The organism is Mycobacterium sp. NGS41 (assembly GCF_059812725.1).
The window spans coordinates 56536-168748 of the sequence record NZ_JCALDF010000007.1 but is presented as its reverse complement, the minus strand read 5'-3'; the positions used below and the strand labels follow the sequence as shown (position 1 = coordinate 168748).

The 112213-nt window shown below is 65.7% G+C and carries 114 protein-coding genes, 2 tRNA genes, 1 other RNA gene and 3 pseudogenes (2 of these 120 running past the window's edge); 55 read left to right on the top strand and 65 right to left on the bottom strand.

Features of this window, described 5'->3' with window-relative positions; translation table 11 throughout:
* The 5 genes in view from AC5Y21_RS09625 to AC5Y21_RS09605 are tightly spaced (at most 12 nt apart) and all read right to left on the bottom strand, a layout consistent with a single transcriptional unit that may run on beyond the window.
* Nucleotides 1-81, bottom strand: partial view of a Fic family protein gene (locus tag AC5Y21_RS09625; RefSeq protein WP_499911695.1) — the start only. The gene continues 699 nt to the left of window position 1, outside the view; only the first 81 of its 780 coding nucleotides appear in the window; the start codon lies at nucleotides 79-81; the stop codon falls past the left edge of the window.
* Nucleotides 82-93: 12 nt separating this feature from the next.
* Nucleotides 94-1710 (bottom strand): dipeptide ABC transporter ATP-binding protein, encoded by a 1617-nt coding sequence (locus AC5Y21_RS09620; RefSeq protein WP_499911694.1) that lies wholly within the window; start codon nucleotides 1708-1710, stop codon nucleotides 94-96.
* The gene (locus AC5Y21_RS09615) at nucleotides 1707-2582 is read right to left on the bottom strand and encodes an ABC transporter permease (protein ID WP_499911693.1); all 876 of its coding nucleotides are present in this window, start codon (nucleotides 2580-2582) and stop codon (nucleotides 1707-1709) included. Before AC5Y21_RS09615 ends, AC5Y21_RS09620 begins: the two co-directional genes overlap by 4 nt.
* Complete coding sequence (locus AC5Y21_RS09610; RefSeq protein ID WP_499911692.1) at nucleotides 2575-3501, bottom strand: ABC transporter permease; 927 nt, start codon at nucleotides 3499-3501, stop codon at nucleotides 2575-2577. The genes AC5Y21_RS09615 and AC5Y21_RS09610 overlap by 8 nt, the downstream gene beginning before the upstream one ends.
* Nucleotide 3502: 1 nt before the next feature.
* Nucleotides 3503-5128 carry a peptide ABC transporter substrate-binding protein gene (locus tag AC5Y21_RS09605; RefSeq protein ID WP_499911691.1) on the bottom strand — a complete coding sequence of 542 codons (1626 nt, stop codon included), beginning with the start codon at nucleotides 5126-5128 and terminating at the stop codon, nucleotides 3503-3505.
* 800 nt (nucleotides 5129-5928) lie between these two features.
* Here AC5Y21_RS09605 and AC5Y21_RS09600 point away from each other — a divergent pair.
* From AC5Y21_RS09600 to acs, 3 genes are all read left to right on the top strand, one after another.
* Nucleotides 5929-6894 carry a PPE family protein gene (locus AC5Y21_RS09600; RefSeq protein ID WP_499911690.1) on the top strand — a complete coding sequence of 322 codons (966 nt, stop codon included), beginning with the start codon at nucleotides 5929-5931 and terminating at the stop codon, nucleotides 6892-6894.
* Between the two features lie 112 nt (nucleotides 6895-7006).
* On the top strand, nucleotides 7007-8278 hold the full coding sequence (locus tag AC5Y21_RS09595) for a PPE family protein (protein WP_499911689.1): 1272 nt from the start codon (nucleotides 7007-7009) through the stop codon (nucleotides 8276-8278).
* 178 nt (nucleotides 8279-8456) lie between these two features.
* Nucleotides 8457-10409 (top strand): acetate--CoA ligase, encoded by a 1953-nt coding sequence (gene acs, locus AC5Y21_RS09590; RefSeq protein ID WP_499911688.1) that lies wholly within the window; start codon nucleotides 8457-8459, stop codon nucleotides 10407-10409.
* Between the two features lie 28 nt (nucleotides 10410-10437).
* Here the strand turns inward: acs and AC5Y21_RS09585 are convergent, their stop codons facing one another.
* Nucleotides 10438-11133, bottom strand: coding sequence for a chymotrypsin family serine protease (locus AC5Y21_RS09585; RefSeq protein ID WP_499911687.1), 696 nt, complete (start codon nucleotides 11131-11133; stop codon nucleotides 10438-10440).
* 226 nt (nucleotides 11134-11359) lie between these two features.
* Here AC5Y21_RS09585 and AC5Y21_RS09580 point away from each other — a divergent pair, with 226 nt between their 5' ends.
* Together AC5Y21_RS09580 and AC5Y21_RS09575 are read left to right on the top strand one after the other, a co-directional pair.
* A complete protein-coding gene (locus tag AC5Y21_RS09580; RefSeq protein WP_499911686.1) occupies nucleotides 11360-11884 on the top strand; it encodes a phage holin family protein in 525 nt (174 codons plus the stop codon).
* Nucleotides 11885-12850 carry an alpha/beta fold hydrolase gene (locus AC5Y21_RS09575; RefSeq protein ID WP_499911685.1) on the top strand — a complete coding sequence of 322 codons (966 nt, stop codon included), beginning with the start codon at nucleotides 11885-11887 and terminating at the stop codon, nucleotides 12848-12850.
* Here AC5Y21_RS09575 and marP read toward each other — a convergent pair.
* Genes marP through nth form a run of 4 tightly spaced genes read right to left on the bottom strand, consistent with a single transcriptional unit; the run spans nucleotide 12843 to nucleotide 16253 of the window.
* Nucleotides 12843-14036: an acid resistance serine protease MarP gene (gene marP / locus AC5Y21_RS09570; protein ID WP_499911803.1), complete on the bottom strand. Its 1194-nt coding sequence runs from the start codon at nucleotides 14034-14036 to the stop codon at nucleotides 12843-12845. The two genes, AC5Y21_RS09575 and marP, sit on opposite strands and share 8 nt — an antisense overlap.
* A gap of 5 nt (nucleotides 14037-14041) precedes the next feature.
* On the bottom strand, nucleotides 14042-14815 hold the full coding sequence (locus tag AC5Y21_RS09565) for an NUDIX hydrolase (protein ID WP_499911684.1): 774 nt from the start codon (nucleotides 14813-14815) through the stop codon (nucleotides 14042-14044).
* Nucleotides 14816-14865: 50 nt separating this feature from the next.
* Complete coding sequence (locus AC5Y21_RS09560; protein ID WP_499911683.1) at nucleotides 14866-15498, bottom strand: TlpA family protein disulfide reductase; 633 nt, start codon at nucleotides 15496-15498, stop codon at nucleotides 14866-14868.
* Nucleotides 15499-15515: 17 nt separating this feature from the next.
* Nucleotides 15516-16253 (bottom strand): endonuclease III, encoded by a 738-nt coding sequence (gene nth / locus AC5Y21_RS09555; protein WP_499911801.1) that lies wholly within the window; start codon nucleotides 16251-16253, stop codon nucleotides 15516-15518.
* A gap of 104 nt (nucleotides 16254-16357) precedes the next feature.
* Between nth and AC5Y21_RS09550 the strand changes: the two genes are divergently transcribed.
* Together AC5Y21_RS09550 and crp are read left to right on the top strand one after the other, a co-directional pair.
* Complete coding sequence (locus tag AC5Y21_RS09550; RefSeq protein ID WP_499911682.1) at nucleotides 16358-16753, top strand: hypothetical protein; 396 nt, start codon at nucleotides 16358-16360, stop codon at nucleotides 16751-16753.
* 108 nt (nucleotides 16754-16861) lie between these two features.
* On the top strand, nucleotides 16862-17536 hold the full coding sequence (gene crp, locus AC5Y21_RS09545) for a cAMP-activated global transcriptional regulator CRP (RefSeq protein WP_499911681.1): 675 nt from the start codon (nucleotides 16862-16864) through the stop codon (nucleotides 17534-17536).
* Between the two features lie 73 nt (nucleotides 17537-17609).
* Here the strand turns inward: crp and AC5Y21_RS09540 are convergent, their stop codons facing one another.
* From AC5Y21_RS09540 to sp36, 3 genes are read right to left on the bottom strand one after another with little or no spacing between them, the layout of a single operon-like run.
* Nucleotides 17610-18410: an MBL fold metallo-hydrolase gene (locus AC5Y21_RS09540; RefSeq protein WP_499911680.1), complete on the bottom strand. Its 801-nt coding sequence runs from the start codon at nucleotides 18408-18410 to the stop codon at nucleotides 17610-17612.
* Between the two features lie 6 nt (nucleotides 18411-18416).
* Entirely contained in the window at nucleotides 18417-18884 is a 468-nt protein-coding gene (locus tag AC5Y21_RS09535; RefSeq protein ID WP_499911679.1) for a RidA family protein, read from the bottom strand.
* 7 nt (nucleotides 18885-18891) lie between these two features.
* Complete coding sequence (sp36, locus tag AC5Y21_RS09530) at nucleotides 18892-19053, bottom strand: Sp36 family protein (protein ID WP_003419736.1); 162 nt, start codon at nucleotides 19051-19053, stop codon at nucleotides 18892-18894.
* Nucleotides 19054-19157: 104 nt separating this feature from the next.
* Between sp36 and bagA the strand changes: the two genes are divergently transcribed.
* Together bagA and bagB are read left to right on the top strand one after the other, a co-directional pair.
* Nucleotides 19158-20180, top strand: coding sequence for an ATPase BagA (gene bagA, locus AC5Y21_RS09525; protein ID WP_499911631.1), 1023 nt, complete (start codon nucleotides 19158-19160; stop codon nucleotides 20178-20180).
* Nucleotides 20177-21337, top strand: a complete 1161-nt coding sequence (gene bagB, locus AC5Y21_RS09520; protein WP_499911630.1) for an ATPase BagB — start codon at nucleotides 20177-20179, stop codon at nucleotides 21335-21337. The genes bagA and bagB overlap by 4 nt, the downstream gene beginning before the upstream one ends.
* Before the next feature lie 258 nt (nucleotides 21338-21595).
* Here bagB and AC5Y21_RS09515 read toward each other — a convergent pair whose 3' ends face one another.
* Nucleotides 21596-21946, bottom strand: a complete 351-nt coding sequence (locus AC5Y21_RS09515) for a WhiB family transcriptional regulator (RefSeq protein WP_499911628.1) — start codon at nucleotides 21944-21946, stop codon at nucleotides 21596-21598.
* 484 nt (nucleotides 21947-22430) lie between these two features.
* Between AC5Y21_RS09515 and ponA2 the strand changes: the two genes are divergently transcribed.
* The 4 genes from ponA2 to AC5Y21_RS09495 all read left to right on the top strand — a co-directional run bounded on the left by ponA2 (nucleotide 22431) and on the right by AC5Y21_RS09495 (nucleotide 27144).
* Nucleotides 22431-24857 (top strand): transglycosylase/D,D-transpeptidase PonA2, encoded by a 2427-nt coding sequence (gene ponA2 / locus AC5Y21_RS09510; protein WP_499911627.1) that lies wholly within the window; start codon nucleotides 22431-22433, stop codon nucleotides 24855-24857.
* An 82-nt stretch (nucleotides 24858-24939) separates the two neighbouring features.
* Nucleotides 24940-25896: a metallophosphoesterase gene (locus AC5Y21_RS09505; RefSeq protein ID WP_499911625.1), complete on the top strand. Its 957-nt coding sequence runs from the start codon at nucleotides 24940-24942 to the stop codon at nucleotides 25894-25896.
* Complete coding sequence (gene cds1, locus AC5Y21_RS09500; RefSeq protein WP_499911624.1) at nucleotides 25893-27008, top strand: L-cysteine desulfhydrase Cds1; 1116 nt, start codon at nucleotides 25893-25895, stop codon at nucleotides 27006-27008. Before AC5Y21_RS09505 ends, cds1 begins: the two co-directional genes overlap by 4 nt.
* Nucleotides 27009-27070: 62 nt before the next feature.
* Nucleotides 27071-27144 (top strand) — tRNA-Pro (locus AC5Y21_RS09495).
* Nucleotides 27145-27570: 426 nt separating this feature from the next.
* Here AC5Y21_RS09495 and AC5Y21_RS09490 read toward each other — a convergent pair.
* The gene (locus AC5Y21_RS09490; RefSeq protein ID WP_499911622.1) at nucleotides 27571-27963 is read right to left on the bottom strand and encodes a hypothetical protein; all 393 of its coding nucleotides are present in this window, start codon (nucleotides 27961-27963) and stop codon (nucleotides 27571-27573) included.
* Between the two features lie 106 nt (nucleotides 27964-28069).
* Between AC5Y21_RS09490 and AC5Y21_RS09485 the strand changes: the two genes are divergently transcribed.
* Both AC5Y21_RS09485 and AC5Y21_RS09480 read left to right on the top strand, forming a co-directional pair.
* Complete coding sequence (locus AC5Y21_RS09485) at nucleotides 28070-28567, top strand: phosphotransferase (protein ID WP_499911621.1); 498 nt, start codon at nucleotides 28070-28072, stop codon at nucleotides 28565-28567.
* Between the two features lie 621 nt (nucleotides 28568-29188).
* Nucleotides 29189-30670 carry a glycoside hydrolase family 183 protein gene (locus tag AC5Y21_RS09480; protein ID WP_499911798.1) on the top strand — a complete coding sequence of 494 codons (1482 nt, stop codon included), beginning with the start codon at nucleotides 29189-29191 and terminating at the stop codon, nucleotides 30668-30670.
* Between the two features lie 27 nt (nucleotides 30671-30697).
* Here the strand turns inward: AC5Y21_RS09480 and AC5Y21_RS09475 are convergent, their stop codons facing one another.
* The 7 genes and pseudogenes from AC5Y21_RS09475 to AC5Y21_RS09445 form a co-directional block, all read right to left on the bottom strand.
* A complete protein-coding gene (locus tag AC5Y21_RS09475) occupies nucleotides 30698-31981 on the bottom strand; it encodes a cytochrome P450 (protein WP_499911619.1) in 1284 nt (427 codons plus the stop codon).
* A 149-nt stretch (nucleotides 31982-32130) separates the two neighbouring features.
* Nucleotides 32131-32952 (bottom strand): hypothetical protein, encoded by an 822-nt coding sequence (locus AC5Y21_RS09470; protein ID WP_499911618.1) that lies wholly within the window; start codon nucleotides 32950-32952, stop codon nucleotides 32131-32133.
* 82 nt (nucleotides 32953-33034) lie between these two features.
* The gene (locus AC5Y21_RS09465) at nucleotides 33035-33493 is read right to left on the bottom strand and encodes a thiol-disulfide oxidoreductase DCC family protein (RefSeq protein WP_499911616.1); all 459 of its coding nucleotides are present in this window, start codon (nucleotides 33491-33493) and stop codon (nucleotides 33035-33037) included.
* Nucleotides 33462-33763, bottom strand: a pseudogene (locus AC5Y21_RS09460) (DUF4193 domain-containing protein). Before AC5Y21_RS09460 ends, AC5Y21_RS09465 begins: the two are co-directional and overlap by 32 nt.
* A 208-nt stretch (nucleotides 33764-33971) precedes the next feature.
* Nucleotides 33972-34247, bottom strand: coding sequence for a hypothetical protein (locus tag AC5Y21_RS09455; RefSeq protein WP_499911615.1), 276 nt, complete (start codon nucleotides 34245-34247; stop codon nucleotides 33972-33974).
* Nucleotides 34248-34304: 57 nt separating this feature from the next.
* Complete coding sequence (locus AC5Y21_RS09450; protein WP_499911614.1) at nucleotides 34305-34805, bottom strand: DUF6328 family protein; 501 nt, start codon at nucleotides 34803-34805, stop codon at nucleotides 34305-34307.
* Nucleotides 34806-34828: 23 nt separating this feature from the next.
* Nucleotides 34829-35197, bottom strand: coding sequence for an STAS domain-containing protein (locus AC5Y21_RS09445; protein ID WP_499911612.1), 369 nt, complete (start codon nucleotides 35195-35197; stop codon nucleotides 34829-34831).
* A gap of 235 nt (nucleotides 35198-35432) precedes the next feature.
* Here AC5Y21_RS09445 and AC5Y21_RS09440 point away from each other — a divergent pair, with 235 nt between their 5' ends.
* From AC5Y21_RS09440 to AC5Y21_RS09415, 6 genes are all read left to right on the top strand, one after another.
* The gene (locus AC5Y21_RS09440; protein WP_499911611.1) at nucleotides 35433-36335 is read left to right on the top strand and encodes an STAS domain-containing protein; all 903 of its coding nucleotides are present in this window, start codon (nucleotides 35433-35435) and stop codon (nucleotides 36333-36335) included.
* A 25-nt stretch (nucleotides 36336-36360) separates the two neighbouring features.
* Entirely contained in the window at nucleotides 36361-36759 is a 399-nt protein-coding gene (locus AC5Y21_RS09435) for an STAS domain-containing protein (protein WP_499911609.1), read from the top strand.
* On the top strand, nucleotides 36749-37168 hold the full coding sequence (locus tag AC5Y21_RS09430) for an ATP-binding protein (protein WP_499911608.1): 420 nt from the start codon (nucleotides 36749-36751) through the stop codon (nucleotides 37166-37168). Before AC5Y21_RS09435 ends, AC5Y21_RS09430 begins: the two co-directional genes overlap by 11 nt.
* Entirely contained in the window at nucleotides 37161-37784 is a 624-nt protein-coding gene (locus AC5Y21_RS09425) for a SpoIIE family protein phosphatase (RefSeq protein ID WP_499911606.1), read from the top strand. Before AC5Y21_RS09430 ends, AC5Y21_RS09425 begins: the two co-directional genes overlap by 8 nt.
* Nucleotides 37785-37791: 7 nt before the next feature.
* Complete coding sequence (locus AC5Y21_RS09420) at nucleotides 37792-40023, top strand: SpoIIE family protein phosphatase (RefSeq protein ID WP_499911796.1); 2232 nt, start codon at nucleotides 37792-37794, stop codon at nucleotides 40021-40023.
* A gap of 125 nt (nucleotides 40024-40148) precedes the next feature.
* Complete coding sequence (locus AC5Y21_RS09415) at nucleotides 40149-41108, top strand: iron-containing redox enzyme family protein (RefSeq protein WP_499911794.1); 960 nt, start codon at nucleotides 40149-40151, stop codon at nucleotides 41106-41108.
* Here the strand turns inward: AC5Y21_RS09415 and AC5Y21_RS09410 are convergent.
* The 5 genes from AC5Y21_RS09410 to AC5Y21_RS09390 form a co-directional block, all read right to left on the bottom strand.
* Nucleotides 41105-41320: a CDGSH iron-sulfur domain-containing protein gene (locus tag AC5Y21_RS09410; protein WP_499911604.1), complete on the bottom strand. Its 216-nt coding sequence runs from the start codon at nucleotides 41318-41320 to the stop codon at nucleotides 41105-41107. The genes AC5Y21_RS09415 and AC5Y21_RS09410 overlap by 4 nt on opposite strands.
* Complete coding sequence (locus AC5Y21_RS09405) at nucleotides 41317-42009, bottom strand: HemK2/MTQ2 family protein methyltransferase (protein ID WP_499911602.1); 693 nt, start codon at nucleotides 42007-42009, stop codon at nucleotides 41317-41319. The genes AC5Y21_RS09410 and AC5Y21_RS09405 overlap by 4 nt, the downstream gene beginning before the upstream one ends.
* A 123-nt stretch (nucleotides 42010-42132) precedes the next feature.
* On the bottom strand, nucleotides 42133-42687 hold the full coding sequence (locus AC5Y21_RS09400; protein ID WP_499911601.1) for a type 1 glutamine amidotransferase domain-containing protein: 555 nt from the start codon (nucleotides 42685-42687) through the stop codon (nucleotides 42133-42135).
* 41 nt (nucleotides 42688-42728) lie between these two features.
* Nucleotides 42729-43715, bottom strand: a complete 987-nt coding sequence (locus AC5Y21_RS09395) for an LLM class F420-dependent oxidoreductase (RefSeq protein ID WP_499911599.1) — start codon at nucleotides 43713-43715, stop codon at nucleotides 42729-42731.
* Between the two features lie 69 nt (nucleotides 43716-43784).
* Nucleotides 43785-44249: a GatB/YqeY domain-containing protein gene (locus tag AC5Y21_RS09390; RefSeq protein ID WP_499911597.1), complete on the bottom strand. Its 465-nt coding sequence runs from the start codon at nucleotides 44247-44249 to the stop codon at nucleotides 43785-43787.
* 104 nt (nucleotides 44250-44353) lie between these two features.
* Between AC5Y21_RS09390 and AC5Y21_RS09385 the strand changes: the two genes are divergently transcribed.
* Genes AC5Y21_RS09385 through AC5Y21_RS09365 form a run of 5 tightly spaced genes read left to right on the top strand, consistent with a single transcriptional unit; the run spans nucleotide 44354 to nucleotide 49751 of the window.
* Complete coding sequence (locus AC5Y21_RS09385) at nucleotides 44354-45616, top strand: DUF7847 domain-containing protein (RefSeq protein ID WP_499911791.1); 1263 nt, start codon at nucleotides 44354-44356, stop codon at nucleotides 45614-45616.
* Between the two features lie 13 nt (nucleotides 45617-45629).
* Nucleotides 45630-46283: a DUF4129 domain-containing protein gene (locus tag AC5Y21_RS09380; RefSeq protein WP_499911595.1), complete on the top strand. Its 654-nt coding sequence runs from the start codon at nucleotides 45630-45632 to the stop codon at nucleotides 46281-46283.
* Nucleotides 46265-47437, top strand: a complete 1173-nt coding sequence (locus AC5Y21_RS09375) for a DUF4350 domain-containing protein (RefSeq protein ID WP_499911593.1) — start codon at nucleotides 46265-46267, stop codon at nucleotides 47435-47437. Before AC5Y21_RS09380 ends, AC5Y21_RS09375 begins: the two co-directional genes overlap by 19 nt.
* A complete protein-coding gene (locus AC5Y21_RS09370) occupies nucleotides 47434-48429 on the top strand; it encodes an AAA family ATPase (protein WP_499911591.1) in 996 nt (331 codons plus the stop codon). Before AC5Y21_RS09375 ends, AC5Y21_RS09370 begins: the two co-directional genes overlap by 4 nt.
* A complete protein-coding gene (locus AC5Y21_RS09365; RefSeq protein WP_499911589.1) occupies nucleotides 48429-49751 on the top strand; it encodes a DUF58 domain-containing protein in 1323 nt (440 codons plus the stop codon). The genes AC5Y21_RS09370 and AC5Y21_RS09365 overlap by 1 nt, the downstream gene beginning before the upstream one ends.
* A gap of 74 nt (nucleotides 49752-49825) precedes the next feature.
* Here the strand turns inward: AC5Y21_RS09365 and AC5Y21_RS09360 are convergent, their stop codons facing one another.
* Entirely contained in the window at nucleotides 49826-50818 is a 993-nt protein-coding gene (locus tag AC5Y21_RS09360) for a stage II sporulation protein M (protein WP_499911587.1), read from the bottom strand.
* Between the two features lie 87 nt (nucleotides 50819-50905).
* Between AC5Y21_RS09360 and AC5Y21_RS09355 the strand changes: the two genes are divergently transcribed.
* A complete protein-coding gene (locus AC5Y21_RS09355; protein ID WP_499911586.1) occupies nucleotides 50906-51811 on the top strand; it encodes an RDD family protein in 906 nt (301 codons plus the stop codon).
* A gap of 12 nt (nucleotides 51812-51823) precedes the next feature.
* On the opposite strand, the gene AC5Y21_RS09350 is transcribed toward AC5Y21_RS09355, so the two are convergent.
* On the bottom strand, nucleotides 51824-52198 hold the full coding sequence (locus tag AC5Y21_RS09350) for a hypothetical protein (protein ID WP_499911585.1): 375 nt from the start codon (nucleotides 52196-52198) through the stop codon (nucleotides 51824-51826).
* Between the two features lie 171 nt (nucleotides 52199-52369).
* On the opposite strand from AC5Y21_RS09350, the gene AC5Y21_RS09345 reads away from it, so the two are divergent.
* A complete protein-coding gene (locus tag AC5Y21_RS09345) occupies nucleotides 52370-53089 on the top strand; it encodes a PadR family transcriptional regulator (protein ID WP_499911583.1) in 720 nt (239 codons plus the stop codon).
* 98 nt (nucleotides 53090-53187) lie between these two features.
* Here the strand turns inward: AC5Y21_RS09345 and glpK are convergent, their stop codons facing one another.
* Complete coding sequence (gene glpK / locus AC5Y21_RS09340) at nucleotides 53188-54714, bottom strand: glycerol kinase GlpK (protein WP_499911581.1); 1527 nt, start codon at nucleotides 54712-54714, stop codon at nucleotides 53188-53190.
* Between the two features lie 179 nt (nucleotides 54715-54893).
* Here glpK and AC5Y21_RS09335 point away from each other — a divergent pair, with 179 nt between their 5' ends.
* Complete coding sequence (locus tag AC5Y21_RS09335) at nucleotides 54894-56366, top strand: glutamate-cysteine ligase family protein (protein WP_499911579.1); 1473 nt, start codon at nucleotides 54894-54896, stop codon at nucleotides 56364-56366.
* A 20-nt stretch (nucleotides 56367-56386) separates the two neighbouring features.
* Nucleotides 56387-57079 (top strand): class I SAM-dependent methyltransferase, encoded by a 693-nt coding sequence (locus AC5Y21_RS09330; protein ID WP_499911576.1) that lies wholly within the window; start codon nucleotides 56387-56389, stop codon nucleotides 57077-57079.
* On the opposite strand, the gene egtE is transcribed toward AC5Y21_RS09330, so the two are convergent.
* From egtE to AC5Y21_RS09255, 15 genes are all read right to left on the bottom strand, one after another.
* The gene (gene egtE, locus AC5Y21_RS09325; protein WP_499911574.1) at nucleotides 57076-58290 is read right to left on the bottom strand and encodes an ergothioneine biosynthesis PLP-dependent enzyme EgtE; all 1215 of its coding nucleotides are present in this window, start codon (nucleotides 58288-58290) and stop codon (nucleotides 57076-57078) included. The genes AC5Y21_RS09330 and egtE overlap by 4 nt on opposite strands.
* Nucleotides 58233-59207, bottom strand: coding sequence for an L-histidine N(alpha)-methyltransferase (gene egtD, locus AC5Y21_RS09320; protein WP_499911572.1), 975 nt, complete (start codon nucleotides 59205-59207; stop codon nucleotides 58233-58235). Before egtD ends, egtE begins: the two co-directional genes overlap by 58 nt.
* A complete protein-coding gene (gene egtC, locus AC5Y21_RS09315; RefSeq protein WP_499911570.1) occupies nucleotides 59207-59926 on the bottom strand; it encodes an ergothioneine biosynthesis protein EgtC in 720 nt (239 codons plus the stop codon). The genes egtD and egtC overlap by 1 nt, the downstream gene beginning before the upstream one ends.
* Nucleotides 59926-61212, bottom strand: coding sequence for an ergothioneine biosynthesis protein EgtB (gene egtB, locus AC5Y21_RS09310; RefSeq protein WP_499911567.1), 1287 nt, complete (start codon nucleotides 61210-61212; stop codon nucleotides 59926-59928). Before egtB ends, egtC begins: the two co-directional genes overlap by 1 nt.
* On the bottom strand, nucleotides 61209-62507 hold the full coding sequence (egtA, locus tag AC5Y21_RS09305; protein WP_499911564.1) for an ergothioneine biosynthesis glutamate--cysteine ligase EgtA: 1299 nt from the start codon (nucleotides 62505-62507) through the stop codon (nucleotides 61209-61211). Before egtA ends, egtB begins: the two co-directional genes overlap by 4 nt.
* A 168-nt stretch (nucleotides 62508-62675) precedes the next feature.
* Nucleotides 62676-63320 carry a sensor domain-containing protein gene (locus tag AC5Y21_RS09300; protein WP_499911563.1) on the bottom strand — a complete coding sequence of 215 codons (645 nt, stop codon included), beginning with the start codon at nucleotides 63318-63320 and terminating at the stop codon, nucleotides 62676-62678.
* A 4-nt stretch (nucleotides 63321-63324) separates the two neighbouring features.
* Nucleotides 63325-63753, bottom strand: coding sequence for an organic hydroperoxide resistance protein (locus tag AC5Y21_RS09295; RefSeq protein ID WP_499911561.1), 429 nt, complete (start codon nucleotides 63751-63753; stop codon nucleotides 63325-63327).
* Nucleotides 63754-63956: 203 nt separating this feature from the next.
* The gene (locus AC5Y21_RS09290; RefSeq protein ID WP_499911560.1) at nucleotides 63957-64337 is read right to left on the bottom strand and encodes a hypothetical protein; all 381 of its coding nucleotides are present in this window, start codon (nucleotides 64335-64337) and stop codon (nucleotides 63957-63959) included.
* Between the two features lie 132 nt (nucleotides 64338-64469).
* Entirely contained in the window at nucleotides 64470-65090 is a 621-nt protein-coding gene (locus AC5Y21_RS09285) for an antibiotic biosynthesis monooxygenase (RefSeq protein ID WP_499911558.1), read from the bottom strand.
* Between the two features lie 131 nt (nucleotides 65091-65221).
* Entirely contained in the window at nucleotides 65222-65419 is a 198-nt protein-coding gene (locus AC5Y21_RS09280) for an excalibur calcium-binding domain-containing protein (protein WP_499911556.1), read from the bottom strand.
* A 41-nt stretch (nucleotides 65420-65460) separates the two neighbouring features.
* Nucleotides 65461-65991: a thermonuclease family protein gene (locus AC5Y21_RS09275; RefSeq protein WP_499911554.1), complete on the bottom strand. Its 531-nt coding sequence runs from the start codon at nucleotides 65989-65991 to the stop codon at nucleotides 65461-65463.
* An 847-nt stretch (nucleotides 65992-66838) separates the two neighbouring features.
* A complete protein-coding gene (locus AC5Y21_RS09270) occupies nucleotides 66839-67513 on the bottom strand; it encodes a DNA-binding response regulator (RefSeq protein WP_499911553.1) in 675 nt (224 codons plus the stop codon).
* Nucleotides 67514-67883: 370 nt separating this feature from the next.
* Nucleotides 67884-68966, bottom strand: coding sequence for a DUF4185 domain-containing protein (locus AC5Y21_RS09265; protein WP_499911789.1), 1083 nt, complete (start codon nucleotides 68964-68966; stop codon nucleotides 67884-67886).
* 58 nt (nucleotides 68967-69024) lie between these two features.
* Nucleotides 69025-70068, bottom strand: a complete 1044-nt coding sequence (locus tag AC5Y21_RS09260) for an aspartate-semialdehyde dehydrogenase (protein ID WP_499911551.1) — start codon at nucleotides 70066-70068, stop codon at nucleotides 69025-69027.
* Nucleotides 70069-71334 (bottom strand): aspartate kinase, encoded by a 1266-nt coding sequence (locus AC5Y21_RS09255; RefSeq protein ID WP_499911549.1) that lies wholly within the window; start codon nucleotides 71332-71334, stop codon nucleotides 70069-70071.
* Nucleotides 71335-71831: 497 nt separating this feature from the next.
* Between AC5Y21_RS09255 and leuA the strand changes: the two genes are divergently transcribed.
* A complete protein-coding gene (gene leuA / locus AC5Y21_RS09250; protein ID WP_499911547.1) occupies nucleotides 71832-73655 on the top strand; it encodes a 2-isopropylmalate synthase in 1824 nt (607 codons plus the stop codon).
* 18 nt (nucleotides 73656-73673) lie between these two features.
* Here the strand turns inward: leuA and AC5Y21_RS09245 are convergent, their stop codons facing one another.
* Together AC5Y21_RS09245 and AC5Y21_RS09240 are read right to left on the bottom strand one after the other, a co-directional pair.
* On the bottom strand, nucleotides 73674-74420 hold the full coding sequence (locus AC5Y21_RS09245; RefSeq protein ID WP_499911545.1) for a sensor domain-containing protein: 747 nt from the start codon (nucleotides 74418-74420) through the stop codon (nucleotides 73674-73676).
* Between the two features lie 22 nt (nucleotides 74421-74442).
* The gene (locus tag AC5Y21_RS09240) at nucleotides 74443-74772 is read right to left on the bottom strand and encodes a WhiB family transcriptional regulator (RefSeq protein ID WP_499911544.1); all 330 of its coding nucleotides are present in this window, start codon (nucleotides 74770-74772) and stop codon (nucleotides 74443-74445) included.
* 304 nt (nucleotides 74773-75076) lie between these two features.
* Between AC5Y21_RS09240 and AC5Y21_RS09235 the strand changes: the two genes are divergently transcribed.
* Together AC5Y21_RS09235 and AC5Y21_RS09230 are read left to right on the top strand one after the other, a co-directional pair.
* Nucleotides 75077-76216 (top strand): FHA domain-containing protein, encoded by a 1140-nt coding sequence (locus AC5Y21_RS09235; RefSeq protein WP_499911542.1) that lies wholly within the window; start codon nucleotides 75077-75079, stop codon nucleotides 76214-76216.
* A gap of 86 nt (nucleotides 76217-76302) precedes the next feature.
* A complete protein-coding gene (locus AC5Y21_RS09230; RefSeq protein WP_499911540.1) occupies nucleotides 76303-76818 on the top strand; it encodes a DUF4333 domain-containing protein in 516 nt (171 codons plus the stop codon).
* Between the two features lie 20 nt (nucleotides 76819-76838).
* Here AC5Y21_RS09230 and AC5Y21_RS09225 read toward each other — a convergent pair whose 3' ends face one another.
* Nucleotides 76839-77585: a sensor domain-containing protein gene (locus AC5Y21_RS09225; protein WP_499911539.1), complete on the bottom strand. Its 747-nt coding sequence runs from the start codon at nucleotides 77583-77585 to the stop codon at nucleotides 76839-76841.
* Between the two features lie 44 nt (nucleotides 77586-77629).
* On the bottom strand, nucleotides 77630-78106 hold the full coding sequence (locus tag AC5Y21_RS09220) for a helix-turn-helix domain-containing protein (protein WP_499911537.1): 477 nt from the start codon (nucleotides 78104-78106) through the stop codon (nucleotides 77630-77632).
* A 243-nt stretch (nucleotides 78107-78349) separates the two neighbouring features.
* Between AC5Y21_RS09220 and AC5Y21_RS09215 the strand changes: the two genes are divergently transcribed.
* Nucleotides 78350-78616, top strand: a complete 267-nt coding sequence (locus AC5Y21_RS09215; protein WP_499911534.1) for a hypothetical protein — start codon at nucleotides 78350-78352, stop codon at nucleotides 78614-78616.
* 19 nt (nucleotides 78617-78635) lie between these two features.
* On the opposite strand, the gene AC5Y21_RS09210 is transcribed toward AC5Y21_RS09215, so the two are convergent.
* Nucleotides 78636-79625, bottom strand: a complete 990-nt coding sequence (locus AC5Y21_RS09210; RefSeq protein WP_499911532.1) for a DEDDh family exonuclease — start codon at nucleotides 79623-79625, stop codon at nucleotides 78636-78638.
* A gap of 87 nt (nucleotides 79626-79712) precedes the next feature.
* Here AC5Y21_RS09210 and AC5Y21_RS09205 point away from each other — a divergent pair, with 87 nt between their 5' ends.
* Both AC5Y21_RS09205 and AC5Y21_RS09200 read left to right on the top strand, forming a co-directional pair.
* Nucleotides 79713-80942 (top strand): MurT ligase domain-containing protein, encoded by a 1230-nt coding sequence (locus AC5Y21_RS09205; protein ID WP_499911530.1) that lies wholly within the window; start codon nucleotides 79713-79715, stop codon nucleotides 80940-80942.
* A complete protein-coding gene (locus AC5Y21_RS09200) occupies nucleotides 80935-81642 on the top strand; it encodes a type 1 glutamine amidotransferase (RefSeq protein WP_499911528.1) in 708 nt (235 codons plus the stop codon). The genes AC5Y21_RS09205 and AC5Y21_RS09200 overlap by 8 nt, the downstream gene beginning before the upstream one ends.
* Nucleotides 81643-81645: 3 nt before the next feature.
* On the opposite strand, the pseudogene AC5Y21_RS09195 reads toward AC5Y21_RS09200, so the two are convergent.
* The 3 genes and pseudogenes from AC5Y21_RS09195 to AC5Y21_RS09185 all read right to left on the bottom strand — a co-directional run bounded on the left by AC5Y21_RS09195 (nucleotide 81646) and on the right by AC5Y21_RS09185 (nucleotide 83585).
* Nucleotides 81646-82475: pseudogene (locus AC5Y21_RS09195) on the bottom strand (type IV toxin-antitoxin system AbiEi family antitoxin).
* A gap of 133 nt (nucleotides 82476-82608) precedes the next feature.
* Nucleotides 82609-83220: a recombination mediator RecR gene (gene recR / locus AC5Y21_RS09190; protein ID WP_499911526.1), complete on the bottom strand. Its 612-nt coding sequence runs from the start codon at nucleotides 83218-83220 to the stop codon at nucleotides 82609-82611.
* 11 nt (nucleotides 83221-83231) lie between these two features.
* The gene (locus tag AC5Y21_RS09185) at nucleotides 83232-83585 is read right to left on the bottom strand and encodes a YbaB/EbfC family nucleoid-associated protein (RefSeq protein WP_499911524.1); all 354 of its coding nucleotides are present in this window, start codon (nucleotides 83583-83585) and stop codon (nucleotides 83232-83234) included.
* A 98-nt stretch (nucleotides 83586-83683) separates the two neighbouring features.
* Between AC5Y21_RS09185 and AC5Y21_RS09180 the strand changes: the two genes are divergently transcribed.
* Nucleotides 83684-84466, top strand: a complete 783-nt coding sequence (locus tag AC5Y21_RS09180) for an Rv3717 family N-acetylmuramoyl-L-alanine amidase (RefSeq protein ID WP_499911523.1) — start codon at nucleotides 83684-83686, stop codon at nucleotides 84464-84466.
* 65 nt (nucleotides 84467-84531) lie between these two features.
* Here the strand turns inward: AC5Y21_RS09180 and AC5Y21_RS09175 are convergent, their stop codons facing one another.
* A complete protein-coding gene (locus AC5Y21_RS09175) occupies nucleotides 84532-84972 on the bottom strand; it encodes an SRPBCC family protein (RefSeq protein ID WP_499911521.1) in 441 nt (146 codons plus the stop codon).
* A 79-nt stretch (nucleotides 84973-85051) separates the two neighbouring features.
* Here AC5Y21_RS09175 and AC5Y21_RS09170 point away from each other — a divergent pair, with 79 nt between their 5' ends.
* Together AC5Y21_RS09170 and AC5Y21_RS09165 are read left to right on the top strand one after the other, a co-directional pair.
* On the top strand, nucleotides 85052-86443 hold the full coding sequence (locus AC5Y21_RS09170; RefSeq protein WP_499911788.1) for an FAD-binding oxidoreductase: 1392 nt from the start codon (nucleotides 85052-85054) through the stop codon (nucleotides 86441-86443).
* On the top strand, nucleotides 86440-87750 hold the full coding sequence (locus tag AC5Y21_RS09165) for a class I SAM-dependent methyltransferase (protein WP_499911519.1): 1311 nt from the start codon (nucleotides 86440-86442) through the stop codon (nucleotides 87748-87750). Before AC5Y21_RS09170 ends, AC5Y21_RS09165 begins: the two co-directional genes overlap by 4 nt.
* Before the next feature lie 2 nt (nucleotides 87751-87752).
* Here AC5Y21_RS09165 and AC5Y21_RS09160 read toward each other — a convergent pair whose 3' ends face one another.
* The 3 genes from AC5Y21_RS09160 to ffs form a co-directional block, all read right to left on the bottom strand.
* Entirely contained in the window at nucleotides 87753-89564 is a 1812-nt protein-coding gene (locus tag AC5Y21_RS09160) for a DNA polymerase III subunits gamma/tau (RefSeq protein WP_499911517.1), read from the bottom strand.
* 120 nt (nucleotides 89565-89684) lie between these two features.
* Nucleotides 89685-90980, bottom strand: a complete 1296-nt coding sequence (locus tag AC5Y21_RS09155) for an aspartate aminotransferase type Ic (RefSeq protein WP_499911515.1) — start codon at nucleotides 90978-90980, stop codon at nucleotides 89685-89687.
* 59 nt (nucleotides 90981-91039) lie between these two features.
* An RNA gene (ffs, locus tag AC5Y21_RS09150) (signal recognition particle sRNA small type) lies at nucleotides 91040-91134 on the bottom strand.
* A gap of 80 nt (nucleotides 91135-91214) precedes the next feature.
* On the opposite strand from ffs, the gene AC5Y21_RS09145 reads away from it, so the two are divergent.
* Together AC5Y21_RS09145 and lucA are read left to right on the top strand one after the other, a co-directional pair.
* Nucleotides 91215-91300, top strand: a tRNA-Ser gene (locus tag AC5Y21_RS09145).
* Nucleotides 91301-91392: 92 nt separating this feature from the next.
* On the top strand, nucleotides 91393-92319 hold the full coding sequence (gene lucA / locus AC5Y21_RS09140) for a lipid uptake coordinator LucA (RefSeq protein WP_499911513.1): 927 nt from the start codon (nucleotides 91393-91395) through the stop codon (nucleotides 92317-92319).
* A 178-nt stretch (nucleotides 92320-92497) separates the two neighbouring features.
* Here the strand turns inward: lucA and AC5Y21_RS09135 are convergent, their stop codons facing one another.
* Entirely contained in the window at nucleotides 92498-93244 is a 747-nt protein-coding gene (locus AC5Y21_RS09135) for an enoyl-CoA hydratase/isomerase family protein (RefSeq protein WP_499911511.1), read from the bottom strand.
* A 135-nt stretch (nucleotides 93245-93379) separates the two neighbouring features.
* On the opposite strand from AC5Y21_RS09135, the gene AC5Y21_RS09130 reads away from it, so the two are divergent.
* From AC5Y21_RS09130 to AC5Y21_RS09120, 3 genes are all read left to right on the top strand, one after another.
* The gene (locus tag AC5Y21_RS09130) at nucleotides 93380-93853 is read left to right on the top strand and encodes a lipoprotein LpqH (RefSeq protein WP_499911509.1); all 474 of its coding nucleotides are present in this window, start codon (nucleotides 93380-93382) and stop codon (nucleotides 93851-93853) included.
* Between the two features lie 94 nt (nucleotides 93854-93947).
* Nucleotides 93948-95696, top strand: a complete 1749-nt coding sequence (locus AC5Y21_RS09125; RefSeq protein ID WP_499911507.1) for an ATP-binding protein — start codon at nucleotides 93948-93950, stop codon at nucleotides 95694-95696.
* Nucleotides 95693-97072: a CHAT domain-containing protein gene (locus AC5Y21_RS09120; RefSeq protein WP_499911505.1), complete on the top strand. Its 1380-nt coding sequence runs from the start codon at nucleotides 95693-95695 to the stop codon at nucleotides 97070-97072. The genes AC5Y21_RS09125 and AC5Y21_RS09120 overlap by 4 nt, the downstream gene beginning before the upstream one ends.
* A gap of 3 nt (nucleotides 97073-97075) precedes the next feature.
* On the opposite strand, the gene AC5Y21_RS09115 is transcribed toward AC5Y21_RS09120, so the two are convergent.
* Nucleotides 97076-97414: a hypothetical protein gene (locus AC5Y21_RS09115; RefSeq protein ID WP_499911503.1), complete on the bottom strand. Its 339-nt coding sequence runs from the start codon at nucleotides 97412-97414 to the stop codon at nucleotides 97076-97078.
* Nucleotides 97415-97498: 84 nt separating this feature from the next.
* On the opposite strand from AC5Y21_RS09115, the gene AC5Y21_RS09110 reads away from it, so the two are divergent.
* From AC5Y21_RS09110 to AC5Y21_RS09080, 7 genes and pseudogenes are all read left to right on the top strand, one after another.
* A complete protein-coding gene (locus AC5Y21_RS09110) occupies nucleotides 97499-98818 on the top strand; it encodes a hypothetical protein (RefSeq protein WP_499911502.1) in 1320 nt (439 codons plus the stop codon).
* Nucleotides 98815-99951, top strand: coding sequence for a hypothetical protein (locus AC5Y21_RS09105; RefSeq protein ID WP_499911500.1), 1137 nt, complete (start codon nucleotides 98815-98817; stop codon nucleotides 99949-99951). Before AC5Y21_RS09110 ends, AC5Y21_RS09105 begins: the two co-directional genes overlap by 4 nt.
* Nucleotides 99952-99981: 30 nt before the next feature.
* Nucleotides 99982-101037 carry an NAD(P)H-dependent amine dehydrogenase family protein gene (locus AC5Y21_RS09100; protein WP_499911498.1) on the top strand — a complete coding sequence of 352 codons (1056 nt, stop codon included), beginning with the start codon at nucleotides 99982-99984 and terminating at the stop codon, nucleotides 101035-101037.
* Nucleotides 101038-101151: 114 nt separating this feature from the next.
* Nucleotides 101152-101316, top strand: a pseudogene (locus AC5Y21_RS09095) (CsbD family protein); the annotation flags it as partial.
* A gap of 104 nt (nucleotides 101317-101420) precedes the next feature.
* Nucleotides 101421-101594, top strand: a complete 174-nt coding sequence (locus AC5Y21_RS09090) for a CsbD family protein (RefSeq protein WP_499911491.1) — start codon at nucleotides 101421-101423, stop codon at nucleotides 101592-101594.
* Nucleotides 101595-101783: 189 nt separating this feature from the next.
* Complete coding sequence (locus AC5Y21_RS09085) at nucleotides 101784-102506, top strand: cutinase family protein (RefSeq protein ID WP_499911489.1); 723 nt, start codon at nucleotides 101784-101786, stop codon at nucleotides 102504-102506.
* A 75-nt stretch (nucleotides 102507-102581) separates the two neighbouring features.
* The gene (locus AC5Y21_RS09080; protein WP_499911487.1) at nucleotides 102582-103559 is read left to right on the top strand and encodes an SDR family NAD(P)-dependent oxidoreductase; all 978 of its coding nucleotides are present in this window, start codon (nucleotides 102582-102584) and stop codon (nucleotides 103557-103559) included.
* 6 nt (nucleotides 103560-103565) lie between these two features.
* Here AC5Y21_RS09080 and AC5Y21_RS09075 read toward each other — a convergent pair whose 3' ends face one another.
* Together AC5Y21_RS09075 and AC5Y21_RS09070 are read right to left on the bottom strand one after the other, a co-directional pair.
* Entirely contained in the window at nucleotides 103566-103706 is a 141-nt protein-coding gene (locus AC5Y21_RS09075; RefSeq protein ID WP_499911485.1) for a hypothetical protein, read from the bottom strand.
* 61 nt (nucleotides 103707-103767) lie between these two features.
* A complete protein-coding gene (locus AC5Y21_RS09070; RefSeq protein ID WP_499911483.1) occupies nucleotides 103768-104553 on the bottom strand; it encodes an SDR family NAD(P)-dependent oxidoreductase in 786 nt (261 codons plus the stop codon).
* A 14-nt stretch (nucleotides 104554-104567) separates the two neighbouring features.
* Here AC5Y21_RS09070 and AC5Y21_RS09065 point away from each other — a divergent pair, with 14 nt between their 5' ends.
* Complete coding sequence (locus tag AC5Y21_RS09065; protein ID WP_499911786.1) at nucleotides 104568-105377, top strand: fructosamine kinase family protein; 810 nt, start codon at nucleotides 104568-104570, stop codon at nucleotides 105375-105377.
* Between the two features lie 10 nt (nucleotides 105378-105387).
* Here the strand turns inward: AC5Y21_RS09065 and AC5Y21_RS09060 are convergent, their stop codons facing one another.
* The 4 genes from AC5Y21_RS09060 to AC5Y21_RS09045 form a co-directional block, all read right to left on the bottom strand.
* Nucleotides 105388-106092 (bottom strand): sensor domain-containing protein, encoded by a 705-nt coding sequence (locus AC5Y21_RS09060; protein WP_499911481.1) that lies wholly within the window; start codon nucleotides 106090-106092, stop codon nucleotides 105388-105390.
* A 192-nt stretch (nucleotides 106093-106284) separates the two neighbouring features.
* Nucleotides 106285-106671 (bottom strand): PPOX class F420-dependent oxidoreductase, encoded by a 387-nt coding sequence (locus tag AC5Y21_RS09055; protein ID WP_499911479.1) that lies wholly within the window; start codon nucleotides 106669-106671, stop codon nucleotides 106285-106287.
* Nucleotides 106672-106748: 77 nt separating this feature from the next.
* A complete protein-coding gene (locus AC5Y21_RS09050; protein ID WP_499911477.1) occupies nucleotides 106749-108197 on the bottom strand; it encodes an aldehyde dehydrogenase in 1449 nt (482 codons plus the stop codon).
* Nucleotides 108198-108205: 8 nt separating this feature from the next.
* Nucleotides 108206-108910 (bottom strand): SDR family NAD(P)-dependent oxidoreductase, encoded by a 705-nt coding sequence (locus AC5Y21_RS09045; RefSeq protein ID WP_499911475.1) that lies wholly within the window; start codon nucleotides 108908-108910, stop codon nucleotides 108206-108208.
* Between the two features lie 164 nt (nucleotides 108911-109074).
* Here AC5Y21_RS09045 and AC5Y21_RS09040 point away from each other — a divergent pair, with 164 nt between their 5' ends.
* The 3 genes from AC5Y21_RS09040 to AC5Y21_RS09030 form a co-directional block, all read left to right on the top strand.
* Complete coding sequence (locus tag AC5Y21_RS09040; protein ID WP_499911474.1) at nucleotides 109075-110040, top strand: TIGR03621 family F420-dependent LLM class oxidoreductase; 966 nt, start codon at nucleotides 109075-109077, stop codon at nucleotides 110038-110040.
* A gap of 83 nt (nucleotides 110041-110123) precedes the next feature.
* Nucleotides 110124-111020: an enoyl-CoA hydratase/isomerase family protein gene (locus AC5Y21_RS09035; protein ID WP_499911472.1), complete on the top strand. Its 897-nt coding sequence runs from the start codon at nucleotides 110124-110126 to the stop codon at nucleotides 111018-111020.
* Nucleotides 111017-112213, top strand: the 5' portion of a protein-coding gene (locus AC5Y21_RS09030; protein ID WP_499911470.1) for an aromatic ring-hydroxylating oxygenase subunit alpha. 99 nt of this gene lie beyond the right edge of the window; only the first 1197 of its 1296 coding nucleotides appear in the window; its start codon is at nucleotides 111017-111019; its stop codon lies beyond the right edge, outside the window. The genes AC5Y21_RS09035 and AC5Y21_RS09030 overlap by 4 nt, the downstream gene beginning before the upstream one ends.

Sequence of the window (112213 nt, the reverse complement as noted above, 5' to 3'; positions counted from 1 at the left end):
GCCCAGCGCCTCGCGGGCCCGGTCACTGGCCTCGGCGACGCCGGGCAACTCCATCAGGGGGGCCAATGGGTCAACCGTCACGAGTTGCCAACCCTAGCGTTGACGTGCCGATGCGCCGGGAATGGCCTGCAGCAGAGCACGGGTGTAGTCATGGCCGGGCCGGCTGAACAGCTCCTCGGTGGGGGCATGCTCAACGACCCGGCCGGCGCGCATGACCAGCACGTCGTCGGCAATCTGCCGGATCACCGCCAGATCATGGCTGATGAACAGGTAGGTCAGGCCCAGTTGTGCCTGCAGGCCGGCCAGCAGGTCAAGGATCTGCGCCTGCACCAAAACGTCGAGGGCCGACACCGCTTCGTCGCACACCAGCACCTCTGGCCGCAGCGCAAGTGCCCGGGCGATCGCCACCCGTTGCCGCTGACCACCCGAGAGCTCGCGGGGCAGCCGGCCTAACACCGACGACGGCAGCGCCACCTGGTCGACCAGCTCCCGCACCGCGCGCTCACGCTGCTTGCGGTCGCCGACCCGATGAATCCGTAGCGGTTCCTCGACGGCTCGATGCACCGTGTATCTGGGATCCAGACTGCTGTAAGGGTTCTGGAACACCGGCTGTATGCGCCGGCGGAAGGCGAGCGCTGTGGTGCGGTCCAGCTTCTCCGCAAGCTGGGTGCCATCGAAAACCACGGTGCCCGAGCTGGGTCGCAGCAGACCAAGGACCATCCGCGCCAGCGTCGACTTCCCCGATCCCGATTCCCCGACGATCGCCAAGGTGCTCGCCCGTCGCAGCCGAAACGACACGGAGTCGACGGCGCGGAACTCCGCCCGCCGCCAAGGCGCGCCGCGCGATTCCCGGTAAACCTTGGTCAGCTCTGAGGCGACGAGAATGTCGTCGGGCTCGGCTTTGGCGGCTTCCCGTCGGCGGGTCTTGACTGTCAGCGACGGGGCCGCGGCCACCAGCCGTCGGGTGTACTCATGCTGGGGATTGTGCAGGATCTGCCGCGCCGCACCGGATTCCACCACCACGCCGCGATGAACGACGACCACGGACTCGGCCCGTTCGGCGGCCAGCGCCAGATCGTGGGTGATCAGCAGCAACGCGGTGCCGAGCTCGTCGGTGAGGTGTTGCAGATGGTCGAGGACCTGGCGCTGCACGGTGACGTCCAGCGCGGACGTCGGCTCGTCGGCGATCAGCAGCCGGGGCCGGCCCGCCAGCCCGATCGCGATCAGCGCGCGCTGACACATACCGCCAGACAGTTGATGCGGGTAGCGGCTTGCTTGTTTGGCCGGGTCCGGCATACCGGCCTGGGCGAGCAACTCCACCGCCCGTCGTCGCGAATCACCTCCATCGGTGTTGGCCCGCAAGGCTTCCCGGATTTGGAAGCCTACCTTCCAGACCGGATTGAGGTTGGTCATCGGGTCTTGAGGTACGTAGCCGATCTTCCGGCCGCGGATGGACCGCAGCAGCCGGGGGTCCGCGGAGGTGATGTCGCGTCCGTCGAAAACGATGCGGCCGCCGGTGACCCGTCCCCCAGGCGCCAGTAGTCCCAAGATCGCCGCGGCCGCTGTGGTTTTCCCCGATCCGGATTCGCCGACGACCGCGACGGTCTGCCCGCGCAGTACGGTCAGATCCAGTCCGCACACCGCGGGAGCGTGGGAGCCGAACGTGACCTCGAGGCCCTCGACCGACAACAGCGGGGATTCGGGGCTCATGCCCGCCACGCCCGTGACGCCGGATCCAGCGCGTCGCGCAGGACGTCGCCCATCATCATGAAGGCCAGCACCGTAATCGCCAGTGCCCCTGCGGGATAGAACAGTATCGGTGAGCCGGCTCGCAGCCGGGTCTGCCCGATGTTGATATCCCCGCCCCACGACACCACCGATGCCGGCAGGCCCACCCCGAGGTAGGACAACGTCGCCTCGGTGACGACGAAGGCACCCAGAGCAATGGTGGCCACCGCGATCACCGGACCGATGGCGTTGGGCAGCGCATGCCGCAGCAGGATTTGAAACCTGCTCAATCCCAGGGCTTTAGCCGCCAGCACGTAATCGCTGGCCCGCACTTCGAGGACCGCCCCGCGGGCGATCCTGGCCACCTGCGGCCAGCCGAACAAGGCCAGGATGGCGATCACCGTCCACACCGTGCGGTGGTGCATGACCTGCATGAGCACGATGGCGGCCAACAGCAGCGGTAGTCCGAAGAACACGTCGGTGACCCGGGAGACGACGGCATCGATCCACCCCCCGTAGAAACCGGCCAGCGCGCCCAGCGCCCCGCCGACGACGAACACGAGCAGGGTGGCGCCCAGCCCGACCGTGACCGATGCGCGCGCGCCGTAGACCGTGCGTGTGTAGATGTCGTGGCCCTGCAGGTCGGTGCCGAACCAGTGCGCCGCCGACGGCGGCTGCAGGCTCTGGCCGGGATCGGCATACGTCGGGTCGGCTGCGGTGAACAACGCCGGAAACCCGGCAACGGCAAGGACGAACAGGATGAGGGCGGCGGCGACCAGGAACTTCGGGCGCCGGTGCAGATTGCGCCAGGTGTCGCGCCAGAAGCCGTGCCGGCTTCCGATCTGTTCAGCCATACCGGATCCGCGGGTCGAGGGCCGCATACAACAGGTCCACCAGCAAGTTAGTGACCAGATAGATCAGTACCAGCACCGTCACTATCGACACGACTGTCGGCGCTTCTTGCCTGGTGACGGCCTGATACAACACCCCACCGACGCCGTGGATGTTGAAGATGCCTTCGGTCACGATCGCTCCCCCCATCAGCGCCCCCAGATCTGCGCCGAGGAAGGTCACCACAGGGATCAGCGAATTACGCAGAATGTGCACTGTCACCACCCGCGGCCGCGACAAGCCTTTGGCGGTGGCGGTGCGGACGTAGTCGGCGTGCGCATTAGCGGCTACCGCCGATCGGGTCAACCGCACCACGTAGGCGAACGACACCGAGCCAAGGACGATTCCGGGTAGCAAAAGGCGTGTGAAGCTTGCTCTTTCGCCGACAGTGACCGGCGCGATGCCCAGTCGTACTCCGAAGAGGAATTGCGCCAGAAAGCCGAGCACGAAGATGGGGATCGCGATGATGACGAGGCCGGTAACCAGCACCGTGGCGTCGAATATTCCGCCCTGCCGCAGGCCGGCGATCACACCGAACCCGATCCCCAGCACCGCCTCCACCGCCAGCGCGATCAGCGCCAGCCGGAAGGTGACCGGAAACGCATGCGCCAGAACGGAACTGACCGGTAAGCCGGAGTACGCCCGACCCAGGTCGCCATGCAGGATGCCGCCCAGGTAGCGCAGGTACTGCAGCAGAAACGGATCGTCGAGGTGATACCGCGCGCGCAGCTGTGCCGCAACAGCGGGCGTCAGCGGCCGGTCCCCGGCCATCGCCGCCAGTGGATCACCGGGCAAGAGAAAAACCATGGCGTAGATCAGCAACGTGGCGCCCAGAAAGACCGGCACCATGACGGCGATCCGGCGTGCGATGTACCAACCCATCTCAGGCCTTGACGACGTTCTCGTAGTCGGGCAGCCCGTTCCAGGTAACCGTGACGCCGCGAATCGCCGAGGACCACCCGACCACCGCGATGTTGTCCCACAATGGCACATTGGGCATGTCGTGCAACAGGATTCGCTGTGCGACGTTGGTCAGCACGGCGGACTCCGGCAGGCTCGGTGCGGCCTCGGCCTTTGCCAGCGCCGCATCGAACTCGCGGTTGGAGTAGCCGATGTCGTTGGATCCCGCCCCGGTGGTGAACAACGGGCCCAGAAACTCGACCATCGACGGGTAGTCGCCCTGCCACCCGGCGCGGAACGCGGTGTCGATGGTGCGGTTGGTGATCTGGGTGCGGAAACCCGCGAAGGTGGGCTGCGGGGCACCGACCGCGTCGACACCGAGAACGTTCTTGATGCTGTTGGCCACCGCGTCAACCCAGTCCTGATGGGCGCTGTCGGCGTTGTACGCGATCGCGTAGCGACCGGTCCAGGGCGAGATCGCGTTGGCCTGCGCCCAGAGTTGGCGGGCCCGTTCGGGGTTGAAGTCCAGCGCGTCGTTGCCCGGCAGGTTCGGATCGAAGCCCGGCAGCGATCGCGCGGTGAAGTCACGGGCCGGGCTACGGGTGCCGGCAAAGATCTGCCGGCAGATTTGCGGACGGTTGATAGCGGCCGACAGCGCGAGGCGGCGCAGCCGACCCTCCTCGCCGCCGAAATGCGGCAGCCGTAATGGGGTGTCGAGGGACTGATTCACCGCCGCCGGCCCGCTGGCGGCGTTCCCGCCCAGGTCGCGCTTGTAGATCGTCAACGCGCTCGACGGAATCGTGTCCAGCACATCGAGATTGCCGGATAGCAGGTCGGCATAAGCGGTGTCCAGGTTGGCGTAGAACTCGAACCGCAGTCCTTTGTTGCGGGGTTTCCGGTTGCCGTGGTATCCGGGGTTGGGCTTCAAATCGATCCGGACGTTGTGTTCCCAGGCAGGCCCGTCGGGACTGTCAGCAAGCTGGTAGGGGCCGTTGCCGATCGGGTTGCGACCGAACGCCGCCATGTCCCGGAATGCCTTGTCCGGCAACGGATAAAACGCGCTGTGGCCCAGCCGCAAAGTGAAGTCGACGGTCGGGGCCTTGAGCCGTGCGGTGAACTCGAGATCGTTGACCACGTGCAATCCGGACATGGTTGCCGGCTTCCCGTCAGTAGCTGCGCCGGCGACCTCGTCGAAGCCGGCTATCGGGCTGAAAAAGTCCTGCTGCAGTTGGGCATTGGCGCTCAGGGCGCCGTAGTTCCACGCGTTGACGAACGACTGGGCCGTCACCGGCGAGCCGTCGGTGAACTTCCAGCCAGGTTTCAGAGTGATCCGGTAGTTGACGTTGTCAGCGGTTTCGATGGACTGCGCCACCTCCGGCGACGGCTTGCCCGCGGCGTCATAAGACACCAAGCCGGCGAACAAGCGATCAAGGATGCGCCCGCCATAGCTGTCGTTGGTGCCGGTCGGAATCAGCGGGTTCGGCGGTTCGCCGCCGTTTACCAGCACCACATCGGGGCTCAGGACGCCGCCGCCACAACCGGTCAGGCAACCGGCCACCGCGGCAACCACCAGAAATCCGGCCGCCAGCACAGCGAGCGTCCGACGCATGACAGCGACCCTAAGCCGTACCGGCCATTTTCGCTGCTACAGTGGGGCCACTGTGAGTTTTCGCGGTGCCGCTAGGCCTTCACGACGGTCACGATGGCAGTTTGCCGTCGTCGTCTTTGCTGCGCTGACTCTCTGTGCTGGTGTCTTGGGATGCTCTGCTTTGCAGACCGACAACGCCTTCGGCCCAACGCAATTCGTGGACTTGACGTCGCCGGTCAACCCCTCTGCCGATCCAGCACGTTGCAATGACGAGCCCAACCCGATAGATCAGCTCAACCGCCCACTGACGGATGACACCGCATCGAAGAGCACGGGATGGAAGAGGCATCGGCTACCGACCTGGTCGGTCATCCAATCCCGTTGGTGCTGGTCGCCGTCGTCGGTTACCTACACATCCCAGCCGTCCCGGCGGGCTGACGTGCACTCGCGCGCGCCCGCGGCGGCCCTGAGCGGCCAGGATCTGCTGACTCAGCTCTGCGTCGCCCGTCGCTGATCTGTCGCGTCCAGACACCTGTCATGTGTGCCACGGCCTTAACTCGGCCGTCGAACCTGTAGCTCGTGTCGGCTGCCGCCGGCAACACATTCTTCAATCCGCTTAACGGAATCACTCGCCTGCCCCGAAAGGCCTGCGGCGCCGCAGCGACGCCGCCGCACCCATAGGCACCGGCGCATTCCGCATACCTCCAGGTCTTCAAGGAGCGATTGATGACTTCTGGCGAATCCTCCGATATTGCGCAATCGGGCGCCGGCAGCACCGTTTTCGACCCCATCCGCCCTGCCGTGAGCGCGAGGGGATAGCGGTGGACTACGGCGCGCTCCCCCCGGAGATCAATTCCGCACGGATGTATTCCGGCCCCGGACATGATTCGATGCTGGTCGCTGCCGCGGCGTGGGACAGGCTCGCCGACCAGCTGTACAACGCGGCGATGAACTACCGGGCGATGATCTCAGCACTCGACGAGGAATGGCAGGGCGCATCGGCCACCGCGATGAGCGAAACAGCCGCAGACTACATCGGGTGGCTGGAGGCCACCGCCGCGCTGGCTGCGCACACGGCGACCCACGCCCGGGCCGCCGCCGACGCGTATGAGTCTGCGTTTGCGGGAACCGTCCCCCCGCAGCTGGTCGCCGCCAACCTCGCCTTGCGGAGGTCGTTGGTTACAACCAACCCGCTGGGTCAAGTCCACCCCGAGATCGCTGCAGCCGAAGCGGACTACGAAAGGATGTGGGTCCAGGACGCCGACGCCATGTATGGCTACGCCGAAGCGTCGGCAGCCGCCTCGGCGATGACGACGTTCACCTCCCCGCCGGATTGCGCGGCGCTGGTCCCGCCAGGGGCCGCCATCGCAGAGACGTCGGCCGACGTCCCGATGGAGGTGGAGGAAATCGTATCGGCCGGCGCTGAACTGGTTTCGATGCTGCCGCGAGCACTCCGAGCGCTGTCCACGACAGCTTCCGTGCGTTTCGATGCGGCCCTGCTGTCAATGGCATCGTCGCTGTCGAAGCTGAGTTCCCTGAAATTGGGCTTCGCCAAGCGCGCCAGCGTCCCCCTCGCCGTGGCCATTGGCGGCGCGGCTAAGGCGGCCGCGGGTAAGCGTCCGGCCGTTGTTGCCGGCTTCGGCCGCGGTATATCGATCGGGTCGTTGTCGGTACCGCGCGCTTGGCTACCGCCGCCGACGACGAGCTCCGGCGACGGCGAGTTCCACAGTGCCGCCGTCGCGATCGGCCGATGGGCAAGCGGCCGTGGTTGGCACGGCGTGACATAGACCCGCGGCGCCCACACCGGCGTGGGCGTCGCGCTTTCCATGCGGCACACGGCAATTGACGTGGTTGCCGTCTGTTCAAGTACAGCAAGTTCGACAAGTAATGAGGTATGTGATGGATTTTGGGGGATTGCCGCCGGAGGTCAACTCCACTCGGATGTGTGCGGGTCCCGGGGCGACGTCCATGCTGGCGGCTTCGGCAGGATGGGACGCGCTGGCTGCTGAATTGCGCACCGCCGCAGCCGGCTACCAGTCGGTGATCGCGGAGCTGACCGATGAGTCGTGGACGGGCCTTTCCGCCACGTCGATGATGGCCGCAGTCACGCCCTACCTGATGTGGATCAGCGCTACTGCCGCCCAGTGTGAGCACGCGGCCGGCCAGGTCACCGCCGCCGCGGCCGCCTATGAAACCGCCTATGCGATGACGGTGCCGCCGCCGGTGGTGGCGGCCAACCGGGTTCAGCTGACGACCTTGATCGCCACCAACATCTTGGGGCAGAACACACCCGCGATCATGATCACCGAGGCGGAATACGCCGAGATGTGGGCCCAAGATGCGGCAGCGATGTACGGCTACGCGGCGAGTTCGGCTGCCGCCGCGGCCTTTTCACCGTTCACGCAGCCGCCGCAGACGACCAACCCCGGCGGGCTCGGCGCCCAGGCCGGTGCGGTGGTGCAGGCGACGGGCACTCGAGCTCAGGCGACGTCGATGCAAATCATGTCCTCAGTGCCGCAGTCATTGCAGGGGCTGGCCACCCCCGGCTCAGCTACCGCGGTTGCCTCTTCGGGGGCCTCTTCGGCTGCTGAGGCACCAATTGCTGCGCTTTCCAGCCTCACTGGCGTATCCGGCAAGGGCGCGTTGAAAGGCGTCGGCAACACTGCCGGCGCTCTTGAGGGTGCGGCGACCGGCCTGTCCGGGCTGAGTGGCAGCGAGTTGGGCCTGGTCGAGGACAGCGCCGGCCTGGGTATGGACGCGGTCGGTCTGGTGGGTTTGGACGGTGGTGGTGTTGGCCTGGACCTGGTCGGGGTCGGCCTGGACTTCACCGGCGCCGACGAGTTGACCCAGTCCGGGGGCTTAGGAGGTTTGGGCGGCCTGGGACACGTCGCTCCCCCGGCGTCCGCAGCGGCAACAACTGCGGGCCTGGGCCAAGCGCGGTCGCTGGGGACGCTGTCAGTGCCGTCGAGTTGGGCCAACGCGGTGTCAATGCCCGCGCCCATCCTCGACGCCCAGGCCATCCCGGCCGGGTCAGGCGCAATGCCGTCGACCGTAAGCGGGCCCGGTCTGTCCAAGCTGCCGATGGGCGGCATGGTCGGGGGCCAGTCGCAGGGAGCGATTCGGGTTGGCTTCCGCGACTCGATCATTCCGCGTTCGCCGGCGGCCGGATAGGGCGCACTCTCGCCGCGCGACGACGCCGGAACGGCCTGATGTACACGGACTGAACGAGGCGGTTGCACCTCACCCACGGGCGAGGGCGTCGTCGCAGAGATAGGCTCGCAAACGGTTGACGAGCTGAGACCACGATCGGCACACCACACGGCAGAACCTCGACACAGGAGAGAAGTCAGTGACCGCCACCAATCCCGAGGGCCCGTCGTATCCGCCGCCCGCCCACTTCGTCGAGCAGGCCAACGCCCGTGAGGATCTCTATCGCGAGGCGGCGGAGGACCGGTTGGCGTTCTGGGCCAAGCAGGCCGAGCGGCTGTCGTGGGCGACACCCTTCACCGAGGTGTTGGACTGGTCGGATGCGCCGTTCGCAAAGTGGTTCATCGACGGCAAGCTCAATGTCGCCTACAACTGCGTGGACCGCCACGTCGAGGCCGGCAACGGGGATCGGGTCGCCATCCACTGGGAGGGCGAGCCGGCGGACGAGCGCCGATCGCTGACCTATTCCGAGCTACTGACCGAGGTGTGCAAAGCCGCCAACGCGTTGACCGACCTGGGTCTGTCAGCCGGTGACCGCGTCGCGATCTACATGCCGTTGATTCCCGAGGCCGTGATCGCCATGCTGGCCTGCGCGCGGCTGGGAATCATGCACAGTGTGGTGTTCGGCGGCTACACCGCCAAGGCACTGCGGGCCCGGATCGCCGACGCCGAAGCCAAGCTGCTGATCACGACCGACGGGCAGTTCCGCCGCGGCAAGCCGGCACCGCTTAAGGATGCCGCCGACGAGGCGGTAGCCGATCCGGACAGTACTATCGAGCACGTTATCGTGGTGCGGCGCACCGGTATTGACGTGTCCTGGGACGACGACCGCGACCGGTGGTGGCACGACGTCGTGGGCTCTGCGTCCGCCGAACACACCCCGGAGGCGTTCGACTCCGAGCAGCCGCTGTTCCTGCTGTACACCTCTGGCACCACCGGCAAGCCCAAGGGCATCGTGCACACCAGCGGCGGCTATCTAACCCAGTGCTGCTACACCGTCGACGCCATTTTCGACGTCAAACCGGAGACCGACGTGTTCTGGTGCACCGCCGACATCGGCTGGGTGACCGGACACACCTACGGCGTGTACGGTCCGCTGTCCAATGGCATCACCGAGGTGCTGTATGAAGGCACGCCCAATACGCCCGATGAGCACCGTCACTTCCAGATCGTCGAAAGATACGGTGTCACAATCTATTACGCGGCCCCAACGCTGATCCGAACGTTCATGAAGTGGGGCCGCGAGATACCCGATTCCCATGACCTGTCCAGTATCCGGCTGCTGGGTTCGGTGGGCGAACCGATCAACCCCGAGGCGTGGCGCTGGTACCGCGAAGTCATTGGCGCAGGCCGTGTTCCGGTGGTGGACACGTGGTGGCAAACCGAAACCGGTGCCGCGATGATCTCGCCGCTGCCCGGGGTCGCGGCGGCCAAACCCGGTTCGGCGATGGCCGCGCTGCCCGGTATCTCCGCCAAAATCGTTGACGACCATGGTGATCCGCTGCAACCCGCCGCTGATGACGAGACGGAACACGTCAGCGGCTATCTGGTCTTGGACGAGCCATGGCCGTCGATGCTGCGCGGCATCTGGGGCGACCCCGACCGCTACCGGGAAACCTATTGGTCGAAGTTCGCCGACAAGGGCTTCTATTTCGCGGGTGATGGGGCCCGCTTCGACCCCGACGGTGCGATCTGGGTGTTGGGCCGCATCGACGACGTGATGAACGTGTCCGGACATCGGATCTCCACTTCCGAAGTGGAATCGGCCCTTGTCGGCCACTCCGGTGTCGCCGAGGCTGCGGTGGTCGGGGTTACCGACGACACCACCGGTCAGGCCATTTGCGCGTTCGTCGTCCTGTGCGCCAGCGACGATGCCCATGAAGGAACCGTCGAGGAGCTGCGTGCGGAGGTGGCCCGGGAGATATCGCCGATCGCCAAGCCGCGCGAAGTCCACATCGTGCCGGAGCTGCCCAAGACGCGCAGCGGCAAAATCATGCGCAGGTTGTTGCGCGACGTCGCCGAAAATCGGGAGCTGGGCGACACGTCGACGCTGCTCGATCCCGGCGTGTTCGACGCCATCAAGGCAGCCAAGTAGCCCAAGCCCCCGCCGAACGTCGCGCCGCTCAGCCTGGCACCGGCACGAATCCCCCGCCCGGCCGGTTCTTGGCGTTGACGTCGGCCAATATCGAGTTGAAGTCCATCACCACCGCCGGTGTGTGCAGGGGGATGTATTTGATGATGCAAGTTGGCAGGTTGTCGCTGAAGGCGCCGTGGATCATGCCGACCAGCAGGTTGTTGACGGTCACCGGAGCCCCCGAGTCACCGGGACGCCCGCAGACCTGCATGACGATGGTGCCCGGCGCCTGACCCATTCCCCATGTGACACCGCACGAGTTGCCGGTGGTCCGGCCCTGCTTGCAGGCGACCTGGCCGAAGGCCGGATCCGGGCCGATTCCGCTGATCACGAATCCGTTGTAGTTGGCGACCGGCGCCACCTTGGCCGCATCGAACTTGATCACCGCGTAGTCCAGGTTGTCGTTGCCGGCGACCATGACGCCCAACGGGCCTCTGTTTTCCGCGGTCTCCGCGGCGACCTGCGCACCGGGGCTGCCACAGTGCGCAGAGGTGAAGCCGATCAGCTCACCGGTGCGATCATTGCCGATTGTGGTCAGGGTGCACATCGTGTCCCCGTTGATGACGATGCCCGCCCCGCCGCCCAGCGGGATCCTGTCGTCAGCCGCCGCGCTGGCAGGCAAACCAACCAGGGCACACAACGTGGCGACGATCGCCACGGCAACCCACCGGTGCGCCGTCTGCACAGCGAAACTCCTGTCTGGCTGGTTGAACGTCGAAGAACAGGTGCGCCAGTCTAAATGATCCACCGCCGCCGTCCGTTCTGCTCGAATTGCGGTCGCCGTCAAATAGTCGGCCGACTCCAGGGCGCCGACTTTAGGGTGTTGTGGCTGGCTTCGCCTGACAGCGCACGTCATGGCAACATGAACCGCGACGACAGCGAACCGGGCAAGCAAACCGAGAGGACCGTCTGTGAGCAAAGCCGATCCCAAGAACGGTGTGCCCAGCACCCTGACCACGATTCCGTTGGCCGATCCGCATGCCCGGTCCGGTGATCAGTCGATCGGTGACCTGATCAAAGACGCGACGGCGCAGATGTCCACGCTGGTGCGCGCCGAAGTCGAACTTGCTCGTGCCGAGATCACCCGCGACGTCAAGAAGGGCCTGACCGGCAGCGTGTTCTTCATCGCTGCGCTGGTCGTGTTGTTCTACTCCACCTTCTTTTTCTTCTTTTTCCTCGCCGAGCTGCTCGACAACTGGCTTTGGCGTTGGGTGGCGTTCCTGATCGTCTTCGGGATCATGGTCGTCGTCACCATCGTGCTGGCCCTATTGGGCTATCTGAAGGTCCGCCGGATCCGGGGGCCGCGCCAGACCATCGAGTCGGTCAAGGAGACGCGCACCGCGCTCACCCCGGGCCACGACAAGCCCGGGGCTCCGAAGGCAATCACGTCCGATTCCAAAGATCCCAAGACGCCCGCAGATCCCTCAGGTTGGTAGATGCCAGCACCAGATCCGTCGGTGACTCGCATCGACGGGCCATGGCGCCATCTGGACGTGCACGCCAACGGCATCCGGTTTCACGTCGTCGAAGCCCTGCCGACCGGCGCAGACGCAACTGCACCCGTCACGGCACGGCCACTGGTCTTGCTGCTGCACGGTTTCGGCTCGTTCTGGTGGTCTTGGCGTCACCAGCTGCGTGAACTGACCGGGGCACGCGTGGTTGCGGTCGACCTGCGCGGGTATGGCGGCAGCGACAAACCTCCGCGCGGCTACGACGGCTGGACGCTGGCCGGCGACACCGCCGGGCTCATTCGGGCGCTGGGGCACTCCTCAGCAACGCTGATCGGCCACGCCGACGGCGGGCTGGCCTGCTGGGCCACCGCGCTGCTGCATTCCCGGCTGGTGCGCGCCATCGCGCTGATCAGCTCGCCGCACCCGGCCGCATTGCGAAATTCCATGCTCACGCGACGCGATCAGAGTCGTGCCCTGTTGCCGACCTTGCTGCGCTACCAGGTGCCGATCTGGCCGGAGCGGCTGCTCACCCGACACGACGCGGCCGAAATCGAGCGTCTGGTCCGCAGCCGTAGCTCTGCCAAATGGGTTGCGTCCGAAGATTTTTCCCAAACAATCGGCCACCTGCGGCAAGCGATTCGGATTCCGGGCGCCGCACACTGCGGACTCGAGTACCAACGCTGGGCGGTACGCAGTCAGCTGCGCGACGAGGGTCGGCGCTTCATCAGGTCAATGTCCCAACAGCTCGGTTTGCCGCTGCTGCACCTGCGCGGTGACGCGGATCCCTACGTGCTTGCCGATCCGGTCGACCGCACCCAGCGCTACGCTCCGCACGGACGCTACATATCAATCGCCGGCGCAGGACATTTCAGCCATGAAGAAGCGCCGCAGGAAATCAACAGGCACCTGACGCGCTTTCTCGAGCACGTGCACCGGCCCCGGCTCAGCTGACGCAGGCGCCGGTAGGCACCGGTTCGGTGTTGCCGATCTTGGCAAGCTGCGCGGCCACCTCATCGGCCGTCAGGACGAATCCCGTGTCCGCGTCGTCGACAGCTGCCCCGAATACCACGCCGAGCACCCGACCGCTGAGGTCGATCAACGGCCCGCCCGAATTGCCTTGCTCCACATTGGCTCTGATCGTGTAGACATCGCGCGTCACCGGCGCGGGATCCCGGTAGATGTCGGGTCCGCTGAGTTTGATGGCCTCGCGAATCCTGGCCGGCGTGGCCGTGAAGTTGCCGCCGCCGGGATACCCCAGCACCACCACGCTGGTGCCCGACTTCGCCTCGGTCTGCGCGAAGGCCAGCGGCGGCGGCGGCAAGTTCGGGACGGCGATGATCGCGATGTCGACCAGCGGGTCGTAGGACACCACCGTGGCGGGTAACGGATTGCCGCTGGCGAATATCTGGACGCTGTTGGACCCGGCCACCACGTGGGCGTTCGTCATCACCCGGTTGGGCGATATCACGAATCCACTGCCCTCCAGCACTTTCTGGCAGCTGGCTGCCACGCTGCGGATCTTGACGACGCTCGGCTGGGTGGCGGCCACCACCGGGTTGTCTCGCAACGCCGGATCAGGTGATGCGATCGGAGCAATTGGTGTCTGGCACAAAGGACACAGCACCGCGGGCAGCCCGCCGGGGTTCAGCAACGCTGCCACCCGCTTGGGCACTGTCTTCAAAAACTGGGGCGCAACGTGGTTCACCGAAGCGAGCACCCGGGAACCCTTGACCGCGGAAGCCAGTTGGGGCTGGTCCTTCGACTCTGTTACCACGATCGCCAACAAGAAGGCCACTGTCAGCACCACGACGACCTGAAAGCCCACCCCGATGACGGAATCGACCAATCGCACAGCGGGTTTTCGGATCGCGCTGCGAACGGCCCGGCCGAGCACCACTCCGGCGACTTCGCCCACGACGACCAACGTCAAAAATAGGAAGATCGCAGCGAACATCTTGGCCTGTTGAGCCGCGATGTGACTGGCGATGTGCGGTGCCAGCAACACGCCGGCGATCGCACCGAGCAGCACACCCACGAACGACAGCAGGGAGCCAAGCGCGCCCGAACGCCAGCCCGAAATGGCTGCGATGAACGCAACCGCAACGATGGCGATGTCCAGCCACTGCGACGGGGTCATCGAATTCATCGCGGCTCACTTTGGTCGCCGACCAGCTCCATTGCCTCGTCCAGTTCGCGGACGTCGCTGGTGTCCCAGGGCTGGGCCCAGCCGGCGACATCGAGCACTGCAGAGATCACCTGGCCAGTGAATCCCCATACCAGCATTTCGTTGAGCAGAAACGCCGGTCCGGCCCAGCGGCGGCTCAGGGCGCGGCGGTACACCGTCAGCCGGTTGGCCGGGTTGATGAAGGCGCGCACCGGGACGCGCGCCACGATCGCGGTTTCCGCCTCGTTGACGACGGACACCGGCCCGGGATCCGGAGAGTAAGCCAATACCGGGACGACATGGAACCGGGACGGCGCGATGAACGTCCTTTCCATTGTGGCCAGCGGATGCAGGCGGGAGGGATCGAGTCCGGTTTCTTCGTGCGCCTCGCGCAGGGCGGTGGCGACCGGCCCGTCGTCGCCGGGATCGGACGCGCCGCCGGGAAACGCCGCCTGACCGGCATGGTGACGCAGAGTCGACGCCCGCACGGTCAGCAACAGGTCGGCGTCGTCGGGAAGGCTGCCGTCGGCCGGTCCGGTCTGCGGGCCAGAGAACAACACCAGCACGGCGGCCTCGCGACCGTCGCCGCCCAGAGAGGCCACCGATGACATCGCCCGCGCCGCGGTCACCATCGCCAGCACATCGGCCGGCAGCCGACGCCGGAACGCGTCGGGAATCTCACCGACGTTGTCGACCAGCGGTCGCAACCAAGCCGGGCCGACTTCGGGCGTCAGGGAGACCGCAGCATTCACGGGCGCCTCCCTCGCGTGTAAGCCGCTGCACGGCTTCTCGCGGCATTTTCTTATTGCGGTCCGAGTGCGGCCGCGATCTCATCGGCAGTGGCGAAGGCTCGCGGCAGCGTCTGCGCAACGCTACCGTCCGGCCGCAGGACAACCGTCGCGGGCATCACGTTTGCGACCGCCAGCGCCGCCGCCACCCGTCGGCGACCGTCCTGCAGTGTCGGCAGCCGAACGTTGAGCTCGGCCAACCGCAGCAACGCTGCCGTCTCGTTCTCGTCTTGGTGCACAGTCACCACCATCACGTCCGGCCCGGCCCGGCGTTGATACTCGGCCATGGCGGGCAGCTCGGCCATGCACGGCCCGCACCAATACGCCCATAAGTTGAGGACCACCCGGCGGCCGGCCAATGCGCGGGCGACGTCGACGGCCGAGCCGTCCGCCGCGCACTCCACCACCACCCCGCGCAATGCCGCCGGGCCAGGACCGCTCCCTTCGGCGGGACAGGGCGGCAGATTCGCGCGCTGCCGGGGTCCCGCCAGCGCGGCCGGGGTATCGGCGTCGCGGTGTTGACGGCCGGCGGTTGCGTGGGTCGTCGTGGTCGTTGAGGAGTCCTCGCGCAGCTGGGCGACCAGGGCCACCACCAGCGCCGCCACCACCGCCAGGATCGCTATGGTCCAGCGGGTTCTTACGGTCACGGTGGGCCGCCCCGCTGCTACAACCCGGCCAGGGCCAGCAGATGCTCGGTTTCCGGGCCCTGGACGAGCGGGGCGGCGAGCAACGGCTCCGTGGGACCGAGGCCGAACGACGGGCAGTCCTTGGCGAGCACGCAGACCCCGCACGCCGGTTTGCGGGCATGGCACACCCGGCGACCGTGGAAGATCACGCGATGGCTCAGCAGCGTCCACTCTTTGCGTTCGATCAGTTCGCCGACAGCGTGCTCCACCTTGACCGGATCCTCTTCGGCGGTCCAGCGCCACCGGCGCACCAGGCGGCCGAAGTGAGTGTCGACGGTGATGCCCGGGATGTGGAAGGCGTTGCCCAGGATGACGTTGGCGGTCTTGCGTCCCACTCCGGGCAGCGTCACCAACTCGTCCATGGTGGCCGGCACCTCGCCGTCGAATCGCTCGACCAAGGCTTGCCCGAGGCCGATGAGGGAGTTCGCCTTGTTACGGTAGAAACCAGTGGGACGGATGAGGTTTTCCAGCTCGGTCCGATCCGCCTGCGCGTAGTCCAGCGCCGTCCTATATTTCGCGAACAAAGCCGGCGTCGTCAGGTTCACCCGTTTGTCGGTGCTCTGCGCCGAGAGGATGGTGGCCACCGTCAACTCGAGCGGCGAGGTGAAATCCAGCTCGCAGTATACGTTCGGAAATGCTTGTGCCAGTGTGCGATTCATTCGGCGCGCCCGTCGCACCAAGCCGGCTCGCGTTTCTGTGGACCAACGCCGGGCCAGGTCGGCGCCGGGTGCCCCCGGCCTCGGCTTGGCGCGGCCCGACGACTTTGCCGCTGTCACCTACGACAGAGTACTGATTTCGTAATCTCGCTGAGACCTTGGCCATGTTTACTCTCTGTGTGTCGTGGTTGCTGGTGGCCTGCGTTCCGGGGTTGCTGATGTTGGCGACGCTCGGGCTCGGGCGGCTGGAAAAGGAGCTGTCCACCAATACCGTCACAGCGACCGATGTCGACGAATTTCTCGAGCACGCCGAGGCCGTGGACGTCCACACACTGGCCCGCGAGGGCATGCCGGAGGCGCTGGATCATCTGCACCGGCGCCAGGTCCAGCGACTCGCCGAATCACTGACCCAGGTCGCCCTGTCCGGGCCACAGCACGACGCGTTGTTCTTTGCCGGCGATTTCGGCAGCCTGGGTGAGTCCGGCCTGCCGACGCGCATACATGCCCATTCCCGGATTAATCCGCAATTTAGGGAGACTCGGGACGTCAATCGTGTGTAGCGTTGGCACGTCGAACCGATTGGCCTACCTTTAAGCGCGTGTCACTCGTAACAGGTCGGGCTGCCCGAATCTAATTCGTTAGAACCTGAAAGGGCTAGAAGAGGCAACGTGGACGAGGTCTTGGCAAGGGCAGGGATCTTCCAAGGGGTTGAGCCCAGCGCAGTCGCCGCACTGACCAAACAACTGCAACCCGTCGACTTCCCGCGTGGACATACGGTTTTCGCCGAGGGGGAGCCCGGCGACCGGCTGTACATCATCATCGCGGGGAAGGTCAAGATCGGCCGCCGCTCGCCCGACGGCCGGGAGAATCTGTTGACCATCATGGGCCCGTCGGACATGTTCGGCGAATTGTCGATCTTCGACCCCGGACCGCGCACGTCCAGCGCGACCACGATCACCGAGGTGCGTGCGGTGTCGATGGACCGTGACGCGCTGCGGGCATGGATCGCGGATCGCCCGGAGATCGCTGAGCAGCTGCTGCGGGTGCTCGCCCGGCGGCTGCGACGCACGAACAACAACTTGGCCGACCTGATCTTCACGGATGTGCCCGGGCGGGTGGCCAAGCAACTGCTGCAACTTGCCCAGCGTTTCGGCACCCAGGAGGGTGGCGCGATGCGGGTTACGCATGACCTCACTCAGGAGGAGATCGCCCAACTGGTGGGTGCCTCCCGGGAGACCGTGAACAAGGCGCTCGCCGACTTCGCCCACCGCGGGTGGATCCGCCTGGAGGGCAAGAGTGTGCTCATCTCGGACTCCGAGCGCCTAGCCCGCCGAGCGAGGTAAGCGGCGCGCTATGCGCGCCTCAAAACAGGGCAGCAACCGAGCGAGCATCCAGCACCGAGCGAGGTAAGCGCGTCTAGGAGCGCAGATAGTTCAGCTGCACCTCGACCGACCACTCGGCGGCATCCCACAGCTTCTCGTCGACGTCGATATAAACGTGTTCGACGACCTGGCGGACACTGGCGTCGTCGCCGAGTTCCAGCAACGCCGCCCGCACCTGCTGTAGACGTTCCTCGCGGTGCATCAAATAACCAGAAGTGACGGCGTCCAGCGCGGGCAGGTCCGGCCCGTGGCCGGGCAACACCGTCCGCTTGCCCAGACCGCGCAGCCGCTGCAGTGACTCCAGGTAGTCACGCAGGTCGCCGTCTTCCTTGTCGAAGACGGTGGTGCCGCGGCCCAGCACGCTGTCGGCGGTCAGCACGGCATCGTCCAGAACGAAAGACAAAGAGTCGGCGGTGTGGCCTGGGGTGGCCAGCACGGTGATCTTCAACCCGGCCGCGTCGATCACCTCGCGGTCGGTCAGCGTAACGCCGTCGCCACGCAGGAACTTGGGATCTGCGGCGCGCACCGGTGCGCCAGTCAGCTCGACGAGCTTGTCGATCCCGTCGGTGTGGTCGCCGTGCCGATGGCTGATCAGCACCAGCGCAATCCGGCCCAGCGCGGCGATCCGGGGGATGTGTGCGTCGTCGTCCGGACCTGGATCCACGATGACCAACTCGTCGCTGCGCGGGCCGCGGAGGACCCAGGTGTTGGTCCCCTCCAGCGTCATCAGTCCCGGGTTATCGGCCAACAGCACCGACGCGCTGTCGGTGACGGCACGCAGCCTGCCGTATGCGGGGTGCGTGAGCGACTCAGCAGGCACGGCTGACGCGGACATAAGGCCTTAGCTGACCTCCACGATCAACTCGATTTCCACCGGTGCGTCCAGTGGCAACTCGGCCACGCCCACCGCCGAGCGTGCATGCGCACCCCGATCGCCGAACACCTCCGCAAGCAGGTCGGAGGCGCCGTTGACCACGCTTGGCTGGCCATTGAACCCCGGAGCCGACGCGACGAATCCGACGACCTTGACCACCTGCGTGACCGCGTCAACACCGACCAGCGCATCTACAGCGGCCAATGCGTTGAGCACGCATATTCGCGCCATCGCTTTGCCCTCTTCGGGAGTGATATTCGCGCCGACCTTGCCGGTACGGGCCAGCTTTCCGGAGTCGAACGGCAGTTGGCCGGCCGTGTAGACCAGGTTGCCACTGCGCACCGCCGGGACATAGGCCGCCAGCGGTGTCGCCACCTGCGGCAGCGCGACACCAAGTTGCCCGAGACGGGCCTGCCAGGAAGCTCCGGAAGTCATCGGGCCGCTACTTCGGGCGCTTTAGATACGCGACATGCTGCTCGCCAGTGGGCCCGGGCAGCACCGCTACCAGCTCCCAGCCGTCGGCGCCCCACTGGTCGAGGATCTGTTTGGTTGCGTGCGTGAGCAGCGGAACCGTGGCGTACTCCCACGCGGTCGGTTGGGTCATGACGCGAGCTTATCGGTCGATCATGTCCAGCTCCGGCCAGCCCGGTAGCCGGGCAGAGCCAGCTCGGCCCTTGGGGCCCTCCCGGCGGGTCGGGCTAGCATGCGATGGTGGCAAACACATCTGGCGGCAGTCATTCCTTAGGGTGGCCGGCGCGCTTGTCGAAGGTCCGCTTGCACTTTGTGACCGGCAAAGGCGGCACCGGAAAGTCGACGATCGCGGCTGCGCTGGCCCTCACTCTGGCCGCGGGCGGCCGCAAAGTTTTGCTCGTTGAAGTCGAAGGGCGCCAGGGGATCGCGCAACTCTTCGATGTTCCGCCGCTGCCCTACCAGGAGCTCAAGATCGCCACTGCAGAACGCGGCGGCCAGGTCAACGCCCTGGCGATCGACATCGAGGCCGCGTTTCTGGAATACCTCGACATGTTTTACAACCTGGGCATCGCTGGCCGGGCGATGCGCCGGATTGGTGCGATCGAGTTCGCGACGACGATCGCACCCGGCCTGCGCGACGTGTTGCTCACCGGCAAGATTAAGGAGTCGGTGATACGCGTCGACAAGAACCGGCTGCCGATCTATGACGCGATCGTCGTCGACGCGCCGCCGACTGGGCGCATCGCGCGTTTCCTGGACGTCACCAAGGCCGTATCCGATCTGGCCAAGGGCGGTCCGGTGCATTCGCAAGCCGAAGGTGTGGTCAAGTTGCTGCACTCCGATCAGACCGCGATTCACCTAGTTACCCTGCTGGAAGCGCTGCCGGTGCAGGAAACCTTGGAAGCCATCGAGGAGCTGGCGGGAATGGAATTGCCGATCGGCAGTGTGATCGTCAACCGCAACATTCCGGCGTACCTCGAGCCCGCCGCGTTGGCCAAGGCGGCTGAGGGAGACGTCGACGCGGACTCGGTGCGGGCCGGTTTGGCGACGGCCGGGATCACCCTTGCCGACGACGATTTCGCCGGTCTGCTGACCGAGACGATCGAGCATGCCACCCGGATCGCCGCGCGCGCGGACAACGCTCAGCAGCTGGATGCGTTGCACGTACCGCGGCTGGAACTACCGACCATCTCCGACGGCGTCGACCTCGGCAGCCTCTACGAACTCTCGGAATCACTCGCGCAGCAGGGGGTTCGATGACCACCACGCCAAAAACCCTCGACATGGCCAAAATTCTGGCCGACACCTCCAACCGGGTAGTGGTGTGCTGCGGCGCAGGCGGTGTCGGCAAGACCACCACCGCGGCTGCGATGGCGTTGCGTGCCGCCGAATACGGGCGCACAGTGGTCGTTTTGACGATCGACCCGGCCAAGCGTTTAGCGCAAGCGTTGGGGGTCAACGACCTTGGCAATACTCCGCAACGCGTGCCGTTAGCGCCGGAAGTCCCCGGCCAGCTACACGCGATGATGCTCGACATGCGGCGCACCTTCGACGAAATGGTGGTCCAATACTCCGGATCCGAACGGGCACAGGCGATTCTGGACAACCAGTTCTACCAGACCGTCGCTACTTCTCTTGCCGGCACGCAAGAGTACATGGCTATGGAGAAGCTGGGTCAGCTGTTGGCTCAGGACCGTTGGGACCTGGTGGTGGTGGACACACCTCCGTCGCGCAACGCGCTGGACTTCCTGGACGCGCCAAAACGATTGGGCAGCTTCATGGATAGCCGCCTGTGGCGGCTGCTACTGGCACCTGGCCGGGGCATCGGGCGATTGGTCACCGGTGCAATGGGATTGGCCATGAAGGCCATGTCGACGGTGCTCGGTTCCCAGATGCTGGGCGATGCTGCCGCGTTCGTGCAATCGCTGGACGCCACCTTCGGCGGCTTCCGCGAGAAGGCCGATCGCACCTACGCACTGCTGAAGCGGCGCGGTACCCAGTTCGTCGTGGTGTCAGCGGCCGAGCCCGACGCGCTGCGCGAGGCGTCCTTCTTCGTCGACCGGCTGTCTCAGGAAGGGATGCCGCTCGCCGGGCTCGTCTTGAACCGCACGCATCCGACATTGTGTTCGTTGCCGGTCGAGCGGGCGATCGACGCCACCGAGACGTTGGAGACCGACGGCTCCGATTCGAGCGCCGCCTCGCTGACCGCTGCGGTGCTGCGGATCCACGCCGACCGCGGCCAAACCGCCAAGCGGGAGATCCGGCTGCTGTCCCGATTCACTGGTGCCAATCCGCACGTGCCGGTCGTCGGGGTTCCGTCGCTGCCATTCGACGTTTCTGACCTCGAGGCGCTGCGGGCCCTCGCCGACCAGATCACTTCGGTCGGCGACGATGCGGGCCGGGCAACGGCCCGCTGAGGAGCCGGCCCATCGAGCCCGGTCGGCGACGATGCGGGCCGGGCAACGGCCCGCTGAGGAGCCGGCCCATCGAGCCCGGTCGGCGACGATGCGGGCCGGGCCACGACCCGTTAACTAGAAATCCCGCTCTCGCGCTGAGGCCAGATGCTTTCGCGCACAAGCAAATTAGATCGTCGGACGACCACGCTGTAACAGAAATGCAATGGGGAGCGCCAAAAGCGGCGAGTCGAGGCCCCTAGTGGCCAGATGGACGACGATCTAGCAAACGCTGCGGCTCCGCCGCTTGTCGAAGAAGTCGGCCCACGACACCACCTCTGGGTGTTGCTTGAGCAAAGCCCTGCGCTGCCGCTCGGTCATGCCACCCCACACGCCGAACTCGACCTTATTGTCCAGCGCGTCTGCGCCGCATTCCTCCATGACCGGGCAGTGACGGCAAATCACAGCGGCCTTACGTTGGGCGGCCCCCCGAACGAACAATTCGTCGGGATCCGTTGTCCGGCACAACGCCTTGGAAACCCAGGCAATTCGTTCTTCCGCCTCAACGGCACGAAGCGTTGTGGTCGCGGCCGACAAGTTTGTCCTGCGCGCTCCAGGGCGTGTAACTGACACGAGCCTTTCCCTTCCTTCCGGCCGCCAATTGCGGCCGCCCCTCCCGGGTGCAGACCCTGCTGCGATCTACGCCACACTGTGCACCGCGGTGTTACCTACATCTCACCGTGTGTCTAAGTTAGGTGGTCAGGGGTCAATTGCGCAACAGTCTGATAACGGTTTTTTTGGGACGAGCGTGCCGTCTGGCGTTTAGGAGGGGTTCATGCGACAGTCGCCAATCCGGACCGGATTTTGAACAGTCGCACTTGTGAAAAAGCGTACCTGCTGCCACTAACCCCCGCGGCACCGCCTCCGCTAAGTACGCAGGCCGATTGGTAGACATTTGGTAGGCCTCTCGTAGGCTCTCGGTAGACCTTCGGTATGACTCTCGTAGGCCTCTGGCAGGCCGCTCGTAAGGCCTCTAGAAGGCCTCTAGAAGGCCTCTAAAAGGCGTTTGTAAGCCTGAGGACATGGCGCCGTCACCGCGGGTGGCTACTGTAGACCCATGTCCGATCGTCCCCCGGCCGCGCTGACGCTGCTGAAGCTTGCGGGCTGCTGCCTGCTGGCCGGCGTGGTCGCCACAGCGCTGATGTTTCCGGTGGCCGGCGGACTGGGCCTGATGTCCAATCGCGCCTCTGAGGTGGTCGCCAACGGCTCGGCCCAGCTTGTCGAGGGGGCGGTGCCCGCGGTGTCGACGATGCTCGACTCGAAAGGCAACACCATCGCGTGGCTGTACTCGCAACGCCGGTTCGAGGTGTCCACCGACAAAATCGCCAACACCATGAAGCTGGCGATCGTTTCCATCGAGGACAAGCGGTTCGCCGAACACAATGGCGTGGACTGGAAAGGCACGCTTACCGGGCTGGCCGGCTATGCCTCCGGCGACCTGGAAACTCGTGGTGGTTCGACGATCGAGCAGCAGTACATCAAGAACTACCAACTGCTGGTCACCGCACAGACGGATGCGGAAAAGCGCGCCGCCGTCGAGACCACGCCGGCCCGCAAGCTGCGGGAGATCCGGATGGCGCTGACGCTGGACAAGACCTTCACCAAGCCGGAGATCCTGACCAAGTACCTGAACCTGGTGTCGTTCGGCAACAACTCGTTCGGTGTGCAGGACGCGGCGCAGACCTACTTCGGTATCAACGCATCAGACTTGAACTGGCAGCAGGCGGCGCTGCTGGCGGGCATGGTCCAGTCGACCAGCACACTCAATCCATACGTCAACCCGGAAGGGGCCCTGGCCCGGCGGAACCTGGTTCTGGACACCATGATCGAGAACCTGCCCGCGGAGGCCGACGCACTGCGCGCCGCGAAGGCCCAACCGCTGGGCATTCTGCCGCAGCCCAAGGAACTGCCCCGCGGCTGCATTGCGGCCCGCGACCGCGCGTTCTTCTGCGACTACGTCCAGGAGTATTTGTCTCGCGCCGGAATCAGCAAGGAGCAGCTGGCCAGGGGCGGCTACAAGATCATGACCACGCTTGACCCGGAGGTGCAGACCCCGGTCAAAGCGGCTATCGACAAGTTCGCCAGCCCGACCTTGCCGGGCATATCCAGCGTGATGAGCGTGATCAAGCCTGGTAAGGATTCCCACCACGTCCTGGCGATGGCCAGCAACCGCACCTACGGCCTGGACATCGACGCTGGCGAAACGATGCGACCGCAGCCGTTCTCCCTGGTCGGCGACGGCGCCGGGTCCGTCTTCAAGATCTTCACCACCGCCGCAGCGCTCGACATGGGTATGGGCATCAACGCCACGCTCGACGTGCCGGGCCGATTCCAGGCCAAAGGCATGGGCAGCGGCGGTGCCAAGGGATGCCCCAAGGACACCTGGTGTGTGATCAACGCCGGCAACTACCGCGGGTCGATGAATGTCACGGACGCGCTGGCCACCTCACCCAACACCGCGTTCGCCAAGCTGATCCAGCAGGTAGGGGTGACGCGGACGGTGGACATGGCCATCAAGCTCGGCATGCGGTCCTACGCCAACCCCGGCACCGCCCGCGACTACAACCCCGATAGCAACGAGAGCCTGGCCGACTTCGTCAAACGGCAGAACATCGGTTCGTTCACGCTCGGCCCGATTGAACTCAACGCGCTGGAGCTGTCGAATGTCGCGGCGACCCTGGCGTCCGGGGGCGTGTGGTGCCCACCCAACCCGATCGACAAGTTGATCGATCGCAACGGCAATCAGGTCGCGGTGACCACTGAGACCTGCGATCAAGTCGTGCCCGAGGGATTGGCCAACACGCTGGCCAACGCGATGAGCAAAGACGCGACGGGTTCGGGCACCGCCGCGGGTTCGGCCGGCGCGGCCGGGTGGGACCTGCCGATGTCGGGCAAGACCGGCACCACCGAAGCGCACCGGTCCTCCGGCTTCGTGGGCTTCACCAGCCACTACGCGGCGGCCAACTACATCTACGACGACTCGACCTCACCGACGGATCTGTGTTCGGCCCCCCTGCGCCATTGCGCCGAAGGCGACTTGTACGGCGGCAACGAGCCGGCCCGCACGTGGTTCACCGCAATGAAACCGATCGCCACCATGTTCGGCGAAGTGAAGCTACCGCCGACCGATCCCCGCTACGTCGAGGGCTCACCGGGTTCCCGTGTGCCCAGCGTCGCCGGACTCGAGGTCGAGCTGGCGCGCCAGCGCCTCAAGGAAGCGGGTTTTCAGGTAGCCAACGAAACGGCATCGATCAACAGCTCCGCAAAGTACGGCGAGGTCGTCGGGACGTCGCCCAGTGGCCAGACGATTCCAGGCTCGATCATCACAATCCAAATCAGCAACGGCATCCCGCCCGCGCCGCCTCCACCGCCGGAGGGCGGACCGACTCCGATCGGATCCCAGGTAGTGGAGATTCCGGGGCTGCCGCCGATCACCATCCCGCTACTGGCTCCGCCGCCGCCTGCCGCGCCGCCGCCGCCATAGCACTTCGCACAAAAGCCCTTTTAACGGCCGTTGTGTCGCAAGACATGCGTTTCTAGTCGGCGACCGGCAGTAGGCTGCCTACATGCCTGTTTTGCCCGTGCTGTTACGCACCGGTGCCGTCGCGCTCGGCTCGACCGTCGCCGGGATCGGATATGCCTCGATTGTCGAGCGCAACGCGTTCGTCCTGCGTGAGTTGACCATGCCCGTGCTGTCGCCAGGCTCGACCCCGCTGCGGGTGCTGCATATCAGTGATCTGCACATGCTGCCCAACCAGCGCCGCAAACAGGCCTGGTTGCGCGAGCTGGCCGCCTGGGAGCCCGATCTGGTGGTCAACACCGGCGACAACCTGGCCCACCCCAAGGCGGTGCCCGCGGTTGTCCAGACGCTGGGCGACCTGCTGTCGCGGCCGGGCGTGTTCGTCTTCGGCAGCAACGACTACTTCGGGCCGCGGCTGAAGAATCCGCTGAACTACCTGACCAACCCCGGCCACCGGGTCCGCGGTGAGCCGCTGCCCTGGCAGGACCTGCGGGCGGCTTTCACTGAGCGCGGCTGGCTCGACCTGACCCACACTCGTCGCGAGTTCGAGGTGGCCGGCCTGCACATCGCCGCGGCGGGCGTGGACGACCCGCATATCGACCGGGACCGCTACGACGCGATCGCGGGTCCGGCGAGCCCGGCCGCAAGCCTGCGACTGGGGCTGACGCACTCACCGGAACCTCGGGTGCTGGACCGCTTCGCCGCAGACGGCTACCAACTGGTGATGGCCGGCCACACCCATGGCGGCCAGCTGTGCCTGCCCTTCTACGGGGCTCTGGTGACCAATTGCGGCCTAGACCGATCGCGGGCCAAGGGGCCGTCGCAATGGGGTGAGAACATGCTGCTGCATGTGTCGGCTGGAATAGGCACCTCGCCGTTTGCGCCGGTGCGATTCTGCTGCCGGCCGGAGGCAACCTTGCTGACGTTGATCGCTACCCCGATGGGCGACCGGGATTCCGACAGCTACCTGAGCCGCTCGCAGCCAACAGCATCGGTGCGTTGACCGATCGGACCCAGATCGCGGTGCGCAGCCTGCCGCGGAACTGGACCGACAACGCGATCCGGCTGATCGAGGCCGACGCCCGTCGCAGCGCCGACACGCACCTACTGCGGTATCCGCTGCCGTCGGCCTGGTCGGCCGACCAGCTCGGTGTTCACGTCGAGCTCTACCTCAAAGACGAGACAACGCATATCACCGGCAGCCTCAAACACCGATTGGCGCGCTCGTTGTTCCTCTACGCGCTGTGCAACGGCTGGATCGGCGAGGGCACGACAGTGGTCGAGGCGTCGTCTGGTTCCACCGCGGTGTCCGAGGCCTATTTCGCCGCGCTGCTGGGTCTGCCGTTTGTCGCCGTGATGCCCGCGGCCACCAGTACCGCCAAGGTCGCGCTGATCGAAGCACAAGGTGGCCGTTGCCATTTCGTGCAGAACTCGGGCGAGGTCTACGCCGAAGCGGCCCGGGTCGCCAAGGACACCGGCGGACACTACCTGGACCAGTTCACCAACGCCGAGCGCGCCACCGACTGGCGCGGCAACAACAACATCGCCGAGTCGATCTACGCGCAAATGCGCGACGAGACGCATCCCATCCCGGACTGGATCGTGGTGGGCGCGGGCACCGGCGGAACCAGCGCGACGATCGGCCGCTACATCCGTTACCGGCGCCACGCCACCCGGTTGTGCGTCGTAGACCCGGAGAACTCCGCGTTCTTCCCCGCGTACGCGCAAGAGCGGTACGACATCGTGATGCCCGCGTCGTCGCGAATCGAGGGCATCGGCCGGCCGCGGGTCGAGCCGTCGTTTCTGCCTGACGTGGTCGATCGCATGGTCGCGGTGCCGGACGCGGCGTCGATCGCCGCCGCTCGTCACGTCAGCGCCGTCCTGGGCCGCCGTGTGGGTCCGTCGACGGGAACCAATCTGTGGGGAGCGTTCGGCCTGCTCGCCGAGATGGTCGCCGAAGGACGTAGTGGCTCAGTGGTCACCTTGCTCGCCGACAGCGGCGACCGCTACACCGACACCTATTTCAGCGACGAGTGGGTGACCGCGCAGGGACTCGACCCGAGCGGCTACGCCGAGGTGCTGGTGGAATTTGAGCGTTCCTGCCGCTGGACTTGAATGCCGCGTCCTGCGGTTTGGTCAGTCGACGGGCGGGTGCGATAGGCTGTCGTGGCTTCAAGCGGGGTGTGGCGCAGCTTGGTAGCGCGCTTCGTTCGGGACGAAGAGGCCGTGGGTTCGAATCCCGCCACCCCGACACATTTCCGTCCGCAGCACGCACCGCCAACACCGCAGCGTCCAAAGCGTCCGCAACAGCCTCAAGGTCGTCAGGAAACAAGTCCGCATTGGTATCCCAAAAGCAGCGCCGCTGACATGGGTCCCAACATCGTCTGGACGGCGTTAACACGCTTGCCCAGCGGATGTACGTGAGCGACGAATCGGCACCGACTATTGCGGCGGCGCTTTGCGTTAGCCGTGCGACCGTGTATCGCGCGCTAGCCGAAATTTGGGTTTAGTTGCCAGCTCTGGCGCTACTATTTCGCTCGTGAGCCGTACTCATGCGACCCGCCGCGAGTTTGCCGGTCGCATCATCGGTGAAACGGCTCGCACTGTTGGCCGGCGTCGACACGCTGGTACCGTTCCGCGAACTCCGAGTGACATCAGTCCGGTCTGGCTGTCGGAGCTAGTCGGAAGCAAAGTCGACCATGTCGCCGTCTGCGACGAGGACCACGGCACAGCGACCAGAGCGCGGCTTACGATCACCGGTGATGACCTGCCAGCAACCGTTTTCGTCAAGACCACCCCGGCGCAACCGATTGAGCGAATCTTCAACAACGTGTACGGGCTCGGCGAGACCGAAGCCATCTTTTACCGGACGGTAGCGACCGAGATCGCCGACTGCACGCCGACTGTGTATGGCGCTCGTTGGGACGCTCACAGTGGTCGTTCGGTCGTGGTGCTCGAAGACCTCGCCGCACGGGGAACCCGTTTTGCTGACGCTGGCGTCCCATGCACAGCAGACGAGGCCGCGATAATGGCCCGCGCGCTCGGCGGCGTCCACCGAAAGTTTTGGCAATCGACTAGATTTGCAACCGACCTACAGCGACTGTCTTCGGTCGGTAGCCCCTCGCAATGGTTCGGCGTGTATTCAAGCGCATTGATGGTCAGAGTGCCGCGCCGCTATGACGACGTGGTGGATGCGGACTTTCGTCGAGATGCCCTCATCCTTGCATCGCCGCCGATACGAGGTGGCCGCACTGTGGCATTCCCTGCCGCAGTCGTTGCTACACGGCGATACCCATCGCGGCAACGTAGGGTTTCAGGGCGACGACGTAACGCTATTCGATTGGCAGATGGCCCAACAGGGTCCAGCCCTCAAAGACCTCGCCTACTTCGCCGCCAGCTCGCTAGAACCAGATGTGCGTCGGTCTATCGAACGTGACCTCGTGCATGACTATGTCGAGACAGTGCGCCGCGGTGGCGGACCCGAAATTACTGAATCCGCGGCATGGAATCATTTCCGCCTTCTGGTTGTCACCGCCTACCTTGCGACGGCGGTAACGGTCGTTTTCGCCGGCCGGCTTCAAAGTGACACCGCCATGCGACAAGTGCTGGAACGTACTGTCACCGCCGTTCGCGACCACGACGCTTTCGCCAGACTGCAGCATCAACTCGCCTAAATAGCAAGCCAGGCTTTACTCAGACGTGGTCACATTGCAGCACAACCGCACGGGGGACAGCGCCCCAGAGGTTGAGGGGCGCCCCCACTCCAGGAACACCCCCCACCGATACGCGCAGCTAGAACCAGACCCTGCGGCCTCCGACAGGGCGCCCGACGGCTCCCAGGATCCACAAGATCACACCGACGAGCACGAGGATGCCGCCGATCGTATACAGAATCCCAAGGCCGGTGAAATATCCGACCACCAGGAGAACAATCCCGAGAATGATCACGTCGCGCCCCTTCTGTTGAACGCTGTCTAATTAGCTGGTTCAGCTGGTATACCCGTTCCGGGTACTTCCAATCGGTTTGCCGGATGGCGGTTTTCAGCCCTGCCGACATGCACTGGTTCAGCGCGAGCAGTGTGTGGCGCCGACGAAGGGGCCGACCTGGCGCGGTCGGCCGTGTGATCAACAGAAGTGTCGCGACACGGTCTCAGATGGATACCTTTTGTCGGATCACTAGTCACAAGAGCCCCGCAGATCTCTATCGTCACATGTGTAACGGCGGGCGTCAATGCGGCGTCTAACCCCTGAAAGGTGTGACATTGTCGGCGTTTCCGCGATTCGTGTCGGTATCGATGGCGTCGGCCGCAGCTATTGGGCTCATCGTCGGGATCGGCGTCGCGCCACCCGCGTTCGCCACGCCTTGCGAAGCGGCCGAGGCGAACATCGAGCCCCCCGCCACCGCCGCGCCGGTGGAGGCACCCGCGCCAGTGGTCCGGCCACCGACTGGTCGCCGGCCTTCCAATACGAATGACCATGCGCCGCTGCCCAAACTCGGTCCGCTGATCTCCTCTTTGCTCAAGCCGGGTACTACTCGATACTCCGCGCCATTGCAGAATCAAGCAGGGGTCGTACCGCGAGCGGAGGGAACCCAACCCGGCCCCAATCCGCCCCAACCAGGCGTCCAACCGCCCCCAAACGCCACCCAGTTGCGTCCGAACGCCGCACCGCAACCGGCACCCCAGCCGGCCCCTCAACCCGCACCGCAACCGGCAGCCGAGCCGCCGGCCTCGATCGCGGGAGCTCCGACATCACTCGTCGACTGGATAACGGGACCCAACGGCCCCAACAAAACGCTCGAACGTTTCGGCATCTCCGGAACTGACCTCGGAATCCCGTGGGACAACGGCGATCCTGCCAACCGCCAGGTTCTGATGGCCTTCGGCGACACCTTCGGCTATTGCCGCGTGCACGGCCAGCAATGGCGATACAACGTGCTGTTCCGCAGTTCGGACCACGATCTGGCGCAGGGAATCCACGTGGCACCCGGCTCGGCCACCGACAAGTATGCCGGCTCACCGTCATATCCATCTGGTCTCTCCAGACAGGTCATCAAGACCATGAAGAAGGCGCCACACGAGACCGGACTCATTCCCACCGCTGGGATCTCCCTCGGCAGAACGCAACTCATGAACTTCATGTCCATCAGGGAATGGGGTCGCGACGGCGAATGGTCGACGAACTTCTCGGCACTCGCGATGTCGCGCGACAACGGCCAGAACTGGGGGATCTACCCTGGGAGCATTCGCTCGTCTTCGCCGGAGAATGTTCCGGGATCCAAGTTCGTGCCGGGCAATGAGAATTTTCAGATGGGCGCGTTCATGAAGGGCACCGACGGCTACCTGTATTCGTTCGGAACTCCTTCCGGGCGCGGTGGTTCGGCGTATCTGTCGCGGGTTCCCCCGAACGCGGCGCCCGATCTCTCGAAGTACCAATACTGGAACGGCGACGGAGAGGGACGCTGGGTACCGGCCAATCCGGGGGCGGCCACGCCGGTCATCCCGGGCCCGGTGGCCGAAATGTCAGGCCAATACAACAGTTACCTCAAGCAGTACCTGGTGCTGTACACCAACGGCGCGAACGATGTGGTGGCAAGGACGGCGCCGGCTCCCCAAGGGCCATGGAGCCCAGAGCAATTGCTCGTGTCATCGTTCCAGATGCCCGGCGGCATCTATGCACCGATGATCCATCCGTGGTCGTCCGGTAAAGACCTCTACTTCAACCTGTCGCTGTGGTCGGCATACGACGTCATGTTGATGCACACCGTGCTCCCCTAGCCTGCGCCCACTTGCGTGAGCAGACGCTCATACGAGCCGGAAGCGCACTCTGGCGCCGTGGCGCGGCGCAAGCATGATGGACCGTCGTACGATCCGCTCCGGCGTCTCGCCGACAGCAGTGAACTCGCCCTCGCGCAGCAGCACGTGCAGCACGGTCACCAACTCGCGCATCGAAAAGCTCGCCCCTAGACAACGTTTGACGCCGCCTCCGAACGGAACCCAGGCGTAGGTCTGCGGGCGGACGCCGAGGAATCGTTCGGGACGGAACTCGTGTGGACACTCGTATGTGTCGGGGTTTCGGTTGATAGCGATGATGTGGACCACAATTCGCGTGCCGGGATCGACGCAATAGCCGCCGATGCGGAACGGTTTCGCGACCACACGTGCGGTGAAAGGCGCCGGTGGCCGCACCCGCAAAGCCTCATGGATCACCGCGGTCGTGAAATCCTCCGCACCGCTGAAAGCTTCCGACCTCACGCGTGACAGCGCGTCGGGATGGTGCAGTAGCAGATCCATGACCCACGCCAGCGTCGTCGCCGTGGTTTCATGCCCGGCAAGCATCAGGGTGATCAGGTCGTCGCGAATCTCGCTGTCCGACAACCCTTCGCCGTCTTCGCCACGTGCGCACATGAGCAACGCCAGAATGTCGAGTTGCTCATCCAGGCTCGGATCATTTCGCCGTCGGGCGATGAGCGGCATGACGACGTCGTCAATCTCCCCATTTGCCTTGGCGCGCTGCGGCCATACCCGCAAGGTGCCGAAGTGACGCAGCGCGTACCGAACGGTCAACTGTTCAGAGACACCAAGATTCAGCAGACGTTCGAAGGGCCGGCCGAGGCGTCGCACCTCGTCGGGATCGTCGACGCCGAAGATGACCTTGACGATCACGTCCAGCATCAGCGACCGCGCAGCTTCCAGCATCTCGAACGGACGGTCGACCGGCCAGCTGCGCATCGCCGCGCGGGTGGAATCCTCCATGATCGGCACGTAACCGTTCAGCGCTGCTCCGTGCAAAGGCGGCGTCAAGAGTTTGCGCCGCCGAAGATGTTCCGGTTCTTCCTGCACGAACATCGATCCGGAGCCATAGATCGCCGCCGCGGGTCCTACTCCTTCGCCCCCGAGCAAAACGTCGGTCGGAGCGGTGAAGACCTCCTTGACCAGCCCCGGGTCCGACACGATCGCAACGTCACCCAGGCTCAGGATGGGCATCGTCATTATCGGCCCATACCGACGGATCAACCGGAGCATCCGGCGCTCGCCACCGACCAGGTACGCAACCGCGTACGCCGCCGCGAAGGCCGCATGGAACATGCGGGGAGCGGGTAAGCCGGGCGGACGTGGCAGGGCATCCGGTGCGTTCGTCGGGCGAAGTGCGGATGGTGCCACGCTAACGACACAACACGGCGTCTCTGGTGAGGTCAAGCAGCCACGGCACGCGCTCTGAACTTCGCCGGATGGCCTTACTTGTAGATCGACGCGACCCACGACTGGGTGCAGAACCGCTGCGCTGCGGTAGCGGGGTCAATCCCGGCAGCCTGCAACGCGGCAGTCCTGGCGGCGCGGGCCCCCGCTGGATAGTCCTCATTGTTGAGCCCGCACAAGACGTTGCCGTTGCGCACCCAGTCATGCTTTGAGTAGGGGTCTGGTCGCATATCGGCCGCCTGCATGTCAAGCAGGGCAACGTCGACCAGCTTGTCGTCGACCCAGCGATATAGCTCCACGGTTCCCGATGCGGCGCTGGAGTGCGCGTAATTGCCGAAGAATCCCTCAGGGGTTTGGTAGAAGCGCCGAAACCCGAACAGCGTGCCGGCGCGGACGAATCGTGGAGACTGGCCCGTCAACCGCCACACCGCCATAGGTTCACCACCGGTGCCGCCACGCCCGATGATCACCAGCAACTCGGGCGTGCCGCTGTTGTCGACGTCTTGCAGCAGGGGCGCCTCGCCGGTTTCCCCGATCTCGTCGGTCGGCTCGCGGAAATCTTGAGCAACGGCACCTGCGTTTCGCAGGGTGAACGACCACGCGGGGTTACCGGACACATCGAGGGTCAGGTTGGTGTCGATCTGCAGCACGCACCGTATGTGCTGGTCTTGCAGACTGGGCGTGCTGTCGATGGAGACGCGCTGGCATGGCGGCGATACCTGTTGTGGCGCAGCCACACTGGTCGAAGTAGGTCCGGCGGTACGCGCCTGGCCGCCCGATCTGCAGCCGCCTGACACGGTCACAGCGGCGACGCTGATCGCGATCGCTGCGGCGCGCAAGCCGATTCGTCCGACCCCCATCTGCGGAAGATTAGCGGAGCTCGTGCGGCAATGCCGTAGTAGTCGCCGGCGCATTAAATACCGCCGCCCCTGCAGATTTCAGTTATGCGCAGCGCTGCGGCTCGGCCTCGCACAATGGCGTCACCCCGCGGAACCGATACCGGTGTGCCGCTACCCAGCGATAGATGGCGTCCTGCGCGGCGCCCACTCCGGGGAGTCGATAGATCCACAGCGGCAGCGTGGTCCCGAGCGCCGCAGAAAGCGCCGCATTCATTGCCTTTGCGCCGGCGAAGACCGTGCCTGACGCATCGAGCCACCATGCCGACTCCGGCGACCCCTCAGCAGAGAAACCGAGCCGTTCAGCCATGCCCGGCGCCTGGAACGGTTCGATTCGCAGACCACCCGTCCGATTCAACTTGGCCAATCGATTGCATACCCGGGTGCACATTCCACACCGGCCGTCGAACACCAAGACACCGTCCATAGCTCCAGTCTGCCTTACTGCGGCAGCCGGCAAGTGCCGACGGTGTTCACGCGCAGTCGGCGCAGATCTGGCGCCCACCCGCGGTGCTGCGCAACCGGCTGCGGTGCTGCACAAGGAAGCAGCTCGAGCACGTGACTCGTCGTTCCGCACCGGAATCACGGCCACGGTCAGCTCTTCACCGGACAGATCCGCGCCAGGCAGCTCGAACAGCGGCACATCGCTCAGGTCGTCGTCGACGACCGTCGGGGACGACCTGGGCAGAACAGGTGCCAACTCCCGTAAAACGGACCGGTCCGCAAACTCGACGTCAGACACACGGCGTGCGTCGTAATCGCTTGCGGTCTTCATAGGTGTTCCTTCCTCGCTGAGGGAGGGTCAACCGACCTGCCTGTAGTCGACCCGTGGCACAGGCGATACCCCGTAGAAGCGCTGGCCACACCTATAAATTCCACTAAATTCAACACGTGTTGGAGCGCCAACGGCCGATGACGACAACTGACGACAACTCAGCCAATCCGCTGGCAAGACAGGTGCAAGCGGCGGGCCCCCCGGGGACTTAGCGCGCCGGCAATCGGATCCGATATCCACCGCTGGCTATCGGCGCACGCTCCTCGAAATGTGCCGCCTGCCAAGGCAATTGAGAGTCGACGATGCGGGGTTTGCTATGTAAGACAGCGCCCAGGCCGAACCAGGGCGCCACCACGGCCACCAGCAAAGTGACGCCGGCCAACAATAGGTACCCATTCGCCAGCGCGAACAGGCCGGCCACCAGACCAACCGTCCAGACAACAGCCGGCACCCGGACCGCCGCGCCGGATTTCCCCCCCAACATGGTCGGTAATCTACCCGATCACCCGAAAGTCCGACACCGGTGGAGCAGACTTCGCGGCTACCGGCCGCGGACGCGCAGCAACAACGGCACTACCAGCCAAAACGCGGTAAACAGGGCCAGCGCAAACGCTCCGGCGATAAAGCCTGCATAGCGCCCCGACACCGCCGCGAAAATGATGACCGTCATGCCGGTCAGCGCGAAACCAAGCAGCGTCAGGCCCGCGTAGGCGCACCGGTGCGCCGCCGAGACAAGCACTTGGAGGCGATGGCGCCGGAACAACAACCGGTGCATGGCGACCGGCGCGACCAACAACACCGTGGCAGCCACAGAGCAGCTCACCGTAGCCAGGTACACCAGCCGCATCTGTCCACCGAGCACGTCGAATCGTTGCTGGAACGGCAGCGTCAGGAGGAAGCCGGTGAGCAGCTGCACGCCGGTCTGCACCACTCGCAGCTCCTGCAGCAGGCTGTTCCAATTGCGATCCAGCCGTTGGCTTTCGGTTTCGCCGCGCTCGCGGGTATCCCAGCGCTGGTCGTCTTCTGGATGGTCGACATCCATGACCGCGGCCCGAATACCCAGGGCTAGCGGTGGAGCTTGCCGTCTCGCACGCCGGTCAGGGCGTCGTCCAGCGTCTGGTACAGGGGGAAGGTCTTGTCCAGACCGGTCAAGTGAATTGGCCTTCTGGTCGCAGGACCGCGTGCCACCACCCCGAACTCCGCGGACTCACCGAGTTTCTCGTAGGTCGCCGCCAGGATTTTCAGCCCCACCGAGCCGAGGAATTCCACCGCCGAAAGGTCGATAACCAGCGCGGCCGGACCGTCAGCGACCACCCCGCCAATGGCTTGTTCCAAGGCGGGGGCGGTGACCAAATCGATTTCACCGCTGACGCTGACCACGGACACCCCATCGTGGTCCGCAACCAAGGTGGTAATCGAATCAGGAGCTGACAATGGCGATCCTTTGTCCGGGTCTTGAGTCGTCTAAGTGTGGTGCAAGCCTAACCCGCATCGCGAACTGCGAGAAGAAAAAGACCTCAATACCTACGGCACGGCTGTTCAGGCTAGTCTCGCCATAGAACTTGCGCCCTGCGGAGCGCGACGCGCATTTGCGAGTTCACCGGGGGTGCACTGTGGGAGCGTATTCGGAGTGCACTGGGAGTGCATTCGGAGGCCTTAGGAGGGCCAGATGTCAGACTCGCCGATAGAGAACAACAACCCCGGCGGCGGCGCACAAACGGTCAGCATCTCCAGCGAGGGTCTGCTGCCTCAGCTGGTCCAGCACCTGCGGCGGAATCGAACGATTCTGCGCGAGGAATGGGCACGCAGAATCACCGAGGCCGAATTGCTCACCGCGATGACGCCAGAGGAACTCTTTTCGGAAGCGACCGCTGTCTACGACAACTACGTCGAGGTGCTGGAGACCGGGAGCGTCGAGGCCCTGCAGGCCTACGCGCGCGACCTTTCTGAACGCATCATCCCGCGGGGAGTCGAGACGGACGAGGTGCTCGGCATCGTCCTGCTGCTACGAGACGTGCTCGCCCGCTCGCTGTTCGAGAAGTACCAGACCGAGTTCGACATGCTTAACCGCGTGCTTGACGCCTACGAGCCGGCGGCCAACCGTATCGCCAATACCGTGGGTGTCAGCTTCGTGCAGGAGCGCGAGCGCATCATCCGGCAGCAGCAGGAGGCGATCCGCGAGCTGTCGACGCCGGTGCTGCAGGTGCGCGAGCAGCTGCTGATCCTGCCCATCATCGGCGTCCTCGACAGTCAGCGCGCTCGGCAGGTCACCGAACAGCTGCTGCGTGCCATTCGGGCCAACCGGGCAAAGGTTGTGGTTATCGACATCACCGGTGTGCCCACCATCGACTCCACGGTGGCAAACCACTTGGTGCAGACGGTCGACGCTTCTGGGTTGATGGGCGCGAACGTGATCATCACCGGCCTCTCGTCGGAAATCGCCCTGACGCTGGTGACCATCGGGTTGGACCTGTCCAAGATGAATGCCGTCGGCGACCTGCAGGGCGGTATCGAGGAAGCCGAACGCCTGCTGGGCTACGAAGTGTCGCGCACTGGCGAGGTAGCCGGGTAAGCGCAGCAACCACGAGCAACCACCTATGCCAGTACCAATCCTGAAGCAGGGCGCGTTCCTGATCGCGAGCGTGCAGGCCGCGCTAACTGACTCCGACACCGACCGGTTGCGACACGACCTCATGGAACGGGTCAGCCGGTTTCGCGCGCAGGGAATCATCGTCGACGTCACCGCCATTGACGTGATGGATTCGTTCGCGGCACGGTCGCTGCGAACGATTGCGCACATGACTCGGCTACGGGGTGCCGACACTGTGATCGTGGGTCTGCAGCCCGAGGTGGCTTTTGCGATGGTTCAGCTGGGACTGGCGTTCGACGACATGAACACCGCGCTCGACCTGGAAGAAGGCATAGCGCTGCTGAATCGCCAGTTGGGGCTCAGGAGATCCGGACAATCGACGATCGGGCGCGACGGTGGCGGGTGACCCGGAAGCTGTCGTCGTCGACATCAACAACCCCGACGACATCGTCGACGCCCGCAAAGCCGGACATGAGCTCGCCCTAGACCTGGGATTTTCGCTGACCGACGTCACCATGATCGCCACCGCGATCTCCGAAGTCGCGCGCAATATCACCAGCTACGCCGGTCGCGGCGCGGTCCGGGTCGGGGTGGACGACCGGGAAGGCCGCACGGCGCTGGTGGTACGCGCCGAGGACGACGGGCCCGGCATCGCCGACATCGACCGCGCCATGGAAGACGGCTACTCCACCGGACGCGGGCTCGGGCTCGGCTTGCCGGGCGCGCGCCGGTTGATGGATCGTTTGATCGTGGAATCCGCGCTCGGCCGGGGCACCATCATCGAGATGTGGAAGTGGGTTCCGGCGCGTGCGTGATCAAGGCCGGCTGGGGCCAATCGAGTGGGCGATGGCCGGGCGTCCCCGTCCCGGCGAGTATGTCTGCGGCGATCAATCGGTGGCGGTCGGTGTCGAGGGTGCCGCTCTCTTCGGTGTGCTTGATGGACTGGGTCACGGCCCATCTGCCGCGGAAGCGGCTACCGCCGGGGTGGACGCGCTCAAGGACGCTGGCGCGGAACGGCTCGAAGCCTTGGTCCAGCTTTGCCACCGCGTCATGTCCGGCACCAGAGGGGCGGCGATGACCCTGGCCCGCATCGATTTCGCGACTGGCAAACTGTGCTGGACCGGGGTGGGTAACGTCACTGCCAACCTGGTCGCCAAGGCCGCCAGCGGTATCCAGGTCCGTTCCTCTGCCCGACTGGCCGCCGGCATCGTCGGCTACCGGATACCGGATGTCACGCCCGCACAAGTGGTTCCGATACGCACCGGCGACCTGCTCCTGATCGCCAGTGACGGCATCGCCAAAGATCACCTGGACCACATCGACTTCGCCGCTACGGCCCCCGATATCGCCGGGCAAATCCTGGAGAAACACGCAAAGGAATCAGATGACGCGTTGGTGTTGGCAGCGCGTCACCGGGGCACGCCGTTATGAGCAAGATATGAACGCCGGCAATGATTTTCACGCACAGTACGTCGCCGCGCTGACGGCCTATCTGGACACCCGCGACGAGGACAGCTTGGCCGTCGGTCATGAACTCGGCCGATGGGCCTTACAAGAACAAATCAGCATGCTCGAGATAATCGAGAACCATTTCGCCGAAATCGACAAGCTCGCAACGAACCCCGACTTCGACAGACCCGCTGCGGTGGAATTTCTGTTGCAGACGCTGGCAGCGCTCGACGTGGTAACTCGCGGCTATCTGGACGGCACCCGGCGTTACGAGGAACAACGCGCCCGCGCAGAGGGACTGGCCGATCGCGACAAGTTCCGCACTGCCCTGGTGAATTCCTTGCAGGAGGGCTTCTTCGTCGCCGATCAGCAGGGCGCCGTGGTCGAGATGAACGCCGCCTTCGCGGAGATCGTCGGATTCTCTCCAGCGGGCATGCCCTACGACTGGCCCCACCCCTGGCTGGTGGACAAGAAGATGGCCGCGCAGCAAGTAGGCCGAGTGCTGCAGGGTGGCCGCACCGAATACGAGACACCGATTCGACGCCGGGACGGCAGTCTCGCGTGGGTAGCCGTGAGCATCAATTCGGTACGCGAGTCCGGCGCGGCGCAAGATGTCTTCGTCGGAACCATTCGCGACATCACCGCCCAACGGGCCTTTGCCGCAAGAGAAAGCGCGGTGCTGCGCCTGGCGACCACCGTGGCTGTGGCCAAGAGCCTGGCCGAGGTGCTGTCGATCACCCTGGAGGAATGCCGCACGGCGCTTGACGTGCAGCGCGTGGTCGCTGTCATCTGGCCGTCCGGTGAGGGCGAACCAACCGTCCAGGCCAGCGGCGAGCTGCCGGTATCCAGCTGGCACGACCTGGATCCGTTGCTGCGCCAGACATTCCAGGATGCCCGCCATCAGCTGCCACTGACGGTTACAACGGTCGAGGCGCCGGACGCTCCCGGCAAAGCGCGCGGACTGGTTGCGGTGCTGTCGGGCACCGCCGACGTCGCGCTATGGCTGGAGCTGCGGGCACCTCGCTGGGTGAGCGCCGAGGACCGACTGCTGCTCACCGTCCTGGTCGGTCACCTCAGTCTGGCGGTTCAGCACGTGCGCCAGTTCGAGATTGCCCGCACGACATCGCTGACGCTGCAGCGCACAATGTTGCCGTCCCTGCAGCCACCACCGGGTTTCGCCGTGCGCTATGAGCCCGCCGTCCCGCCGCTGGAGATCGGCGGCGACTGGTATGACGTGCTGCCGGTGGGCGATCACCGCATCGGCATCGTGGTCGGGGACTGCGTCGGCCGTGGTTTGCCGGCCGCGGCGATCATGGGCCAACTCCGTAGTTCGGCGCGCGCGCTGCTGCTGACCGGCGACCAACCGGCGGTGTTGCTCGAGCAACTCGACTCGGCGGCGTCGCTCATTCCGGATGCGTATTGCACAACGGTGTTTCTGGCAATCCTGGACATCGAATCTGGGATCTTGGAGTACAGCAACGCCGGACACATGCCCGCGCTGATCGCCGGAACCGGGCCGGGTTCCGGGTCGGGGTTGACCATGTTGACCAATGCCCGGTCAGTGCCGCTGGCGGTACGCCGAGAGGGACCGCGCCCGCAAGCCTCTCAGGTACTGCCGTCCGGCTCGACGCTGATGCTGTTCACCGACGGCCTGGTCGAGCGCAAACACGAGTCGATTGACGACGGGATCGGGCGCGCGGCAAACGTTTTGGCAGAAACGATGGAGTTGCCCCTCGATGACGTCGCAGACGCGGTGCTTCGTAGTCTGGCTCCGCCGGGGGGTTACGACGACGACGTTGCGATGGTGATCTACCGGCACCAGTCGGCACCACTTCGAATCGAAACCGATGCCACCGCGGATCAGCTGGCTACCATCCGCCACCGGCTGAGTGGTTGGCTGCGCGGCGCGGAGGTGCCCGACGAGCTGTCCGCCGACATCGTGCTCGTCGTCAACGAAGCCTGCACCAACACCGTTGAGCATGCGTACGGCGGACAAGGCGCCGGAACGATGCTGCTCGAGGTCGAATGCATGGACGGCGAAGTCCACGTGCGGGTCGCCGACACCGGTTCCTGGAAGGCACCAACCGCCGATCCCCACAACAGCGGTCGCGGCCTGGCGCTGATCAGGGCGATCAGCGACTCCGTCGACGTGGACAGCACCAAAGCCGGAACAACTGTCAACGTCAGCTTCCGGATTGGCGGCAGGGACCTGCGCGGGTGATCACTGAAAGACCAGCAGCACATGAGATTCCGTTTGCCGGAAGCGGGAGCGGGTACGTCACCGGGGTGACTGGCGTATCGATCACGGTTGGGCCAGCGTTGCCGGCCGCGCACGGACCGCTGTCGATGACCGTCCGTCGTGCCCTGACCGGGCCGTCGTCGCGCGACCAGCTCAATCGCATCGGCGCGTCGGTCCGTGATTCCGACCCGTATGGTCTGGACCTGCAACTGGCTCTTTACATGTGCTACGAGCTGCATTACCGGGGCTTCGCAGGCGTAGACCCCACGTGGGAGTGGAATCCGGCCCTGCTGCACCTGCGCGCCGAACTCGAGCGCGCCTTCCTGGCGGGCGTGCGCCGCGACGTCGGCCCCATCGAACCGGACGAAACCGCGACGGCCGAAATGGATGCGTTGTGCATCGAGCCCGTCGACGGCACCGGCCCGTCGTACTATCTGCGCGATGCCGGAAGCTGGCAGCAGATGCGCGAGTACTTCGTGCACAGATCGCTGTATCACCTCAAGGAAGGCGATCCGCACGCGTTCGTGATTCCGCGGCTGACGGGCCGCGCCAAGGCGGCCTTCGTGGCGATCGAATACGACGAGTACGGCGCCGGGCAGGGTCCGCGGCTGCATCAGCAACTGTTCGCCGATCTGTTAGCCGCGGCCGATCTGGATTCGAGCTATCTGGGCTATCTTGAGGCGGTCCCCGCCGAGTCGCTGGCGGTGGTGAACCTGATGTCGTTGTTCGGCCTACACCGGTGGCTGCGCGGGGCCGCAATCGGGCACTTCGCCGCCACCGAGATCACCTCGCCGCCGGGCTCCCGGCGGATGGTCCAGGCGCTGCAGCGAATGGAGGCGCCGTCAGCCTGTATCGCGTTCTACCAGGAACATGTCGAAGCGGACGCGGTGCACGAACAGGTGGTACGACAGGACGTGGTCGGCGATCTGGTCGCACGCGAACCGAAGCTGGACTGCGATGTCGTTTTCGGAATGCGCGCGCATGCTGTCGTGGAAAATCGCCTGGCGGACAACCTCATGGTGCGCTGGAAGCTGGGCCAGTCATCGCTGCGGCGGCCGCTGGGCTAGTCGCTGACCTTCTTTTCGGCGACCTTTTCGGCGACCCGGCAACGGCGGTGGCTGGTGTCGCACAGCGGATACTCTTTGCTGCGCGCGCACGTGCAGATCGCCACCATGAACCGATCGGATTCGACGACGCGCCCGTCGGGCATCTCGATCCGCACCGGACCGGATATCAGCACGGGCCCCTTGGGCACCACCCGGACCCGGGTCTCGGTCATGGCTTCTCGGCCCGGATCACGACCAGTTCCTCCTCCCGGCAGCCGCGCTGAAGCCGGCCGGTGTTCTCCAGCCATCTTGCCCGCGCGGACAATACCGGTCCGAACGGAATCCACTGGGATGCAATAACTTTGGCATCCAGTCCGGTCGAACGAAGGCAGTCCAGCGACTGTTGCACGCCGGCGAAGGCCGACTGCACCAGCAACAGCGATCCGCCATGACTCAACAGCCTGGTCGCCGATTGGCACAGCGGGTCCAGCACCAGCCGCCCGTCGGGACCGGCATTCCACGCCCACGACGGGCCCGCCGCCGGCGAGATCAAGTCGGTGTCGTCAACGAGCGGTGTCGGCACGTAGGGCGGATTGGAGACCACGACATCGAACGGAGCGCAGTCGAAAGCCCTCGTCCACGAACCTTGGCGGACATCGACTTCCACCCCGGCGTCTACCGCGTTGTCGCGCGAGCACCGTACGGCATGCGGACAGATGTCGAAGGCAGTGACGCTGGCACAGCCCATTTCGGCGGCAGCGATCGCGACGAAACCACTTCCGGTACACAGGTCGAGCACCCGCCGTCCCACAATGTTTTCGGTGCGCTTCAGGGTGTCCACCAAGAGCCGCGAATCGTACTGAGGCTGGTAGACCTTGACGGCAGGCAAAGCGGCATCCGCCACTTGGTAGGTGGTCGTCAACGTAGGCCTTTCAGTCGAATTGCCGGGTACAGACCGGTCAAGCCGTAGCGATCACGGCGTGACTGATTAATGCCCGCAAACCACTGATTTAAACGCCGGTCGCGGTTTTGGCTGCCCGCGCAGCTAACCCGTCGCCGCGTGTGCGAATTGCTTCACAATCGTCGAGCAGAATGTCGGAAGATCCGACGGCGAGCGACTGGTGATCAGATTGCCGTCGACAACAACTTCCTCATCGACCACATTGGCGCCCGCGTTGCGCAGGTCGGTGCGGATGCTGGGGTATGAGGTCAGCGTCCGTCCCGCCGCGACACCGGCTTCTACCAGGGTCCACGGGCCATGACAGATCGCGGCGACGGGCTTTCCGGACTCGACGAAATCGCGCACGAACGCGACGGCCGAATCGTCTAGACGCAGCTTGTCCGGATTCACCGTGCCGCCGGGCAGCACCAACCCGTCGAATTCGTCTGTCTTCGCCTCCGATACCGGGCGATCGACAGCGAATGCCCCGGCGGGCTCGAGATCGTGGTTGCGCGCCTGTATTTCACCGGGCTTCAGCGAAAGCACCTCGACCTGGGCTCCGGCTTGAGTCAGCACCGCGCGTGGCTGCTCGAGTTCTACTTTCTCCACCCCGTCGGCGGCCAGAATGGCTATTTTCCTGCCCTGCAGTTCGTTCGACATCGGTTCTCTCCTTCTTATGAGCCGCACTGCCCAACATGGGGTCAGTGCGCGGCGGCGCGCAGCGCCTCGAGCAATGGTTCGGCGGCTTCCTTGAGAAACAGGTCCTGCGTCTCACCGCCGATCTGGATAAGCGCGACATCGGTGAACCCGGCTGTCCAGTACGGCCGGACCGCCTCGACGATGGCATCCAGGTCCGGGCCGCACGGAATGCTTTCGGCGACGTCTTCGCGACGTACGAACTGGGTGGCGCCGTCGAAGCCGGCCGGTGTCGGTAAGTCGGCGTTGACTGCCCAGCCGCCGCCGAACCAGCGGAACTGGTCGTGCGCGCGCTCGATGGCGGCGTCGCGATCGGGGTCCCAGCACACCGGCACCTGCCCGATCACCCGTTCGCCGCCGGCCACATTGGCGGCCTGCCGGGCCGCGTGCCAGGTGTCGACAAGTTCTTCGTCGGGCTGTACGGCGATCAGGTGGTCGGCGAGTTTGGCGAATTTGTCGACGCCTTTCGAGCCGGCCATCGCCACTCCTATGCAGACCGGCACCTCGGGCAGATCCCAGAGCCGTGCCGAGTCCACCTGGAAGTAGTCGCCCCGCCAGTTCACCAGCCGCCCGCCGAATAGCTCGCGGATGATCTTGATCGCTTCCCGCAGCATGTCTTGCCGACGCTCGACGGTCGGCCAGCCCTTGCCGACGACGTGCTCGTTGAGGTTCTCTCCGCTGCCCAGCCCGAGGGTGAATCGTCCGTCGGAAAGGATCTGTACGGTCGCCGCTTGCTGCGCGACGATCGCCGGGTGATACCTCATCGTCGGACAGGTCACGTAGGTGTACAGGTGCACTTTCTCGGTCACCTGTGCCACCGCGCCGAGCACCGCCCAGGCATTGGGAGCATGCCCCTGGGATACCAGCCACGGCGAAAAGTGATCGCTGCAGACTTCGAAGTCAAATCCGCGCTCTTCGGCTGAAACGGCATACCGCACAAGGTCTTTGGGCCCGCTCTGCTCGGTCATCAAGGTATAGCCGAACTTCGTCATAGCGACAGGGTTACCCGCGCGTCGGACGCGCAAACGATTTCGCGCGGCGTCAGGCTCGCGACGTCTTAGCTACAGGCGCTCCTTGACCGCAGCGGACAGGCGGGCGCCGTCGGCTTTCCCCGCCGCGATCGCGGTGGCCGCCTTCATCACCAAGCCCATCTGTTTCATGCTGGGCCGCTCTCCGATCGCCTCGGCCACCTCGGCGATAGCGGTGTCGGCGACGTCAGCCACCTCGGCCTCGGTGAGCGGCGTGGGCAGGTATTCGTCGATGATCCGCGCCTCGGCGTGCTCGTTGGCGGCCAGTTCGCCGCGGCCGTTCTGGGTGTAGATTTCGGCGGCCTCGCCACGCTTGCGGGATTCCTTGGTCAGGACCTGGAGCACCTCGTCGTCGGACAGCTCTCTGGCCTGCTTGCCGGAGACCTCCGCCGTCTGGATCGCGGCCAGCAACATGCGCAGCGTCGCGGTGCGCAACCTATCCTGGTTCTTCATCGCCTGCGTCAGGTCCGCCCGAAGCCGCGATTTGAGTTCCGCCATGACCGAGACGCTACCCGCGATGAGCCCCTGGACCCCGGGGACCCGACGTTGAGAAATGCCCCGACCGCCGACAGGATGTAAGCCATGACGAACGACGACGGCAGCTGCTCCCGGTGAGCACGCCGCCGCCTGCTTATCCGGTAGATCCGCCGTCAGGGCCGGCGGCTCCGGTGCCGCCCGGCTATCCCCCACCAGGATACGGGCCGCCGCCCGGCTACGGCGCACCCCCGGGTTACGGGCCGCCGCCCGGCTACGGCGCACCGTCGGGCTACGGCGCACCGTCGGGTTACGGCCCGCCGCCCGGCTACGGCCCGCCCGGTTACGGGCCGACGGGCTACGGCGCCCCGGCTGGGTACTACCCGTCGTACGGTCCGCCACCGCTGGCGCCGGGTGCCGTCAAGCCGGGCATCATCCCGCTGCGGCCGTTGGGGCTCAGCGAGATCTTCAACGGCGCGGTCGGCTACATCCGCGCCAACCCGAAGGCGACGATCGGGCTGACCGCCGCGGTCGTGCTGGTCATGCAGATCGTCACCTACGCCGCCACGCTCGGACCGTTGGCCGCCGCCAGCCGGGTGAAATCCGAACCGGCCACACAACTGTCATGGGCCGACGCAGCCGGCTGGATGCTGGGTCTCGGTACCGGTGTGCTGGTCACCTGGCTGGGCGGCATCCTGCTGTCCGGCATGCTCACCGTCGTTATCGGGCGAGCCGTATTCGGGTCGCCGATCACCATCGGCGAAGCGTGGGTCAAGATTCGCGGGCGGCTGCTCGCCTTGGTCGGCCTGTCGCTGCTGGAAGGCGCCGGAGTGGTGGCCATTGTCGGGCTGGTGGCGGTGATCATCGCGGGCGCCGCGGCGGTCGGAAACGCAGGTTTGGCGGTCCTGGTGGCCTTACCGCTGGTATTCATCACGATCGCACTGATGATCTACCTCTACATCGCGCTGCTGTTCGCACCGGTACTCATCGTGCTGGAAAGACTGCCCGTCTTCGAGGCCATCGGCAGGTCATTTGCGCTGATCCGCAACGGCTTCTGGCGGGTGCTTGGCATCTGGCTGCTGGCGTATCTGGTGACCAGCATCGTGGCCAGTGCGGTTGGGGCGCCGTTCAGCATCGCCGGTCAGGTAATGATGGGCATATCCGGAAAATCGTCCCTCGTCATGCTGATCCTCGGTACCACCATTGCGTCAATCGGCTCGGCGGTCGGCCAGATCCTCACCGCGCCGTTCAGCGCCGGGGTCACCGTGCTGCTCTACACCGACCGCCGAATCCGTGCGGAGGCGTTCGACCTGGTGCTGCAGACCGGCGCCGGCGGCGGGCCCGCCGCCGGAGAGTCCACCGACCATCTCTGGCTGACCCGGCCGGTTTGAGGACTTACTGACAGTGCCTTCCATCGACATCGACCGTGATGGCGCGCATCAGCTCGCCCAGGACGAGCTCAGTAAGCCGATCTACGCCCAGTCCTCGTTCGGCCAAAAATTGGACGAATGGCTCAACGAACACTTGTACCGGTTACTGGAGAAAACGTCTCACATTCCAGGAGGGTGGTTCACCACCACGGTGCTGCTCATTCTGCTCGCGGTAGCGGTACTGGTCGCCATCCGCATCGCACGGAAGACGCTGCGCACCAAACGCGGCGGCGACTCCCAGTTGTTCGAAGCCGCGCAGCTTACCGCGGCCCAGCATCGTGCCACCGCGGAAGGCTATGCGGCGGAAGGAAACTGGACTGCAGCAATACGCCACCGACTGCGCGCGGTCGCGCGCCAGCTGGAGGAGACCGGTGTGCTCAACCCCAACCCGGGCCGCACCGCCAACGAACTCGCCCGTGACGCCGCCGACGCGTTACCTCATTTGGCAGACGAATTATTCCAGGCCGCAACAGCATTCAACGATGTCACCTACGGCGAGCGACCCGGCACCCAGCCCGCCTACCAGATGATCGCCGACCTTGACGACCACCTGCGGTCGCGACCGGCCGGCGCCGTGACGGCGGGCGTACACCCCGCTCCGGCCGACTCATGGGCGCAGGTACGGTGACGACGATCGGCTCCGGGGCCGTTCCCGCAGCAGCGACCGGTACGGCGGCGCGGCGCTGGCGTTCATGGCGCTGGGCGATGCTCATGCTGGTCCTGTTCGCGGCGGTGGCCGCGATCGGCGCCTACCTGACCGCGCCGCGCCCTGGCGGCCGCATGGATCCAAACGCCACCAGCCCCAAGGGCGCTCATGCGCTGGTGTCGTTGCTGCGTGACGGCGGCGTCGAGGTGGTCGTGGCCGGCAACGTCGCTGACGTAGAACGAGCGGCACGTCGCGACACGCTGATACTGATTGCGCAGAGCCAGTATCTGACCGACACGGCGGTTCTGGACCGGCTGGCGAAGGCCCCCGGCGACCTGCTGCTGGTGGAACCGACCGCTCGAACCCGCGAGGCGCTGGCACCGGGTCTGCGCATCGCGACCTCCAGCAAATTTCATAGCGATCCGAATTGCACGCTGCGCGAGGCAGTTCGAGCCGGATCAGTCCGCTTCGGAGCGAGCTATGCTTACGAGTTCAAAGACGGTCGTCAGGTAACCAGGTGCTACGACGGCGTGCTGATTCGCTATCGCGACGGCGGCCGAACCATCACCGTGGTCGGCAGTTCCGGCTTCATGACAAACGGGAATCTGTTGCAGCAGGGCAACGCCGCGCTGGCGATGAACCTCGCGGGCGACCGGCCCCGCGTCATCTGGTACGCGCCCGACCATGTCGAGGGTGAAAAGCCTACCGCCACATCGTTTTCCGACTTGATCCCGGACAACGTGAGCTGGATGGTCTGGCAGCTTTGGCTGGTCGTGCTTCTCGTCGCGTTGTGGAAGGGCCGCCGGATCGGCCCACTGGTGGCCGAGGAGATGCCCGTCGTGGTACGGGCATCGGAGACCGTCGAGGGGCGAGGCCGGTTGTACCGCTCGCGCCGGGCACGCGATCGCGCAGCGGCAGCGCTGCGCACCGCGACGCTGCAGCGGCTGTCGCCCCGACTTGGCCTGGCGGCCAATGCTCCCCCGCCCGCAGTGGTCGCCGCCGTCGCCACCCGCAGCGGGACAGACGCTAATTTCGTGTTCTACCACCTGTTCGGGCCGACCCCGGCCACCGACAACGACCTATTACAACTTGCCCGTGCACTCGACGAGATCGAAAGGCAGGTCACACACTCGTGACACAGTCCCCTTCCACGCCACAAGCCCCGCCCGCCCAGACGCAGGCCGGTGAATCGGCACGTGAAGCACTGCTTGCCCTCCGCACCGAGATCGCCAAGGCCGTCGTCGGCCAGGAGGGGGTTGTCAGTGGCCTGGTGATCGCCCTGCTGTGTCGCGGTCACGTACTGCTGGAAGGCGTTCCGGGAGTGGCCAAGACGCTGTTGGTCCGGTCGCTGTCGGCCGCTCTGCAACTGGAATTCAAGCGGGTGCAGTTCACCCCCGACCTGATGCCCGGCGATGTCACCGGCTCACTCGTCTACGACACGCGCACCGCCGCTTTCACCTTCCGGCCGGGTCCGGTGTTCACCAATCTTCTGCTGGCCGATGAGATCAACCGCACCCCGCCCAAGACGCAGGCCGCGTTGCTCGAGGCGATGGAGGAGCGCCAGGTCAGCGTGGACGGCGAGCCGCGGCCGCTGCCCGATCCGTTCATTGTCGCCGCGACCCAGAACCCCATCGAATACGAGGGCACCTACCAACTGCCCGAAGCCCAACTCGACCGCTTCCTGCTCAAACTGAATGTGACACTGCCGCCCCGTGATTCCGAAATCGCCATCCTCGGCCGGCACGCGCACGGCTTCGATCCCCGCGATCTGTCCGCCATCAACCCGGTCGCCGGACCGGCCGAGTTGGCGGCCGGCCGCGAGGCGGTGCGCCAGGTGCTGATTGCCGATGAGGTGCTGGGTTACATCGTCGATATCGTCGGAGCCACCAGGTCCTCCCCCGCACTCCAGTTGGGAGTGTCGCCACGCGGGGCAACCGCGCTACTGGGCACCGCCCGGTCCTGGGCATGGCTGTCCGGCCGCAACTACGTCACTCCCGACGACATCAAGGCGATGGCCCGCCCGACGCTGCGGCACCGGGTGATGCTGCGCCCGGAAGCCGAACTCGAAGGCGCCACACCCGACGGTGTGCTCGACGGGATTTTGGCGTCGGTTCCGGTGCCCCGCTAGTGGTCCTGACCGGGCGTGCCGGATTGGTGGCGCTGATTTGCGTTCTGCCGATCACGCTGTCGCCTTGGCCGGCAAAGGCTTTCACAGCGCTATTGCTGGCGCTGGCGATACTGGTGGCCGTCGATGTCGCGTTGGCGGCCAGTCCCCGCAGGTTGCGGTATACCCGCTCGCCGGACAGTTCGGTCCGGTTGGCGCAGCCGGTGGCTGCAGGCCTGCTGATCCACAACGACGGACGGCGCTGGTTCCGCGGCCAGATCCGCGATGCCTGGCCGCCCAGCACCTGCGCGGAGCCGCGCACCCACACCTTGGTCATCGCCGCCGGGCAGCACGAGCACGTCGACACGACGCTGCGGCCGGTTCGGCGTGGCGATCACCGCGCGGCCGTAGTCACCGCCCGCTCGATCGGTCCGTTGGGATTGGCCGGGCGTCAGGGTTCGCAGCGGGTGCCCGGCCAGATTCGCGTGCTGCCGCCGTTCCTGTCCCGCAAGCACCTGCCGTCGCGGCTGGCCAAACTGCAGGAGATCGACGGCCTGCTGCCGACGCTGATCCGGGGGCAGGGCACCGAATTCGATTCGCTGCGTGAATATGTCGTGGGCGACGACGTCCGATCGATCGACTGGCGGGCAACCGCGCGCCGAGCCGACGTCATGGTCCGCACCTGGCGGCCGGAACGCGACCGGCGGGTCGTCTTGGTGCTCGATACCGGCCGGATGGCCGCGGGTCGCGTCGGTGTCGACCCCACCGCCGCCGATCCGGCCGGGTGGCCGCGGCTGGACTGGTCGATGGACGCCGCACTGTTGCTGGCCGCGCTGGCGTCGCGGGCCGGCGACAACGTCGACTTCGTCGCCCACGACCGGGTGAGCCGGGCCGGTGTGTTCGGCGCCTCGCGCACCGAGCTGCTCGCCCAGCTGGTCAATGCGATGGCCCCGCTACAACCGACGCTTGTCGAGTCTGACTGGCGCGCAATGGTAGCCGCGATTTCGCGGCGCACCCGGCGGCGGTCGCTGGTGGTGCTGTTGACCGACCTGAACGCGACCGCGCTCGACGAAGGGCTGCTGCCCGTGCTGCCGCAGTTGTCGGCCAAGCACCACGTGATGGTTGCCGCGGTCGGCGACCCGCGTGTCGACGAAATGGCCGCCGGGCGTTCGGATCCGGCCGCGGTGTACGACGCGGCGGCGGCCGAACGATCCCGCAACGATCGCCGTGCGATCGCATCTCGACTGCGCCGCAGCGGGGTTGAAGTCGTCGACGCGCCTCCTACCGAGATCGCACCCGCCCTTGCCGACCGCTACCTGGCGATGAAAGCAACTGGGCGACTATAATTCCTTACGCCGAGTGTGAACTGGGCGACGCATTTACGGCCTGGCGCGTCGTGAGATTCACGGTCGCGGGCGGCTTACCGGGTGGGAACCACATCGGGCGCGTCATCGATATCGCCGGTCTCCCCCGCCTTCACGCCGCGACGGCCGAAGTACACCACATACGACAAGAACGCCGCCTCGGCGAGGACTCCGATGCCGACCCGAACGAATGTCGGGAACGGCGACGGCGTCACCAAGGCTTCGATTAAACCGGAGACCAACAGCACACCCACCAGTCCGACAGCGACCGACACCACGGCGCGGCCGTGTTCGGCAAGCACTTGACCACGCGGCCGGTCGCCCGGCGATATCACTGACCATCCCAGCCGCATTCCAGTCGCAGCGGCCAGGAACACCGCGGTCAGCTCCAGCAGTCCGTGCGGCGCAAGGAGGCCCAGCAGGACGCCGCCCTTGCCGGCCTGGAACATCAGCCCGGCGATCACGCCCACGTTGGCGGCGTTCGAGAACAGCACGAAGGGGGTCGGCAGACCCAGCACGACCGAGAAGGCGATGCACTGGGCGGCCACCCAGGAGTTGTTCACCCAGACCTGCAGCGCGAACGACGCGGCGGGATGCTCGCTGTAATACGACTCGACGTCGTGGTTGATCAATTGGTCGATGTCCCTTGGTGTTCCGACGGCGGCCTGTACTTCGGGGTTGCCCGCCACCCAGAACGCGATGACAACCGCCACCGCGAAGAACGCCACCGCCGTGCCCAGCCACCATCGCCAGGTGCGGTAGGCGACCACAGGGAATGACACCGTCCAGAAACGGGTGAACGTACTGCTCAGCGGGGCGTGCGCGCCGGTCACCGCGGCCCGAGCCCGGGCAACCAGACTGGACAGCCGGCCCACCAGCAGCGAATCGGACGACGCCGATCGCAGCATCGACAGATGCGTAGACACGCGCTGGTAGAGCTCGACGAGTTCGTCGACTTCGGCACCCGTCAGGGACCGACGTCTCTTGATCAATTGGTCCAGCCGGTCCCAGGTCCCGCGATGGGTCAGCACGAAGGCGTCGACATCCACCCTGCGCAGCCTAATAGGAGTCCGCAGCTACAGCCGCACCGTCCGCACCGCCGATAGCAATCGGCAGAACCTGTACCGTTCGGTGGTATGTCCGAGGTGGTAACTGGCGACGCCGTGGTGCTCGACGTGCAGATTGCCCAGTTGCCGGTGCGGGTGCTGAGCGCGGTGATCGATCTCACGCTGATGTTCATCGGCTGGTTCCTCGGCATCATGCTGTGGGCGGCCACCCTGCGTGAGTTCGACGCGGCGTTGACCGCCGCCATCTTCATCATTTTCACTGTCTTCGTGATCATCGGATACCCCGTGACGATGGAGACCGCGACGCGTGGCCGGTCGATCGGCAAGATGGCGATGGGGCTGCGGGTGGTGTCCGACGACGGCGGCCCGGAACGCTTCCGGCAGGCGGTGTTTCGAGCGTTGGCGTCGGTGGTGGAGATCTGGACGCTGTTTGGCAGCCCCGCCGTGATCTGCAGCTTGTTGTCGCCGAAAGCCAAGCGCATCGGCGACGTCTTCGCCGGCACGGTCGTAGTCAGTGAACGCGGGCCACGGCTCGGCCCGCCGCCGGCGATGCCGCCGTCGCTGGCATGGTGGGCGTCGTCGTTGCAGCTGTCCGGCCTGAGCGCGGGCCAAGCCGAGGTGGCACGTCAATTCCTTTCCCGGGCAGCACAACTCGATCCCAGGCTGCGCGACCAGATGGCCTATCGGATCGCCGGTGATGTGACCTCGCACATCGCGCCACCGCCGCCGCCCGGCACACCACCCCAGCTGGTGCTTGCCGCCGTCCTCGCTGAGCGACATCGTCGCGAATTGACGCGGCTCAGCCCACCGATGGGCCCTATGGGGCCTGCGATGAGGCCGTCGCCCGTTCCGACGCCGTGGGCTCCCACTGCCCCCGGGTGGCCAGCCCAGCAGACCCAGCAGCGGCCGATCCCGTCGCCGCAGGCTGAGCCGCAGCAGACGTCCGAGAGCGGCGGATTTTCTCCGCCCCACTGATTGCCGGCCGCCCTATTGGGCGACGGTGACTGCCATCACGACGACGTCGGCGATCAGCAGCGCCCAGCCGATCAGCGGGACGACGATGCCGCCGCGGCGCTTCGCGGTAAAGAACGAGACGACGATCACCACGAAAGCCACCACCGGTGCACCGTAGAAGGCGACACCGAAGTCGATGCCACCGCGGCCCAGGTTCGGGCAGGAGCGTTCGCTGCAGGCATCGGTACTCATCACGGCGCCAAGCGCAAACAGCATCACGATCGCGGCGCCGGGGACCATGCAAATCGCCAGTCCCCAGTTCACCCACGACCAAACCCGCCCGTCTCGGCGGCCTTCACCCTGCGCCGATCGCGCTGGGCTGTTGAACGTCTGGTGGGGATTTTCCACGTTCATCGTTCAGGAGCTACCCGTTACAGCTGGATGCAAACGGTCGGCTGGTGCGCTGGCCTGGACCGTTGCATCGCGTTAGTTCGCGATATATCGTGATATACCGAGGCGAGCAGACGCCGCCTCTTCCTAGACAAAGGACCTTGAAAAGAGGAGAGGACCTCCAAAACTATGAACACTCCATTCACTCCTCCCGGCGGCCCGTTCGGTGCCCGGCCCGGCTTCGGATTCGGCTTCGGCCCTGGGCCCGTACTCGGCGCACCACCCATTCGCGGGGGACGACGAGCGCTGCACAGCGCCAGGCGACAGGCGCGACGGGAATTCTTCGAGCAGCTCCGCGAAAACGCCGCCGACCACGACGGACCGCTGGGTTTCGGACCCGGTTTCGGCCCTGGCTTCGGCGGCGCCGGTTTCGGCGGCCCCCGTGGCGGTTGGCGTCGGGGCGGCCGCGGCCGCGGACGTCGCGGTGACGTGCGGGCGGCGATTCTGGTGCTGCTGGCCGAGCGGCCGATGCACGGCTACGAAATGATCCAGCAGATCGCCGAGCGCAGCAACGGGATCTGGAAGCCCAGTCCCGGTTCGGTGTATCCCACGCTGCAGCTTCTGGGCGACGAAGGGCTGATCACCGGCAGCGAAACCGACGGCAGCAAGAAGCTTTTCGAGCTGACCGACGAGGGCCGGGCGGCCGCCGAAAAGGTCGAGACCCCGCCGTGGGACGAGATCGCCGAAGGCGCCGACCCCGGGCACATGCATTTGCGGGCAGCCATGGGGCAGTTGTTCGGGGCCGTCGCGCAATCCGCACACACCGCCACCGCCGAGCAGCAGCAGCGCATTGTCGAGATCGTCAACACTGCCCGGCGCGAAATCTACGGCATCCTCGGCGAGGACTGAGGCTCGGTTTTGGCCCCTTTTCCGCCGCGAGCGTGCGCAAATGTACAGCCAGACCGGCGTGTCGGCGTACAAACGCGCACGCTCGCGGCAGGAAAAGGTCAAGACACGTCGACCCAATCCAGGGTCCGCTGCACCGCCTTGCGCCAGCCCGCGTGTCCCGCGGCGCGCTGGTCGTCGTCCCAGGTCGGCGACCAGCGCTTGTCCTCTTGCCAGTTGGCTCGCAGGTCCGACGGGTCGGCCCAGAACCCGACCGCCAAACCCGCCGCGTAGGCGGCGCCCAGGGCGGTCGTCTCGGCGACTACCGGACGCACCACGTCCACGCCCAGCACGTCGGCCTGAATCTGCATGCACAGGTCGTTGGTGGTGATACCGCCATCGACCTTCAGCACCTCAAGGCGGACACCGGAATCGGCTTCCATCGCGTCCACCACGTCGCGGCTCTGGTAGCAGATTGCCTCCAGCGTCGCGCGAGCCAGATGCGCGTTGGTGTTGAATCGCGACAGCCCCACGATCGCGCCGCGGGCATCGGACCGCCAATAGGGTGCGAACAACCCCGAAAAGGCCGGCACGAAGTACACGCCGCCGTTGTCGTCGACTTGACGGGCCAGCGCCTCACTCTGCGCGGCGCCGCTGATGATTCCCAACTGGTCGCGCAGCCATTGCACCGCCGAGCCCGTCACCGCGATCGAGCCCTCAAGCGCGTAAACGGGTTTGGCGTCCCCGAACTGGTAGCACACGGTAGTCAGCAGGCCATTGTCGGACCGGACGATCGTCTCACCGGTGTTCAGCAGCAGGAAATTGCCGGTGCCGTAAGTGTTTTTGGCTTCTCCCGTTTCCAAGCACACCTGACCGACCATCGCCGCATGCTGGTCGCCGAGGACTCCGGTGATCGGCACCTCGGCACCGACGGGCCCGGACTCCAGCGTGACGCCGTAAGGCTGCAGCGGTGACGACGGCTCGATCGCGGGCAGCATGGCCCGGGGGATGGAGAAAAACGACAACAGCTCGTCGTCCCAGTCCAGCGTCTCCAGGTTCATCAGCATGGTCCGGCTGGCGTTGGTCACATCGGTGACGTGCACGCCGCCCCGTGAACCGCCGGTCAGATTCCACAACAACCAGGTATCCGGGGTGCCGAACAGAGCGTCACCGCGCTCAGCGTCGGCCCGCACCCCGTCGACGTTCTCCAGGATCCATTGCAACTTCCCGCCGGAAAAATACGTCGCCGGTGGCAGACCCGCCTTACCGCGGATCACGTCGCCACGGCCGTCGCGGTCCAGCGCCGACGCGATGCGGTCGGTGCGGGTGTCCTGCCAGACGATCGCGTTGTAATAGGGTCTTCCGGTGCGCCGATTCCACACCAGCGTCGTCTCACGCTGATTAGTAATCCCCAGTGCGGCAAGGTCTTTCGGCGAAAGCCTAGCCGTATTCAATACCGACATCAGCACAGACGCGGTGCGTTCCCAAATCTCGACCGGATTGTGCTCGACCCAGCCGGCGCGCGGCAGGATCTGCTCGTGCTCGAGTTGGTGCCGGGCCACCTCGCCGCCGTCGTGATCGAAGATCATGCAGCGCGTGCTGGTGGTGCCCTGGTCGATGGCGGCTATGAAATTGGGGAACCCAGCCACCTAGCCCTCCTCCGGAGTGTGACATCTGACACTGCATGTAATCGTCCATGATTGCCTATCTGGGTCGCGGCAATCCAGGTCGCGCTGCGTGGCGGCATCCCGCTCAACGGCCCGATCGACCGTAGATCGCCGTAGCCACCAGGTTGCGCAGCGGTCGGTAAACCGGTTGCATCGGCGTTGTGGGCGAAGAAGTAAAGCGCACCACGTATAACCGCGCACAGCGGCGGGAATACCGGCGCAAGGTCCAACTGTGTTTGGACGTCTTCGAAACCATGCTGGCGCACTCCAGGTTCGACGCGGACCGGCCGCTCACCGGCATGGAGATCGAATGCAACCTCGTCGACGCCGGCTACCAGCCCGCCATGTCAAATCGATTCGTGCTGGACGCCATCGCGGATCCCGCCTACCAGACCGAATTAGGCGCTTACAACATCGAATTCAACGTTCCGCCCCGCCCATTGGGCGGACAGACCGGCTTGGCCCTGGAAGCTGAAGTACGCACCAGCCTGAACGACGCCGAAACCAAGGCCAGCGCCGGCGGCGCTCACATCGTGATGATCGGCATTCTGCCGACCTTGATGGCAGAACATCTGGACGAGGGCTGGATGAGCGAGTCGACGCGGTATACCGCCCTCAACGACTCGATCTTCAGCGCCCGCGGCGAGGACATCCCGATCCACATCGCCGGCCCGGAGCCGCTGAGCTGGGAGGCCGCCTCCATTGCCCCCGAATCCGCTTGCACCAGTATGCAATTGCATTTGCAGCTCGCTCCGGCCGATTTCGCCGCCAACTGGAACGCCGCTCAGGTGCTGGCCGGGCCGCAGCTGGCGCTCGGTGCGAACTCGCCCTACTTCTTCGGTCATCAGCTGTGGTCGGAAACACGCATCGAGCTATTCGCGCAGTCCACCGACACCCGACCCGAGGAACTCAAGACCCAGGGCGTGCGACCGCGAGTCTGGTTCGGCGAACGGTGGATCGGCTCGGTCGTCGACCTTTTCAAGGAGAACATCCGTTACTTCCCGTCCCTGTTGCCCGAGGTTTCCGACGAGGACCCGGTCGCCGTGATGGCGGCCGGCCACATCCCGTCGCTGTCCGAATTGCGGCTGCACAACGGCACGGTGTACCGGTGGAACCGGCCCGTCTACGACGTCGTCGGCGGGCGCCCGCATCTTCGGCTGGAGAATCGGGTGTTGCCGGCCGGGCCGACAGTCATTGACATGGTGGCGAATTCGACGTTCTACTACGGCGCCTTGCGCAGTTTGGCCGCAGCCGAACGCCCACTGTGGGCTTCGATCGATTTCGCTGCGGCGCACGCCAATTTCCTCGCTGCCGCTCAGCACGGCATGGATGCCCGGCTGCACTGGCCCGGCCTGGGCGAGGTGACCCCGGATCGGCTGGTGTTGGACACATTGCTGCCGATGGCCGATGAGGGACTGCGGCTGTGGGGTGTCGACGCCGAAGTGCGCGACCGGTATCTCGGCGTCATCGCGGGCCGCGCCGAGGCCGGCCGCAACGGCGCGAGTTGGCAGGTGTCGACCGTGCGGGCTTTGGAAGACGGCGGCATGACCCGACCGCAGGCTCTTGCCGAGATGCTGCGACGGTACTGCGAGCACATGCACGCCAACGAGCCGGTACACACCTGGGACACCTAGCGGCAGGTAACTTGGGAGCCATGGCCGACGAGGCAATGGACTGGGACAGCACCTACCGTGAGCAGGGCCGATTCGAGGGCCCGCCGCCCTGGAACATCGGTGAGCCGCAGCCCGAACTGGCGGCATTGATTGCGGACGGAAAGGTCCGCAGCGACGTGCTGGACGCCGGATGCGGATTCGCCGAGTTGTCGTTGGCGCTGGCCGCCGACGGCTACACGGTGGTGGGCATCGACATCACGCCGACGGCCATTGCGGCGGCCACCAAGACAGCTCAGGAACGCGGGTTGACCACCGCCAGCTTCGCGCAGGCCGACATCACTGAGTTTTCCGGCTATCCAGCCGGCTCCGCCGGTCGCTTCTCCACGGTGATCGACAGCACGCTGTACCACTCGTTGCCGGTGGAGGGCCTGGACGGCTACCTGGGCTCGGTGCACCGCGCGGCCGCCCCGGGCGCCAACTTCTACGTGCTGGTGTTCGCCAAGGGCGCGTTCCCCGCGGAGATGAACCCGAAGCCCAACGAAGTCGATGAACACGAACTGCGCGCCAAGGTCAGCGAGTACTGGGAGGTCGACGAGATCCGGCCGGCATTCATCCACGCCAATATTTTCCAGATACCTCCCGGGGCGCCGTTCGAGTTTCCGCCGCACGACCGCGACGAGAAGGGCCGGATGAAGCTGCCCGGCTATCTGCTGACCGCGCACAAGGCCGGCTAGGCGGTCGCAGCGGTCGCCGCGATCAGGGCTTCGGCGAACATCTCCAAGTCCTCGGCCGTGGTGTCGACGTGCGGCGAGATCCGCAGCACCGGTCCGGTCAGCTCCAGCGGCGCCCGCGCCACCCCGGCATACGTCGTCAGGATGCGCCGTTCCTCTAGCAGCCACGCCCGCACAGCGCCAGCGTCCGTGCCCTCGGCCGGGGCCAGGGTAATGATCGCGCTGGGCTCCTCGATCTCTTCGACCACCGTCCAATCGGGCACATCGGCCAGCACACTGCGGGCAGTGCTGCCCAGCTCGGCCAGACGAGCTCGCACAGCCTCCGGCCCGATCGCCAGATGCTCCCCTATTGCCACCGAAAAGCCCACTCGTGCAGCGACATTGGCTTCGCCGAACTCCAGTTGTTGGGCTACGGTCAGCGGCCCGGATTTCACCGCCCACTCCGGTGCCGACAGCCGGGGCGACAACCGCTCCATCAGAGCGGCCCGCACTGCAAGCACACCCACCCCCCGGGGCCCGGCGATCCACTTGCGCGACGACGAATACGTGACGTCGGCACCCACCGCGCAGTCCACCTGACCCAGCGCCTGGGCGGCGTCCACGACCAGCGGCAGACCCAATTCACGGCACAGTTCCGCCAGCATCGGCAGCGGTTGGACGACGCCGCTGTGGCTGGCCACGGCGGTGAGGTGGACCAGGTCGGGCGGCTCGTTTTTCAGCGCAAAGGCCGCGTCGTCGAGCGCCAACCGGCCGTCGTCGAGGGTCGGCAGCAGCTGACGCTCGAATCCGTGGACGGCCATCAAGGCCAGGTTCGGGCCGTATTCGCCGGGCAAACAGGCCAAAGTTCTACGCCCCGCCGATCCTGCCGACCAGCTCCCCAACAGCAAATCCAGCGCGTTCAACGAGCCGGTGGTGAACACCACCTCGGCGTCGGCCACGCCACTCAGCGCGGCAAACGCGGCGCGTCCGGCGTCGAGAACCGGCGCGGCGGCCTCGGCCGCGACATAACCACCGACTTCGGCCTCGTGGCGCGCATGCTGGGCGGCGGCGTCGATCGCCGCGAGGCTCTGGCGCGAGCAGGCCGCGCTGTCCAAATGCAGTCCGGCGACCGGCGGGCGGGCCGCTCGCCATCGGTCGGCCAGCGGCTCGCTATCGCTCACTGGGCGGGCTTGACGGCTAGGGACAGGCCGAAGTCGCCGGCGCCGTCGGTCCACCACCGGATGCGACGCAGTCCGGCCGCGGCCAATTCGGCATTCACCCCGTCCGGGCGGAACTTGCACGACACTTCGGTGAACATCTCCTCGTCCGCCGCAAAGTCGACGCTCAGGTCGAGCGCGCCAACCCGCACCCGCTGACGACGGTCGGACCGCAACCACATCTCCATGCGCTCCTCGTCGGCGTTCCAGCGTGCGACGTGCTGGTAGGCATCGACGTCGAAATCGGCGTCCAGTTCTCGGTTGATCACCGCTAGCACGTTGCGATTGAACCGCGCCGTCACTCCGGCGGCGTCGTCGTAGGCCCGCACCAACCGGCCGGTGTCCTTGACCAGGTCGGTGCCCAGCAGCAGGCTGTCGCCCGGCCGCATCACCGCGGCCAGGGTCGCGAGGAACTCCGTTCGCGGCCCGGGGGTGAGGTTGCCGATCGTCGACCCCAGGAACACGAATAGCCGTCGCCCGCCGTCGGGGATCTCGGTTAGGTGTTCCTCGAAATCGCCACAGACAGCTTTGATGTCGACGCCCGGATATTCGCGTTGGACCGCCGCCGCGGTGGTCGACAACATGCTGGCGTCGACGTCGAAGGGCACAAACCTGCGCAGCGCTCCGCGGTCGCGCAGCGCGTCCAGCAACAAGCGGGTCTTCTCCGACGTCCCGGCACCCAGTTCGACCAGGCTGTCGGCCTGGCTGGCCGACGCGACCTCAACCGACCGGTCGCGCAGGATCTCCGCTTCGGCCCGGGTCGGGTAATACTCCGGCAGCCGGGTGATCTGATCAAACAGGTCGCTGCCCACCGAGTCGTAGAACCACTTGGGCGGCAACGATTTCGGTGTCTTCTGCAGGCCTTCGAACACATCGCGGCGCAACGCGTGATACGCCGAATCCGCGGCGAGGTGATTGGACAGCGAGAGCGCCATCAAGGTCCTTTCGGGGGTCCGGCGGGGGCCAGAGAAGTCAGGGTGACACCCTCAGCGGTCACTTCGACGAGATGGCGGTCCGGCACGTCGTCCCAGTCCGGGTCGTCGTCGTAGGGCTCGCTGGCCAGCACCACACCGTCGTCGCGGCGCAGGATGGACAACGTGTCTCCCCAGGCGGTGGCGAGTAGGCGAGATCCGTTGGCGGCCAAGATGTTAAGTCTGGCGAGGGGATCGGCCTCCCCTAATTCCACGATGGTGTCGGCCAGCGCGTCCAGCCCTCGCTCGAATATCGTGGCCGCGAGTATCGCACTGTCGCATACCGATTCGGCGGACGAGCAAACCGGCAGCAGGCCACGGTCGACAATTCCGTTGTGCGACAAGAGCCATTGCCCGTCGGTGAACGGTGCTGTGGCGCTGACCTCGATCGGCATCCCGACGGTGGCCGAACGCACCGCCGCGACCACGCAGTGACTGTGCAGGGCGGGCGCCACCGAGTCGAACGACACATCGCCCCACAATGGCGCCGCGCTGCGCCAGCGCCGGGGTACATCGCGCTGCGCAGAGCGATCGAAAAACCCCACACCCCAGCCGTCGGCGTTGAGCAGGCAGTGTTTTTGCCGGCGTGGAGCATACGACTGCACCCGAAGACCGTACGGCGGATCGAGCACCAGCGAGGAAACCGTGACGTCGGCCCCCAGCCAGCCGAGATGACGGCACATCAGACGTCCCACGCCAAGCGAACGCCGGAGAAGATCTGGCGGCGGTACGGGTGATCCCAGTTGCGGAAGCTGGGTCGCAGGATGGCCGACTCGACGGCCCACGATCCACCCCGCAACACCCGGTAGTCGCCGTCGAAAAACGGCTGGGAGTAACGCTCGTAGATCATCGGCGCGAAGCCTGGCCAGGGCCGCAGCGGTGAGGTAGTCCACTCCCACACGTCGCCCAGCATCTGCTCGACGCCATAGGCCGAGGCGCCGGCGGGGTAAGCGCCCACCGGGGCCGGACGCAGCGAGGTGCCGCCCAGGTTGGCGCGCGTGTCCGCCGGCGGCTCGTCGCCCCACGGATAGCGGCGTCTGGTGTTTGTGGCGGGATCCCACGCGCAGGCTTTCTCCCACTCGACTTCGGTGGGCAGCCGGGCGCTGGCCCAGGCCGCGTACGCCTCGGCCTCGAAGTAGGTGACGTGCTGTACGGGTTCGTCGGGGGGAATGTCTTCGATATAGCCGAACCGGCATCGCGTTCGCCCGTCGAGACTCCAGAATTGCGGCGCGGTCAGCCCCGCCTTCAGGCGATGCTGCCAGCCGCGATCCGACCACCACCGCTGCTGGGTGTAGCCGCCGTCGTCGACGAAGTGTTGCCATTCGCCGTTGGTGACCGGGACCCGGCCGATCCGGAACGGCGGCACCTCGACGGTGTGGGCGGGACGTTCGTTGTCCAACGAGTACGGTTCGCTCGCGGCGTCCACGCCGAGTGTGAACGGGCCGCCGGGCACCAGCGCCGACGTTCCGGCCATCCCTGGCCGACCCGGGGGCAGCGCGGCGTCGGCCAGTAGCGGCGCGCCGGCGCGCAAGTTCAGCGCCTGCAGCATGGTCTCGTCGTGCTGGTTTTCGTGGCTGATCACCATGCCGAAGGCAAAGCGTGTCCGGTCGGAGGCCGGCTCGTCCGGCAAGCCGTCGAGTGCGTCCAGCGCGGCGGATCGCACGGTCCGGCAGTACGACCGCGCCTGGTCCGGGGACAGCAGCGGCAGGTCGGCCCTGCTGGCGCGGGAGTGTTCGAAGGCGTCGTAGAGGCCCTCGACCGCGGGAGGTAAGAGACCCGGCCGGTTCGGGTCGCCGCCGCGCAGCAGCCACAGCTCTTCCTGCTGACCGATGTGCGCCAGATCCCACACCAGTGGGCTCATCAGCGGGTCGTATTGGCGGCAGAGCTCGGCATCGTCGAAATCGACCAGCCGCAGCGTCCGCGTCCGCGCCCGCTCCAGATCGTCGGCGAGTCTTTGTGGCGAAGTCACAGGCCCCCTTGGGCTGGCCCGGCGGCCCTGGATATCGAGGCCGCGATGCCGTGCTCGATCACCTCGTCGGAAAAGTCGTCGCCGGGGCAGCGGCCTTGCTCGACGTTGCGGACCAGTCGCTCCATCGCGTCGCTGAGCCCCGGCGGCGCCTTCTCGGCGGCCAGTGCCACGCACCGGTTGGCTGCCTCGTAGAGCCTTCGATCGCGCAGACCGAGCCGGGCGGCGTTGTCCCAGGCGGTGGCCACCGGTTCGACGGCTTCGGCGACGATGTCGGCGACAGCGGGATCGTCGAGCAGGGTGACCAGCGTGAACACCACGGCGGGCCAGAATTCGTCCGGCACGCTGTCGAGGTAGCGGATCTCCAGCCACTGCCGCGGTCGCACCGGCGGGAACAGGGTGGTCAGGTGGTACTCCAGGTCGGCAACGGTCGGGCGGCGGTCGCCGAGCAACACCCGGCCGTCGACCCAGTCGGTGAAGGGCACATGCTGCGTAACCGCTATGGGCTCGGGGTTATTCACCAGCATCACCGGCGCCTTGAGGGCGTAGCGGGCCCAATCGGTGCCGGGGTCGACACCGCTGGCACCCAGGATGGGGCCACACCGCGCCGAGTCCATCTGGCCCCACACCCGCTGCCGGGTGGACAGCCAGCCGGTGAACTCGCCGCCCAGCATCGGAGAGTTGGCCGCGATCGCGATCATCGTGGGTCCCAGGGCATGCGCCAGCCGCACGCGCGCGGGCCATCCCGCCTGCGGCCCGGCATCCAGATTGACCTGGATCGACGCGGTCGACGTCATCATCGCCGCGCCCGCTTCACCCGAGTGGCTGGCGGCGAAGAACTGCTCCATGGCGCGGTACCGCGCGCCCGGGTTGACGCGTTTGGGCGGCCGCAGCGGGTCTGCACCCAAAAAAACCAGCCCCAGCCCCGCATCGGCGAAAGCCACTCGCAGCACAGCCTGATCGCGGCGCATTTCGTCGATGGCCGGCACCACGCCGTCGGCGGGCGGTCCGGACAGTTCGACCGCGCCGCCGGGCTCCAGAGTGACCGCGCTGCCGCCCGGCAGTCGGGGCAGCAAGTCGATGACCCCGGTGATTTCTTCCCAACTCGGCCTGCGATACGGATCGGCCGGGTCGTAGCAGTGCGCCTCCACCTCCAGGCCGACGCTGCCCAGGGGCGCATCGACCAGGCAGGTATCGGCGATGTAGTGCGCGGCAGCCGCGAAACTGGTTATCTCCGCCTCCGCCGGGGCGACGGGGTCGAGCCGCGAGGCCGCAGCAGTGCTGGCGGCGAACGTCATATCACGATCCCTCCGGGCCCCAGCATGTCCAAGCATGTCCTGTGGACCGTTAGTTGCGCAGCTATCGGAACGATAACCGCCAACACTTCATCTTGCAGACCGCACCGACATATTCCCGCACCGGCTGGCTTTGGCAGCATCGGCTTAGCGGATACCCAAATCCCTCAACTACTGACCCAGCGCGTTCTGCATCGCCCCGGCCAGGACATTCACCGCCGGACCCGCGTTGCCGGATTGGCAGACCTTTGCCTGCAGCAACACGTTTTCGCGCAGCCGGGTTTGCACGAAGCACCGGCGGTCGGTGCCCGCCTCCTGCTTGGTCCAGTTCGCGTCGGTGGCAGTCGGCGGTCCACCGTCGAACGTCCACACCTGCGTGAGCCCGTTGTCCAGGTGCATCGCGGTGGTCTGGCCCGAGCAGCCCGCCGTCCGGTCCGTGACCCGGTGGAAGGCGCGGGCCGCGGCGTCGTTGCTGGCGAATACCCCGACCGCCTGCTTGGCGTAATGGTTTTGGTCGTTAGCCGACGTTTGCGTGACGGCCCCGTTGAACGACGCCAGGTCAGGGTCGTTGTACACCTCGGCCACCCCGATGTCGGCCCAGTTGTTACAGACCGGGAGGTCCACCGAGTAGTCCTGGGACGGCTGGGTGAACACCGCCTCCCACCCCATCGGTGCGCCGACGATATTGCCGACCGATCCCCTGCCGAGGACCGCGTAGGACACCACGCCCGGATCCGACGGGTGTGCGTGTGCGACAGGGATCGTCAGCGAGCCGGCGATCAGCCCGAGGCCCACCGCCGCGGCGGCGATCCGCATACGGCTAAACCTTGGCCGAAACTTCGACGTCGATGTTGCCCCGGGTGGCCTTGGAGTATGGGCACACCTGGTGTGCCTGCTCGACCAGGTCGTCAGCGGCGCTCTGCTCGAGGCCCGGCAGGTAGCCGACGATCTTGCCGGTGAGCCCGAACCCGCCCGCGGAGTCCTTGCCGAATCCGACCTCGACCGCGACGTTGGTGGCGTCGTCCAGCTTGACCTTCGCCTTGCCGGCCACCAGCCGCAGCGCACCCAGGAAGCAGGCGGCGTAGCCGGCCGAGAAGAGCTGCTCGGGGTTGGTGCCCTCACCGTTGCCGCCCATCGCCTTAGGAGGCCGGGTCTCCAGGTCGATGCGGCCGTCGTCCGACTTCACGTGGCCGTCACGGCCGCCGCCGGTAGCGGTGGATTCGGTGGTGTAAACGACTTCAATTGTCATAGGTCTCGATCATGCCAGGCTTGACGAACGTCGTCAGCCGAGGTTCGTGCGGACCCGATCTCTCTAGCTGCTGTGAATCCAGCTGGCTCGGAAGAAGTGCAGCCCGGCGCTCGCCTGAGCGCCGGGCTACTGGTTGATAGTTTGCGGCCCCGGGATATCGCGTGCCCCGTGAGCGCGTTGAGTGTTGGAGTTGTTCGGGTGGCTTAACGCGTCGGCGACGGAGAGACCGACGGCGGGACCTGGCTGGGACTGCCGGGGGCAACCGACGGAGCTCCGCTCGACGGGGTCACGCTGGTTCCACCCTGACCCCCCGGGCCATGCCGGTGGTACATCATCCCGTGGTGCTTGTGATGACGGTGGTGGTGGTAACCACCGTGGTGGCCGGAATGCATTCCGAGGCTGTAGCCGGTGAAGAAGATGACCGCGACGATGAACACGATCCCGGCGACGATGGCGACCCACGCCGCGCCCAGGAACACCCTGGGGGTCCTGCGGACGGGTTCCTCGACGGTTGCATGTGCTGGTGCTGTTGCGGTTGAAGACCGCACGGTTGGGGTTTCAGGTGTTTCACTCATGAGACGCATGATGCCTGGGTAAACAGTAGTGACGGCTATGCGCTACTTATGTAGCAGCTGTGAGCTGAAAACCCCTTGTTACCTGGCAAAAGCGCCCACCCACGCCCCTAACCGCGGAACGTCATTGTGGCGCAAACCCGCTCAGCCCTCCCTGGGCACCCTGAGGTGAGCGAGCGCCAGTTCGAATTCGCCGACGTCGTCCTGGTCGAGGCCGAGGTCGCCAAGCATCGCCGTCCGCAACGAGCCCGTCGCCTCCGCACTTCGTTCCATGGTTCCCACGCTGTCATATGTCACCGATGACACCGCTCGCGCGGCGGTGGGGTCGATCAGCAGGCTGGCACTGCAGAAGCCGTCAAAGTCTTCGATGGCCGGCAGCATCTCCCGCTTGTAGAAATCGATGGCACTCTCGAACAGCTCGGGCCGTGCTTTGAGCCAGGTGGCGCGCACGCAGGCACCTGGACTTGTCTGGTGATCGCGGTGCATGACCGCGATCTGCCACAGGTTGTCGATCGGCGAGCCGCCCAGAATCTCTGCGGCTCGCTTGTGCTCCGGCGACATCTGCTCGGCGCTGGCGTGCATCGCCTCTTTGGTCCGCCAGGAGGTGGCAAATATGCATCTGCCCGACCCACGATCGACCAATAGGGACATGCCAAGACAACCGTCCATGCGCTGAAGGACAGGCCAGGTGACATCACGAAAATGCGCGATGCCCGCGTCGATCGACGAGGGTTGCGCCTGAATGGTGGTAGAGCGTGCGTACACGACCAGCCCGTCTCATGCCGGGGCGGCACCCAGGGCGGTGCCGCCGTTTACCGATACGTTCCTCCTACCGATTCGCGCCCGCAATCAATTGGTCGTTTCCGAGTGGATCGCGTTGCCTCTCGGGTTGGTCCTTATTCGCAGGCGATGCCGTCGTTGTCACGGTCAAGTGCCGGGCGGTAGCCCGGGTCGCCCTTGTGCAGCGGTGCTACCCCGGCTGCGCGCGCCTCGGCGCAGTTCTTGTAATAAGGGTCAGCATGGACCGCGCCGGCCCCCAGCAGTAAACCGCTGAGGAGTGCGCCGCCCATAGCGGCGATGATCATTTTCTTCATTGTGCATCTCTTTCTCTCGGGGCTACTCGCTCCAAGTCTTGTTACGCCGGGCAGGAATTCGGGGACCAAAGCCCGCGCTCGTGGGTTCGGGCATCGCTCTGGGCGGCCTTGAATTCCTGCTGATAGCGATAGGGCACGTAGTAGGTGTATTCGTGCGCGTAGCCATCGGCAATCATGTCGAGGTTGAATAGCCGCCCTGAGGTGGTCCAGACGTAGGCCAATGTGCGGCCATATTTGTCGACTGCGTCCTGTGACGCATCAGTCTCCAGATACACCGACTGTCCGCCCAGGATGGTCTTGGCCTGTGCCGAAGCTTCTAAACCGAAGCACTGCACTGGCTTTCGCGGATCCACTGTCTCGGGAGTGTCCATCCCTATCATCCGGATCTTCTGGCGTTTGCTGTTGTTGTCGACCCAGATGGTGTCGCCGTCAACGACTTTGGTCACCGTGAACGGTCCCTGGACCCCCTGTGGCATTGACGGATAGGCCTGAGCAGGACCGCCCAGCATCACGCCTCCCACCAACAGGGCTGCTGCGGTCGCAACTGTCACGATTAGGCGGCGGGCGATCAATATTGATGCTTTCGTTGCGAACTTGGCCTATAACGAACTGGTCGGTGTCGGGATGCAGCAACGATCATCCGAATCATTAGGCGGGAGGCGGCATTCCAGGCACAGGCGGACTGAATGTGGGCTGTCCGGCCATCTGAGGGGGAGCCGGATAGTCCCAGCACGTCCCCGGTCCTTTACCGTCCGTCCCGAGGGATGTGCACACGTGATAGCTGCCGTCTGGATTGAAGCAGGTAGTGCGGACGCCGACGGGCACGTTGTACATGGTGTTCCACTCGGTCCTGCAGTTCTGGCCAGGATCTGCGGAGGCGGTTTCTGCCGCTACCACGGGGGTGATGACGAGCACTGCGCCGATACCGGCCGCAGCGATGACATCCCTCAGAGGTGCTCCTGCGAGCAATTTCTTCATGCGTCGATCCCCTAAAATTTGTGGAATTAGAACAGCACGAACCCACGTCTTTTATTGATTGATTGCGTGCTGTCGGTGAACTTCCGCTCGCGATCGCGACGAGTGACTTTCCCCCGGCCGTCACTGTAAGCGAACATTTGCCAGCTCACCATCAGCCGAACGGATGACAGAGGCTGTCGCCCCATTGTTGAAACTCAGGCTAGACCGTGCAGATGATCAGGGGCTACCGGGTGATACAGGTTTGCGCCTTGTCACTCACCCGACGCCCGGTAGAGGTCGAAAACTCAAATCGCCTGCAGTAAGTCTACTTCGGGCTGGGTGCGAAAAGCTTCATGTAGGCGCGTAATGCACAGCGCCCGTGATCCTCATTACGTCTGGGCAGCGCACTTAGCGCTATCCCTTTGGCCCTCTTTGGATTCGACAAGCTTGCTCTGGCTTCAATCACAATTCGTAGACGCCCAGGATGCCGTCTTGAATCGCTCGGGCAATGAGTGCCGACTTGGTCGGCGCTGGTCTGCCGACCGCCGCGTATTTCGCGCGGGCTCGCTGCAGGTGTGTACGGACTGTTGACGGCTCGATAAAGAGCCTCTTGGCTACCTGCTCTTTGTTCTCGGTCTGAAACCACGCGATGAGGACTTCCCGTTCCCGCTCGCTCAGACGAGGCCGACCCACAGTCCTGTCGCTCAGCAGCGCTTTGGCCATCCTCGGAGCAACGTAGGGCGTATCTGTGCGTGCTGAGCAGATCGCCTCACATAAATGGTTGCCGCTTTCAGACTTTGCGACGTAGCTCACCGCACCAGCATCGAGGCTGGTCAGAATGATTTCGTCGCTGACGAGGTAGGAGTACACAATGACCCGGTTGCCTGCCTGACAGAGCTGACGAAGAGCGCCGAACTCGGGACCGTCGTCGTACTGCAGTGCAAATAGAACGACGTCCACCTCGGATGTCGCCACCGAGTCCATGGACATGAACTCCGCCGGATACGAGTAGTTGCCCACAATCTTGATGGGGGGCTCGCTCCCGCTTAGCCACGCTTCGATACCGGCATGAACGACGTACTGACCGTCGATGATGACGAGCGATATCTCTGGCCGAACCCCGCCTGCCGCAGACACGTCGCTAATTCCCCTGCTAACCGATGTGCCGCACTTCCAATCCGGGGGAGTTCCCATTTCGACAAGGTTGGCAAACATCACGCAGCCGAGGCGTTTGCTGACTCATCGACTCCTCAACGGGCCATGAATCTGCCGAGTTACAACATCAATTGCTATGTCGGATTCATCGGACGCCGAAACTCGCTTCCGGCCACCACCAGAGCCTGCAGGGCACACCGACTAGGAGAGATGCAGCTATATCCAGGTGCTTCGCGGTTGGTTCCTCACGTGCCTGCCTGTCGTACGTTCGACGGACAGGGGCATGACGTGTGAGTCCGTCAGCCCGACGATTGCACGCGGACCAGCTGCGGACTGAAGGCTGGAATAGCAGCTAATCCGGCTTGAACGGGTTGACGGCGAACTGAATCACCCGGTACGGCGCACTCACCCGCGCCCGGGTGTCCCACTGGCTGACGAAGATTCGCAGCTCGTCAAGCGTGGAGCCGGGCGAGATGTATCCGCCATAGGGCTGCGCAAGTCGATTGTCATAGGGGGGTGGCAGACTCTCCGCGGGTTCGGGCCACTCGTCGTGCTGCACAACGGTCGTCACCGGCGCCGCACCCAGCGAGGTGGGATCGTTGGCCACCCGGACCTCCATGTCGCCGGTGCTGGCGTTGAAATAGGACAGCACGGTCTTGCCGTCGATCTGGCGGATGCACATCTCCCCCACCATTTCGGGCCACAGCGGTGTCGGCGGCTTGTTCCAGCCGCCGCCGGGCCCGGCTACCCAGCCCTGCCACCGAGACCGGTCGGTGAATGTCTGCGGCGTCGCCCGATACAGCACTACCGGATCTCTTCGGGCGAAGCTGTTGGCCACGATGTACACCCACCCGCTCGGCGAATCGGGGGTAGGGATCGGGTCGTAATAGCCGCTGATCTGCGTCTGTCGCCCACCCTGATACGACGCATCGCGGCGCGACCCCGTCACGGTCTGCCAGCCGGCGCGCGCCGGTACCGCCATGACCAGCCGCGAACTCTGCGGCTCGAGGTTGTGCGTGGTGGTCACCATCAGGAAGTTGTGCCGGTTGATCTGCACCACGCCAGCAGGTAGCTGCGAGTCCCCGGGCGGTGTGGGGTCGGCCAGCAGCGGTCTGCTGATTCCGGTGACGCCGGTATAGCGCACCCCGGCGGGGTCGTCGACGGAGGCGGTGTCGACGTGCAGCGCCACCGGCGAGTACCAGCCTCCGAACCCGACGCCCTGGCCGGCGAAGCTGTCGCCGCAGACCTGCAGCAACTCGGTGGGGAACTCGACGAACTCGCACAGGTCGGTGGCCCCGATCCCGTAGTCCCCGGTCGGGGTTCCGGTGCCTGCCGTCGGACCGATGCGCAGCACCTGACCCGGTGCCAGCGGCTGCAGGATCGGCTGGGGTATCGGCGCCGGCGGATCGGCGCGTGCGGTCCAAACCCATTGCATCGCAAGCAAACACAACGCCACAACGGAGTACAGCAGGTGGGCGGACCTCACCCGCGGATCACAATTCGGCGACCAGCAGCTCGGCGATCTGGATGGTGTTCAGCGCCGCTCCCTTGCGCAAGTTGTCGCCCGAAATGAACAGGGCCAGTCCTCGCCCGTCCGGCACCCCGGGGTCATGACGGATGCGCCCGACGAGCGAGTCGTCGATTCCGGCGGCGGCCAACGGTGTCGGAACATCAACCAGCTGCACTCCCGGGGCACCGTCGAGCAGTTCCCGGGCTCGTTCGGGTGACAGCGGCCGGGCGAACTCGGCGTTGATGGACAGCGAATGTCCGGTGTAGACCGGTACCCGCACACAGGTGCCGCTGACCTGCAGGTCGGGGATGCCGAGGATCTTGCGGCTTTCGTGGCGCAGCTTCTGGTCCTCGTCGGTTTCGCCGGAGCCGTCGTCCACCAGGGAACCGGCCAGCGGCAAGACGTTGAACGCGATCGGCGCGACGTAGGCCTTCGGCGGCGGAAACTCGAGGGCGCTGCCGTCGTGCACCAGCTGATCGGCGTCGTCGACCACCGCGCGCGCCTGCGCGGCCAGCTCAGCCACCCCGGCCACGCCGGTTCCGGAGACCGCTTGATACGTCGAGGCGATCATGCGCACCAGCTGGGCTTCGTCGTGCAGCACCTTGAGTACCGGCATCGCCACCATCGTGGTGCAGTTCGGGTTGGCGATGATGCCTTTTTTGAGGGTCCCGGCGCGGCGGACGTCTCTTTCGAAGTTCACCTCGGACACCACCAACGGCACCTCGGGGTCTTTGCGCCACGCCGACGAGTTGTCGATGATCGTCACCCCGGCGGCGGCGAACCGCGGCGCCTGCGCCAGCGACGTCGTCTTGCCGGCCGAGAACAGCGCGATGTCCAGGCCGGTCGGATCGGCGGTCGCGGCGTCTTCGACTTCGATCTCCTGGCCGCGGAAAGGCAGCTTGCGGCCTTGTGAACGGGCCGACGCGAAGAACCGCACCGTGTCGGCCGGGAAGTCGCGCTCGTCGAGCAACGCGCGCATCACCTGCCCCACCTGACCGGTGGCACCAACTACGCCTATCGCAACCATTTATCGTCCCGTCCCCGCATACACCGTCGCCGACTCCTCACCGCCGAGCCCGAACGCCTCATGCAACGCCACGACGGCCTTGTCTAGTTCGGTGTCGCGGCACAACACCGAGATGCGGATTTCCGAAGTGGAGATCAGATCGATGTTGACCCCGACGGCGGCGAGCGCCTCGCAGAAGGTTGCCGTGACGCCGGGGTGGCTGCGCATTCCGGCGCCGATCAGCGACACCTTGCCGATGTGGTCGTCATAGAGCAGCTGGGTGAAGCCGATCTCTTCCTTGAGCGAGTCGAGCTTGGCCACCGCGGTGGGCCCGATTTCGCGGGAGCAGGTGAACGTGATGTCGGTCTTGCCGTCCTCGACCTTGGAGACGTTCTGCAGCACCATGTCGATGTTGACGTCGGCGTCGGCGATGGCCCGGAACACCCGTGCCGCGTAGCCCGGGATGTCGGGAATCCCGACGACGGTCACCTTGGCCTCACTGCGATCGTGCGCTACACCGGTCAGGATGGGGTCTTCCATGGGTATGTCCTTGATCGATCCGACAACGACGGTGCCCAGCTTGTCCGAATACGACGACCGGACGTGCACCGGCATGTTGTAGCGGCGGGCGTATTCCACGCAGCGCAGCATCAGCACCTTGGCGCCGCAGGCCGCCATTTCGAGCATCTCCTCGAAAGTGACCGTGTCGAGCTTGCGGGCGTTGTGCACGATTCGCGGGTCCGCGCTGAAAATGCCGTCCACGTCGGTGTAGATCTCGCAGACGTCGGCCCGCAGCGCCGAGGCCAGCGCGACCGCCGTGGTGTCCGAGCCGCCGCGGCCCAGCGTGGTGACGTCCCGGGTGTCCTGGCTGACGCCCTGGAATCCGGCTACCAGAACCACGCGCCCTTCGTCCAGCGCGGCCTGCAGCCGTCCGGGCGTGACATCGATGATTTTCGCGTTGCCATGGGTCCCGGTGGTGATCACGCCGGCCTGCGACCCGGTGAACGACCGGGCATGCGCGCCGAGCGATTCGATCGCCATCGCCACCAGCGCATTGGAGATTCGCTCGCCGGCGGTCAGCAGCATGTCCAGTTCCCGGGGCGGTGGGACTGGGCAGACCTGCTGAGCGAGATCCAGCAGGTCGTCGGTGGTGTCGCCCATCGCAGACACCACCACGACGACGTCGTTGCCCTGCTTTTTGGTCTCCACGATGCGCTCGGCGACACGGCGGATCCGGTCGGCGTCGGACACCGAGGATCCGCCGTACTTCTGCACGACGAGCGCCACTGATCTTTCCTGTCTCGGACTCGAGGTGTTGGTCCCGAATTAAGTCCACAACAGAATACTTGGCGGCGCACCTCAAATTTCTCGGCTCTGCGGGTGCCGACGCGTATCAGGGAATGGAGTGCGAGCTGAGGGATTCTAAAGCGCGCCTGCGGCGTCCAGTGTGAGCTGGTGGCATTGCGCGTGAAGCCACGGCGTCGCGGGTGAAGGCACGGCGTTGCGCGTTACGCCTGGGCGGAAATTAGCGCCGATGCCCGCCCTACGTTCACCCTGAACGCCGTAACTTCACGCTGAAAGCCGTCACTTCACACTCAGGCCCCGGGTACCGGTGGCTCGACCGCGGGTTTTGGCCACGGAGCGGATCGCGGTAGAGTGCACAACGTGCAGCGGGTGCTCCTCCTCGGACGCCGCGACGGGGTCTGATCCAGACCGGCTTCCCGTCGCGGGCGGTGGCGATGCGCTGGTCTGAGGTTCCTTCTCACATCCCCGGAGCAAATACCGTGACTATTTCTGATTCACCCGACGCGTATACCGAGTCTGCTAAAGCTCGCGCTGTAGTAAAACCTTCCGGGCCGCGCAGGCCTGGTCAGCCCGTATGGAATCCCCAACGGGGTACGTCGATGCCGATCCACCGGTACCGGCCGTTCGCCGACGAAGTCGAGCCCGTCACCCTCGCCGACCGCACCTGGCCGGACCGCGTCATCAGTCGCGCTCCGCTGTGGTGCGCAGTAGACCTGCGCGACGGCAATCAAGCGCTGATCGACCCGATGAGCCCGGCCCGCAAGCGCCGCATGTTCGACCTGCTGGTTCGCATGGGTTACAAGGAGATCGAAGTCGGGTTCCCCTCGGCGAGCCAGACCGACTTCGACTTCGTCCGCGACATCATCACCGGCGGCGCCATTCCCGACGACGTCACCATTCAGGTGCTGACCCAGTGCCGGCCCGAGCTGATCGAGCGCACTTTCGAGGCGTGCGAGGGAGCACCGCGGGCCATCGTGCACTTCTACAACTCGACGTCAATCCTGCAGCGCCGCGTCGTCTTTCACGCCGACCGGGCCGCGGTACAGGCCATCGCGACCGACGGCGCCCGCAAATGCGTCGAGGAAGCCGCCAAGTACCCCGGGACGCAGTGGCGCTTCGAGTATTCGCCGGAGTCCTACACCGGGACCGAACTGGAATACGCCAAGCAGGTATGCGACGCCGTCGGCGAGATCATCCAACCGACGCCGGACAACCCGATCATCTTCAACCTGCCCGCCACAGTCGAGATGGCGACCCCCAACGTCTACGCCGACTCGATCGAGTGGATGAGCCGCAACCTGGCCAACCGGGAGTCGGTCATCCTCAGCCTGCATCCGCACAACGACCGCGGAACCGCCGTCGCCGCAGCAGAATTGGGCTATGCCGCCGGCGCCGACCGGATCGAGGGCTGCCTCTTCGGCAACGGCGAGCGCACCGGCAACGTCTGCCTGGTGACGCTGGGGCTGAACCTGTTCTCCCGCGGCGTGGACCCGCAGATCGACTTCTCCAACATCGACGAGATCCGGCGCACCGTGGAGTACTGCAACCAGCTGCCGGTACACGAGCGTCACCCCTACGGCGGCGACCTGGTCTACACGGCGTTCTCCGGCAGCCATCAGGACGCCATCAACAAGGGGCTGGACGCGATGAAGGTCGACGCCGACGCCGCCGACTCCGACGTCGAGGACATCCTGTGGCAGGTGCCGTACCTGCCGATCGACCCCAAGGACGTCGGCCGCACCTACGAGGCGGTGATCCGGGTCAACTCGCAGTCCGGCAAGGGCGGGGTGGCCTACATCATGAAGGCCGACCACGGCCTGGCCCTGCCGCGACGGCTGCAGATCGAGTTCTCCAGGGTGATCCAGCAGATCAGTGAAGGAGAAGGCGGAGAGGGCCGCGAGGTCTCGCCGAAGGAGATGTGGGAGGCGTTCTCCGAGGAGTACCTGGGGCCGATACTCCCACTGGAGCGCATCAGGCAGCGCGTCGACGCCCCCGAGGAAGACACCGGCACGACCAGCATTACCGCGACGGTCAAGATCAACGGGGTGGAAACCGAGATCAGCGGCGGCGGCAATGGCCCGTTGGACGCGTTCGTCGATGCGCTGCGCAGCGTCGGTTTCGAGGTTGCGGTCCTGGACTACTCCGAGCATGCGATGAGTGCGGGCGGTGACGCGCAGGCGGCAGCCTACGTGGAGGCCGCCATTGCAGGGCACACCGTTTGGGGCGTGGGGATCGCGCCGTCGATCACCACAGCTTCGCTGCGGGCTGTGGTGTCGGCGGTGAACCGGGCGCTCGCGCGATAGCTCCCCGCGCCGATGTCGCTAGGTGTGTGACACCGCGGCGGCGATCTTGCTGACGACCTGGCCCGCTTGGCTGGTTGTGTCGAAGCCGCACCACAACGCATCGATGATGACGTTGTTGCGCAGTCCCATCGCGCGCTGGCAGGTATAGCCGTAACCCTCGTTGGGGGTCTGCGTGGCGGTCAGGGTGTTGTCGTTCGTCGCCACATCGCTGAATGTCCATGCGGCCGCGGGACGGCCTGGCCGGAGGACGATCGCGGACCTGCCGGCGCATTTGGACCAGCGTTGTTTGGATTGCTGGAAGAACTGCTGCGCTGCTGCGACGTCGGGGAAAGCGACCAGCCCTTGAATCAGCGTGTGTCGCGCGCTGCCGCGCGATCCGGCGTCGTTGAGAATCTGTCCGCTAACGGCGTTCCAGTTGCTGTCGCGGTAGACGGTCTGTTCGATCGGCGAGTAGATGTCCAGGCAGCTCAGGTCGATCAAGGTGTCGTCGTCACTGGCCATTCCGGAGATCGGTTTGCGTAGCGCCAGGTCGGTCGATCCACCAATGGCGTTGACTTCGCTCGGCGAGAGCAGCAGGCCGTCCAGTTGCGCGGCCTGGATGGGCGTGGGCTGCCAACGCCCGAGGTCGGGTGCTGCGGCGGGTCGGCCGGAGGTGGTGACCGTGCAGCCGGTCAATGTCAGGCACAGACCCGCGGCGGCGAGTGTGACACCGCGCAAAGCGGCACGGATTCGATTCGTTTGCCGGGTGCCGTTGACTGCGGTCATCGGAAGCTTTCCTTTCCGCCTATTAGGCCAGTTCGTCAGGGGAGGCGATGCGATGCCGGGTCCGGCTAAGCGACCGAACCGGGTAGCCGCCGTGCTCGGCCAGCGAACGCAAGCGCCGTAGCGCGTACTCACGCGCCCGACCGGACTCCGGGATCACGACCCCGGCCCACAGTCCTTCGACATCCGGCAATTCCCAAGCCTCGCGGGCGCAGAGCCAGCGCCGAGGGCAGGCGATGCAAAGCGCCTTCGCTTCGTCGTCGGGGGCGGTGGTGGTCCACCGGTCCGGGTCGGCGGCGCAGACCGGAACGAACCCCTCGCGCGGCCGCCACAGTCGCGCCACAGGTGCACTCATAGCTTCTTACTCCCCCTTTTCCGAAGCAGGATGCAACGACTGTAACCGAAGCGGTGCCGTAGCGCAACGCTAAATCCGTAGCGTCTACGACTAAGTGGGCGACACGGCTGCGCAAGGCGCTATCTTGGATGAGTGACCAGCAGAAATAGGAGGTTTAAGCGCTATGGCTAGCTGTCGCGTGGACCTGCGGCGCGACGTAATGACGTAGAAAAATCGAAGCGGATCTGTGGATTCACGGCGGTATGTGTCCTAGGAAAGATGTAGCATCTGTAAGCGCAGCATGCAGGGACCACGGGAGTAAGCAGTGACAACTGACCACGGCGCGACGGCGTCCGCACCCGCCCTGGCGGTAACAATCGGGCCGGACACGCGGACTTTTGACCCGCTGGGCGGCGTCGCCGTCGTCGGGAGAGACGCCGGGGCGTCGATGCGGATCAGCGACGACCGAATCTCCCGCTGGCATCTTCGGCTGGAACCGCGACGAGACGGGTGGGAAGCCATCGACACCAGTACCAACGGCATGTACCTCGACGGCGTGCGCCGCAGTTCGGTGCTCATCACGGGCCCCACCACTATTCATTTGGGTGCCCCCGACGGGATTCCGGTCAGCGTGACGCCCAGTGATGTGGCCGATCTGTCCTTGGAAACCACTGGTGTGCTCGACATCGCCGAGCCCGACGAGGACGAATGGTGGGAGGACGAGACCGATCTCGGGGTCGCGCGCGCGGGCCGGGCGGTGGCCGCGCGGCGAAACGAACTCGAGCTCACGCAGCGCAGCCTGGCCAGAGACAAGATCATCAACGCCGGCACGCTAATCGCGTTCGAGAAGGGCCGCAGCTGGCCGCGACGCGCGACGCTGTCCAAGTTGGAAAAGGTGTTGGACTGGCCCCCGGGCACCATCGCTCGCATCCGCAGCGGAGCTGACGCGGCACCCGGCACATTCGGCGCACCCAGCGCGGAAGCGGCGGTTCCCTCCGACCGAGCGACCGAAGCATTCAGCGACACCGTCCGGGCACCGCTGATGGCCGAGGCGGTCGAGCTGGCCATGCACAGCATCACCGCGGCTGTCACCGCCCTGCCCGAGCCGTCGGATCCCGAGTTCACGACCAGAGCCAGCAGCATCCTCGCTGACCTGCGCAAACTCGAGAAGGTGGCGGCCAACGCAGCCCGCAATGCCAAAGGGACGCCGTCTGTCGTTTTGGCGCTGAGCAGCGTGCGCCGCACCTACAACGACCTGATGACCCGCGCCGCGCGATCGCCCCGGGCCACGCTGGGTCAGCGGCTGCACGGAGCCCGTCATCGTGCCGAAATCAGCCTCGAAGAGGCCGCGACGGCCGTCGGCCTGCCGATCGACGTCGTCGAAGATGCCGAGGCCGACCGCCCCATCCCCCAGGATGCCGCCGAGGCGCTCACGACGCTCATCGCTCAACTGACGATGGGCTAGCGCAGCGCGCTTATTGTTGCAGTAGCTCTATAACCGTAGCAGTGCTACGGTTTCGCTGTACGCACAAGTAACGAAGAGGTAGGACCATGAGCGCGCCGCACGGATTCGCCGTCCCGTTTCAGCCGTGGCAGTACCGCCAGCCGCTACCCCATTCGGCGGCTACACCGTGGCCGCCGTTCGCACCGCAATACTCCGCGCCGCAGCCCGCCGGGCCCGGTTATTTCGCGGCCCCGACCGGCTTCGGGGGCTACCGTCCGGCACCGGCTGGGCACTCGAAACAGGCCATGCTGCTCACTGTGGGTGTGCTCGGCGCCCTCGTCGTCGCGCTTCTGCTGATACTGGGCTTCGGCGCGCCCGGCTGGTTTCTTACCCGCCAACTCGACGTCCGCCAGGCGCAATCGGGCGTCGAAAGCATCCTGACCGACCCCGCCGGCTACGGCGCCAAGAACGTCAACAACATCGTCTGCAACGGCGGACACAACCCCACGGTCACGAAGGGGGCCACCTTCACCTGCGAGGCGACCGTCGACGGCGTGCGATGGCAGTTTCCCGTCCGATTCACCGACCGCGCAGGCAACTACCAGGTCGGTCGGCCGCAGTAGTCGAGTTCCCTTGCGGCGCTTCACAACCGGTTGCGGCCCGCGATCGCGGTGACGAGCCGCACCGCCTCGTCGGTGATGCCGTAACCGGTGACGCGCACGTCGATCACCACATTGTTGGCCGCTCGCATCGCGTGCGAGCTACGCCATCCCGAGGTCGTGTCCGTCTGATCCGCGTCAACGACGTCCACTCCCTCCACCGCCCGCGGGTTGCTCATATTCCAGCGACGCGTCGGCCTGTCCTTGGACGTGATCGTCAGAACCGCATTGGCGCACGGCTTCCAGGCCCGGACCGTCGCAGCAACGAACGCCTGCGCTGCAGCGGGGGTATCGAAGGCGACCACCGCCTCGTCGATATTGCGCTGTGCGGCCAGGTCCGTGTCGTCGAGTCGGGCTCCACGCATCTCCCCGTAGTGACTGCCGCTATACGCCGGTTCCATCGCATTGGCCGTCAGCGCCAGGCATTCTGGGCGCGAATACACGTCGCCCTGCGGCCATCCGGGCAGCGAGCGGTAGCGGTAGTAAGTCCGCAGCGTGCTGGTGCCCAGGACCGCGTTGACCGCGGACTCGTCGGCCAACATGCCGGCCAGCTGGTCGACCACCTGCGGCGAATCCGCATGATGCACCGGCCTGATACACGCCGGCAGCGAGGCCGCGCCGATCATCAGGACGGCAAGGGCACCAGCGCGCATCGCCTTCGACTGCGACCTGACGCCGATGCCACAACCACGCACGACGACCCCTTGCTCGACCCGGGCGGACCATTCCAAGTTAAGCCCTCGACACATTGACAGCGACGGCGAAACCAGCGGGCCTACACCGAGGCGCGCAGGTGGCCCAACAGCGCAATGGCTTCGCCGCGTTCGTCCTCGTCCAGCCAGGGCAGCACCTTGATGATCCCGTCTTCCGCCTGCCGCGCCGAGCGGGTGATCTGGGCCAGCAGACCTTCCCGGGCCCGCGGCTGCATGCCGTGGCTCTGCCGGACCAGCTCCGCCCGCATCTCCAGCACCTGACGGGCCATGGCGAAGCGGTCGGCGGCGGCCGCGTCTGGCCGGGGCCGCGCCGGGGTGGGCGCACCGCCGTCCAGCACCGTTTCGATGCTGCCGATCTCCCATTGCAAAACCCGCTCCAACGCCCGGCGCACCCGCGGGCTGAGCCGCCTGGAGCGGTTGTTCTCGAGTGCACGCAACGTCTCCACCGAAGGACCGCCACCCCGGGCGACGTCCACTTGAGTCAAGCCCAGCTCCGCGCGACGGTCGCGGACTTGGTGGCCGAGCTTTTCCCACAACATGATGTCCACCATCTTGCCGCATCGGCCGGTAAAAAGCGGTGAAGTCGGCGCGGTGCTCCCCGGGGGTCGGCGCGCTCGCTGAATAGCCACTTCAGCGCGGTAAATTCGCTGATTTGACGATTTGCTGCCGCTCTCGCGGCTCACTCTGTACCGCCAGATAGCCCTGTCTTAGCTGCTAATTGCCGGTTAATGCCTGACCGTAGCCAAGTTGCAATTACAGAGCCAAGCAGAAAGGCGAGGGCAATGACGATCGCCGGTCACATCACGACCCGTACCGAAGATGGCGGCATCGAGCGGATCAGCGCGCTGGGCACCGACCGCAGCGAGATCTGCGGCGCCTTCAAACCACCCGGGCAGTGCACCTGGTCGTTCTACGTCACCACGCGTGTCGTCAGGAAAGTCCAGCAACCGGCTACCCCGTCTATCCCCGGGCACCTGTACGTGCGCAGCCGCCAACAGGCCCGTCAGTGGGTCGAACTCATCGCCGCCCTCTACGCGCAGGCTTCGTGACTCGCTGCACGCGGAGTTTCTAGAAAAGGGCGAACTGCTCGTCGACCATGCGGGTGTCGGTGAATTCCTCCATGCCGCGCCCGCCGGCGACGGAGCCGACGCCGTCCATGAAGTGGGCGTCGGAAACCACCGGTACCCCCAGCTGTAGGGCGTGATAGCCCTTGCCCTGCTCTGGCGCGCTCTCGTTGCAGACCACCAGTGACGTCTCCCGGTCGACGTCGTCGCTGTAAGCCAGTCCGGCGTGCAGGATCCGCTCGACGAGCTCCTCGTGGGTCCGTCCTACCTCGGCGGCCAGTGCTACCCGCATGCCCTGCACCAGCGGTCTGCCGCGGACGTAGCGGCCCGGGTTGAGATACGGACAAGGCATCCGGGAAGCCAGCGCCTTGAGCGGTCGCAGCTCGTCGTGCGTCACCCGACCGTTGGGCCAGCGGCGCCGGGTAACCGGATGTACCGGCAGCCAGACGTCGCATTCGCGGGCCCGGCCGAGCGCTGCGGCCAGCACCCCCGTCAACACCATGGCGTCGTCGAAAGCGTCGTGCGGGCGCCGCTGGCTCACCCCCCAGTGCGCCGCCAGCGTCTCCAGCCGCAGATTGTCGATGCCGAGGTCCAGCCGACGGGCCAGCTCGATCGTGCACATGACGGTGTCGACGGGGAGTTCGGCTTCGGCGATCTCGGCCTCGGCGGCCAAAAACGCGTAGTCGAACGCGACGTTGTGGGCCACCAGCGTGCGGCCGCGCAGTACTTCCACCACGTCGCCGACTATGTCGGCGAACTGCGGCTGATCTTCCAGCATCGCTGTGGTCAGGCCGTGCACATGGGTGGGGCCCGGGTCTACACCGGGATTAAGCAGACTGACCACGGATTGCTCCACTCGGCCGTCGACGTCCAGCCCGAGGGCGGCGATGCTGATGATCCGGGCCTGACCAGGACGAAAGCCCGAGGTCTCGACGTCGATGACGGCCCAACCCTCGTCCGGGTGGCTGGCCGGCCGTCCCCAGGTATGGCTCATGGCTTGAGAATGGCATGTCCAACCGACATCGCCCGGTCGCTGCGCATCGTGTCGGCGCTTTAAACCGATCGCCCTTAAACTGCGCGGGTGGTTACCACCCGCGCACGTCTGGCCCTGGCCGCCGGAGCCGGCGCGCGCTGGGCGTCACGGGTGACTGGCCGCGGGGCCGGAGCAATGATCGGCGGCCTGGTCGCGATGACGCTGGACCGCTCGGTGCTGCGCCAGCTCGGGGTGGGGCGGCGCACGGTCATCGTGACCGGCACCAACGGCAAATCGACGACCACCCGGATGACCGCGGCGGCGTTGGGCACGTTGGGTGCAGTGGCTACCAATGCCGAGGGCGCCAACATGGACGCCGGCCTGGTGGCCGCGCTGGCCGCCGACCGTCGGGCCATGCTGGCAGCGTTGGAGGTCGACGAGATGCACGTGCCACATGTGTCCGACGCCGTCGAACCCACGGCCATCGTGCTGCTCAACCTTTCCCGCGACCAGCTGGACCGCGTCGGCGAAATCAACATGATCGAACGCATGCTGCGGGCCGGCCTGGCGGGGCATCCCAAGGTGACCGTCGTTGCCAATTGTGATGACGTTCTGATGACATCGGCCGCCTACGACAGCCCCAACGTCGTGTGGGTTGCCGCGGGCGGCGCCTGGGCGAACGACTCGGTCAGCTGCCCGCGCAGCGGCGAAGTCATCGTCCGCGACGGCGGCGATTGGTATTCCACCGGCGCCGACTTCAAACGGCCCAGCCCACATTGGTGGTTCGACGACGACACCCTCTACGGGCCCGACGGCCTTGCCCTGCCGATGCGCCTGGCGCTGCCCGGTTCGGTGAATCGCGGCAACGCTGCCCACGCCGTCGCGGCAGCCGTCGCATTGGGCGCCGATCCGGCTCAGGCCGTCGCGGCGGTATCCACCGTCGACGAAGTGGCCGGGCGCTACCGGACCGTGCGCATCGGCCTGCACGAAGCGCGGATCCTGCTGGCCAAGAACCCCGCCGGTTGGCAGGAAGCATTGTCGATGGTGGATAAGCATGCGAATGGGGTGGTCATCGCGGTCAACGGGCAAATTCCCGACGGCGAGGATCTGTCGTGGCTGTGGGATGTGCGCTTCGAGCACTTCGGGGACACGCCCGTGGTCGCCGCCGGCGAACGCGGCACCGACCTCGCGGTCCGTCTGGGCTATGCGGGTGTGCACCACGCCCTGGTGCACGACACCCTGGCCGCCATCGCATCGTGCCCGCCCGGGCGGGTGGAAGTCGTCGCCAACTACACCGCATTCCTTCAGCTGCAGCGGAGGTTGGCGCGGCATGGCTGATTCAGTAGTGCGGATCGGACTGGTGCTGCCCGACGTGATGGGCACCTACGGCGACGGCGGCAACGCCGTGGTGCTGCGTCAACGGCTGCTGTTGCGGGACATCGCCGCCGAGGTCGTCGAGATCACGCTGGCCGATCCGGTGCCGGACTCGCTGGACCTCTACACGCTCGGGGGGGCGGAGGATTACGCGCAGCGGCTGGCCACCCGGCACCTGCAGCAGTACCCCGGCCTGCAGCGCGCGGCCGCCCGGGGCGCGCCCGTGCTGGCCATTTGCGCCGCCATCCAAGTGCTCGGGCATTGGTACGAGACGTCTGCGGGAGAACGGGTCGACGGAGTGGGCCTGCTGGATCTGACCACTTCGCCGCAGGATGCCCGCACCATCGGCGAGCTGGTCAGCAAGCCGTTGCTGACCGGCTTGACGCAGCGGTTGACCGGTTTCGAAAACCACCGCGGCGGCACCGTCCTGGGCGCGCAGGCATCACCGCTGGGCACGGTGGTCAAGGGTGCGGGCAACCGGGCCGGCGATGGCATTGACGGCGCGGTTCAGGGCAACGTCGTCGCTACCTACATGCACGGACCATGCCTGGCCCGCAACCCGGAGCTCGCCGACCTGCTGCTTTCCAAGGTCGTCGGGGAGCTGGCGCCGCTGGAGCTGCCCGAGGTGGAGCTGCTGCGCCGCGAGCGGCTGTCGGCGCGCTAAGGCCTAAGGCCGCCATCCCCGAGACAAGAGCGCGTCACGCACCCGGATCACTATGTCGTCGCAGGTGTCCTCGGCGATGATCCGGATGACGATCCAGCCCAACTTCGCGAGCTTGCGCAGCCGCCGCTGATCGCGGACGTACTGCAGGCGGTCGCTGCGATGCTGATCGCCGTCGTACTCGACGGCCACACCAAAGTCTTCCCACCCCATATCGAGCACGCCAACCCGTCGCCAGTTTTCATGCACAGGTATCTGTGTTGTCGGCAGGGGAAAGCCCGCATCGATCAGCAGTAGCCGCAGCCAGGTCTCCTTGGGCGACGCCGCACCGCCGTCGACCAACGGCAATACCGTCCGCAGCCGCCGGATCCCGCGGGCACCCGCGTAACGCTTAGTGAGCAGCAGCACGTCCTCGTTGGAGAACGGCGTGGCTCGCATCAGGGCGTCCATCCGCGCCAACGCCTGGCCGCGCGGCAGGTGCCGACCGAGGTCGTAGGCGGTGCGCGCCGGCGTGGTGACGGGCAGACCCAGCGCGCGGGTGATCTCGTCGTCACCCAGGGTCTCGTCGCGTGCGATAACTCCGCGCGGTGGCCTGGTGTTGGACCAGACCAGCTCGATCGGGGTGTCGGCGTCGACCCATCGCGCACCGTGCAGTGCCGAAGCGCCGACCCCAGCGATGACCGCTCGGGAACCGGACCACAACCATGCGCCAGTCGTCCGGTCTCGTAATGACAGGTCATGACCCTTCGGCGCGAGACACCCGGATAAACGCGGCGATACCACCGTTGCAGCTCATGCCGAGACACTTCCCCACTACCGATGAACACCGCCGTCATGGTTGGCATGTTGTCAGCGAGGACCGACAGTTCGCCGAGGCTGTAAATCTGCAGCGAAAGTGCGAGTAACGGCCTGCAAAATTACAGGCTCGGCGACGGGACGCCACGGCGCCGCGGCGGCGCGGCGAAGGCGCTAGACCATGGCGCGGCGGCCGGTCAACGCTCGACCGAGAGTCAGCTCGTCGGCGAACTCGAGGTCGCCGCCCATCGGCAGACCGGATGCAATCCGCGTCACCGTCAGGCCGGGGATGTCACGCAGCATGCGAACCAGGTAGGTGGCGGTCGCCTCGCCCTCGGTGTTCGGGTCGGTGGCGATGATCACCTCGGTGATGTCGACGCCGTCGACCCGCTCACCGATGCGGCTCAGCAGCTCACGGATGCGCAGCTGCTCGGGACCGATCCCGGACAGCGGGTCAAGCGCGCCACCGAGGACGTGATAGCGCCCCCGGAATTCGCGAGTGCGCTCGACGGCCTGGATATCCTTCGGCTCCTCGACGACGCACACCACAGACGCATCTCTACGGGTATCAGCACAAATTCTGCACCGCTCGTCGTCGGAGACATTGCCGCACACCGCGCAGAACTGCACGCCTTCGCGGACCTTCGCCAGCACGGCGGTCAGCCGGTCGATCTCCGGCGGCTCGACCGACAGCAGGTGGAAGGCGATGCGCTGCGCGCTCTTCGGCCCGATACCCGGCAGCTTGCCGAGCTCGTCGATCAGATCCTGGACGGGTCCTTCAAACATGTCGGTACAAGTCAGGGACCGGCGACGCCCGGCGCACTCGGCGGGCTCGGCGGGCTCGGCGGCGTCATGGCTCCGGCCAACGCCCCCAGCCGCTCCTGCGCCATTTTCGTGACTTGCCTAGACGCGTCAGCCATGGCGCCGACGATCAGGTCCTGCAAGGTCTCGACGTCGGACGGGTCGACGACCTTGGGGTCGATGGTCACCGAGACCACCTCGCCGCTGCCCTTCACGAGGACCTTGACCAACCCGCCGCCGGCTTGCCCGAGCAACTCGGCGTTCGCCAACTGCTGCTGAGCTTCCATCAGCTTTTGCTGCATCTGCTGCGCCTGAGCGAGCAGCGCCGACATATCGCCTCCGGGTTGCATGACAGTCCCCTCGCATCTTGGTCTCGAGTTGGTTTCGCCTGCGGTTGTCGCGCGATTCGAAACACCCAGCGTAGACCGCGCGACGTTACCTTTGCGCCGTGGACGTACCAGATGGCCCCCGTGTCGGGACAGGTGTCGGCATACGAACGATCATCGGCATAGTCGGCATAGTTGTTGCCGCTGCGACGGCGATCATGCCGGCAGCCACTGCAGCCCCCTCCAACATCGCCGGCATGGTCGTGTTCATCGACCCCGGCCACAACGGGGCCAACGACGCCTCGATCGCCAGGCAGGTGCCCACCGGCCGCGGGGGCACCAAGGACTGCCAGGCCAGTGGAACCTCGACGAACACCGGCTATCAGGAACACACCTTCACCTGGGACACGGCACTGCGAGTCCGCGCCGCGCTGAACGCCCTGGGTGTCCGGACCGCGATGTCCCGCGCCAACGACAACGCGCTGGGTCCGTGTGTCGACCAACGCGCGGAGATGGCCAACGCCATTCACCCCAACGCCGTCATCAGCCTGCATGGCGACGGCGGCCCGGCGTCCGGCCGCGGGTTCCACGTCAACTACTCCGCACCGCCGCTCAACGCCGCACAGGCGGGGCCGTCGGTGCAGTACGCCAGAATCATGCGTGACCAGCTGCAGGCCTCGGGGATTCCGCCCGCCAACTACATCGGCCAAAGCGGGCTCTACGGTCGTTCGGACCTGGCCGGTCTGAACTTGGCGCAGTATCCGTCGGTTCTCGTCGAGCTGGGCAACATGAAAAACCCTGCCGATTCGGCGTTGATGGAGTCCCCCGAAGGCCGGCAGAAGTACGCCGACGCAGTGGTCCGCGGCATCGCCGGTTTCCTCGCCACCCAGGGCCAGGCGCGTTAGCGCGGCGAGCAGACGCAGAATCGCCCGGTTTCGTGCCGAAACAGGCGATTCTGCGTCTGCTCGGCCTACGAGGCCTCCAGTTCCTTCTTCAGGTTGGCCAGCACCTCGGCCTGAATCTTCTTCAGCCCCAGCGGCGCAAAGGTCTTCTCGAAGAAGCCCTTGACACCGCCGGCGCCATTCCAGGTGGTCTTGACGGTGACGCTGGATCCGGGTCCGGCGGGAGTCACCGTCCAGTTGGTGACCATGGACGAGTTCGCGTCCTTCTCGATGACGGTGTGGCCCGCCACGTCGACGTTGACTTGCACATCGCGCACGCGTGATTCGGTGGCCTGCAGCCGCCATTTGGCGACGGTGCCCTGCCCTTGTCCGCCCTCGAGCACCTCGTACTCGCTGTAGTGCGGGGAAAGGATTTTCGGGCGGACGTTCTGATAATCCGCGACTGCAGCCAGTGCGGCCGCGGGCTCAGCATTGACCAAGATCGTGCTGGCTGCGCTCACCTGTCCCATCAGGCGCAACTCCTCGTCTCGTGATTGCGGTGTCGCTCGCGCGCGGGTGCACGCGGTGTCATCGGAGACTAGGGTATATGTGGTGCCTGTCCCCAGATCCGCCCTGTCGGCTCACACGTCGGGCGTAGAGCGGTTGCTGGCGAGCTACCGATCCATCCCCGCGACATCGACGGTCCGACTCGCCAAGCCGACCTCAAATCTGTTCCGCGCCCGCGCCAAACGCGATGCACCCGGTCTGGACGTCTCCGGATTGACCGGTGTCATCAGCGTCGATCCCGACGCCCGCACCGCCGACGTGGCCGGCATGTGCACCTACGAGACTCTCGTCGAGGAGACGCTGCCTTACGGCCTTTCGCCGCTGGTGGTGCCGCAACTGAAGACCATCACCTTGGGCGGTGCCGTCACCGGATTGGGTATCGAGTCGGCGTCGTTCCGAAACGGTCTGCCCCACGAATCGGTGCTGGAAATGGATATCCTCACCGGCGCCGGCGAATTGCTCACCGTGTCCCCCGAAACGCACTCCGATCTCTACCGCGCGTTTCCGAATTCCTATGGGACACTGGGGTATTCGACTAGATTGCGAATCGAGCTGGAGCCCGTCGCGCCGTTTGTGACACTGCGGCACATACGATTTCACTCATTGACCGAGATGGTCGCCGCGATGGCCCGCATCGTCGACACCGGCGGACTGGAGGGCGCACCGGTGCACTATCTGGACGGGGTGGTGTTCAGCGCCGACGAGAGCTACCTCTGCGTGGGCAGCCGGACCACCACCCCTGGGCCCGTCAGCGACTACACCGGGAAAGACATCTACTACCGGTCCATCCAGCACGATGCCGGCGTCAAGGAAGACCGGCTGACCATCCACGACTACTTCTGGCGCTGGGACACCGATTGGTTTTGGTGCTCACGGGCGTTCGGCGCGCAGAACCCGCGACTGCGGCGGTGGTGGCCACGCCGGTACCGGCGCAGCAGCGTCTATTGGAAGCTGGTGGCCCTGGATCAGCGCTTCGGCATCGGCGACCGGATCGAGGCCCGCAAATCTGGTCTCGAAGACGGCCGGCCGCGCGAGCGAGTGGTTCAGGACATCGAGGTGCCGATCGAACGGACCGAGGAGTTCCTGAACTGGTTCCTGGACAACGTGCCCATCGAACCCGTCTGGTTATGCCCGCTGCGGCTGCGCGATCACGCCGGCTGGCCGCTGTATCCGCTCCGGCCGGACCACACCTTCGTCAACATCGGGTTCTGGTCCTCGGTCCCTGCCGGCGCCGATGAGGGCGCGACCAACCGGAGGATCGAAGCGAAGGTTAGTGAACTCGACGGCCACAAGTCGCTCTATTCCGACTCCTTCTACACCCGCGAAGAGTTTGATGAGCTATACAGCGGGGAGTCCTACAACACCGTGAAGAAGACCTATGATCCCGACTCGCGTCTTCTCGATCTCTACGCAAAGGCGGTGCAGCGGCAATGACGACGACCAAGCAACAGGAGCGCGTCACCACCGGCAAACTCAGCATGGCCGAGGTGCTGGAGATCCTGACGGCGGGCGGGCAGCACCCGCTGAAGTTCACCGCCTACGACGGCAGCACCGCCGGACGCGATGACGCCGAGCTGGGTCTGGACCTCTGCACGCCGCGCGGCGCCACGTATCTCGCCACGGCGCCCGGCGAGCTCGGCATCGCCCGCGCATATGTGGCGGGTGACCTGCAGGCCCGCGGCGTACATCCCGGAGATCCGTACGAGCTGCTCAAGACGCTGACCGACAAGGTCGAATTCAGGCGGCCTTCGTTGCGGGTGCTGGCCAACGTCGTGCGTTCGATCGGCGTCGAGCATCTGGTGCCGGTGGCACCGCCGCCGCAGGAGAATCCGCCCCGGTGGCGCCGGGTCGCGGACGGCTTCATGCACAGTAAGACCCGTGACGCCGAAGCGATCCACCACCATTACGACGTCTCCAACACGTTCTACGAATGGGTGCTCGGGCCTTCGATGACCTACACCTGCGCGGTCTATCCGACGGCAGAGGCGACGCTGGAAGAGGCCCAGGAGAACAAATACCGGCTGATCTTCGAGAAGCTGGGGCTGAAGCCCGGCGACCGGCTGCTCGACGTCGGCTGCGGCTGGGGCGGCATGGTGCGCTACGCCGCTCGGCGCGGTGTCCGGGCCATCGGTGCCACGCTGTCGGCCGAGCAGGCCAAATGGGCGCGGCAGGCGATCGAGAACGACGGCCTGACCGGTCTGGCCGAGGTGCGGCACTCCGACTACCGCGACGTGCGCGAGACGGAGTTCGACGCCGTGTCGTCGATAGGGCTCACCGAGCACATCGGCGTGAAGAACTACCCCGCCTACTTCGGTTTCCTCAAGTCCAAGTTGCGCACCGGCGGCCTGCTGCTCAACCACTGCATCACCCGCCACGACAACAGGTCGACTTCCTTCGCGGGCGGATTCACCGACCGCTACGTCTTTCCCGACGGGGAGCTGACGGGCTCGGGACGCATCGTCACCGACATCCAGGATGTCGGTTTGGAAGTCCTGCACGAGGAGAACCTCCGGCACCACTACGCGATGACGCTGCGCGACTGGTGCCGCAACCTCGTCGCGCACTGGGAAGAGACCGTCGTGGAGGTCGGTCTGCCGATCGCCAAAGTGTGGGGTCTGTACATGGCGGCTTCGCGAGTCGCGTTCGAACAGAACAACCTTCAGCTGCATCACGTGCTGGCGGCCAACGTCGACACCTGGGGCGACGACAACCTGCCGCTGCGGCCCTGGTGGACGCCATAGGCCTAGCCCTCGATACGACGCGCGCCCAGCTCGTTCTGTAGCAGTTCGAGCGCAACCTCTTCTGGATCCCGACGCGGCTCTGACGAGTCGCTGCTGCCGGCTTCGGCAAGCATGCTCTCCTCTTCGTCGCGTTGAGTGGAATCAGCGTCGGGCACGGGTGGTTCCTCCCGCGCCGCAAACGCGGGAGCCTCGGCCGCCACAGCTGCGCCGGCCTCACAGCGCACCCGCCAGTTCACGCCCAGCGCGTCTTTGAGCGCCTCGGCGATCACGTCGGCGTTGCGCTGTTCGCACAGGCGTTTGGCCAGCGGCGCCGAGGTATGGGTGAGCACCAGCGTGTCGCCCTCCACGGCACGGACGGTGGCGCCGGCCAGCATCACCTCAGTTGTGCGGCTGCGCTGGCGCACTTTGTCGCGCACGGTCTGCCACATGGTTCGCACCGCAGCCGCGTTGGGTTCGCCCGGGACCGGGACCGGGACTTGGGCCGGGGTCGGTTCCGGAGCCGGCGCCGGCGGCGCGGGTGCGGCTGCCGGAGCAGGTTCGGGCGCCGGGTCGCGCTTGGGCTCGGAGGCCGCAGGCCGTCGCGGCGATGCTGCCGGCTTCGCCGGCGCTGGCGCGGTTGTCGGTGCCGGCGCGGTTGCGGGTGCGGCTTCGGGGATCGACATGTCCAGCCGGGTCTCGATGCGCTCGACGCGTTGCAGCAGCGCCGACTCGGCCTCACTGGCCGAGGGCAGCAGCAGTCGCGCGCAGACGACTTCCAGCAGCAGGCGCGGTGCCGTCGCACCGCGCATCTCACCCAGCCCCGCTTGCACCACCTCGGCGTAGCGGGTCAGGGTCGCCGGCCCGATGCGGGCCGCCTGCTCCCGCATCCGGTCCAGCACATCCTCCGGCGCATCCACCACGCCGCGGTTTGCCGCATCGGGGACCGCTTGCAGCACGATGAGATCGCGGAACCGGTCCAGCAGGTCGGTGGCGAAGCGCCGGGGGTCGTGGCCCGCATCTATCACCGACTCGACCGCACCGAACAACGCCGCGGTGTCTGACGCGGCGAGGGCGTCGACGGCGTCGTCGATCAGTGCGACGTCGGTGGCGCCCAACAACCCGAGTGCCCGCTGGTACGTCACGTGATTGCCTTCGGCTCCGGCCACCAACTGGTCCAGCACCGAGAGCGTGTCGCGTGGCGAACCACCGCCCGCACGGATCACCAGCGGATACACCGCATCGTCGACGAGCACACCCTCTTGCTCGCAGATCCGACCGATCAGGGACCGCATGGTGCGCGGCGGCAGCAACCGGAACGGGTAGTGATGGGTGCGCGACCGAATGGTCGGCAGCACCTTGTCCGGTTCGGTGGTGGCGAATATGAAGATCAAGTGCTCGGGCGGTTCCTCGACGATTTTGAGCAGCGCATTGAAGCCGGCAGTGGTCACCATGTGCGCCTCGTCGACGATGAACACCCGGTAGCGGGACTGTGCGGGCGCGTAAAAAGCACGGTCGCGCAGCTCGCGGGTGTCGTCCACGCCGCCGTGGCTGGCGGCGTCGAGTTCGACGACGTCGATGCTGCCGGGCGCATTGGGCGCCAGCGCCTCGCATGACTCGCAAACGCCACACGGGTTGGCCGTCGGTCCCTGCGCACAATTCAACGACCGGGCCAGGATGCGGGCCGACGAGGTCTTTCCGCAGCCGCGCGGCCCGGAGAACAAGTACGCGTGGTTGATCCGGCCGGCGTCCAGCGCGATGGACAGCGGCTCGGTGACGTGCTCCTGCCCCACCACCTCGGCGAACGATGCCGGTCGATACTTGCGGTACAGAGCCACGTCAGCAGGCTACCGGCGACCGGTGACTTAAGCCCGGGCCGGGCGACGAGTGTGAAGTCACGGCTTCGCGGGTGAATGTAGGGCACCCAAAGCCGTCAACGCACACGCGACGGCCCCGACTCAGCGCGCAGCGGAAGACGCCAGTCCCAGCAGCGACTCGGAAGCGGCCAGCAGCGCACAGGTCGCCAGCCCGTCGACCGCATTTCGCAGATCCGCCAGCGATGGAAATGTGGGGGCAATCCGGATGTTCTTGTCGTCGGGATCTTTTCGGTATGGGAACGACGCTCCCGCCTCGGTAACCGCGATACCCGCGTCCTTGGCCAGGGCGACGGTCCGCCGCGCCGTGCCCGGCAACACGTCGAGGCTGACGAAGTAGCCGCCCTTCGGCTCGGTCCAGGAGGCGATCTTGGATTCACTCAACCGCCGGTCCAGGATCTCCAGCGTCGACGCGAACTTCGGCGCCAACAGCTGCTGGTGGCGCAGCATTTGCAGGCGTACCCCGTCCGCATCGCCGAAGAAGCGCAGATGCCGCAGCTGATTGACCTTGTCCGGGCCAATCGACTTCTTCGCCGCGTACTGCAGATACCAGGCGATGTTGCCCAGCGACCCGCCCAGGAAGCTGACTCCGGCACCGGCAAACGTGATCTTCGAGGTGGACGCGAAGACGTAGGGCCGGTTGGGGTTGCCGGCCTTGGCGGCCAGTCCGAGCACATCGACCTGACGGACGAAATCCAGCGTCAGCGTGTGCACCGCATAGGCGTTGTCCCAGAACAACCGGAAGTCGGGCGCCGCTGTCCGCATTTGGACGAGACGGCGAACCGTTTCCCAGGAGTAGGTGATGCCGGTGGGGTTGCCGAACACCGGTACCGCCCACATGCCCCTGATCGCAGGGTCGACGGCGACCAATTCCTCGATCAGGTCGACGTCCGGACCGTCCTGAAGCATCGGGATTGGGATCATCTCGATGCCCATCGTCTCGGTGATGGCGAAGTGCCGGTCATAGCCGGGGACGGGACAGAGGAATTTAACGCCGTCTGGCTCCTGAATCCAGGGCCGGGGTGAGTCGACGCCGCCGTACAACAGGGAGAAGGCCACGAGATCGTGCATCAACTCCAAACTCGAGTTGTTGCCCGCGATCAGGTTCTGCACCGGGATGCCCAGCAAGTCGCCGAAGATTGCCCGCAGTCCGGGCAGGCCGTGCAGGCCGCCGTAGTTGCGGGTATCGGTGCCCTCCTCGTCGCGGTAATCGTCGCCGGGCAGGCTCAGCAGCTGATTGGAAAGATCGAGCTGCTCTGCGGACGGTTTGCCGCGCGTTAGATCCAGCGACAGCTTCTTGGCCTGCAGCTCCGCATACTCCTGCTGATGGCGGGAATGCAGGGCGGTCAGCTCGTCAGGGCTGAGGAAATCGAACGCCACTACACGGCCTTTCGGTCCTAGGCAAAAGTTGTGGCCGGTACTGGCTCTGCGGCCCCCGACTGAGGGGACCCCGCGCACCCGACAGAGCCCATTGACCCTTGCTGCCTTCCGGCCCTGGGGGAGTTCACAGGATAAACGCCGCGCGGGGTCCATGGCGAGTGTAATACCTGGGCGTGGAGCACTCGGGCACGGCTGCAGGACACTCGGCGTTGACGCAGCCGCTACCATGGCGGCGGAGGATTCGCCTAGTGGCCTATGGCGCTCGCCTGGAACGCGGGTTGGGTTAACAGCCCTCGCGGGTTCAAATCCCGCATCCTCCGCAAGGGATCGCCCTCGGTCGAGGTGCGGACATGCACGATTGTGGGCTGGCCGGCCTCTATGCTGGCCTGAGCCCAGCAGCTTGAGGAGTCATATGGGACGCACGTGGGCCATCGTGTGGCACGCATCGTTTTCGATCATCGCCGGTGTCCTCTACTTCCTTTGCGTGTTGCCCCGCTGGTCTGAGCTGATGGGCGATATACCGCACGCATTGGGCATGGCGGGCCGGATCGCCGCGGGCGCACTGATCGGCCTGGCGGCACTGCCGGTGGTGTTCACGTTGTTGCGCAGCCGCAAGCCGGAGCTGGGCACGCCGCAGCTGGCCCTATCGATACGGCTCTGGTCGATCGTGGCCCATGTGTTGGCCGGGGTGCTGATTCTCGGCACCGCGATCAGCGAGATCTGGCTCAGTCTGGACACTGTCGGGCAGTGGTTGTTCGGCATCTACGGAGCCGCGGCCGCAATCGCCGTGCTCGGCATCTTCGGGTTCTACCTGTCGTTTATCGCCGAGCTGCCACCGCCACCGCCGAAACCGATCAAGTTGAAGGAACCCAAGCAGAAGCGCAAGGACCGCAAGAAGCGCGATAAGGGCGACGACACCGAATCCGAGACCGACGAGATCGCGGAGACTGAAGAGGCCGACGAAGCGACGGACGCCGAAGAGGCCGAGGAAACCGAGGCCTTGGAGGCCGCCGAGGCTGAGACGACCGAGGTCAAACTCAGCGAACCCGAAGAACCTGAGGCCGCCGAAGAAACCCATGAAATCGAACTGGCCGACGACGCGGAGGAAACCGTCGACGCCACCCCGGAAAGCACTGAAAGCCCGCAGGCCACCGTCGAAATACCCAAGCCCAAGCCAGAAGCGGAAGCCGCGACGCAGGAAGCGCCGGTGGCCGACGACAGCGAAGTCACCAAAGCCATTGAGAAACCCAAGGCCAGACTGCAGAACCGGCGCCCGACCGGCAAGACGACACATCGGCGCAGGCGTCCACGTGGCGGCGGGGTAGCAGTAGAGGACTAGCCGCCGGAGGCCGCGGCCGTCGCCCGCCAGGGCCTTTGAGCGTGAGCTCAGGGCGTTGGGTGTGAGCTCAGGGCGTTGAGCGTGAGCGCAGGGTTTTCCGCGTGAGCTGGCGGCGCGCTTTCGGGCCAAAATCGCGCCGTACATTCACCGGCAAAGCCGTGACTTCACACTCGTCGACTCAGCCGTCGCGGCGTCGAAGGCGCTCGAGTTGCGCGGCGATCAGGTTGCGCGTCTTCTCTGCTCCCCACAGCTGACTGACCTCGCGGTCAAGTCCGGCGGCCTCACGCATCCGCATCAGGACAGGGTTCCGCAGCTGGGCTTTCGTCAGGCGATAAGCGTCAGCCGGGATATCGCCCAGGCCCGACGCCTCCTCGACAGCGGCCTCGACGAGGTCATCGGCGACGACGCGGTGGGCCATGCCCATGGCGATAGCCTCGTCGTCTCGATAGATATGCCCGCCCAGCAGCGCTTCCTCGGTGCGATCTGCGCAGACGTGCCGCATCACCTCCAATGCGGCGACCGGAAACGGCACTCCGACCCGCACCTCAGATGCCCCGATCTGCACGGACGGGCTGATCAGCCGTCGATCGCAGGTGCAGGCCAACACGCACCCGCCCGCGATGGCGGCTCCGTTGATCGCGGCGACCGTCGGCCCCGGATAGCCGAACATCACCTGAATCATCTGGGACAGGGCAGGAATCAGGCGATCGGTGTAGTCAGATCCGCCCGCCACCACGCGGTTGAGATCAACCCCCGCGCTGAACACCCGCCCGGCACCGGTGACGACCAGCGGGCCGGCGCCCGACCGCTGCAACTCACCAATCGCCTCGGTCAAATCGTTGGCGAATTCGACATCGATGGCGTTGACGCGGCCCGACGAAAAGGTCAGCACTCGGACCGTGCCCTCGGTCTGTATCTCGATCACGGTGTCACCCTTCACTACTGCGATGCCCAAAGTATCGGGTCGGCGCGACGAAATTGGGATCGGTAGCACTTCGGCCGCTCTGTACTTGCCCGGACGACGTCGTCAACAGGGCGGCGCATAACGGAAGGAACTCCAGTGAAACGTCTTCTCGCAGCAGCGATCGCAAGCCTCGGCTGCGCGTCGGCCCTGGTGGGTTGTTCGAGCGGTGAACATTCCGCCGCGGGCCCGGCGAGTGTCTCCGCCGGAGGCGGGGCCGCGCAGGTCAAGGTCGGCGGTAGCGACCTGGCGGGCTTGGACCCGGCGTCGGTGACCTGTGTCAAGCAGGGCGGCAAGATCAACATCGGCAGCGGGTCCACCACCGGCAAGCAGCAGGCGGTGGCCGTAGTGATGACCGACGAAGCCACTCCGAAGGTCGAGTCGCTGATACTCGTCGTCGATGGCAACGCCTTGTCCGTGGCCAACAACATGGGCCAGAACCTGGGCTCCGCCAAAGTGGCGGTGGACGGCAAGTCCTACACCATCACCGGCCAGGCCCAGGGCGCCGATATGAAGAACCCGATGGCCGGAATGATCACCAAGGATTTCAGCATCAAGGCGACATGTGGCTGATGCCCCGCGATCCGGGCGGCGGATGTGCAACGCATATCCGCCGCTTCGGGCCGTGCGGGGGCACCCGCGGCCGCAACGGACTTATGATGCAGCCGTGTCGATCCCCGAGGAATTGGAGCGCGCGCGGCGCTTGGCGTTCGCCGCCGACGAGACAGCGGCCCGGGATCTGCTGCTGTCCCTGATACCTCAGATCGAGCAAGCCGATCGAGACGATCTCCTGCTGGAAGTTTTCGCACAATTAGGCGAGATCTATCTGGTTCGCGGCGCGAATGACGGCGTACGAGAATGCATCCGGCGTATTCGTGACTGCGTGCAGATCTATTCCAGCATCGTCGCCGGCGCAGTGCCGGAAGCAGCCGAACAGGTGCGGTTGTCCGACGCCGAAGTCGCCGTCATGATCTGCCGATATTCGCGACGGGCCCAGTTTTTGGAAGCGGGCCTGGCTGCCGCACAAGGCGATCACGACCACGCCGCGCAGGCCCTTGCGGCCCTAGCCGCGCAGGCCGGCGCAGACCACGCAGACGTCCCCACCCTCGCCGACGAACACGCCTACCTGATCACCTATGCGCAACTCCTGTGCGCGACCGCGCTGTGCGACGACGATCTGCATGTGCAGTCAGTTCCGTTGTGGGAGAGGGTGGTCGCCGCGCTGGAAATGCAAACGGGGAGCACCGACGCAGCAGACTTCTTGAGGGTAACCGCCGCCACCGCTTACGGCCGGTTCTGCGTCGAGACCGGCCGGTCGTCGGAGGCCCAACCGTGGCTCCGCCGCGCTGGGGCTCGGGCGCAGACGAAAGGCTGGGAACTGGCTTTGGCCAGAACGCAATTGGAAAGTGCAGCCGCATCTTGGTCGGCGCACGACAAGGTCACTACGGAACAACTGGCGTCGGAAGCCTACCCCGTCATCGCCCGTCACGCCCGGGCTCACGACGTATCGCGGTGCTGGCTGTACCTCGGCCTCACCCGCATGGCAGTCGGCGCACTGGAAGCCGCCGACCAGTGCTGGGAGCACGCCGAACGGCACTGGCGTGAATTGGAAAAACCGCTGCATATCCATCGCATTCTGTTGCAACGCAGCTGGATAGAGATATTCCGCGGCCGCTTCTCGGCAGCGGTGGAGTTGATCGCGCAGGCCAGAGAATACCTCGACTCGTCGCCGCGAAGCAGCTGGCTGCAGTACGCCCGGCTGGACAATCAGCTCGGCACGGTGTGGCGGGCCGATGCGTTGACCGACTTGGGTTTCGACGGCGCCGGTGATCCTTCAGACACTTGGCGGGAAGTCGAAGCGCGACATGCCGAGTCGCTCGGCGTCATCCGGACCGAGGTCGAGACACAGCAATATCAACGGGCGATGGCGAAACTCGAGCAAGCGGCCGAGCTCAAGGTGCCGGCCGCGTTGGCGGTGGATTCGGTGCGCTATTCGATCGCCGACCCCGACGCCAGGTCCCGCTGGGCGATCTATGTTTCGGGCCCAATGCTGGCCGGTGCCTTCGCCGTCGCATGGGAGTGGGACAACACCGAGCTGGTCAGTGAGTTGATTGAATACCACAGTGCACGAGGGACTTTCAGTAGCGAGCCTCACCAACGCGAAGCCGACGACTGGGCATCCACGGCTACCGCGCCGGTAGTGACTGACGCTGACTGGGAACCGGCGCTGGCAGCTGCTGGGGCCTCAGTGGGCGGCGCAGCCAGTCAGTCCACACTCACCCGACTGGGCCCGTTGCCGCCGTTGCAGATGCAACCGAATGCCTCGCCGATCATGAGCCGTTACCGCGAACTGGCGTTGCAACGCTACGGCCGTGACGTCACCGCCGCCGAGCCCGCCTGGTCGACCTGGCCATGAGCGAACCGGACCGGCTGACCCTGGTCCTGCGATACGCCGACGTCGGAGTCGCCACGTACGGCAGTTTGCGGGTGGTGGGACAGCCGTCGAGAACGGTGACCTGGGTGGTGGACGAGCCCATTCTGCTTGCGGCACTACAGGAATTGGCCGACGCCTTACCCGAGCCACGCGGCACCGAAGGCCGACGTGATGCCATAGAGCGTGCCCTGACCAGCGGGCCCTTCACGGCACCGGACACCGAAGTGACGATCGCTTACATCCTCGGCGTGCTGCTGATCGGCGTAGCGGGCTGGCAGCTGCTGATGGAGTGCGTGGCTTCGCCGCGCGCTACGCTATTCGTCTCGCCCACCACCCGCCTGGCACGCGTTCCCTGGGGATTGCTGGCGATGCCGAAATCATGGCCGGGCCCAGAGGAATTGGTGCGTAGTCGAGCGGAGGCGTTCACCGCCGCCGGTACTGTCGCAGCCCGAATCCCTTGGCAATTAACCGATATCCGTAAGCACACCGATGGCTATCGGCTGATGGAACTCGTTGACGTGCTGATGGCGGTGCCGCAGAACATCGTGCACTCGCCCCGCACCCCTGCGCAATGGGACGCCAGCCGAGACGGCCCGCCGCTGCTGGTCCTCGATCCCCGGGTACCGGGGCAGCTTCCGGACTCCGCCCTCGGCTCAGTGCTCGGCAGGCCGTCGGAGCAGGCGCCGTTACCGCAACACTTCGCCGAGCTGATGGAACAGCGGCCGGTCCTGCCCGGCGTCGGTACGGCGATGGAGCTGTTCCGCCGCCAAGATGCCGATCGCAGGTGGTTGGCCAGCCTGCTCGCACACGCCCCACAGGCACCGAGTCGGCTCATGTACGTCGGGCACGCGAGTTCGGCCGACGTCGATCCCGATCACGCCGGCCGGGCCGACCGAGCCGCGCTGCACTTGGCCTGTACCGCAGCGATTCCCGGCCACGCCGAACCGATCGGCGACCACCGGCCGCTGACCGCATCGGACCTGATGTCCTTGCGGCTGCCGATCCCGCCCCGGGTAGCCCTGCTGGCCTGCGCGTCGGGCGGTGACTACCAATTCGACGAAGCGACCGGCCTGGTGGCGGCGATGATTCTCGGCGGTGCTCAGTTGGTGACCGCCACCTTATGGTCACTGCCGACCATCGCGGCCTACCGCCGGTTTGCGGTAGCCGGCGGTGACCAGCACGACCCGATGGCCGACGTGGTCATCGCCGTTGATCGCGCACACGAAGCCGTCGACGCGGGATGCGCGGTGAACCGCTGGCAACGGGAGCAGATGCGGCGCTGGCGTGATGGTGAGCTGACGGCCAGCCCGCTGTATTGGGCCGCGCTGGTGACGTTCACGGTCGACGGAGCGCGGTGACGCTCAAATCGAGGCCGACTCCGCCGCCCGTACGGCGAGTATGTCATCGGGCAACGAAAGCTGTTCGCGCGCAGCTGGATCAAACGCCACCAACAGCACGGTTCCTGGACGTAACCACGACAGGGCGGGGTCGCCGTCATGGTGAATCAAGCGGCCGACGAACGTCTTCCCGTCCACACTGGTCACCTGAATCCTGACGTTAGGTTCGGAGGCAGCCGCTTCGGGCGCATCGCACACCGTGCCGATTCCGACAATGCGGTCGTCTTCTGAAAACAGGGACGGCTGGCGCGGCGGGTGCGGAAGCCAACCGGTGATTGCCTCGGGGAGCATTGACATCTTCATGCCCTGCAGGCTTTCGCGGCCTGCCTGCTACCGAACCCAACTTTTCCGTTATCGATATCGTCGGAATGCACCTATCCTGTGCAGATGAGCGCGGATCCGCAGCTGGCGACTGTTGTCACTGCGGGACACCCGCGACGGGCGGTGATCGAGCACGCCTGGCGCGCAATCGGTCCCGGTGTCGAGGTGCTCAGCAGTGCCGACGGCGGGCCCTTGACCAGGACGATCAAGCGCATCATCGACCCGCTGGTGCTGCGCTTGCGGTCCAACCCGCAGTATTCGGCGCCGGTCGTCACCCCGGACTGCGCCGCAGCCATGCGCGATGCGATCGTCCACAATGCACCCCAACTGCGCGCTGCCGCAGCATGGTTCGAGGTTCTCAAACTCGAGCGCCGCAGGTCGCGGATCCGCAGCGGAAACGCGCAGGAGCTGTACTTTCCAGTCTGCTTCGAACTCGCGGTGACGAAAGGCAGCCCTGCCCCGGAAGATCGCGACACGGCGGCCGCAGTACTGCACGACATCCATCACGGCCGCGACCGCACCGCGATCGAAGTCCTGAACGCATACGTGGCAAGTCCCGACGTCGTCGCCGCGCTGGCCGAACAGCTGGACCGTAGCTGGCGCGACGTGCGTGCCGAACAGGTCGTCATCGGCCCGTTCCTGGCTCACCTCGAAACCGTTCTCGGACCTGCCAATAGCCACGGGACGGCCGTCGCGCGTCAGCGCGCCTGGTCGGCCGCGATTGCTGACGCGACTCCATATCACCTGGGCGCGATGGCGCGCGTCGAAACGGCGGGGCTGCCCTGGTCCATCGTCGATCTGGGGTTGAGTTCCGTTGCGCCCCAACGGCAGCCGCGAGTCCGCGGCGGCCTGGATAGCGATCGCCCGCTGGATCGCGCCGTAGTTGATCGGGTACGTGCGACGTTGCGCCGCGCCCTGGACCGCGATGCGCTGCCGGACATCCCGCTGCTGTGCGACGAAGAGGTGGACCGGGCTTGCGCGCCATGGGGGCTGCTGGCAGAGGACAAACAAGCCACGCTAGTGACCGGCATACAGGTGGCCGTCGAACTCGCGCCGCTGGACCGGTCCGTCGCGAGCGGCTACCCGCTGGCCGCACAGATCCAGGCCCGGCTCCGCAAGGAGGCGTACGTGCTGCATGCCCGCCGTTATCTCGCCGAGGGCGGCCCCATCCACCCCCGCCAGCAGCAGGTGGTCGACGATCTTGCCAACTACGCACAGCCCTACTTGAGCCGGCTGTGGGCGCGACTGCACGGACGCGACGTCTGGCAAGAGCCCTGCGAAGACGTCGACGATGTGCGGTCCCTGCTCGAGGGGGTTGCCAGATCGGTGAGCCTTGATCACCGCCAACGGATCAAGTCGATGCTGGAATTGCAGGTGGCGGGATGAGGTTGGTCGCCGATTCCGGCCTTTGGACAGCCGGGGCGCACCGCCCCTCCGCTGCAACGCCATTGGTCGCAGTGCTGGAGGTCAGCGGCGCGGTACTGTCCTGGACGGTCGACGAACCGCCCGACGACGCGGCCACCCAGATCACTTTCACCGATTTGTCTCGCGCCGACTGGCTTTGGCGTGTCGTCGGTGACGCCGGGCACGTCACGCTGCTATCGGCTGTGGACAGTCACGCCCCCGACGACCCGCACAGTATCGAGCTCAGCGGCGTCGACATCGTGCCCGGCTCGTTGGGACCGCTCCGCAGGCTGGCCATCGGCCATTGGCTGCGGCGATGGTGGCCCGCCAGCCGGCGTGATGGCATCGTCAGCCTGGACCGCGCCCTGCTCGACGCCGAGGTCGCGGTGTTGACGGCCGGTGCGCAGGGCTTCTTCACCGACGACACACTGGATTCGGACGTGACGGAGCTGCTGGAGCCGCACGCCGCCGCGCTGGGCACGCATCTGCGCGGCGGTGATCCGCGGATAGGCGACTTGGTGCGGGCCGGTGCCGAGCTTGCCGACGAGGTCGGCTTGGACGGTAGCGGCTGGCCGGAACTGTTTGCTGCCCTGGACGATTCGGCTCTAACGATGCCGAGTGGCCGTCAGGACGATTATGCACTGGCCGCCGGCGCGGACACTGGCCCGCAGGCAGCGGGAATCAGCAGTGGTGTCGTGTCGATCAACTGGAGCGCGGTGCCGCCCGGTGTCTTCGACGCCGGCGAAAACACCGTCGAGTGGAGTATCCAGGCGGCCGGCGCTGCGGTGGTCGCCGTCGTCCGGGTGGCCGTCATCGGCCCGTATCCGGCCACAGGCATCGGCGTGCGGGTGCGGTCGGGATCCGTCAGCGGCTCCGGCGCGCTGGACGCCGACGGCCGCACCACGCTCGAACTGGTCGACGCACAACAGCGGCCGATGACCGAAACGGCTGCCTGGGACCATGATTGGGCCGCGACATCGGTACACGTCGGCGCCGATGCGGAGGAGACACCCGAGACGCGAGAGCGGGTTCGTCGCTGGACGCGGACACGGTTGGACAGGCCCACGGATGACGCCTTTCTGGCCGAGATCCTGGCCGCCGAATCCGCCTATTGAGCGACACCCCGTTCCCCCTATGCTGAGCGAGTGCCAAACACCTATCGCGTCGTGCAATGGACCACCGGAAATATCGGCAAGAGCTCGCTGCAGTCGATAGCCGACAACCCCCGGCTCGAACTGGTCGGCTGCTATGCCTGGTCTGCTGAAAAGGCGGGCCGGGACGCCGGCGAGCTGGTCGGCATTCCGCCGCTGGGGATCAAGGCTACGAACGACGTCGAGGCGCTGCTCGCGCTGAAGCCGGACTGCGTGGTCTATAACCCGATGTGGATCGATGCGGACGAGCTGGTCCGCATCCTTTCGGCAGGCGTCAACGTCGTGACGACGGCATCGTTCATCACCGGACACAACCTGGGCGAGGGACGCGATCGCATCCTGGAGGCCTGCCAGAAAGGCGGGTCGACGATCTTCGGCTCCGGCGTCAGTCCGGGGTTCGCCGAGCTGTTGGCCATCGTGTCGGCGATGGTCTGCAACCGGGTCGACAAGATCACCGTCCACGAGACTGCGGACACCACTTTCTATGACTCACCAGAGACCGAGAAACCCGTGGGCTTCGGACAGCCGATCGATCACCCGGAGCTGCAGGCGATGGCAGCGAAAGGCACGGCCATCTTCGGCGAAGCGGTGCGGCTGGTGGCCGACGCGCTCGGCGTCGAGCTGGACGAGGTGCGTTGTGTCGCCGAATTTGCCCAAACCACAGCCGATCTCGACCTCGGCTCCTGGACGATACCCGCGGGATGCGTCGCGGGGACCTACATCAGCTGGCAGGGCATCGTCGGCGAAAAGACGTTGATAGACCTCAATGTTCGGTGGCGCAAGGGCCAGACACTCGAACCGGACTGGAAGATCGAACAGGACGGCTGGGTCATCCAGGTCGACGGGCAGCCGACAGTGACCACCAAGGTCGGCTTCCTGCCGCCGCCATACTTCCAAGCCGAGACGATCGAGGACTTCATGGTCATCGGGCACATCCTGACGGCCATGCCGCCCATCAATGCGATTCCCGCCGTCGTCGCCGCGGCACCGGGTATCGCCACGTACAACGATCTGCCGTTGACGCTGCCGCGCGGGGTCGTGCCGACCTAACCCACTGTTGCCGAGCAGACGCAAAAGCCCCCATTTCGAGCCCAAAACGGGTACTTCTGCGTCTGCTCGCCGGCACAAGTTTGACGGTCACGCGCTGTCGGGTAGTCGAACATGATGACCATCGAAAACAAACTGAGTAACAAAGCCCAATATTGGGGCGGCAAGGCCAAAGAAACTCTCGGCAGGGTCACCGGGAACAGGCGTACCGAGTACGAAGGCCAGCGCGATCAAGCGAAGGCCCATCTCAAAGATGCCGGCGAGAAAGTCAAGGATGCATTCGGGTCGTTGCTACCTGGCGGACGTCGGCGGGTTCAAGATCGGCCGGTTCGGGGTAGCCAACGCTCGTATCAACCGCGCGCTCGCAGCAGAAGCAGGAGAATCCCATGAGCACCGAAGACAAGATCAAGAACAAAATCGACGACTTGGGCGGCCGGGCCAAAGAGGCTCTCGGCAAGGCCACCGGCGACGACGACACGAAGAATGAAGGTAGGGGCGACCAGGCAAAGTCCAGCCTGAAAGACGCCGGTGAGAAAGTGAAGGACGCCTTCAAGAAGTAGATCGCTTTTCCGCGGCCTGCGAGTTCGCCGACACCCTGGCTAACTCGCAGGCCGTTTGTGTGCCCTGCGGAGATGCCTTTGCTCCGAGCCCTGCCCGCAGATTGAGACCCGCTACTTCGGGCAATCCAAACCGTTATCGGGTCCGAATACCAAGCGAACAAGACCGAACGATACGAAACGGTTGGAGATATGCACGTCAGAAATTTGATCGATACGAGTTGGGGGCGCCGGGTTGCGGCGGGCACGGGCGTAGCTGCCGCTGCTTTCGCTTCCGCGCTGGTGGGTGGGCCCGCACCAGCGGCATCCGCCGATCCGTGTCCGGATGTCGAGGTTGTCTTTGCTCGCGGCTCCGGCGAGCCACCGGGCGTCGGTGGCATCGGGGGCCCCTTCGTCGACGAGCTACGGTCGCAGATCGGATCCAGGTCGCTGGCGGTGTACCCGGTCAACTACCCCGCTAGCACGGACTTTTCCAGCCCCGATTTCCCGGTGACGGTCATCGACGGCATCAGGGACGCCGGCAATCACATCGAGTCCATGGCGGCGAACTGCCCGAAGACCCGCGAGGTACTCGGCGGATATTCGCAAGGCGCGGCAGTGGCCGGTTACGTCACGTCGGCCGCCGTTCCGCCGGGCGTGCCCGCATCCGCGGTGCCGAAGCCGATGCCGGCGGAGATCGCAAATCACGTCGCCGCGGTCACGCTGTTCGGGACTCCGTCGGATCAGTTCCTCCAGCAGTACGGCGCGCCACCGATCGCTATCGGGCCGCTCTACCAGCCCAAGACCCTCGAGCTGTGCGCCCCGGGCGACGGGATTTGCACCCCGGGCAGCGGCAGCCCCAATGTGGAGCACACCCTCTACGCGGCGAACGGCATGACCAACGAAGCCGCGACCTACGCAGCCAATCACCTCTAGGCGCGGCCAGATCGCAAAAGCTCCTCGAAAGCTACGGTTTGGGGGCTTTTGCGTCTGCTCGCCTAACATCGCATCATGCGTGTTCTGGTAACAGGCGGTACAGGATTCGTCGGCGGCTGGACCGCCAAGGCCATTGCTGACGCGGGTCACTCGGTGCGCTTCCTGGTCCGGACCCCGGCCAAGCTGGAAACATCGGTCGCCAAGCTCGGCGTCGACGTGTCGGACCACATCGTCGGTGACATCAAGGACCGCGACTCGGTGCGCAAGGCGTTAACCGGATGCGACGCCGTCGTACACAGTGCCGCCCTGGTCGCAACCGATCCGCGCCAGACGCCGCAGATGCTCAGCACGAACATGGAGGGCGCCGGCAACGTCCTCGGGCAGGCCGTCCAACTCGGACTCGATCCGATCGTGCACGTGTCGAGCTTCACGGCGCTGTTTCATCCCGAGTTGGAGACGCTGACGGCCGATCTGCCGGTGGTCGGCGGAACCGATGGCTACGGCATCTCCAAGGCGCAGGTCGAGATCTACGCGCGCGGGCTGCAGGATGCAGGGGCGCCGGTGAACATCACCTATCCCGGCATGGTTCTCGGTCCGCCGGTCGGCGACCAATTCGGTGAGGCCGGCGAGGGCGTCAAGGCGGCGCTGCAAATTCACACCATCCCCGGCCGGAACGCGGCATGGCTGGTCATCGACGTCCGCGATGTGGCCGCGGTGCATGCGGCGCTACTGGAACCGGGGCGCGGACCGCGCCGCTACATGGTGGGCGGGCATCGGGTTGCGGTGGCGGAGTTGGCGAACATGCTCGGCCAGGCCGCCAAGACGCCAATGGTGAGCGTGCCGGTTCCCGATACCGTGCTGCGGGTCGCGGGAACGTTGCTGGACCGCGCGGGACCCTATCTGCCGTTCGACAATCCGTTCACCGCGGCGGGCATGCAGTACTACACGCAGATGCCGGAGTCCGACGATTCGCCGAGCGAGCAAGAACTCGGCATCACCTATCGAGATCCACGCACCACCCTGGCCGACACCATCGCAGCCCTGCGCGCGTAGAGCGAGCTAGGCATCCTCATCTGGCGGCTCAATGGGCCGCTCAGGCGCAGGCGTGTTCTTCAGCCAATCTTTCAGCCGGAACAGCTGGTTGATCACGATGCCGAGCGCCAGCAGTACCAGCGTCACCACGATGATTGCGGTGGTCACGTCCTCCATGGTGGCAGGCCTAAGCGGCAATGTCCCAAACGCGGCCGTTCCCGAACCGATTTCAGAGGGTGGCCACGTACCCGCCGTCGATGCGGTAGTCGCATCCGGTGGTGTTTCCGGCGCGGTCGCTGGCCAGGAAGACGACGAGGTCCGCGACTTCTTCAGGAGTGGTGAACCGGCCCGTCGGCGCAGCGCTGGCGAGCTCTGACCTGACCTCGTCGGGCGTCTGGCCGTTGGCCGCGGCGAACGTGTCGGCCGGCCCGCCCTGCTCCATCCACCGTCTGGTCGATACCGCACCCGGGCTGACTGAGTTGACGCGAATGTTCCCTGGCGCCAACTCTTTTGATAGTGCTTTTGCAATATTGGTGACGGCGGCCTTGGCGGCACAGTAGTTGTAGGTCTCGGGGCCCGGGAGGTAGGCGCTGATCGAACCGATGATGACGATAGAACCGCCGCCACGCCTTTCGAACTCTGGCAGCGCCGCGCGGGTGGGCCGCACGACGCCCATGACGTTCAGATCCCAGCACGCTTGCCACTGGTCGTCGCTGATGCTGGCGAATCCGCCCGGATATACCGTGGCACCGCCAACGTTGTTGACCAGAACGTCGATTCCGCCGCGCCGGGCCGCCGCCGCGATCAGTTCCTCGGCGGAACCGGGCTGAGACAGGTCCACTTGCACGAACGACACCTGCCCGATCTCCTCGAGCGCCGCCAGGCCCTCGCCCCGGGTCCGTGCTCCACCTATCACGTGTGCGCCCGCCTCGACCAGGGCCTTGGTGACCGCGAATCCGATGCCTTTGCTGGCGCCGGTGACCACGGCAGTCTTGCCCGATAGATGCAGATCCATTCGCACTCCTACGCCTGCCCCGGCGGGCACGACGCTACTACAGTCGAACCGCCATGACCGCCGACTTCGTCAAGCGCCATCCAAGCGCGCCTAGCCGCTACTTCGCGTGGGAAGCCGCGGGACTGCAATGGCTTTCCAGTGTCGACGGCGGCGTGCACTGTGCAGACGTTGTTTCTGTCCGCTCGGACAGCCTGACGCTGCGACGGCTTGATTCGGTGGCTCCGAGCGCCGACGCGGCGCAGGCGTTCGGCCGCCAACTCGCGATCACGCACGATGCCGGAGCCGGCGCGTTCGGCGCCGGACCCGACGGATGGGACGGGCCGGGATTCTTCGGGCCGCTGTCACAGCCACTGCCGATGTCGCTACGGGGACACCGCCACTGGGGCGACTTCTACGCCGAGGAGCGTCTGGTCCCGATGGCCGAGCTCGCCGCGGCGCGGCTCGACGCCTCCACCCGTACCATAATCGACGCCGTCGTAAAACGTTGCCGTGCAGGCGACTTCGACGACGACGACCATCCGGCTCGGCTACACGGCGATCTGTGGGGTGGCAACGTGATGTGGACTCCCGACGGGGTGGTATTGATCGATCCGGCCGCGCATGCCGGGCACCGGGAGTGCGACCTGGCGATGCTCGCGCTGTTCGACTGCCCGCACTACGAGGCCATCCTTGACGGCTACCAGCAGGTGCGACCGCTGAAACCCGGCTGGCGCAACCGCATTGGCCTGCACCAGCTCTTCCCACTGCTGGCACATGTCGTGCTGTTCGGCGGCGGGTACGCGACGCGGACCCATGCCGTCGCCCGCGCAGTGCTGGCTACCTGACCGCCCTCGTCTACGGCCGCACTTTCGCAGTGATCTGATTCGCGATGTCGACAGCCGAATTCTTCGGATCGACGCTGCATGTGTTGACGTCGATTATGACGTTGTTTTTCACGGTGAGCGCCCGTCCGCAAGCCTTCCAGCCCGTGGAAGGGGGGTTCTGCAGAGTCGAGGTGGTGCTCAGAACGCCGTTGGTATTGGATATCGCGCCCACGGTCCACTGCGTCTTGGACTGGATGTGGGTGTAGTCGTGGCACGCCGGCCACTGCTGGGTGGAGGCGGTGAAGAAGTCGCCGGCTTGTTTGGCGGTGGGGAATAGAACCACTGCCTGCTCGACGAAATGAGTCAAGTTAGTCTCGCCCTCCTGGCGGTTGAATGCCTGGTCGCGCACGGCCATGAAACCGCTGTTGGCATAGACCTGGGCCTGCGCCGCGCCGTCGATGGCCAAGCACTCCTTAGGCGTCATCGTGGCGCTGTCATCAGGCATCGCGTCGCGGCTGTTCGTGCCCTTGATATCGGTTGTCCCCATGGCTGCGTTGATCTCCTCGGGGCTCAGCAGAAATCCCCTCAGCGCAGCCTCGGCGAAAGGCGGCGGAGGTTTTGAGGCGGTGGTCGACTTGGTGGTCGACGATTTACCGCCTTGGCTGGGCTGGCTGTGACAGCCGGCGATGAAAATGCAGAGAACTGTAATGACAACTGCGGCGATCAATCGGCGCATATTTTCATCCCCACTTGGAATCCATAAAGAATTATCACGCCTCGCTATCGGCATGATATGACAGTTCTGGTTGGCGCCCTAGGAGCGTCGATCGCCATAGCGGCGGGTTGCGAATTCGGATTGCCGAGCGCCAAGCTGGAATCGGCTGGATTCCTTTGTCATCGGAGCCGGGCCACGGACAGCCCTCCAGTGTTAAGCCGCTGGTTTGATCTCGAGACCGACGTGCACCTTGTCGATGCCACCGCGGATCATCGAGTGCGCGTAGAACCACCACGAGTGGTACCAGTACCGCTTGAGCACGGCGTTGTAGATTCGCCGAGTCTCCGACTTCGGCAGGATCCGCGCGACGGCCTCAACCTCTTCGCTCTTCGGGTTGCCCAACCCCCCGCTCTTGGCGACCGTCACCCTGGGTGTGTTGTTGATCCGCTTGGTTTTCCACGACCCGTCGTCGGTGATGACCAACAGCTTGTCACCATCGGGCACTCCCCAGATCGGCGTCGGCTTGGGGCGGCCGTCTTTGGTGAATGTCGTCAACAGCAGGTACTTGGACTTGATGACGTCCTGGAAGCTGGTAGCCACGCGCTATCTCTCCGGTCGGTGGGAATCTGAGTCCAAATACCCCCGGCTGGTAGTTCATTAAACGTGGCGAGCTCTATTCAGCTGGATGCGGCCGAAATCGATTGGCTGACGGTGTAACTGTCAATTCCCTCGGTTCCCAGTTCGCGGCCATAGCCGCTGTTCTTGACGCCGCCGAACGGAGCGGCAGGGTCCATGATGTAGCCCTCGTTGACGCCGAACGTGCCGGAGCGCACCCGTGCCGCGACGGCGTATCCGCGCTCGACGTCGGCGGTGAATACCGAACCGGCCAGCCCGTATTCGGAGTCGTTGGCAATCCGGAGCGCCTCGTCCTCGTCACGGTAGGAAATGACGGTCAGCACCGGCCCGAAAATCTCTTCACGCGCGATCCGCATGTCGTTATGCGCATCGCTGAACAACGTCGGCCGTACGTACCAGCCGGTGTCGAGACCGTCGGGCAGCTCGCTGCCGCCGGTCACCAGGCGTGCCCCTTCGCTTTTGCCTGATTCGATGTAGCCGCGGACCCGTTCCTGCTGGCGCTGCGCCACCAGCGGGCCGATCTGGGTGTTGGGATCGGCGGGGTCTCCGACCGTCATCGCCTGCATCCCGGCCGCCAATGCGTCGACGAGCTCGTCCTTGCGCGCCTCCGGCACCAGGATCCGGCTCAGCGCGTTGCACACCTGGCCGCTATTGGCCAGGCTGGCCATCTGAATCCCGGCCGCCGCGGCCGTGGGGTCGGCGTCGTCGAGCACGATGGCCGCCGACTTGCCGCCCAGTTCGAGGCTCACCTGCTTGGGGCCCGCCGCGCAGGCCAGGGCCACTTTCCGGCCGGCCGCCGTGGATCCGGTGAAGGAGACCTTGTCGACGCCGGGATGGCTCACCACAAGTTCGCCGACATCGCTACCGCCGGGCAGCACGTTCAGCACTCCGGCTGGAAAGTCGGCTGCCGCAACGAATTCGGCCAGCAGCTGGGCATCGAGGACCGACTCCGGCGCGGGCTTGAGCACCACCGTGCATCCGGCGAGCAACGCGGGCACCACCTTGGCGACGGTGAGGAACTGCGGCATGTTCCACGGCACTATCGCGGCGACGACGCCCACTGGTTGCTTGAGAATTCGAATGTCCTTGCCGTACAACCCCGGACGGGTCTGCTGCCACTCGTAACTCCCCGCCAATCCGCAAAATGCCGACATCATCGTCAGCGGCAATCGGACCTGCGCCCGCTTCGCGAACGAGATCGGTGCGCCGATCTCGGCCGATATCAATGCGGCCATGTCAGCCCGCCGCTCGTTGTAGATCCCGGCCAGGCGGGTGATCGCCTCGATTCGTTCGGCGGGTTGCATCCGCGGCCACGGTCCGCTGTCGAACGCCGCCCGGGCCGCGTCGACGGCCCGGTTCACATCCGCCGGTCCCGCGCAGGCGGCTCGGCCGATGGTGTTCTCGCTGTGCGGCGAGATCACCTCGATAGCCGCGTCAGTCTCCGGCTGAGCCCATTTGCCGTCAATGAAGAGTTGGTCCCTGTCGTACATATTCCCTCTCAGGTGTTGCGACCGCCGTTGACACCAAGGATCTGTCCAGTGATGTAGCCGGCTTCTTCGGATACGAAGAAGGCGCAGGCCGCCGCGATATCTTCGGGCCGGCCCACTCGGCGCACCGGCGTTCGGTTGATGTGATCCTCCACGGTGCCACCGAGCAGGTGTCGTTGCTCGGCGCTGCGCAGCATCGGTGTGTCGATGAATCCCGGCGGTACCGCGTTGACGGTGATGCCGACCGGGCCGTATTCGAGAGCGAGCGATTTGGTCAGGCCGTTGACCGCGGACTTCGCCGCCACGTAGTGCGCCATGTAGGGCTGTCCGGAGTGGGTGCTTGACGACGAGATGTTGACAATGCGGCCCCAACCCGCTTCGACCATGTCCGGCAGCACGGCCTGAATGGTGTGGAACACCCCGTTCAGGTTGACATCGATCACCTTGGACCATTCGTCGAACGTCAAGTGCGAGAACTTTTTGAAGCCTTCCATCCCGGCCGCATTGACCAGCACCAGGATCGGGCCCAACTCGTCGCGGATCGCCGAGATCGCGGCGTCGACCTGCGCACGGTCGGTGACATCGGCGACGTGGCCCGAGCTGTCGTCGGTGCGCGACAGATCGATCACGGCCACGCGGAAGCCGTCACCGCGCAGCCGTTCGGCGACGGCGCGGCCGATTCCAGACGCACCGCCGGTCACGACAGCCGTCTTCACGCCGAGACACCTTCCTGAGCGACCGCCCAACAATTGGCTTCACATGCCTATCACCCGGTGTCGACGGCGGTCAAGTAGTTGCGGCGAGCAGACGCAAAAGCACCCAACACGCCGTGCGTGCAGGGGCTTTTGCGTCTGCTCGTGGGGCAATCTAGGGTCCGGTGATGGACCGGCCCCCGTTTCGTTTTGCCGTGCAAGCGACCAACGCCGCCGGGGGACGCGAGTGGCGCGACACCGTCCGCAAAGTCGAAGACCTCGGCTATTCAACGCTTTTCCTTGCGGATCACTACCTCGGCCCTGGCCCCGCGCAGAAAGCCGCCCGGACCCCTCGCCAAGACCTGGCCCCCATCGCGGCGATGGCCGCGGCGGCCGCGTATAGCGAAACTTTGCGCATTGGCTGCCGCGTTTTCTGTATCGACTACCACGTGCCGGCCGTCTTGGCCAAAGAAGCGGCGACACTCGATCTGCTCTCCGACGGTCGTCTGGAACTGGGCATCGGCGCCGGCTGGAGTGAGGTCGAGTACACCGCGATGGGACTCGACTTCGACCGCCCGGGCCAGCGAATCGCGAAGCTGGCCGAGGTCGTTTCGCTGGTCAAGGCCCATTGGGAAGGCCAAGAACTGGACTTTTCCGGTGACTTCGTACAGGTGCACGGGTACGCGGGACGGCCGCAGCCGGTGCAACGCCCGCATCCACCGATCATGATCGGCGGCGGTGGCCCGCGCATCCTTTCGCTAGCCGGCCGCGAAGCCGACATCGTCAGCATGTCCAGCGTGCCCTTCGTGGCTCGCGACGCCGACGGACTCGATCCGGTGACGGTGGCGCAACGCCGGATCGGATTTGTGCAGGCCGCGGCGGGTGAGCGCTTCGCCGGACTCGACGTCGAGAGTTCGCCCTACTTCACCGAGATCACCGACGACCCCGAATCCGCACTGGCCGGTGTGGCGGCAACCACGGGGATTTCCGTCGACCTGTTGCGCAACCATCCCAACGTTCTGGTCGGTTGGACGGAAAGTGTTGTGGATACGCTGATTTCGCACAGAGAAGCTCTGGGCGTCAATTACGTCACGGTGCAGCAGTCGCAGATCGAATCCTTCGCCCCGGTGGTGGCCCTGCTGCGTGGGCGCTGAGCCTTGACCACCGCAACCAAGAGGTGGGACCATGAGGCCCTGTGTGATTTGGGCGATCGCTCAAGGGGACGGACGGCGAATCTATGGCAAAGCGGACCAGATTCAGCGAGTACCACGACCGGTATGCCAATTACCGGCTTGAGCTGTCCGACGACGGCATCTTGTTCATGCAATGCCACACCAACGGCGGCAGCCTGGTGTGGGACTGGCGGGCGCACGACGACCTGTCAGACGTGTTCGCCGATATCGCCGGGGACCGCGAGATCAAGGTGCTCATCCACACCGGCACCGGCGACAACTACAACGCCAACTGGGGGCGCATGCCTAACGGCGATCCCGTAGAAAAGCCCGAGTATCTGCTCATGCCCGGCACCCGCGGCCTGCACAAGCTCGACGAAAAGGCCTGGTATGCACGGCATCTGATCACCAACGTGCTCGATGTCGACGTTCCGATGATCAGCGCGGTCAACGGCCCGTGCAACATGCACTCCGAGGTACCGCTGCTCGGCGATATCGTGTTGGCCTCCGAAGACGCGTATTTCCAGGATGCTTCGCATTTCCCCCGCGGTCAGGTGCCCGGCGACGGCCAGCACGTCATCTGGAGCTTTTTGGCCGGCCACACCCGTGCCCGCTATTTCCTGTTGACCGGCATGAAGCTCGGGGCGCAGGAAGCCAAGGAGTGGGGTGTGGTCAACGAGGTCCTGCCGAAGGACCAATTGCTGGACAGGGCGTGGGAACTCGCGCGCGAACTGGTAAAACGCCCACCGCTGACGCTGCGTTACTCGCGCCAGCTTTTCACCAATCCACTCAAGCGGGCCTTCATCGACGAGCTCGGCCACGGCCTGGCGCGGGAAACCTACGCGCAGCGGGCCTTTTTCCCGTTCGGCGGCGAGATGGCACCCCTGGACCGGGCCTGGGACGCGGAGCCTTGGTCGCAGCCGGCGTCGGACGGTCAACGCAGTGAAGAAGTCCCATCGTGACCAGCATCCAGCAGCGGTTGGCGACCGGTCGCGGAAAGTTCACCACCGACTATCCCGAACTCGGGACCGGCCCGGTCAGCTACGAAGATTCGATCTCCGAGGAGTTCTTCGCCGCCGAGCGCAAGGCGGTATTCGAGCGAAACTGGTTGTGTGTCGGCCGTATTGAGCGGTTGCCACGCAAGGGTTCGTATTTCACCCGCGACCTGCCCGGGCAGCTTGCGTCGATCGTGATCGCCCGCGACCTGAACGACACGGTGCACGCGTTTCACAACGTATGCGCCCACCGCGGCAACAAGGTGGTCTGGCAGGAACATCCCGGCAGGGAGACGTCGGGAACCTGTCGCGCGTTCGCCTGCAAGTATCACGGCTGGCGATATGGGCTCGACGGCAAGGTCAACCACGTCACCAACGAGGGCGAATTCTTCGATCTGGACAAGAGCACGCTGCGGATGCCGCCGGTGCATTGTGAGGTGTGGGCGGGTTTCATTTTCGTCAATCTCGCCGAAAACCCGGTGCCGCTACGCGATTTCCTCGGCGACGGGCTGCTACCCATCGAGGCCTACCCGTTCCACAAGATGACGCAGCACTACGGCTTCTCCACACGGATCAACGGGAATTGGAAGCTGGCCGTCGACTCGGTATGCGAGTGGTACCACCCGCCGTATGTGCACGGGCGGTTCATCGACCCTGACGTGTCGAAGGCCGAGAAGATGGTGCCACCGGTCGACGCGTATCACTACGAGCTGTTCCGGCCGCACATGCTCACGTCGGTTCCCGGACCACCGCCGCTGCCGCCTCGCGAACCCGGCACCGCGGGACCGGCACGCCAGGACCAGCGTTGGGTTTACAAGCTGTTCCGCGCGGGTCTGTTCGGGCCCGACGACGTGCCCGATATCGGCCCGCAACCTGACTTTCTCAACCGGGGCGGGATCAAGTCGTGGGGCAACGACCAGTTCTGGATCTTTCCGAACATTTCGATCCAGATCTGGGCGCGCGGTTATTACATCACTTACACCTACTGGCCCGAGACCGTCGACTCGCACATCTACGAGATCGACATGTATTTCGTGCCACCGGCCGACGCGACCGACCGCCTGGCGCAGGAGCTGGTGGTGGACAGCACAATCGAGTTCGCCATGCAGGACGTGAACACCATCGAGGCCACACACTCCGCGCTGAAGACGCGGGCGCAG

What these genes read in the sequence shown, in the direction of transcription:
- marP (WP_499911803.1), bottom strand. Translation starts at nt 14,036, where the DNA reads ATGACCCCGTCGCAGTGGCTGGACATCGCCATCGTTGCGGTTGCGTTC.
- AC5Y21_RS09435 (WP_499911609.1), top strand. Translation starts at nt 36,361, where the DNA reads ATGCCAGTACCAATCCTGAAGCAGGGCGCGTTCCTGATCGCGAGCGTG.
- AC5Y21_RS09535 (WP_499911679.1), bottom strand. Translation starts at nt 18,884, where the DNA reads ATGACTTCCGGAGCTTCCTGGCAGGCCCGTCTCGGGCAACTTGGTGTC.
- AC5Y21_RS09395 (WP_499911599.1), bottom strand. Translation starts at nt 43,715, where the DNA reads ATGACGAAGTTCGGCTATACCTTGATGACCGAGCAGAGCGGGCCCAAA.
- sp36 (WP_003419736.1), bottom strand. Translation starts at nt 19,053, where the DNA reads ATGACCCAACCGACCGCGTGGGAGTACGCCACGGTTCCGCTGCTCACG.
- AC5Y21_RS09200 (WP_499911528.1), top strand. Translation starts at nt 80,935, where the DNA reads ATGGCTGATTCAGTAGTGCGGATCGGACTGGTGCTGCCCGACGTGATG.
- AC5Y21_RS09620 (WP_499911694.1), bottom strand. Translation starts at nt 1,710, where the DNA reads ATGAGCCCCGAATCCCCGCTGTTGTCGGTCGAGGGCCTCGAGGTCACG.
- AC5Y21_RS09070 (WP_499911483.1), bottom strand. Translation starts at nt 104,553, where the DNA reads ATGGATCTGCATCTATCGGGCAAGACTGCCGTGGTCACCGGCGCCAGC.
- AC5Y21_RS09615 (WP_499911693.1), bottom strand. Translation starts at nt 2,582, where the DNA reads ATGGCTGAACAGATCGGAAGCCGGCACGGCTTCTGGCGCGACACCTGG.
- AC5Y21_RS09280 (WP_499911556.1), bottom strand. Translation starts at nt 65,419, where the DNA reads ATGAAGAAAATGATCATCGCCGCTATGGGCGGCGCACTCCTCAGCGGT.
- AC5Y21_RS09400 (WP_499911601.1), bottom strand. Translation starts at nt 42,687, where the DNA reads ATGTCGAACGAACTGCAGGGCAGGAAAATAGCCATTCTGGCCGCCGAC.
- AC5Y21_RS09185 (WP_499911524.1), bottom strand. Translation starts at nt 83,585, where the DNA reads ATGCAACCCGGAGGCGATATGTCGGCGCTGCTCGCTCAGGCGCAGCAG.
- AC5Y21_RS09230 (WP_499911540.1), top strand. Translation starts at nt 76,303, where the DNA reads ATGAGCGCGCCGCACGGATTCGCCGTCCCGTTTCAGCCGTGGCAGTAC.
- AC5Y21_RS09420 (WP_499911796.1), top strand. Translation starts at nt 37,792, where the DNA reads ATGAACGCCGGCAATGATTTTCACGCACAGTACGTCGCCGCGCTGACG.
- AC5Y21_RS09300 (WP_499911563.1), bottom strand. Translation starts at nt 63,320, where the DNA reads ATGCGGATCGCCGCCGCGGCGGTGGGCCTCGGGCTGATCGCCGGCTCG.
- AC5Y21_RS09295 (WP_499911561.1), bottom strand. Translation starts at nt 63,753, where the DNA reads ATGACAATTGAAGTCGTTTACACCACCGAATCCACCGCTACCGGCGGC.
- AC5Y21_RS09485 (WP_499911621.1), top strand. Translation starts at nt 28,070, where the DNA reads ATGACGACGTGGTGGATGCGGACTTTCGTCGAGATGCCCTCATCCTTG.
- AC5Y21_RS09610 (WP_499911692.1), bottom strand. Translation starts at nt 3,501, where the DNA reads ATGGGTTGGTACATCGCACGCCGGATCGCCGTCATGGTGCCGGTCTTT.
- AC5Y21_RS09440 (WP_499911611.1), top strand. Translation starts at nt 35,433, where the DNA reads ATGTCAGACTCGCCGATAGAGAACAACAACCCCGGCGGCGGCGCACAA.
- AC5Y21_RS09605 (WP_499911691.1), bottom strand. Translation starts at nt 5,128, where the DNA reads ATGCGTCGGACGCTCGCTGTGCTGGCGGCCGGATTTCTGGTGGTTGCC.
- AC5Y21_RS09110 (WP_499911502.1), top strand. Translation starts at nt 97,499, where the DNA reads ATGAGCGCGGATCCGCAGCTGGCGACTGTTGTCACTGCGGGACACCCG.
- AC5Y21_RS09470 (WP_499911618.1), bottom strand. Translation starts at nt 32,952, where the DNA reads ATGGGGGTCGGACGAATCGGCTTGCGCGCCGCAGCGATCGCGATCAGC.
- AC5Y21_RS09035 (WP_499911472.1), top strand. Translation starts at nt 110,124, where the DNA reads ATGGCAAAGCGGACCAGATTCAGCGAGTACCACGACCGGTATGCCAAT.
- AC5Y21_RS09265 (WP_499911789.1), bottom strand. Translation starts at nt 68,966, where the DNA reads ATGCAATGGGTTTGGACCGCACGCGCCGATCCGCCGGCGCCGATACCC.
- AC5Y21_RS09040 (WP_499911474.1), top strand. Translation starts at nt 109,075, where the DNA reads ATGGACCGGCCCCCGTTTCGTTTTGCCGTGCAAGCGACCAACGCCGCC.
- AC5Y21_RS09575 (WP_499911685.1), top strand. Translation starts at nt 11,885, where the DNA reads ATGCCAGCACCAGATCCGTCGGTGACTCGCATCGACGGGCCATGGCGC.
- AC5Y21_RS09415 (WP_499911794.1), top strand. Translation starts at nt 40,149, where the DNA reads ATGACCGTCCGTCGTGCCCTGACCGGGCCGTCGTCGCGCGACCAGCTC.
- AC5Y21_RS09375 (WP_499911593.1), top strand. Translation starts at nt 46,265, where the DNA reads ATGGGCGCAGGTACGGTGACGACGATCGGCTCCGGGGCCGTTCCCGCA.
- AC5Y21_RS09260 (WP_499911551.1), bottom strand. Translation starts at nt 70,068, where the DNA reads ATGGTTGCGATAGGCGTAGTTGGTGCCACCGGTCAGGTGGGGCAGGTG.
- recR (WP_499911526.1), bottom strand. Translation starts at nt 83,220, where the DNA reads ATGTTTGAAGGACCCGTCCAGGATCTGATCGACGAGCTCGGCAAGCTG.
- AC5Y21_RS09455 (WP_499911615.1), bottom strand. Translation starts at nt 34,247, where the DNA reads ATGTTGGGGGGGAAATCCGGCGCGGCGGTCCGGGTGCCGGCTGTTGTC.
- AC5Y21_RS09240 (WP_499911544.1), bottom strand. Translation starts at nt 74,772, where the DNA reads ATGAGTGCACCTGTGGCGCGACTGTGGCGGCCGCGCGAGGGGTTCGTT.
- bagB (WP_499911630.1), top strand. Translation starts at nt 20,177, where the DNA reads ATGACCACCACGCCAAAAACCCTCGACATGGCCAAAATTCTGGCCGAC.
- AC5Y21_RS09450 (WP_499911614.1), bottom strand. Translation starts at nt 34,805, where the DNA reads ATGGATGTCGACCATCCAGAAGACGACCAGCGCTGGGATACCCGCGAG.
- AC5Y21_RS09290 (WP_499911560.1), bottom strand. Translation starts at nt 64,337, where the DNA reads ATGCGTCTCATGAGTGAAACACCTGAAACCCCAACCGTGCGGTCTTCA.
- AC5Y21_RS09115 (WP_499911503.1), bottom strand. Translation starts at nt 97,414, where the DNA reads ATGAAGATGTCAATGCTCCCCGAGGCAATCACCGGTTGGCTTCCGCAC.
- AC5Y21_RS09355 (WP_499911586.1), top strand. Translation starts at nt 50,906, where the DNA reads ATGTCCGAGGTGGTAACTGGCGACGCCGTGGTGCTCGACGTGCAGATT.
- AC5Y21_RS09105 (WP_499911500.1), top strand. Translation starts at nt 98,815, where the DNA reads ATGAGGTTGGTCGCCGATTCCGGCCTTTGGACAGCCGGGGCGCACCGC.
- AC5Y21_RS09330 (WP_499911576.1), top strand. Translation starts at nt 56,387, where the DNA reads ATGGCCGACGAGGCAATGGACTGGGACAGCACCTACCGTGAGCAGGGC.
- AC5Y21_RS09215 (WP_499911534.1), top strand. Translation starts at nt 78,350, where the DNA reads ATGACGATCGCCGGTCACATCACGACCCGTACCGAAGATGGCGGCATC.
- AC5Y21_RS09120 (WP_499911505.1), top strand. Translation starts at nt 95,693, where the DNA reads ATGAGCGAACCGGACCGGCTGACCCTGGTCCTGCGATACGCCGACGTC.
- AC5Y21_RS09210 (WP_499911532.1), bottom strand. Translation starts at nt 79,625, where the DNA reads ATGAGCCATACCTGGGGACGGCCGGCCAGCCACCCGGACGAGGGTTGG.
- AC5Y21_RS09245 (WP_499911545.1), bottom strand. Translation starts at nt 74,420, where the DNA reads ATGACCGCAGTCAACGGCACCCGGCAAACGAATCGAATCCGTGCCGCT.
- AC5Y21_RS09175 (WP_499911521.1), bottom strand. Translation starts at nt 84,972, where the DNA reads ATGGGACAGGTGAGCGCAGCCAGCACGATCTTGGTCAATGCTGAGCCC.
- AC5Y21_RS09595 (WP_499911689.1), top strand. Translation starts at nt 7,007, where the DNA reads ATGGATTTTGGGGGATTGCCGCCGGAGGTCAACTCCACTCGGATGTGT.
- AC5Y21_RS09475 (WP_499911619.1), bottom strand. Translation starts at nt 31,981, where the DNA reads ATGTTCCATGCGGCCTTCGCGGCGGCGTACGCGGTTGCGTACCTGGTC.
- AC5Y21_RS09165 (WP_499911519.1), top strand. Translation starts at nt 86,440, where the DNA reads ATGACGACGACCAAGCAACAGGAGCGCGTCACCACCGGCAAACTCAGC.
- egtA (WP_499911564.1), bottom strand. Translation starts at nt 62,507, where the DNA reads ATGACGTTCGCCGCCAGCACTGCTGCGGCCTCGCGGCTCGACCCCGTC.
- egtC (WP_499911570.1), bottom strand. Translation starts at nt 59,926, where the DNA reads ATGTGCCGTCATCTCGGCTGGCTGGGGGCCGACGTCACGGTTTCCTCG.
- AC5Y21_RS09060 (WP_499911481.1), bottom strand. Translation starts at nt 106,092, where the DNA reads ATGCGCCGATTGATCGCCGCAGTTGTCATTACAGTTCTCTGCATTTTC.
- AC5Y21_RS09090 (WP_499911491.1), top strand. Translation starts at nt 101,421, where the DNA reads ATGAGCACCGAAGACAAGATCAAGAACAAAATCGACGACTTGGGCGGC.
- AC5Y21_RS09540 (WP_499911680.1), bottom strand. Translation starts at nt 18,410, where the DNA reads ATGTCCGCGTCAGCCGTGCCTGCTGAGTCGCTCACGCACCCCGCATAC.
- egtD (WP_499911572.1), bottom strand. Translation starts at nt 59,207, where the DNA reads ATGGCGCTCTCGCTGTCCAATCACCTCGCCGCGGATTCGGCGTATCAC.
- AC5Y21_RS09050 (WP_499911477.1), bottom strand. Translation starts at nt 108,197, where the DNA reads ATGTACGACAGGGACCAACTCTTCATTGACGGCAAATGGGCTCAGCCG.
- AC5Y21_RS09410 (WP_499911604.1), bottom strand. Translation starts at nt 41,320, where the DNA reads ATGACCGAGACCCGGGTCCGGGTGGTGCCCAAGGGGCCCGTGCTGATA.
- lucA (WP_499911513.1), top strand. Translation starts at nt 91,393, where the DNA reads ATGGGACGCACGTGGGCCATCGTGTGGCACGCATCGTTTTCGATCATC.
- AC5Y21_RS09085 (WP_499911489.1), top strand. Translation starts at nt 101,784, where the DNA reads ATGCACGTCAGAAATTTGATCGATACGAGTTGGGGGCGCCGGGTTGCG.
- ponA2 (WP_499911627.1), top strand. Translation starts at nt 22,431, where the DNA reads ATGTCCGATCGTCCCCCGGCCGCGCTGACGCTGCTGAAGCTTGCGGGC.
- AC5Y21_RS09080 (WP_499911487.1), top strand. Translation starts at nt 102,582, where the DNA reads ATGCGTGTTCTGGTAACAGGCGGTACAGGATTCGTCGGCGGCTGGACC.
- AC5Y21_RS09480 (WP_499911798.1), top strand. Translation starts at nt 29,189, where the DNA reads ATGGCGTCGGCCGCAGCTATTGGGCTCATCGTCGGGATCGGCGTCGCG.
- AC5Y21_RS09390 (WP_499911597.1), bottom strand. Translation starts at nt 44,249, where the DNA reads ATGGCGGAACTCAAATCGCGGCTTCGGGCGGACCTGACGCAGGCGATG.
- AC5Y21_RS09505 (WP_499911625.1), top strand. Translation starts at nt 24,940, where the DNA reads ATGCCTGTTTTGCCCGTGCTGTTACGCACCGGTGCCGTCGCGCTCGGC.
- AC5Y21_RS09220 (WP_499911537.1), bottom strand. Translation starts at nt 78,106, where the DNA reads ATGTTGTGGGAAAAGCTCGGCCACCAAGTCCGCGACCGTCGCGCGGAG.
- AC5Y21_RS09345 (WP_499911583.1), top strand. Translation starts at nt 52,370, where the DNA reads ATGAACACTCCATTCACTCCTCCCGGCGGCCCGTTCGGTGCCCGGCCC.
- bagA (WP_499911631.1), top strand. Translation starts at nt 19,158, where the DNA reads ATGGTGGCAAACACATCTGGCGGCAGTCATTCCTTAGGGTGGCCGGCG.
- AC5Y21_RS09550 (WP_499911682.1), top strand. Translation starts at nt 16,358, where the DNA reads ATGTTTACTCTCTGTGTGTCGTGGTTGCTGGTGGCCTGCGTTCCGGGG.